A 111,565-nucleotide genomic window follows, 5' to 3' on the forward strand; every position below is an offset into this window, starting at 1 on the left:
GAACTGGCGAAGATCACGGGAAACGCAGGGGCGGTCGATGCGAAGGTCGACGCTGGCACGCTCATCGCCCTGGCGCAGCCGGTCGAGCGCCTGCAGGACGAAGATGCGGTCGGAGACATGCACCTGCTCTATGAAGCCCCTGCCCTTCGGATCGCGCATCCAGGCGAGGAACTCGAAGCAGTCGCGGCCACCGGCCGTGGTAACGTTGCCTTGCGGATCGAGGAAGAGGACGAGGCCGGCGCTGTTTTGCATGAAGAAGTCTTCCGCCGGTGCCGCAGCGGCGGCCGAAACGACAGCGCTCTGGCGGGCAAGCGCTATGCTGCCGACGGCTGAAAAGAGAAAGGCAGCGCAGACGGTCGCGACACCTGCGGGCAGAGCCACGGCCGGGCTGGTGACGAAGGAGAGGCCGGCAGGCGCTGCAATCAAGGCCGCGGAAGAGAGGAAAACCAGGCGGCGCAGGATCGCAAGCTCGCGCTCGGCAACAGCTTCACCGCTTCCTGCGCGGGAAAGCCAGCCTGCCGCTGCCCGGTCCACCAGGGCTGCCGCCCGTCCGCCAATGTTACTCAATACGCGCACACGATACCCGCCGAAAGGCTCTTTACACAGTGCGGACAATAGGCCCCGGCCGCTTAAGGAAAGGATAAGGCAAAGCGGCTCTCCACAGCCCAAAAGCTGTAAAAATCCCATTTTGAGCCATCCGCAGGACCCTTTGGTCTTTGTGGTTAATAGCGGGTAAGCGATGGATTTCGCTCACATTTCGGACTTGCGTTAACCTTTGTGGCACGCAGCACTCAGCAAATAGCCGCTTTTGCAGGCAGCCGTCTGCGCTATGCTTAACCCCGATGGCTGCAATTTGACTGAAATGCGGTCGGAATGCCTTTATTTAAAATTCGAACTAAATTTGCCGCAAATGCCGTCAAGTTTCGAAAAGTGGCATTCGCATTTCCCCGCTAGGGTGGAAGCACACCGGAAGACCGGGCCTGATTCGGCGAAAAGACCGGACGGGAAAAACAGGATGGGCAACGACAATGTGGTTTCTGATCAAAGGATCGTTCTGGTTCGGCCTCGTACTGGTCCTCTTGCCGCTCTTCAGCTCGGAAAGCTCGACGCGGCTTGCCAACGACCCGCAAATCCAGTTTTTCGACGCCTTCACCGCCGCAAGCGGCGCCTATGATTATCTCACCGGCATGTGCAACGAGAAGCCGGAGGTCTGCGCCAAGGGCGCAGAAACACTCACCGCCCTCGGCTACCGGGCCCGCGAAGGCGCCCGCGTCGCTTACGAGCTGCTGGACGGCCAGTTCTCGGACGACAAGGCACCGGCTCCAAAGCTTGCCGAGGCGACACCGGCCGCACCGCTTGCCGAGGCTCCCGTTGCAGCCTCTGCTCCTCTTGCAAAGGAGCAGAGGGCTGCCGCACTGAACCAGCCGATGCCCTACCGCCCCCCGGTGGAGGACGAATCGGTTTCCGACAAGGTCGTAACGGGCGCCATTCCGTTGCCGACACCGAAGCCGGTCCTATAAAAAATCCGCGGAGTTCTTTCGCCCAAGCTTGCACAGGCGATCCCCGTCGATACGGAGATCCCCCGTGCCTGACGTGCCTGCCCTGTTTGATTTCAGCATTTTTTGCTGCGCCGTGAGGATGCCCATCCTTCACGGCGTTTTTTTCTGCATTCCAGGGATAGGCATGCTGGCCACGCAGGCCGCCCTTGATCTTGAGGCGGTCGCCGTTTCGGATCGGTGGGCGACGCCAACGGCTTGTCTCCAAGGTCGGGGGTTTGTGTTTAGCGACCTCGCTTTGCCACAGCGCTGATCGCTATCCACCCTCCTCATTGGATCTGCCTAATTTCGGGTTTTTCTTTTTAATGGTTCAAAAGCAGCGGCAGTTCACCTATATCACTCACAATAGTGAAAGGGCCGCTTATGGCATCTCTCGAAGAGATCATCGACGACTTCTCCTTCCTCGACGACTGGGAGGATCGCTACCGCTATGTCATCGAGCTCGGCAAGGGGCTGCCGGACCTGCCGGACGACAAGAAGACGTCTGCCAACAAGGTGATGGGCTGCGCCAGCCAGGTCTGGCTCGTGACGCATCCCCAGGGCAATCCTGAAAATCCGGTGCTGATCTTCGAGGGCGATTCGGACGCGCATATCGTGCGTGGCCTCGTCGCCATCGTGCTCGCCACCTATTCCGGCAAGAAGGCCTCGGAAATTGCAGGCCTCGATGCCTTCGATATCTTCTCCAAGATTGGCCTGGTCGAGAACCTGTCGTCGCAGCGCTCCAACGGGCTGAGGTCCATGGTGAACCGCATCCGGGAAGAAGCGCGGGTGAGAGTGGCGGCTTAAGCGCCTCTCATTCGTTCGGCAACAGGCTCGTCTCGCGTGGAAACAGCCTGATCAAGTGCGTCCGCTCCATCTGCAGGCGTGAACGGCCGGACATGATGTTCTCTTCGAGACACAAGGTGATGTCGCTCGCCAGAGCCTCAGGGATCTCGATGCCTCCGGCCTTGAGGAGCCGATGCTCCATGGCCGAAAGGGAGCCAACGGCACCGTTGCAGCCGTCCGCGGAAAGTTTCGCCAGCCGTGTTCGGCGCTCGGCGGCATCGGCGGTTCGAACGCGCTCCCGCTCCTGATAGGCAGCGACCTGTCCCCATCCCAGATAAAGCGCCGCGGCAGTGCAAAAGAATGTGATGAGAAGACCGCTGCGCATGCGTCAGGCCTCCCGAGCGGCGTTGCTGTTGGCCGCAACCGGCGTCTCGTGGGTGCCGGCTGCGACATGCATGACGTAGCGCTCGGCGGCGTCAGCAAGAGCCAGCGCAACCTCGCTCTGCAGCCACCCCGCGTTTTCGGCTTCGATCGCAATCTGCGTCGCCAGACGGTCGAAGACGCAGGCGCACTCGTTCGTCCGCCGGGCATCGTCGATGTCGAAGTGGGGGGGCCTTATGTCCATGTTCAGTGAACGATCCCGGAAACGGATGACGGAAGGCCTTGAATGGCAAAACGGTGAAACGGCGCAACAGTGGGAGGCATGGCGACCGTACGCTTTGCCTTGCCGAAGTGGCGGTCAAGTCCACTTGCAAGTTCGGCTGGCAACCTCGTGCCCTCCTGGAACAACTGGATGAGCAGCAGTGCCGCGGCATTGAAAGTCCGAGGCTGATCGAAAAGCATATCGCCGGTATAGCCTGCATCGCTCAGCACCTGCTGCAGCATGCCAAGTTCATCGCTTGTCAGGTTTTTCATGGTGACGTCGGAAGACATGCAGTCCTCCTTTCGGTCGGGGCTAGGGCATGGTCGCCCTCAAACAGCAGCGCCCGTAAAAATGGCTGCTGGAGGCCGGAGAGTGCGCTTTCAGAAAATACAAAGCAAACGATATCTTTTGCATTCCCCCATATCGTCACGCGGTTCGCAGGCTCGTGCGGCCGATTTCGATGGCCGCACTCGCTTCGGTCTTTTGCCCACCTTGTATCTGCACTGGCGCTGAAAGGAGCCGGGAGGTCGGGGCGGTTTCGCCACAGCCCTTCTTCATTGCCTGCATTCTTCGGCATGGCTGTCCTGCCGGCCTTCGAGCGCGCCCTTGCGGGCGGCAGCACCTTTGGTCAAGACAATCGCCTTAAGGCGGCAGTCTATGAATGCTCCATTGCCAAGGCACAGTGTGCAGGCTTCGCCCATTGCTTGGAGGAAGCTTCGGCAAGCGCGGCCAATGTCACCTGAGCGAATTTCGAAAGCAAGATCGCCTCCGCCTCATGCATCGCCCCGGCAAGCGAAGCGTTGACGGCCTGTTCGATGACGCAGTTCGGATTGTCGCCCGCCAGTCCGATCGAGAAGAGTTGCGGCGCGCCCAATGCATTGTGGATGTCGAGCAAGGTGATCTCCCGCAAGGGGCGGGCCAGGACCCAGCCGCCGCCGTGCCCCTTTTCGGACCGGACATATCCCTGATCCCGCAGGCCGGCCATGGTTCGGCGCACGACAACGGCATTGGTGCCCAGCATCGCGGCAATGGTCTCGGAGGTTGCGGCGCCTTCGTGGCGATCCATGTGAACAAGCACATGCAGCATGCGGGATAGGCGGGTGTCGTGTCTCATGGCCTGGCCGAGTTCGTTTGCGGATCTCAGATGTAGCAGAGAGACCTGATCACGCAACAATAATAGTTGCATGATCCATTGACAGATCGATTTCACGTAACTTAAAAAGTTTCATGACTTGACGTTCGGCCGTCCCGCCGGGCGATGAAACGGAACGAAAGTGAGAGGATCATTCATGCATTTTGACGTCATCATTATCGGCGGCAGCTTTGCCGGCATTTCAGCAGCCCTGCCGCTCGCCCGTGCCAGACAAGAGATCCTGGTGATCGACGCCGGTGAGCGCCGCAATCGCTTTGCCGCTGTCTCGCACGGTTTTCTGGGCCAGGACGGCCGTGAACCCGGCCAGATCGTGTCCGAGGCCCGCAAACAGCTCGAACGCTATCCGACAGTCCAATGGATGAATGCCAAGGCGCAAACTGCAAAGAGGACCAGCAATGGATTTGCTATCGAAATCGATGGCAAGTCTGTGAAGCAAGCCAGGCGTCTGATCCTGGCAGCAGGGGTTGCCGATCGACTGCCCGCCATTCCAGGCCTGCAGGAACGCTGGGGAAAATCTGTCTTCCATTGCCCCTATTGCCACGGATACGAACTGAACCGAGGGCGGATCGGCGTCATCGCATCCGGGGAACATTCCATGCATCAGGCCCTCATGCTTCCTGACTGGGGCGAAACGACTTTTTTTACCAACGGCCTTTTCGTCCCGAATGCCGACCAGGCAGCGCAATTGCGTGCGCGCGCAGTCAAGGTCGAGACGACACCAGTGCGCGAGATCGCAGGCAAGCGTGCGGATGTTTGTCTGGAAGACGGCAGGATTGTCACAATGGACGGCCTGTTCGCCATGACGCAGACTTCAGTGCAAATCCCCTGGGCCGAGCAGCTGGGCTGCGCGCTCGAAGAGGGGCCACTCGGCCAGTTCATCAGGACGGATGGCGTAAAGCAGACGACAGCGAAGGGCATCTTCGCCTGCGGCGATGTGGCAAGGGCCGCTGGTTCCGTGGCTCTTGCCGTTGGTGACGGGATGCTGGCCGGAACGGCGGCGCATCGGTCGCTGATGTTCGGGATTGATTGACGGCCTCTCATGCCCCGGCAGAACGAGAAACGTTCCACACGGGCATGCTACCCGGCGTCACAACAGTGCAATCGTTTTTGAGGTCCATCGACCGCATCGATGACGACTTCGAGCTGGAGCGCAGACAAGCTATTCGGCTGATCGGCAAAACCGACAAGCCGGCTGTGTCCTCAGCGAGGCGATCTTCCCCATGGTCCTGGCGAAGCCATGCATCGTTACCTATGATGCCGGGTATAAAAGGGTCTCGGTTGACTGCATGAGTGCCAAGGTTGCCAGGGTGGCGACCGTCGCCGGTGATAATCAGCTCTCGGCCCGCCTCAGCCCGCAGGAGCCTTACCGCCGGTAGCCGCAAGCAGCTTCGATGCCAGGACTTCGGTACCTGCAAGGCCCACCGAGCAGAACAACGTCGTTTGATCGCGCGCTTGGCGAGCAGGCAACCTGCCGCCGACGATCGCTGCCAAATCAACCATACGGGCGGCATCGGACGATTCACTCAGAAAGAATGGAGCCTTATAGGCTTGCGTCTGCTCAAGGGAATCGGTGGCGATGAGATGAGCGGCGGCGGCGACATCCAGGCCCAACTCGTGTTCATCCACGGTCTTCGGGCCGACGGTGTTGATGTGAACTCCGGGCTTCAGCCAGGCTGCCTCCATCACCGGCGTTCGGCTTGTCGTTGCACAAATGACGATATCGGCCTCGCTCACGGCGCGCCGAGGTGAAGCCACGGGCTCTACGGGGATACCTAGGCGCTGCTCCATCTCCGCTGAAAACGTGCGGCGGTTCTGTTCGTGGCGGCTATAGACGCGCACACGATCCAGCCTGCGGACCAGCGCTGCGGCCTCCAACTGTGTTCGCGCCTGTTGCCCGCTTCCAATGACGCCTGCCGTGCGGGCGTCAGGCGACGACATATGACGGATGGCGATGGCGCCAATCGCGCCGGTCCGGATATCTCCCAACCGGCTGCCGATGACGAGCCCTTGAAGTTCTGCCGTTTCAGTCGACCAGACCGCGACGATCTGCTCGCGGCGCAGCCCTTTGAATGTCCCATAAACCCTGAAGCCCGCAATCGGATCCTCGCCGATCGTGCCGCCGACGGTGAAGACAAGGTCGCCCTTGCAGCCAAAGGACACGCTATGCCTGGGCGGCGAAACCAATGCCCCTGCCGATCGCGCCGCCATTGCTTCCTCGATCGCCTCGATGGCGATCTGCATGGTCGTGCCGCAGTCCAGGTCGCTGTCGCTTAAAATGATGGCCATCGGCGCCTCCTCGGTTGACGGACTGCATCAAGTTCGCATCTCAACCTAGATCGAGGTCAACAGGGATTTTCAGCGGTTCCGGCAAAAGGCAGGTCAAATTGGGCTTCGCTCGCCCAGGCACACTTGCTCGTGTCGTCGCTCATCCCGCCCTGTGGGCACACCCGCCGAAGCACCATGCCCGGCAGAGCTGCAGCGCCAGTCGCGGCCCGAGCGCATTTTCGAGGTAACCTCCAGGGCGATGGGTGAACGGGTTGGCGCATTGGCCGAAGAGCAAGACTGGCGCCGCCCGGATCATTTTCCTCCATTTTCGCGCTGGAGGCACAAAAAAGCCGGGCTCGAGGCCCGGCTTCTGCGCTTAGGAACGTGCTTGGCTCAGCCGCGGCCGCGTTTGCGGCGCTGGCCGAGGCCCATTTCCTTGGCGAGGCGCGAACGCGCCTCGGCATAGGCGGGAGCGACCATCGGATAATCGGCGGGAAGATCCCATTTCTCGCGGTACTCTTCCGGCGAGAGACTGTGATGGGTCATCAGATGGCGCTTGAGCGATTTGAAGTTGCCGCCGCATTCCAGGCAGGTGATCTGATCATCCTGTACTGACTTGCGTACCGAAACGGCGGGCTTCTGCTTTTCGATGGTGGCTGCGGCGGGTTGCGGTGCAGACGTGTTGCTCAGTGCGGAATGTACGTCGGAAATCAAATTGGCCAGGTCACTGACCGGGACCACATGATTGCTGACATAAGCCGCTACGATATCGGCCGTCAGTTCTACCAGCAATTCCGGCCCGTTGCCGGTCGCGGTATCCGTCATATTCTGTTTCTCCTGTTCGCATGCGTGGATGACCCTCTTTCGGAGGATCGCCTTCGTAGAGGCAAACAGTAAAAGGCCCAGACAGCGGCATCATGTCCTAAAACGCGAATCCACCCCTAGATTCTTGAGACCGAAATCTGCTCTAATACTGCCCGAATACGAATCACAATCGCTGCACTCTTCGACCACAGCCTTCATTAGACATTCGAAATCAAAGCTACAGATGGAATAGGCGAAACGATTCTAATTCGAAATCAGAACTCTACTTACACTTCAATTATCACTGTTTTACCGAAAGTCCAATTCTTATTTGCGGTTTTTCTACTTAAAAAGTTCAAAACACTAAGATTTTGCAAGCAAGGCTGCAGCTTTAGTTCACGATCGCGTGCATAACTTGCGTAGAACGAGCTAAATCGCTGACCGTTATACTCTCATCGGCCTTCCATGTCGTCGCCGACCGAGAGTTCCCACAATTTATGCCCCGTGTCATGCGCCGCCTTGGCCAAGAGGTGTGCCGCGACCGGGGCGGTCAGCAGCAGAAAGACGACGCCGGCAGCAGCGCGCGCAAAAATTGCAAGCTCGCCGGAATAAAGGCCGGCAGCAAGCAGCAGCAGGCCGGAGCCGACCGAACCCGCCTTGGAGGCTGCATGCATGCGCGAGTAAACGTCCGGCAATCGGACGACGCCGATCGCCGCCGAGAGCGCAAAAAAGGCACCGCCAAGCATCGTGAGGGCAGTTGCCGTGGCGATAACGTATTCCATCATCGTGCCTTTCCTGCCGTATCGCCCGGCACCGGCGTCACTGCCTGTTGATCCCCGGCCGGCAACGGCCTGGTTTCTGGCCTGCCCCGCGACAGAACGAAGCGGGCGAAGGCAACCGTTGCGAGAAAGCCGACCAGGCCGAGTGCGATCGCAATGTCGATGTAAAGCGTAAAGCGCGTCTTGACGGCGATTACTGCGATGAAGCCTATGGCAATGCCGGTCAGCGTATCGAGGGCGAGGATGCGGTCCGGCAGCGTCGGTCCGGTGATCACCCGATAGGCGGTGAGCACAAAAGCGATCCCGAGGATCGCAAGCGTGACCGCGGCGGCGGCCGAAACAAGCACAAACGGCGCAATCATCGGAAAGCCTCCATGATCTTGCGTTCGAAGCCGCTCGCAATGGCGCGCTTCGTCGCCTCCGGGTCGGAGCAGTCGAGGGCGTGGACATAAAGCGTCCTGTGGTCTTGCGAAACATCGACAGACAGCGTGCCGGGCGTCAGCGTGATGAGATTGGCAAGCAGCGTTATCTCGAGATCGCGATCGACGGTCAGCGGAAAGGCAAAGATTCCGGGCCGGATATCCATGCGCGGCCGCAGCACCGTGCGTGCGACGGTCCAAGCCGAAAGCGCCAGTTCCTTCAGGAAAAGCAGCGTCAGTGACAGGACGAGGCGCGTGCGGCGAAGATAGCCCTTGCTGCCCAGAGGCTCGCGCACGATCGCCAAAGCGATGGTGCCGAGAACGAAGCCTAAGACGAGATTGTGCAGCGAGGCGCTGCCTGAAACGGCGACCCAGGCAATGGCGAGCAGCAGATTGAAGAGGAATGCGATCAATTCGGCGCTCCTTCCGGGAAAACAGAATGGATATAGGCTGCCGGATCGGCGAGGCTTCCGGCGGCTGCCTGCGCCAGCGACAGCAACGGCTCCGGCAAGATGCCGAAACCGGTAACGAGCCCGGTCAGCGCCAGAAGCGGCAGCGCCGATTGCCAGCCGATCGCAACCGCCTTGACAGGCGCCTGCGCCGGGCGCCAGTAGGCAAGCAGGAAGACACGGCCGAAACAGATGGTCGTCAGGAACCCGCCGGTCAAAAGGGCGGCGGCAAGCCACCATGCGCCGATATCGAGCGAGGCCTTGACGAGGATGACCTTCGGCCAGAAGCCGGAAAACGGCGGCAGGCCGCAGGCGGCAAGGAAGAGAATGAGCGACACGGCGGCAAACCAGCCACGCTCGCGATAGAGCCCGCCGAGCGCGCCGATCTGGAAGCTGCCGCCGAGGCAGGCCGCCTGCCCCGCCAGGAGATAGAGCGCCATCATCAGCACGACGGAATGCAGCGCGTAGAAAACCGAGCCGCTGACGCCATCGGGCGTGCCGACCGCAATACCGGCAAGCATGTTGCCGATGCCCGAGATGATCACATAGCCGAGCATGCGGCGGATATCGGTCTGCGCCAGCGCGCCGAGTGCGCCTATGATGACGGTTGCCGCACCCACGAGCGCGATCATCAGGCTCAGCGCCTCGCGCTCCACCGGCAGCAGCATCACCATCACCCGGATCAGCGCGTAGATTCCGACCTTGGTGAGCAGACCGGCAAAGAGCGCCGAGACGACGATGCGCGGCGTATGATAGGAGGCCGGCAGCCAGAAGTTTACCGGGAAAACCGCGGCCTTCATGGCGAAGGCAAGCAGGAAGAGGGCCGCCAGCGTCACGAGCGGCGCGGTATCGCGCAGGCCGGCGGCCTTGAGGGCGATATCAGCCATATTGAGCGTGCCGAAGATCGCATAGAGGTAGCCGACGGCGATCAAAAAGAGCGTCGTGCCGATCAGGTTCAGCACCGCATATTTCATCGCACCGTCGATCTGCTCGCGCTCGGATCCGAGGATCAGCAGGCCGAAGGACGAGATCAGCAGCACCTCGAACCAGACATAGAGATTAAAAATGTCGCCGGTGAGAAACGCTCCCGACACGCCTGCCATCAGGAGCATCAGGAAAGGAAAGAAACCAAAGCGCCGCCCGCCCGCATCGATGTCGGTAAGCGCATAGAGGCTGCCCGCGAGCGCCGCGATCGCGGCCGCAAGCGCCATCAGCGCCCCGAAAAGGTCGACGGTGAAGGCAATGCCGAAAGGCGGCAGCCAGCGCCCCATCACCATCGTGACCGGGCCGTCGTCCATCACCCGTTTCAACAGCACCGCGTCGATCACTACCAAGGCCGCAAGGCCGAGAACCGCGGTCACGGCGTGTAGGCGGACATGGGCGCGCAGCATCAGCATGAGCGCGCCGAGCATGATGCAATGCACAACCGGCAGGATTACCAGCCAATCGCTGGCCGGGACGGGTGCGGTGAGGAGCGCAGCGGAAAGATCCGTGCCGATGGGCGCGGCCATTTAATGCCTCCTCCTCTTCTTCCAAGCGGGCAGACCAGCTGCGCGGATGAAGGCGATGAGGGGGGCGAGCGGCGCAGGCCGCAACCATCCGGCGCGCAAGCCACGCACACCAAATGCCGAACCTCGCCCCTTGTCCAACCCTTGCGGCCACCTTCTCGCTGCCGGCAGCAAGCTACTGGAAGAAGCCAGCGCCATCAGTCGATCCGTCCCGCTGTGGGGGAGCTGTCCGGCAGAACGGAGGGGGGTTATCATTTGCACCATCCTCATCTCAATACCCCACTGGCGGAAGCGGCGGATCGTCGGGCTCGGCGACGCGCATCTCGTCGGTATTGTCCGTGCCGATGTCCTGATAGGCGCGGTAGGTCAGCACCAGCAGGAAGGCGAGGAACGAGAAGGAAATCACGATCGCCGTCAGGATGAGGGCCTGCGGAAGTGGATTGGCGGCACCGGCGGGCAGCGCGTCGAGGTCCGCCGGAATGATCGGCGGTACCTCGCGCGTCAGGCGGCCGGCGGTAAAAAGCAGCAGGTTCACGGCATTTCCGAGGATCGCGATACCGAGCATGATGCGGATCGAGAATTTCGACAGCAGCAGGTACACTGCGGCGAAAAAGAACAGGCCGACAAGGATCGCAAAAAGCGGCTCCATCACTTTGCCTCCCTTTCCTCAAGGGCCAGCGCAATGGCGGTGATCGCCCCGACGACGACGAAATAGACGCCGATATCGAAGAGCATGACCGTCGACAGCGGCACCTCGACGCCGAAGATCGAGGGATAAACCCAAAGACCGGTCATGAAGGGCACGGCAGCGACGATCGAGATCAGGCCGGCGACCGCCGACATCATCAGCCCGGCGCCGGCAATCGACAGCGGATGAAAGAGGATCGCCCGGCGCACAGCCGGCACGCCGCCCGCGATGCCGTAGATCGCCAGTGCCGAAGCGGCGATAAGCCCGCCGATGAAGCCGCCGCCCGGCTCGTTGTGGCCGCGCAGCAGGATGAAGACCGAAAAGAGCAGCATGAGCGCGACGAGGAAGGGGGCGATGGTGCGGAAGATGAGGGTGTTCATCGGGTGGGTGCTCCCCTTGGCGGCGACCGGCGGGAGAGGTTAACTGCATCGCTCATCAAGCCGGACGATGCGACGCGCAAGGCAAACCGCACCTCCTCACCGTCCCTCATCCTAAAGTGCCGGAAGGCGAAGCCGCAGGGTCCGAAAGGATGACCCCCGCGTGCGCCGCCTCGGCGATCTGAACCCCGCTCGAGGCGCCGCCTTTGCCACCAGCGCTCATGCCATGCTCCCCGCATCCCTGTGCTCGCCGCAGGAATGTGGCTACGGCGCGTGAGCGCCGTGAATGGACCGCCTTTTGAATGAGCAACCCGCGCCCAAGTCCTTGGGCGCGCTGGATTCCATCGACAGGCACGGGAACGGGGGCGGTTGAGAAAATGCCGTATCCAGACCGCGGCAGCTGGCATTTCAAGCCTGCCGGAATGGAAACCCAGGAGGTGGAAACAAACGCCTTTCACTCCGCCACCTCCACTCGGTCAGGATCATGCGCGACCAGCTTGCGCTCTCCCCCCGCCCGCATGCGGATCAGTGCAATGATGGCGAGGCCGGTGATGGCGACGACTGCGATCTCGCCGAGGGTGTCGGTTCCGCGGAAATCGACGATGATGACGTTCACGACATTGGCGCCGTGGGCGATAGTCTTCGAATAGGTGTTGAAGAAATCCGTCAGCGCCGCATTGAACGGCCCCTCCGTCGCTCGCATCAGGAGCAGCGAAAAGCCGAGGCCGCAGGCAAGCGCGATCGAGCCGTCGCCAAGCCGCTGGAGCAGCGGACGCGGGTCGGTCGGCGAGAGGCGGAGCCTCGTCATGACGAGCGCCAGGATGACGACGGACAGCGTCTCGACCATGAACTGGGTGAAGGAAAGGTCCGGCGCTCCGAAGAGCAGAAAGATCAACGCCACGGAAAAACCCTGGATGCCAAGCGAGATGATTGCCGTCAGCCGGTCGCGGGCCGAAAGCACTGCCGCAAGGCCGATCACGGCGAGCAGGAAGACCGCCCATTCGTGGAGCTGGACGTCGCGCGGCCAGACGAAAACCGACGGCAGTTCGCCGTAAATCAGCGGCGGCACGAGGAGAACAAGGGCGAGGCAGACAAGGGTGCAGGTTACGTAGATTTCCAGCCGCCCCGGCTGGACGATGCGGGTGAGGCGCCAGGCAAGGCGGACGAGCCCGGCAATGAAGCTGTCGAAGCCTCGGTCCGGCCCCGGCCCTGCCGCCTGCAGGAAAGACACCATCAGCGCCCGGGCCTGCCCCATCTTCCAGTAGACCCCAACGCCGAGGATCACGGTCAATGCAGAAAGCGCAAGCGGGAGGCCGAGATGCGGCATCGGTGAGATCGCAACGTCGATTGCACCGCCCTGAACGGCCGAAGCCATGGGCGACGAGACGTAGTGATGCGTGACACCGGAAAAGATCGCGCCAGCAAGCCCAAGCACCGCAAGAATTCCAGGCCCGAGCCACAGCAGGACAGGTGCCTCGTGCGGGTGTTTCGGCGTTTCGGCCGCCTGACCGACAAAGGGCTTCAGGCCGACCGAAAAGGCAATTGCAAACATCAGCCCATTGCCGAAGATGGCGACTGCGGTAAACACCAGCGAGCGCAGGTTGCCACCTGCGAGCGCTGCGTAGATCTCCTCCTTGGCAAGGAAGCCGAAGAAGGGCGGAAGGCCGCCCATCGAGATCGCGGCGAGTATGGCGATCGCGAAGGTCAGCGGCATGGCGCTCAGCAAACCACCAAGCTTCGTGATGTCGCGGGTGCCTGTCTCATGGTCGAGGACGCCTGCGATCATGAAAAGTGCGCCCTTAAAGAGCGAGTGCGCCACCAGGTAAAGCACCGCGGCCTTTATGGCGTATTGCGAACCGAAACCGGTAAGCAGGACGAGAAGGCCGAGCGAAGAAACCGTCGTATAGGCGAGCTTCAGCTTCAGGTCGGCATGTGCAATGGCGAGTGCCGAACCGGCAACCAGGGTCATGCCGCCGAATAACGGCAGCAGGAATTCCCAGGCCGGGGTGTCGCCCATCACCGGGTTAAGCCGCATCAGGAGGTAGACGCCAGCCTTCACCATGGTTGCGGAATGCAGGTAGGCCGATACCGGCGTCGGCGCTTCCATGGCGTTCGGCAGCCAGAAGTGAAATGGAAACTGCGCGGATTTGGTAAAGGCGCCGCACAGCACGAGACCGAGCGCTGCCAGATAATATGGACTGCCGCGCACCACATCGGCGAACGGAAAAAGCAGCGACATCTGTGCGACGCCGGTGATGTTCCACAAGAAGATGAGGCCGGCCAGCAGGCAAAGCCCGCCACCACCGGTCACCACCAGCGCTTGAAGTGCCGCCCGCCGTGCCGCCTCCCGCTCATGGTCGAAGCCGATCAGCAGGAAGGAGGTGATCGAGGTAAGCTCCCAGAAGACGAAGAACATCAGGAAACTGTCCGAGACGACGACGCCGAGCATCGCACTCATGAACAGAAAGATGAAGGAGAAGAAGCGCCCCTGCTGCGGATGTCCCTTCAGGTAACCGCCGGCATAAAGGACGATCAACGTGCCGATGCCGGTAATCAACAGCGCAAATGTAAGCGAGAGGCCGTCCAGAAGCCAGGAGAAGTTCACATTGTAGCTCGGAACCCAGGAATATCCGCCGGTCACCACCTCGCCGCGGGCCACGCCAGGTATGAAGCGGAGCAAGTGCAGGAACGACAGGAACGGCACGGCCGCCAGCAGCCAGGCGCCGTTTGCGCCGAGGCGGCGGATGACGAAAGGGGAAAGCAAGGCGCCGAGAAGCGGCAGGCACAAGGCCAAAAATGTCAGACCAGTGACACCGGCCATGTCCCCTCCTCATTGCCAGAAAGTGATGCGTTGGCGCGAACTTAGGGTAATCGGCAAGCGCCCTCAAGCAATTTCGCAGGAGGTTTTGATGAATGATCGGAGGCGGACCGATCAGGCCTGGCGGAGCGCTGCGGCAGAAGCAAGTATGTGAACCAGCAGGACAACCGCCGTCAGCGGCCAGAAAATGCATGCCACGGCGCCTGAAAGGCGGGCCAACGTCCAACCGTCGTGATTGGCCCAGCCTTCCAGCAAAGTCATCGTCAGAAAAATCACAGCCACAAGCAAATAGGCCCATGGCAGAACAACGATGAACACGTCCATATCCCCCGCCTGGCATCAGTCGCCGTCGTTGAGAGTACGTTAACGGCGCCGTCTGGATCAAACCATCAATTCGGATTAGCGGAATTCCTAATCCCGCGGATTAGCCCCCAGCCCAGGCATTCCCCCGCTCCGCGAGGAACGAGGGACCGTCTGCAACGAAGCAGCCTTTGCGCGAAATCGCGATTGCACACTGGATAGGCCTTTGGAGAAATTTCAGGGGCCGCATTAGAAGATGAGCGCCGGGCCAATCCGCCCTGTCTTGATTCCGCTTGCCTTGATCCCGCCTGTCTTGCGCCCCACATTCTGGCCAAGACGGAATCGCCCCTCCGGCGCGAAAGGAGCATGCCTGATGTCCGACACCACGACCGCCAAGGTCCGCAAGACCGATGCAGAATGGAAAGAGCACCTGACGCCGGAGCAATACCGCATCACGCGACAGCACGGCACGGAACGCGCCTTTACCGGCCCCTACTGGGACAGCTTCGAGACCGGCCTCTATCGCTGCGTCGGCTGTAACGCGCCGCTCTTCCGCTCCGATACCAAATTCGATGCCGGTTGCGGCTGGCCGAGCTATTTCGAACCGGTCTCGCCGGATGCCGTGACGGAGCATCGCGACAGCTCCTACGGCATGGTCCGTACGGAAATTCGCTGCAGCAGGTGCGATGCACATCTCGGCCACGTCTTCCCCGACGGCCCGCCACCGACGGGCCTGCGCTACTGCATCAACGGACATTCCATGGTGTTCGAGCCGGTGAAATAGGTCCTGCACGGCGCCTCATCACCACGGCCGGCAATTCGCGATGCGATCGACCGCCCGGCCGAGACGATCGGACCACCTGGTTTCATTGTCTCGCCCGCATCCAACATCGGGCATTGCCGCAAGTTAGGCGCCGTGACGAGGCTCACTTCGAAACCCTGAGTTCCATGCAGGTGAGATCGAGCCAGCGGCCGAACTTGGTGCCGACTTCGGAGAAGGTGCCGGCGACGCGGAAGCCGAGCTTCTCGTGCAGGCGGATCGAAGCGACGTTTTCCGACTCGATACCGGCGATCATGACGTGGACGCCGTCCTCTTTGGCCTTCTCGACAAGCGCCTGCATTAAAAGCTTTCCAATGCCCCTGCCGCGGCAGTCCTTGTCGACATAGACGGAGTGCTCGACCGTATGGCGATAGCCTTCGAAGGCCCGCCAGTCGCCGTAGGTGGCATAGCCTGCCACCTGCCCGGCCTTGTCCGCGACCAGAACCGGAAAGCCCCTCGCCTTGCGCGCCCGGAACCATTCAGCCCGGTTTTCGAGATCAACGAGGGTTTCGTTCCAGATCGCCGTCGTATGTTGGACAGCGTGGTTGTAGATGTCGAGGATCGCCGCAAGATCGGCTTCGGTGGCGTCGCGCACGAGGACTGCGTCGGTCATGTCATGTCCATTCCGTTCGTTCGGCAAAAGCGCATACGCCCGCCCTTCGGCGATGTAAACGGCGAATTGGCGCGAAGAAAGAACGATCAGAGCCTGGCCGCGCCCATGCTGAAGCAGGTGAGTACGGCCGAATAATGTACCGCTGCGGCGGCAACCACGAAGCCGTGCCAGATGGCGTTCTGGAAGCGCAGCTTTTCCCAGACGTGAAAAATTACGCCGGCCGAATAGATGATGCCGCCGATGACGATCAAAAGCATCGAAGCAAAGGGTATGCGCGAGGCGACCGGCCCGGCAACCAGAATGCCGCTCCAGCCCATCGCGAGATAGAGCAGGATCGTAAGTTTGTCGTAGCGGCCCGGAAAGGCGCATTTCAGGAAGATGCCGGCCGCCGCCATCGCCCAGATGCCAATCAGCATGGCAAACAGCAGCGGGTCGTCGGCACCACGTTCAAGGAACGGCGTATAGGTCGCGGCGATCAGGATGAAGATCGCCGAATGATCGAGCCTGCGCAGGTACCATTTGGTGGGAGAGACTGGCCAGGCATTGTAGGAAAAGGAAATGCCGAGTGTCAGCACGAGGCCGACGCCGTAAATCCAGGCGGCCGCGATCTCGCCGTAGGAGCTCCAGACCGTCGCATAGAAGATCAGCACGGTTGCACCGACGAGCGCGAGAGCCAGGCCGACGCCGTGCACGATGCCATCGGCGATCAGCTCATACCTGTCGTAAGCCCAGCGAATGCCGTTGAACTCGCCCATTCATGCACACCCATTCCTCGACCTGCCGATGCTCTCACTGAACGGCCGGTGGCGCAACAGGCGGCAGCACCGTGCGCGGTAAAACTTCATGAAACGCTTTAATCCTTACCGATCCACCAGCACCGAGCACTTGGCGTGTCGTACCACCCGGTCGGCTGTCGCACCGATGAAATAGTTCGAGAAATCCGGAACATGCGAGGCGATGATGATGAGGTCGGCCTGATGCGCCTCGGCGGCGGCGAGGATGCCGTGTGCCGGCGGGCCGCGGCCAATTTCCACCTTCGCCGGGATGGCGGTCTTCAGCCGCAGCTGCTCAAGCTGCGCACGTCCATCATCGATCGCATTGTCGATCAGTTCAGGGGGGAGGTCGACGGCAATATAGGTCGGCACGTCCTGCACGACATTGAGCAGGATGATCTGGCCGCCGGCATCGAGCAGCGTCGCGGCTTTGCGGAATGCCCTTTCCCCCCTCTCGATCGTGCCCATTTCGATAGGGACGATGATCTTCTTGTACATGATTTCCTCCACAGCGGGCTTGCCTACAAAGGAAGATAACGCGCGATAACCAGGTTCAAGTGGGCACAAGCGATCGTCAACAAGGGTTCAACGCTTTATCCTCAAAAACAGATCTTCTGTGAACAATCGGAATCCGCCATATAAAGGACAAGTACGGTGGCTCGAGGGACTTAGAGGCGAAATGGACCGGCGAACATTTCTCGAGCTTGCCACGGGCAGCGCTCTCGCTGCCGCCGCCGGTGCGCCTTTTTCTACCATGGCAGGAGATAGATCTATGACGACCGAAACCTCTTATGCGCTGAGCCGCCCTGCCTATGTCGGCCAGGCGCATCTGGTCGTGACCGACCTGGCGCTGGTCTCGAGCTTTTATCAGTCGATGCTCGGCCTCAAGGTGATCGAAAAGGCGCCAAGCGGCGAGGTGCTGGGCGTCAACGGTCTGCCGCTCCTGACGCTGGCGACGGACGGCAAGGCGAAGGTCGCTCCGCGCAATGCGGCCGGCCTCTTCCACACCGCCTTCCTGATGCCGAACCGCACGGAACTTGCCCGCTGGCTGCGCCATGCGGCGCATATGGACGTCGTTCTCGACGGCGCTTCCGATCATCTCGTCAGCGAAGCCATCTATCTCTCCGATCCCGAAGGCAATGGCATCGAGATTTACGCCGACCGGCCGCACGAGGTCTGGAAATTCCACCAGGACGGCCAGGTCGAGATGGCAACGATCCGCCTCGATCTGCAGGCGCTTTACGACAGTGCGCCGGACGATGCCTGGGGTGGCATGGCCGACGGCACCGCGATCGGGCATATCCATCTGCAGGTTGGCGATATTCCTTTGGCCGATGCCTTCTATCGCGACGTCCTCGGCCTGAAGCTGATGGCGCGCTATCCCGGCGCGAGCTTCTTTGCGACCGGCGGCTACCACCATCACATCGCCGCCAACATCTGGAACAGCCGCGGCGCCGGAACCCGCGCCGATGGCATGACCGGCCTTTCCGAATACACCCTGCGCTTCAACGATAAGGTGGCGCTCGACAATGCGGTGGCGGCACTCGACCGGCTGGAAATCGAAAGCGCAAAGCGCGACGGCGGCGTGTTCCTCAAGGATCCGTGGGGCATCGGGCTGACGCTTTCGGCCTGAAGCGGTCCTCCTTTCCTCGAGGCGCTAAGCCCGCGCCTCGAAGACCATGTTGAACGGCGTTTCCGTCGCCCGGCGGAAATGCGAGAAGCCGGCGTCGAGCGCTACTTTCCTGAGCCTCATCTCGCCCGCCTGGGCGCCAAGGCCGAGGCCGACCTCCTGCGAGAGCGATGCCGGCGTGCAGATCATCGTCGAAGCGCCGTAATAGACGCGTCCAACCGGATTGAGATTGTCCTTCAGATTGTCGTGGGCAAATGGCTCGACGATCAACCAGGTGCCGTCGGGCGCCAGCGTTTCCTTGACATGACGGCCGGCACCGACCGGGTCACCCATGTCGTGCAGGCAATCGAACATTGCGACCATCTCATATCCGTGCGCGCCGAATTCGGCCGCGGTGCTCTGCTGGAAGGTGACGCGGTCACCGACGCCTGCCGCCTCGGCCGCGGCTCTGGCTTTCTCGATCGAGGGAGCATGGTAATCGAAACCAAAGAAACGCGAGGAGGGATAGGCCTGCGCCATCAGGATCGTCGACGCACCATGGCCACAGCCGACATCGGCGACCTTGGCGCCAGCCTTGAGCTTCGCCTCGACGCCGTTCAGGGCCGGTATCCAGCTTGAAATCAGGTGCGTGTTGTAGCCGGGCCGGAAGAAGCGTTCGGTGCCGCGAAAGAGGCAGACACTATGTTCATGCCAGCCGAGGCCCTGTCCGCTGCGGAAAGCTTCGGCGATCTTCGGCTCGTCCATCCACATGGACTGCGTCACCTGGAATGCGCCGGCGAAAAAGGCGGGGCTGTCTTCTTGCGCAAACACCATCGCCTGCTCGGGCGTGAGATAAAAACGCTCGGTCCCGTCGTCATAGGTGATGTAGTCGGCCGCGGCCATAGCAGAAAGCCATTCGCGGAGATAGCGCTCCTTGAGCCCGGTCTCCTTCGCCAGGCGCGCCACATCGCGGGGCTCGCCGTCCGCCATGGCCTTGAACAGACCGAGATCATCGCCAAGGACGACGAGCGCGCCGGAGACGGCGGCTCCGACATCACCGACCAGCCGTTCGACGAGTCCATCAAGTTTCTGCATATCGGCTTTGCGCATGGCACCCTCCAATCCACCAAGGAAAGACCAGCCTGGCAAACTATTCCGAGTAGGCGGCGCGATTGTCAATTTGCCCAAACTGGGTATCCGACACGCCCGGGCCCTGGCGGGAACCTCCACGCATTCCGTGCGTTTCCGGTCCGGGCCAATGAGGCTTTCGGGGACATTCCATAAATGGGCTTTGCCAACGGCATCCGCAAACAAGCAAAGAAGATCGCAATGGGCGAGCGGCGGACGAGCGCACTGGAAGACACCCTCACCACCGCGACGGAAGAGATGCCGCAGGCGCCGGCGCACCGCGTCCAGAAGGATGCGCTCGATGTCAGCATGGCCTGGGCGATCATCGGGATTTTCGCGATCCTTGGCCTTGCCGTCCTTTACCAGATGTCGCTGATCCTGATCCCTATCACGCTCGCCGTAGTGGTGGGCATGATCCTCGGCATGGCGGCGGAAAATTTGAGCAAGCTCGGCGTGCCGCGCGTCACCGTTGCCATCATCCTTTCAAGCGCCGTGGCACTGGTCATCTTCTTCGTCATCAGCTCGCTTTCGGGACCCTTGACGACGCTGACCAACGAAGCTCCTGCGTTCATCGAGAAAACGATCAATCGGATCATGCCCTATCTGGAGCAGATACGCTGGCTGCGCATTACCCCGTCAAGCTTCCAAAGTGGGCCGGTCTCGATCAATGCGCTGCTTGAAAACACCGGCAACGTACTGCATGTGGTGACGACGAACCTCACGCCGGCGCTCGTGCAGGCGCTGATTTTCTTTGCGGCCCTGCTGCTTTTCCTCTCCGGGCGCGTCAGCCTGCGCAAGGCGATCATCCTCACCTTCCGCACCCGCCAGCAGCGGCTCACGGCCATCCGCGTCATCGGCTCCGTCGAGCAGGTGCTGGGCTTTTATTTTGCAACCGCCTCGGTCATCTATGCGGCGCTCGGCGTAATCATGGCGATGATTGCCTGGGCAGGCGGGCTCTCGGCGCCGGCACTCTGGGGCTTCTTCGCCTTCCTATCGAGCTTCATTCCCTATCTCGGCATCACCATGATGACGTTTTCCATCGCGGTCGCGGGCATCCTCACCCATGACGGCATCATCATCGGCCTCATACCGGCGGCCGCCTTCTTCATCGTGCACCTCGTCATGGAGAATCTGGTATTTCCCGCCGTCATGGGCCGTCGGCTGGAAATCAATCCCTTCATCGTCTTCGTCGCCATCATCTTCTGGACATGGATGTGGGGTGCCGTCGGCGCCATGCTCGCCCTGCCGCTTTCGCTGATTGTCATGACCATCGTCGATGAACTGTTCATCGAGGAGAAAGTGCTGCCGCAATTGCCGAAGTGACGGGGTGGGGCGATGGCAGTTTATGCCCATTACCCTACCCCCCCCCTCTATCGTTTTGGCGGAGCAGCGGATTTGCTTGCGAGATGAGCGCGCTCGTGGAAGCGTGGCGGCATACTTCTTACCGGGACCGGGCTTGAGACCGTCGTTCCAACCTATGAGCCCGATTCAGTCGCCGTGAGGATCAAATCCAAGCGAAAACGAAAATCAAAAGACGGCTCCAGTTGCTGCCGTCATCGAGCTTTTTCGGAAGAACCGCCACCTAGTGCCCGTCCTGCCAATATCCTTTCGATATCGGCAGCAAGGGGCCAACACGGCAGCCGCTCAATCATACAAGTAATACGTGCTCCACTTTTCCCGCGGCACTTTCTCGCCGATTTCGTATTGCAGTTCGCGCACGTTGATGTGCTGGGGGCCTGTGATGCAGGTGTAGGAGAGGTGATACCAGTCTCCCTGGCTGCGGAAGACGGCGCCGGGGGCTTCGAGCTTGTCGTCACTGGGAATCGGGTCCTTGAAGGTGTAGGCGATCACCTTGTCCGGTCTGAAGCCGGTCTTGTCCTTGTTGATGCGGCTCATTGCTTCGGTATCGCAGCTCTGTTCGAGGCGGGTGGCGGGATCGAGTTTTTCCAGCTGCTTCTTGATGGCGAGATCGACGGCGAAGGCGCAAGAGGCAAAGCTGACGAGGGACACTGACAGGACCAGACATTTCGGCATTACGGGCAAATTCCTCTTTGTGCTCATGGCAGAATCCGCCCGGTCGTGGCCCTCAGCCCAAGCCGAAACGAGGCGGAAATTCCGCGCGACGGTAGCGGACTTTGTTAAACAATGTGGTGACATCAAGGCAACGTGAGGAAGGCTCCGATTTGCCGCAGGGGTCATCGGCGATCCTTGACGCTTGATCCAGCCCGCCTCCAACTCTATCTCTTCTCCACCCCGCAATTCCGATCCGGAGCCTTTCCTTGCCTGTTTTCAAGAACCTGCCGACCCCGCCCTCAGCCACCAAGAAGCCCGTTTCCGATACCCGCCACGGCATCACCCGATCGGACGATTATGCCTGGCTGCGCGCCGATAACTGGCAGGCGATGTTCAAGGACCCCTCACTCCTCGACCCCGAGATCCGCAGGCACCTGGAGGCGGAAAACGCCTATATGAACGCGGCGATGGAAGATACAAAGCCACTGCAGAAGACGCTTTTTGCCGAGATGCGCGGCCGCATCAAGGAGGACGACAGCTCAGTGCCCATGAAGGACGGCGCTCACGCCTACGGCACATTCTTCGTTACCGGCGGCGAACAGCCGCGCTACTTCCGGATCCCGCGCGATGGCGACTTCAAGGACGAGACGATCCGCACCGTTTTGCTCAATGGCGACAAGGAGGCGGTCGGCAAATCCTACTTCCGGCTCGCCGGCCTCGATCACTCGACTGATCACAGCCGCGCCATCTGGGGCTATGACGACAAGGGATCGGAATTCTTCACCCTTAAGGTGCGCGACCTTGCAACCGGGGCAGACATGCCCGACGTGATCGAGAACACCGGCGGCGGCGGAGTCTGGGCGCCGGACGGCAGGAGCTTCTTCTACTCTGCGCTCGACGAGAACCACCGCCCCTCCAAGGTGTTTCACCACATCATCGGCACGCCGCAGAGCCAGGACCGGCTCGTCTACGAGGAAAAGGATGCCGGCTTCTTCATGAGCGTCGGCGGCTCGCTGCTTGACGATTTCATTTTCATCGACATTCACGACCACGAAACCAGCGAATACCGGCTGCTCTCGACCAAGGATCTGGCGGCCGAGCCGAAGCTTGTCGCCAGGCGCCAGGAAGGCATCGAATATACGCTGACGGAAGGCGGCGATGTCTTCTACATCCTCACCAATGACGGCGGCGCCAAGGATTTCAAGATCATGGAGGCGCCGGTCGACAATCCCGGCAAGGAGAACTGGCGCGAGGTCGTACCGCACAAGCCGGGAACGCTGATCATCAACCACATGGCCTATGCCCGCCACCTGCTATGGCTGGAGCGCAAGGACGGCCTGCCGCAAATCATCATCCGCGATCGCAAGACCGGCGAGGAACACGCGATCGCCTTTGCCGAGGAAGCCTATTCGCTCGGGCTGCAGGGCGCTGCCGAATACGACACCGACGTCATCCGCTTCTCCTATTCGTCGATGACGACGCCCTCGCAGCTCTACGACTACAACATGATGACGCGCGAGCGGACGCTGTTGAAGACACAGGAGGTGCCTTCGGGCCACAATCCGGACGACTACGTCACGCGGCGCGTCTTTGCGCCGGCATGGGACGGCGAGCAGGTGCCGGTCACTCTCCTTTACCGCAAGGATACGCCGCTCGACGGCTCGGCGCCCTGCCTGCTCTATGGCTACGGCGCCTACGGCATCAGCATTCCGGCCGGTTTCAACACCAACTGCCTGTCGCTCGCCGACCGCGGCTTCGTCTATGCCATTGCCCATATCCGCGGCGGCAAGGACAAGGGCTTTGCCTGGTACGAGAACGGCAAGATGGCCTTCAAGACCAATACGTTCAAGGACTTCATCGCCGCCGCTGACTATCTGAATCAACAGAAGTTCACGTCCTACGCGAAGATCGTCGCCGAGGGCGGATCGGCAGGCGGCATGCTGATGGGCGCCATTGCCAACATGGCGCCGGAAAAGTTCGCAGGCATTATCGCCGCCGTTCCTTTCGTCGATGTGCTGAACACCATGCTGGACGACAGCCTGCCGCTGACGCCGCCCGAATGGCCGGAATGGGGCAACCCGATCGAAAGGCGCGAGGATTACGAGCAGATCGCGTCCTATTCGCCCTACGACAACATCAGCGAGAGGGCCTATCCGCCAATCCTCGCACTCGGTGGCCTGACCGACCCCCGCGTCACCTATTGGGAGCCGGCAAAGTGGGTCGCCAAGCTCCGCGACAAGTCTACAAGCGCAGCGCCGGTCCTGCTCAAGACCAACATGGATGCCGGCCACGGCGGCGCCGCCGGCCGCTTCCAGCGGCTGGAGGAGATCGCCTTTGAGTATGCGTTTGCACTCAAGGTAGCGGGGAAGGTGTAGGCGGCGGAAGACGGCACGCACGTTGCCTTCCTTCATTCCTCTCCATTTGACGGCAACCTGGCCACGGCGCGCCGGTGCAGTGAATGGCCCTCGTCCTGCGCCTCAGGAACCTGGGCGCGCTGGCGCCTCTGACGAGCACGGATATGAGGGGCGCCGGGCGGGCGCCTGTCCCGATACCGAATCATGAAAGGGAGCAGTCCCATGCCGGTCTATGTAGCGCTGCTTTGCGCCGTGAACGTCGGCGCCACGGGCCGTCTGCCGATGGCGGAGCTCAAGGCGATCTGCGAGGGGCTGAACTTTTCCAACGTCGAGACCTATATCCAGAGCGGCAATGTGGTTTTCAGCTCGGCCGAGACCGAGGCGACGGTCGAAAGGCGGCTGGACGAGGCCTTGGCGAAGAAATTCGGCAAGAAGCCAGGCGTGATGATCCGCAGCCGAAAGGAACTGCAGAAGATCGTCGAGGAGGCGCCCTTTCCCCATGCCAAGCCGAATTTCCTGCTGGTGACCTTCCTGCCCGAGGCTGCCCCCAAGAATGCCCTTGACAATATGGCGGCGCCGGACGGCGAGGAGGCGAAGGTCGCCGGGCGCGAGATCTACGTGCACTATCCGATCGGCTCCGGAAAATCGAAGCTCAAGCTTAAAGCGCTGAACGCGGGAACGTCGCGGAACCTCAACACCGTGCGCAAGCTGGCCGAGATGGCGGCGGCGATGGAAGATCGTGGGTGAGACGTTCCGCAATGTATCTCGAGGCTGCGCCGTGCGCACGCTTCGGTGATATTGTTCCCGCTGGATACGCGAGAGACACCTTCAAACAAGACGTCACTGGAAAAGACGCGCCGTGGCTGGATCACCGTAACAAGCCCGGAGATCAGCGAGAATGTGGAAGGCCCGAGAGCTTCTCTACCGCAAAGCCCCACGCTATGGCCACATCCGCCGCCTCTCGCTAATCCTACGCCCTCGACACCTCCACGGCGGGCTGGAACAGCAGCTTGACGAACATCCTGAGCATCAGGATCTGCTCGGCAAGCATGTTCGGTTCCTTGAGGGTCTTCGACAGTACGATGCCGCCTTCCAGGACGGAGGAGACCGTGTCGGCGAGCTGGTCGATTTGCACCGGCTCGCGCGGCGTGTAGACGGCTATGATCTCTTCGAACATGCCGCGGAAGCGGCGGCGCCAGGCGAGAACCGCGTTCCTGTTCGTCTCCCGTATCTCACGGTCGAAAAGCCGTTCGTAGTAGCAGACGGTGGCGACGAGGCAGCCGGGATGGCCGTTCGGCAGATCTGAGAGCAGTTCGGACAGAAGCTTGAGGCCTAGCAGGAAGGATTGGAGCGGATCGTCGATCAAGTCGCGGGCGCGGCCGAAGATCTCGTCGTAGATCCGCTCGTCGTTTTCGATGTAGCGTTTGAGCAGTGCTTTCGCCAGCTCGTTCTTATCCTTGAAATGATAGAAAAATCCGCTCTTGGTAATGCCGGTCTCGGCAATCAGCTCCTCGATGGAGGTGCCGCCGAAGCCCTTCAGGAGTACGGCTGCCTCCGCCACATCGAGAATGCGGGTTCTCGTTTCCTCGCCCTTGCGCATCAGCCCCTCCTGTACCGCCGGTACAGTTTTCATCGCGGCTCAACGCATCACCCATGCCGCCTCATCTTCCCAACCGATTGGTTTCAAACGTCAACTCGGGAAATCGCAACCAGTATACCGCAAGCCGGCTAGTTTAGCAGGCTCTAAAAGAGGAGAAATCGCACCTGATCGATCGCGCTGACCGGTCAAACGAGGGCGGACCCACCGATGAGCAAATACAGAGACCGACTGCCGCAGTTAAACGGTGGCACGTTCATCACCGACGGCGGCATGGAAACCACGCTGATCTTCCACGAGGGCATGGAGCTTCCGCATTTCGCTTCCTTTGTCCTTCTCGCCTCGCCGGAAGGACGAAGGAAGCTGAAGGAATACTACGGGCGCTATCTCGATATCGCACGGCAGCACGGCATCGGCTTCGTGCTCGACACGGCGACCTGGCGCGCCAACGCCGACTGGGGCAACAGGCTCGGCTATTCACCGCAAGCGCTGAAGGCTGCAAACGAGGACGCCGTCGAATTGCTCGCCGGACTTAGAGGCGAATACGAGCGGCCGCAAATGCCAATCGTCCTCAGCGGCGCGATCGGCCCGCGCGGCGACGGCTACAAAGCAGGCGCGATGAACGCTTCAGAAGCCGAAGACTATCACGGCGCCCAGATCGCGGCTTTCGCCGGGACGGAGGCGGACATGGTAACGGCCTTCACGCTCACCAATATCGACGAGGCGATCGGCGTTGCCCGCGCCGCCAAGGCCCATGGCATGCCGTCGGCGATCTCCTTTACCGTGGAAACGGATGGTAGGCTCGTGACCGGGCGCAGCATCCAGGATGCGATCGAAACGACGGATTGGGCGACCGGCGGCGCCCCAGTCTATTATATGATCAACTGTGCGCATCCGACGCATTTCGAGGCCGCACTTGATCATGACAGCGGCTGGGTGAAGCGCATCTACGGCATCCGCGCCAATGCCTCGATGATGAGCCATACCGAGCTCGACGACAGCGAGATGCTGGACGCGGGCGACCCGATCGATCTCGGCAACCGCTACCGGAGGCTATTGTCGCGCATGCCGCATCTGCGCGTGCTGGGCGGCTGCTGCGGCACCGATCACCGGCATGTTACGGCAATCTGCGAAGCCTGCCTACCGCCGCAAGCAGTGAGCGCATGAGGTATAATAATGGTTTTGATCCAACAATGGCGGCCGAGCCACCTGCTCCAGGAAGCAGTGCGTTATGCTTTCAGCCACAAGCACAAGCATCAGCACGAAGCCTTCGAGCTTTTCGATGCTGGGCTGATACCCTTTGAGGGCCTCGACGGTCACCTGTTGCAGGACATCGGCATCGGTCCGAATGGGTATCATGCGCATGTTGCCGATCAGCCAGCCGTTCCCGACAAACCAGGGCCGGTTCATGCTTCTTGACCGCGGCAGATGTGCAGGCTGCCGTGCGGCTTGCATGCTCGGCTGCACGGCCCTACCTATGGCCTATGACCTCTGTTCTTGAAAAAGCTGCGCCCGTGTGCGCCTTTCCATTCGACAACAGCTATGCGCGGTTGCCGCAGCATTTCTTCGCGCGGCAGGAACCGTCCCAGGCGGCCGAGCCGTGGCTGATCAAGCTGAACGAGGAACTCGCCGCCGAACTGGGCCTCGATGTGGATTTGCTGAGGCGCGAGGGTGCGGCGATTTTTTCCGGCAATCTCTTGCCGGAAGGCGCCGAACCGCTGGCCATGGCCTATGCCGGGCACCAGTTCGGCGGCTTCGTGCCGTTGCTCGGCGACGGCCGCGCCATCCTGCTTGGCGAGGTGATCGACCGCAACGGCAAGCGACGGGACATCCAGCTGAAGGGCGCCGGACAGACACCGTTCTCACGCCGCGGCGACGGGCGTGCAGCACTCGGGCCGGTGCTTCGCGAATATATCGTCAGCGAGGCGATGTATGCGCTCGGTATTCCGGCCACACGGGCCCTTGCCGCAGTTTCGACCGGTCAGCCCGTTTATCGCGAAGAGGTGCTGCCGGGTGCGGTCTTGACCCGTGTTGCGGGTAGCCACATCCGCGTCGGCACCTTCCAGTTCTTCGCGGCCCGCGGCGATGCCGACGGCATCAAGGCTCTCGCCGACTATGTGATCGAGCGGCACTACCCGGAGCTGAAGGCTGCCGAAAATCGATATCTTGCGCTCTACCAAGCGATCTGCGAGCGGCAGGCGGCGCTGATTGCCCGCTGGCTGCATGTCGGATTCATCCACGGCGTGATGAATACCGACAACATGTCAGTCTCCGGCGAGACGATCGACTTCGGGCCGTGCGCCTTTATGGATACATATGATCCTGCAACCGTCTTCTCCTCGATCGACCATCACGGTCGCTATGCCTATGCAAACCAGCCTGGCATCGGCCAGTGGAATCTTGCGCGCCTTGGCGAGACGCTGCTGCCGCTGATCGATGTGAATCAGGACACGGCTGTCGAACGCGCCAACGACGTCATTACGGATTATGGCAAGCGGTTCCAGGCGCATTGGCTTTCCGGCATGCGCCGCAAGATTGGGCTCGTCTCGGAAGAGGACGGCGATCTGGACCTGATTCAGTCGCTGCTGGCGCTGATGCAGGAGGGTAAGACGGATTTCACGCTGGCCTTCCGGCGGCTTTCTGCGCTTGCCGGCGACGATGCGGTCGAGACCGCCTTTACCGCGAGCTTCCGCGAGCCGGAGGCCTGCGGCGAATGGCTGGCACGCTGGCGCGAGCGGCTGCGGCGCGATCTGCAATCACCTTCCGAACGCGCAGAGGCGATGCGCAAGGTCAACCCGGCGTTCATCCCGCGCAATCACCGCATCGAGCAGGCGATCGTTGCCGCAACCGACGATGGCGACTTCACGCTCTTCGAGACGCTGCTGACGGTTCTTTCCAAGCCTTACGACGACCAGCCGATGTTTGCAGCCTATATGGAGCCGCCGAAGCCGCAAGAGCGGGTGCTGCAGACGTTTTGCGGGACGTGATATTTCTCCGCGCAGCGCCTGGTCAGCCCGGCCGCGACATGAGATGCGCGAATGCTGCCTGGCATCTGGCGGAAGGCCGAAACGACGCCTAGTTAGGGCCTCCACCCCAGCCGCATCCCATGCCGGAGCGGCATCGCAGTTCCCGTCTCGGATGATGCAAACGCATACGACGCCTGCGCGTGTCTTGAAAACGAGAAGCCGGGTTTGTTGTAGCTTCCCGCTTCGGTAGCCAAGAAGCAGAAAGGACAGGCGCCTTGAGAAGGTGAGCAATCCTCACTTTTTTCATTCCTGTGCTTGCCAGTAGAATCCAGCCATAGCGCGTTTCATCGTGAAATGACTGGCGCTCAAGGAGGTGCCTGTTGCACCATGGCGCCTGTCGGCCACCTCCGGCAAGATGGAGAGGGGATGGCCGCCACGAGAAGCGTTGCATGCGAGCCGATACCGCCGGCCATCCATGCCTTCCTGCGTCAAATGTGGCCATTGAAGGACAGTCCCTTCGCCCTAAGTCGCTGATTCGGCGGAATTGTCCCCATCCCACCATGCCCAGCTCACCTTAGCGGGAGACCGGCTTTTATGGCGATCGTTATAACTTCCATCCTCTTTCTTATCATCGGACTGGCTCTCAGCGGCGGGGGGCTTTGGCTCGTGATGCTCGGCGGCAGCGTCTTCTATTTGTTTGCAGGATTGATGTTCCTCATCACCGCAGCGCTACTTTTCATGCGCAACGCCGTGGCGCTCTGGGTCTATGCGGCGCTGGTTGCCGTAGCGCTTGTCTGGGCGGTGTGGGAAGCCGGGTTCGACTGGTGGCAGCTCGGGCCGCGCGGCGGAATGATCATTCTGCTCGGGCTTTGGCTGCTGACGCCGCAGATCCGGAGGCCGCTCGGCTTTTCGAGCCCGAGCGGCCTTCCCTACCCTGCCAATCCTTGGCCACTCGCCGTGCCGGTGATCATCGCCATTCTCGTTGCCGGTTATTCGATGACGACCGATCCGCATGATCTTGCCGGCGATCTTCCCGACGAGGTCGTGGCGGCCGCGCCGCGCTTCGGCGGCAATGTGCCTGACGGCGAGTGGCACCAATATGGCCGCACGCCTTTCGGTCAGCGCTATTCGCCGCTCGACCAGATCAACAAGGATAATGTGAAGGATTTGAAGGTCGCCTGGCAGTACCAGACCGGCGACGTGAAGCGGCCGGACGACGTCGGCGAGACGACCTATCAGGTGACGCCACTCAAAGTCGGCGAAACGCTCTATCTGTGCACACCGCACAACTGGGCGATCGCGCTCGACGCCAAGACCGGGAAGGAGAAATGGAAACATGACGCCAACTCCGGCATGAACCCGGACCGGCAGCACCAGACCTGCCGCGGCGTGACCTACTATGCCGATCCGGCCGTCGCCGCCGGCCAGCCCTGCGCCGCGCGGGTGTATCTACCGACCTCCGATGCGCGGCTTATCGCGCTTGATGCATCCGACGGCAAAATCTGCGAAAGCTTTGCCGACAACGGCGTGCTCCAGCTGGAGACCGGCATGAAATACAACCCGGCCGGCTATTATTACTCCACCTCGCCGCCGGTCGCGGTCGCCGGCAAGCTCATCATTGGCGGGGCGGTCAACGACAATTATTCTACCCAGGAGCAATCCGGCGTCATCCGCGCCTTCGACATCAACACCGGCGCACTCGTCTGGAACTGGGATTCAGGCAACCCGGATCAGACCGCACCACTTCCCGAGGGCCAGACCTACGTCACCAACTCGCCGAACAGCTGGTCCGTCTTCAGTGTCGACGAAGGGCTTGGCTCCGTCTATATCCCGCTCGGCAACCAGGTGCCGGACCAGCTCGGCATGAACCGCAGCGCCAATGTCGAAAAATTCTCCTCCTCCGTCGTGGCACTCGACATCAATACGGGCCAGCTGAAATGGGTGCAGCAGTTCGTCCATCACGACCTCTGGGATATGGACGTACCGGCCCAGCCCGTTCTCGTCGACATCACGAAGCCGGACGGCAGCGTCGTTCCCGCTCTCGTCGCCCCCACGAAGCAGGGGGACATCTACGTCCTCGACCGGCGCACCGGCGAGGCGATCATTCCCTTCAAGGAAATCCCGGCACCGGGCGGTGCGATCCCCGAGGACCACACAGCGCCGACGCAGCCGATCTCCGACCTCACCTTCTCACCCGATCCGCTGAAGGAAAAGGACATGTGGGGGATCACGCTCCTCGACCAGCTCGCCTGCCGCATCGCCTTTCACCGCTACAAATACGAGGGCCGCTATACGCCGCCTTCGATAGGGGGAACGATCGTCTATCCGGGCAATTTCGGCACCTTCAACTGGGGCAGCGTCGCGGTCGATCCGGAGCGGCAGATCATGTTCGGCATGCCGACTTATCTCGCCTTCACCTCAAGGCTCGTTCCGGCCGCCGAGATTCCCCCGCGCGGGCAGGACGAAAAGGGCAGCGAGCAGGGACTGAACCGCAATGACGGGGCGCCCTACGGCGTGTTCATGGGACCGCTCCTCGGCCCGCTGCAAATCCCCTGCCAGGCGCCGCCATGGGGCTATGTCGCGGGCGTCGATCTGCGGACCGGCAAGATCGCCTATATGCACAAGAACGGCACCGTGCACGACATGACGCCGCTGCCGCTACCCTTCAAGGTCGGCGTGCCGGGTATCGGCGGGCCGATACTCACCAAGGGCGGCATCGCCTTTCTCGGCGCTGCCGTCGACAACTACCTTCGCGCCTACGACGCCACCAACGGCAACCAGCTCTGGCAAGCGCGTCTGCCCGCCGGCGGCCAGGCAACGCCGATGACCTATACGACCAGCGACAACAAGCAATATGTCGTCATGGTTGCCGGCGGGCATGGGTCGGTGGGAACAAAGCCCGGCGATTACGTGATCGCTTATACGCTGCCGTAGGCAAAAGCTTTGGCGCCTGTGGTCTGCCTGCAATCTTTAAGGAGAGTCTTTCGATGGAAATCGGAAGTAGCCTGAGGAACGCGATCGAAAAGCAGATTGCCCGGCCAATCAAACACGAGTTATCCGGCATCAACGGGGCGGACTATACGGGAGCCCCGCTTATCGAGCCCAGTCCACGATCCGAACGAAAAACCGCATTGAGTTCGCAAAATGATTCAAGACGATGAGGCTTAGATTCATATCTCCGCCGCATCGTCTTGAATTCGCTGACTATCCCGCCATGCCCGCGACGATCTTCGCGACTTCGACAAAGACGAGGTTCAATTCCTTCACCGGCGCCCTCGCCTCGGCGATATAGGCCGTCACGAGAACCGGGCCGCGGCCCTTCGGCCAGATGATGGCGATGTCTGCAGCGCTACCATTGTCGCCAGTGCCGGTCTTGTCGCCTACCTTCCAGTCTCCCGGCAGACCGGCGCGAAGACGCGCATTGCCGGTGGTGTTCGCCAGCATCCATGCGATGAGCTTTTCGCGTGAAGGCTCGGATAGCACTGAGCCAAGCGCGACGTTGCCGAGCGTGTCGAGCATCGCGTCCGGTGTCGTCGTGTCGCGCGGATCGCCTTTCTTGCCCTCGTTCAGCGCAGTCTCCCAGCGATCGAGGCGGGTCGCGCGGTCGCCGATCGAACGCAACCATTTGGTGAGCGCCTTCGGACCGCCGACGCTTTCAAGCAACAGGTTGCCGGCGGTATTGTCGCTCAGCGTAATCGCCGCCTTGCAAAGATCGCCCACACTCATCCCCTCCCCGCCGACGTGTTTTTCCGTTTCCGGCGAGTAGGAGACGAGCTTGTCCCGGTCATAGATCACGCGGCGCTCGAGATTCTCCTCGCCCTTGTCGACGCGCGAAAGCACCATGGCCGAGGCGAGTACCTTGAAGGTGCTGCACATCGGGAAACGCTCGGTTTCGCGATAGCCAAGCGTGACCTTTGTTTCGGTGTCGATGACGGAAACGCCAAGCCTGCCGCCGGTGCGCTTTTCGAGCTCCCCCAACCGGCGCTCAATGTCGTCGTCGGTTTCGGAGGCGCGGGCGAATGAGGCAAGGGAAAATGCGGGAAAGAGCATCGCCGCCTGCAAGATGGTGCGGCGATGGATCGAAAAGTCAGTCATTAAGTCACTCCGGCTCAATCAACGACAAAGAGCTAGGCTGCGATTGTGGCACCTTGTCGTCGCCTTTGCGGCCTCATCAGGCCGCCTGCAATTGCGTGACCTCGACGGTCACATGCGAGAGCTCCTCCAGGCTTTCGAGCTTCGCCCTGTAGAAAGCAGGCTCGCGAGGCTCGGACGTCGCGACGGCGACGATCGCGGCGTGATGGCCGGGGCCGACCTGCCAGACATGCAGGTCCGTGATGCGGTCGCCGCCGGTTTCGATCACCTTGCGGATTTCGCCGGGCAGTTCCTCGCCTTCCGCGATCGCATCGAGCAGAACGCGGCCGGAGGACTTCATCAGGCCCCAGGCCCATTGCGCGACGATGAAACCGCCGACGATGCCCATCAGCGGATCGAGCCAGATCCAGCCGTAAAGGCTGCCGAAGGAAAGTGCGGCAATCGCAAGCACCGAGGTCAGCGCATCGGCGAGGACATGGGTGTAGGCGGCGCGCATGTTGTTGTCGACGCCCCCGCCGTGGTGGGAATGGTCCCGGTGATCATGATGCGCGTGATGGCCGTGATGATGATGATGATGGTAGCTGTGCCCATGATGAGGGCCGCTATCCTTCAACAGCAAGGCGCTGACGAGATTGACTGCAAGGCCGATGACGGCGACGCCGATCGCCTGGGCGACGCTGATGGGGACCGGGTTGGCGAGGCGCAAGGCGCTCTCCCAGGCCATCAGCAGCGCGATCATCGCGAGAATGATGGCGCTTGCGAAACCCGCCAGATCGCCTAGCTTGCCGGTGCCGAAGGTAAAGCGCGGATTGCGGGCCTGCTTGCGGGCATAGAAATAGGCAACGGCTGAGATCAGAAGGGCACTGGCATGCGTCGACATGTGCCAGCCGTCGGCGACGAGCGCCATGGAGCCGAATAGGGTGCCCGCGCCGATTTCAACGACCATCATCACCGCCGTTAGCGCGATCACGAACCAGACGCGGCGCTCGTTGCGCTCGTGGCCAGCCCCGAGGAAGACATGGTCGTGTTCCAGCGTTTGTGTGCTCATCGCGGTCTCCTTCGATCTCTTCAGCGGATATAGGTTCGCAGCACTTGCGAAATTTCCTCGACCGCCTCTGCGCGGGCCTTCTCGTCGGCCGCATGCAGCACGTGCTCGTGCAGGTGATCCTCCAGCACCTCGCCGGTCAGCCCGTTCAGTGCGCCCCGGATCGAGGCCAGCAGCTGCAGGATGTCGCCACAGGGGCGCTCGGCCTCCAGCGCGCGCTCAACCGCTTCCAGCTGACCCTTGAGGCGGCTGACACGGGCGATGAGTTTTTTCTTCTGACGAGTCGTGTGCGACAAGGAGTGCATCCCTTTTAATATAGGGGGGTATAGTATGAGTAGCTACGAAAGGGAAGCATGTCTTTGGCATGTGACATTCGACGGACAACAGGAAAGACCATGTTGCTGACTGGCGCGGATACGAGGTGTGCGTTTAGCCGATCCATTTCGACACGTCGGCATACAAGCTGGTGATCCTTCGGGGGCCCCTGCGACTTCGCTTCGCCCTCAGGATGAGGGCAGTGCCGCTGGCGCCGTCGATCAGCCTTCATCGTGAAGTGCGGAAAGACCCCAGGGCGCAGCCTCGAAGAACGAGGCGGGCGATGGGTATGGTTTTCCCTGCACATCAACCGGATTGATGAGCCCGCACCTTGGGCGGCACAGCATCCTGGGATATTCTATCCGTTTCCAAAACGTTACAACGTCTTCGCACCAGCCATCTTGGTGAACACCTGCACGCGCTTCCAGCGCAGCGTGCCGGGTCTGTATTTCTTCAGCCACTCCTGGGTCTCGCTCTCGTCCAGGAAGAGGCTTGCACTGGTGTCGGCCGAGGCATTCGCTTGCCCGTCGCTCCGCCCGGCCATGACCTCCTGGATCGAGCGGAAATAATAGTGGTTGAAGAGCCGGTTGAACTCGGTGAAGTAGATGTCGGCCACGCGTTCGCTGCCGCGGATCAGCAGCATATTCTCGTCGTTGTCGTTGGTGGAAGCTTCTGAAAAATTCGCCGAACCGGACACGACGATCGGGTCGGCCCCGAGCGGGTCCTTCAGCAGAAATTTCGAGTGGACGTAAGCCACATGCTGGTTGAGCCCGAGCGCCCGGGCATTGGTTTCGCGCGTCCACTGGTAGAGCGGATCGCGCAGGAACGATCCCCATGCCTGATAGACGTTATGTTTCGCATTCAGCGGCACGAATGGCTCGCTGGCTCGCGGATTGGGCTTGTCCTGCTTTTCCAAGAGCAGGAAGATCACGGGCCGCTGCGGCATTTCGGCTTCGGTGTTGTTGACCAGCGCCGTCTTGAATTTCTTGCCGATTCCAAAGGCAAGCGTGATGCCGCCGTAATCAGTGGCAGAATCGAGCGCGTCGACATACATGTCGAGCACCTTGCTTCCCGACCGCGGACTGAAGACGCTCGTTACGCCTTTGGCAATATCCTCCCAGTCTGCCGGAATCGGCGCCAGCGCCATCACGGCGTCGCGATGGGCCTTGCGCTTGGCATCGGATACGGCTCTCGTTTCGCCCTCGACTGCGCCCGGATCGCTTTCAAGTGTCCTCCAGTAAGCCTCAAAGGCCGCAGCAACATCCGCATTGCGCACCCAATGGCCGACATTCGTCTGCCCGTGAACGCCGCCCGGCGACATGTTGGTCGAGCCGGTCCAGACTTCCGCCGGCTTCTGAGCAGCACCTCTCACCAGGACCATGAACTTGTTGTGCTGGATGTTGTTCGGATTGTTTTCCCGCCATCGGGCTATCGCCGTCGCCGGAAGCCCGGCCTCTTCGACCATGGCCCTGTTGTCCTCGCGCGGAAAACTCGGATGGAACTTGCCCTTGCTGTCGGTGTGTTCATTGATCTTCCCGTCGAGAATGAGCTTTACCACCACGCCGCGGTCGACGGCGGCCTTAAGGCGCTTGGCGACCGGCAGATAGCGGAATTCGTAGAAGCATCCGAGGAGCCTGTCGCCGGCCTGCGCTTGATCGATGAACCTGAACAGCGCCTCGTCGAGATCGCGGCTCAGCCATTGCAACGCTTCAAGACGCTTCTGCGCCGGCTGCAGATCGTCAGGTCTTTCGTTGCCGAAGCGGCGTTGATAGGCCTGGCTACTGGCAACGCCGCGGTTGAAGAAGATATCGTGTTCAAGCTCCGTGAAGAGCGGCTCGGTCCTGACCACGATCTTCACTGGCGGCGCGCTGCGGTCGATGTTCTTCGGCTTGCCTTTCAGCGGATAGAATAAATACTCATACCGCCGGTCCGGCTTTGCCGTGAAGTCGTCCCAGACGAAACTCTGTACCGGGTGATCGTAGGTCGTGACGACCGTTTTTTCGTCCGGTTGCGGGATGACGCTTGCGAAGACCTTCATGCCATAGACGAAATACCGCTGGTTTTCGGTGGGGTCGTGACGCTCGACTGCGAAGCCCAGCAGGCCTTTCGTATCGGCGTTCTGGTAGTCGACGGCGAATGAGATGGTGTTGACACCGGTGACCGCGAAAATGCGATATCCTTCAACCTCATTGGAAACGAAACGCATCATGCCCTCCGTAAAAGCGTTCGTCTGGAATTATCGATTTTCTACATAAAGCTGCAGAGATACTCTACACAACTTATCAGTAGCGGATGACGCCCCATTGACAAATTGCACGTTCTGGAGAATCTATCGCGCATGATCAACAACGCGCACATCACTCGCACGTATTTTTGGCTGTACCTGTAAAGGCGGCCGGACAGATCATATTGTCAACGAGCCGCCGTCAGGCGGCTTTGTTGTATTCAGCGGCGTCCTGACGGCAGAATTACCAAACAAGGACGCAAAGACCATGATTGCAATCGAAGACAGCGAAATTTCATTGATCCGCCCGCCGGTGGTGACGATCCGCACGGCAAAACCGCGGGACCTGCCAGCACTCAACGAGATGATCGCGCTGCTTGCCGCCCATCACGGAGATGCAGCGATCACCACTCCCGAGCAGCTGGAACGCGACCTTTTCGGCCCGGTTCCGTGGATCACCGCACTGGTTGCCGAAACCGGCGACGGGCTGATCGGTTACGCCATCCTGGTGCCGCTCTACAGGGCGCAGGAAGGCAAGCGTGGCATGGACCTGCACCACCTTTTCGTGCGCGACGGCCATCGCGGCCACGGCATCGGCCAGCACCTCGTCAACCGCGCCCGCCAAACCGCCAGGAGTGCCGGCTGCGATTACCTTTCCGTAAGTGCGGCGACCGGAAACATCCAGGCACACCGTTTCTACCAGCATATGGACTTCACCCCTCGCCCGGTTACCGGCATGCGCTATATGCAGGCGCTGGCTTGAGCGTCTGCCGCTCCAACGGACAAGGGAGATACACATGACACGGCTTGCTGTGGTTCTGACGGAGGCTTTCGCGGACTGGGAGGTCGGGCAACTGACGGCTTCAGCCCGCACCGAGTTCGGCTTCGACGTGGTGACGGCGACACCCGGTGGCGCCGAAGTGCGTTCCATGGGCGGCCTGCGCGTGACGCCCGATACGGCGGCCGAAGCGCTTCGGGCCGAGGCTTTCGACGGCCTGGTGCTTTGCGGCGGCATGATCTGGGAGACCGAGAAGGCCCCGGATCTAAAGCCGGTCATCGACGAATTCATGGCCCGCGGCAAACTGGTTGCGGGGATCTGTGCCGCAACACTGGCGCTTGCCAAGGCAGGCGCGCTGAACAATGCGGCGCATACGAGCAATGCATTGCGTTTCATCGCCGACCTGCCCGGCTATTGCGGACATGCCCATTACAAGGACGCGTCGGCGGCTGTGCGCGACGGCATGCTGGTCACCGCCCCCGGTTCGGCCCCGACCACCTTTGCCGCCGAAATCTACCGGGCCCTCAATTTCCGCAATGAGGATCTCGACCAGTATCTTTTGATGTTTGGCGCGGAGCACCAGCCCAAGGCGGCGTGAGTCTCCCGACAGCATTTCCTCCGCCCATTGTCGCAGCCCTTGCCGGCAAGCCCCCCGGCCTTGGCTGCGCGTGCATGGATCTGAGGGTCAAAGCAAAAAATCACTTTGGCCGAATGAGATGCTGTCGCTTATTGCAAGCGTCATCGGCTCGGCACTGCCTTCAAATACGCGGCGATCGCTTCGAGATCGCTTTTGGGAAGATGCGCGAGACTCCGCTGTACCTCGGCCATCGAGCCGCCGGCGGTATCGAAGTCCGGAGTGAAGCCGGTTTCGAGGTAGTTGGCAATATCGGCCTCGCTCCAGGAACCGATGTCCTTGGAGCCCGGGGTGATGTTGGGGATACGGCCACGGCCTTCCGGATTTGGAGCGCCTGCAAGCCACATATCCGGCTCAAAGCCGCCGAGCGCGTCACGCGGCGTATGGCATTCTCCGCAATGGCCTGGGCCCTCGACGAGATACCGGCCGCGCTTCAGCTTGTCGTCGTTGGCGAGCACGATGTGCGGCGCGTCGTTGAAATAGAGGAGCTTCCAGCCTCCAAGTGCGAGCCGGATATCATAGGGGAACGACAATTGGTGCGGCGGCGCGACATTGCCGCTTTTGGGTAGCGTCTTGAGATAGCCGAAAAGATCGTTGACGTCCTTGTCGCTCATGCGGGCATAGGAGCCATAGGGGAAGGACGGATAAAGGTGCTGGCCCCCGGGGGCGATGCCGCGCTTCATCGCATTGCCGAACTCGGCGAGTGACCAGGCGCCAATGCCGGCCTTCTCGTCCGGCGATATGTTCGGAACATGGAAAGTGCCGAAGGGGCTCTTCAGCGCAAGCCCGCCGGACAGCGTGAGCTTGGCATCGCCTTCGGAACCGGGCGCGGCATGACAGCCGACGCAGCCGCCCGCCCAGAACACCGTCTCGCCGTTCTTCACGTCGGGCGCGCCGAGATTGGCCCAATGGCTTTCTGGCAGCGGGTTCGGCGCGGTGACGAAATAGAACACCGCACCGCCGAGGGCGATGACGCCGACGAGACAGAGCACAAACCGGATGAACCTGCGGACCATGCCGCTCCCCTTTTCAGCGACTGCAAGGGTCTAAGATAAGCCGGTCCACACCCGCAGCAAGGCAGGCGCGGACCAATGGATTCGAACGGGGACGGCTGCCGCTTAGTCCGTCTTTATACGGTAGTTCTCATGACAGCCGCCGCAGTTGGCGCCGAGCGTTTTCAAAGCGCCGCCAACGCCGGCAGCGTCAGCTGGAAGCTGTGCGAGGATCTTTTCGGCGTCGGTACTAAGCTTTGCGGCGCGCGCCTTGAAGTCCTCCATGTTTTCCCAGATCTTCGGGCTCGCCGCCTTGTCGCCGGTTTCCGTACCCGGCTTGAATTGGTCGGGGAAGACCTTGGCGGTTTCAGAGATCGTCGTCAGCGCTGCCTTCACCACCTCGGCATCATAGGGCTTTTCGCCCTTGGCGATTGCCGTCATGACGCCGGCCGAGCCGCCGACCTTCTTCATCAGAGCCTCGCGCGCTTCATGCGTGCCCTCCTGTTGCGCGAAGACCGCCGTCACCCCCATGCCGGCAACCAGCACAGCCGCCGTAATTGTTTTGAATTTCATGTATCCACTCCTCTTCGATACCGAGGTCTCTCCGAGACCGGCGCCTGATATTCGCGGCCGCATGATGGCAAATTTATAATGAGCGCGAAGTAACAAATGGGTGATATGACAAGGAATTCAAAATGGTAATGCACCCCCTGATCCTCTTGCCTGTTCCTGTCGCAAGGTACAAAGCGCGCCATGTCCATGGCGCGGGAGATATCCTCCTTACATTATGCGACCGCCTTCCAGCCATGCCAGGCAGTCACCAGCGCGACGGCGATCAGCAGTGCTCCGGCAGCGCGGCCAACCATGATTGTGGCACGGGGATTGGAGACCAGCAGCGTTCGGCTTCGCGCGGCGGTGAGCGCCACCGCGCCGTAGATCGCCAACTGGGTCACGAGTGTCATAGCGCCCATGACAAGGCCTTGCAGCCAGATCGGCCCGTAGACGGGTTTAAGGAATTGCGGATAGACGGCAAGCATGAAGAGGTACGCCTTCGGATTGATGAGGCAGGTGATCGCGCCCTGCCGGAAGGCGCGCCATCCGGAGCGCAGGCTTCCCTCGCCGACCATATCCACCGTTATCGAGCTGCGGATCAGTGTGAAGCCGATCCAGATCATGTAGGCGGCGCCCAGGAAAAGCAGCGGGTTGAAGAGCGAAGGCAGCAGGCTCGCAAGAATGCCAACGCCGATTGCGCCGTAAAGCGAATGAACCGCGCCGCCCGCCATGATGCCTGCCGTTGCCGCCATACCGCGGCTCCTGCCGCCGGTCAGGGAATTGGCGAGCACAAAGAGCATGTCCATGCCCGGCACGATGATGATGCCGAAGAGGAGGGTGAAGTAGAGCCAGAGGTTTTCCGTGTAAGTCATGTCAGTTGCCTGCCTTCGAAGCGGCGGCCATTTTCCCGGACCGCTTTTGATTTCAATTCGATAGGCTGTGCTATATCAAAGCCCAACTGACAGTGTATTGTCAGGAGCCTTGGAGGAGAGAATGCGAAAGGCCTCTCGCCTGTTCGAGATCATCCAGATCCTGCGGTTGGCAAAACGACCGGTGACGGCCCAGGCGATGGCGGACGCGCTGGAAGTGACGGTGCGCTCCATCTATCGCGACATCGCCGCACTGCAGTCGATGCACGTGCCGATCGAAGGCGGGCGCGGCATCGGCTATATCATGCGCCCCGGCTTCGACCTGCCGCCGCTGATGTTTTCTATCGAGGAACTGGAGGCGATCGTGTTGTCGCTGGCGCTCTTGGAACGGACCGGCGACGCAGAGCTAAAGCAGGCGGCAAAGCGGGTGAACCAGAAGATCGCAGGCGCAGTGCCGATACCTCTGCGCCAGGCGATGGAGAACAAGGCGCTCTTTGCCTGGGGCACTGTCGCACAGCCGCCTGCCGGCTTGGATCTCGCCATGGTGCGCCGGGCCATCCGCGACGAGCAGAAGCTGGCGCTCAACTACCGCGACGAACTGGGACGCGCCACCGAGCGCACCATCCGCCCGATCGCGTTGATCTACTATTCACACTACGCCAATATCGTCGGCTGGTGCGAACTGCGTCAGGCGATCCGCAATTTCCGCAGCGACCGCGTCGAGGATTGCGAAGCGGCTGGGGCCTTCTTCCGGGGCGAAGGCGACGGGTTGCGCGAAGATTGGATGAACGGCTGGGCCGAAAGACCGCCTGGCGTCTCATCCTAACGCTGAGACGTGACCAGGCGCTGCCCAGATTTGTCAGGCGGCGACGGCGGCGACGAGCAAGATCAGGCTGACCAGGCCGAAGATGGCCCGCAGAAGATGCGAGCGCTCCCACCGGTCGCGCAGGACGGTCCAGTCCGGCTCATTGGCGTCACGATGGGACCTGAAGCTGAAAAAGCGTTTCCCGGCTCCTTCCGGCTGTTGTTCCTTGAGCCAAAAATTGTTTACCGGATGCGTCACCATCCAATAGATCGCGTGCATGGCGAGCAGCGACACGAATGCGCCGGCGGTCAGCCAGTAGGTGCCGCTGAAAGGCGGGGTCAGTACGATCAATGCCAGGGTCATGATCAGGCCGAGCGGCTCGGCGATGCCGCCGAAGGTAAAGCCGGGATAGTAAATGGGCTGCACGGCAAGATACTGCTCCTTCGACAGCCGCATCTTGCCCGGCAGCTCGAGCGCATGGGCAAGGGCCAGTGCCATCGCGACGGCGACGACGAGAACAGTCAGTATTTCAAGAGCCTGGAACATCGGTTTGGCCTCCTGAAGGGTCTTATCCTAACTTTTCAGGAGTGGCATCGGTTCCATCCGGCGGATAACGGCGCGGCTCTACAAGGCAAGCGAGAGGCTTTCTTCGCGGCCGAAACCGCGGATTTCGAGGCGTCCTTCGCAAACCTCGACGATGGCGAAGGCGTTTTCCGTTTCGGTTTCGACCATTCCCTTGAAATTGACAAAGTGGCAGCCGCCGGTCTTGCCGTAGTTGCCCGCGTGGTTATGGCCGCAGAAATAGGCAACGGCGTTGTCATGGCCGCAGAGCAGATCGATGATGCGTTCCCGGTCCCACATGTCGTGCTCGTTCGGCGGGTAGACGGGATAGTGGTTCATCACGATCACGCGCTCGCGGACGGCTTCTGCAGCATCGAGTTGGGCAGCAAGCCATGCGAATTGCTCGTCGCTCAGTGATGCGTTCCAGGGATGGGCGTTTACCGCACCCCGTGCCGTCAGCGCCGCCAGACGCTCGGCCGCCATTTGGCGGTATGGATGGTCTGCCGGCGGCGCGCAGGTGCTGACTTCGTTGCCGTCCAAAACGACGAAACGCCAGCCACGGTGCGAGAAGGCGTAATAGGGCGAGGGCAGGCCAAGGCGTGTGGAAACAGCGGCAAGATGCTCCGCCGGGACCGCGAAATCGTGATTGCCGAGAAGGAAAAGGTTCTCGTGGCGGAGCTTTTCGTAGACCGGCAGGACGTCGTCGAAGCTCTCCCAAATCCCGTCGATGATATCGCCGAGCGTCATCACGAAGCTGAGCTCCTGGGCGTTGAAAACCTCGATCGCTTCGACGAGCTTTGCGAGACTGTTGGCATAGTAGCGATCCATCGCGGCATTCGGAGCGATCGCTGCATATTGCGGGTCGGCAATGATGCCGAAGCGAAAAAGGAAAGTGTCCGAACAAGGCATGGCGGTTGCCTTAGGAGCGTCGCATGACAGGCCAGTGACGGTGAGCAAAAATAAGAACACCCGGCGTTTCAAGGCGCCGGGTGCTGGAATCGACGCTATGAAACCGTTACTTGGTGGCCGCTTCGTAGCGCTCCAGGACGTAGTCCCAGTTGATCAGGCTGTCGATGAAGGCTTCAAGGTACTTCGGCCGGGCGTTTCGGTAGTCGATGTAGTAGGAATGCTCCCAGACATCGACGCCGAGGATCGGGGTGGCACCGTGCACGAGCGGGTTTTCACCGTTCGGGGTCTTGGAGATTTCAAGCTTGCCGTTCTTGACGGAAACCCAGGCCCAGCCCGAACCGAACTGCGTGGCGCCGGCATTGGCGAAATCAGTCTTGAACTTGTCATAGCCGCCGAGATCGGAGTTAAAGGCCGCTTCAAGTTTGCCCGGCAGCTTGTTGCCGCCGCCGCCCTTCTTCATCCACTTCCAGAAATGGACGTGGTTGTAGTGCTGAGCCGCGTTGTTGAAGAGGCCGGCATTGCTACCGAAGGACTTCTTCACGACCTCTTCGAGCGAAAGATCGGCCAGGCCTGCTTCAGCCGCCAGTTTGTTGCCGTTGTCGACGTAAGCCTTGTGGTGCTTGTCGTGGTGGAACTCCAGCGTCTCCTTCGACATGAAAGGTGCGAGAGCTTCGTAGTCGTACGGGAGTGCGGGCAATTCGAAAGCCATTGTAGATCTCCTCTTGGCAATAGATTGCGGGATCGGCAGGTGAGGCGGAACATAGGAGCGGAAACGTAGGGAGGCAACGGTGGAAACATCAAAAAACGGCCGCCTCCGAGGAAAATTTGCCTCGCCTGCAGGCCTGGCTTCGGTGACAAAAATCGCTCATCATCGGCATATAACCGCGCTTCCGGCACACACTACGCCCAAGGGAATTACGATGCAGAGGAATAATATCCGCCATTCCGCGACGATCCTCCTTTTCATGACCGCAGGCAGTGCGCTCGCCTCCTCTGACGAGGCATGGAGCGAATTTGCCGCGGAAGTGGAGGCAAAATGCCGCCAAGCGGCGGCCGCATCCATCGCGGACGCAAGGGCGGTCGTCGATCCCGTCGGCAGCGCGCATTATGGGCTGGCGCTGTTAACCGGCAGGCCGAAGGGCGCCAATGGGTTTGTCACCCATATCTGTGTCTACGACAAGCAATCGAAAATCGCGGAAATCGGCAGCGAACTGGACACGCAGAGGCTCGACCTGCTGCCGGAAGAGTAAGGTGCGGCACCTCTCAGGCGTACCTCCTGCGGTGTAAGCCATCCGCTGCTTTTGCGGGCCTTGTTTTCGCCGGGATTTTAATGGTTTCTTAAGAGGATACCAGCGGGAGGAAACCCATGGCCCTCGGCGCATCCCATCGCCTGCAGGACGGCATCGACGCCGTCGAAACAATGACGCGTTTCGCGCTCGCCGTCCTGGCGCTCGCGTCGGGTGTCTACACCTATCTAGGCGTGCGCAGCATCCTCGACGGTTCGGCAACGGCCGTGTTCTTCGCCGCCCTCATCTATTCCAGCGCGGTCTCGGTGGCGATCTATGCCTTCTGGACCTATATGGCGCGCTTTTATCCGCATGTGACGGGTGCGGCAGGACGCGGCGCGATGCTTGGCGTCATGGCGCTCGGCTGCGCGATGATCATCGCCATGTCGAGCTGGCTGAATGCGGCTGCGCTTGCAGGATCGGCCGCACTCGAACAGCATCTTGCCGAGACGCTGGAGGATTATACCGCCGACCTCGACAAGGCCCATCAGAACGCTCTTGCGGCCCAGAGCCTGTTGCCGGACATCCAGCGCACGCAGGAGCGCTTCGAGCGGCTGGCGGACCAGGAGCGGGAAACCGGCGCGCTGACGGGCACGACCGGCGCAGGTAGCGTCGTGCAGCTCCTCTCGCAGATGGCCTCGCAGCTAACGGAGCTCGAAAACGGCATCGATGCCTCGCGCGAACGTGTCACCTCGCTCTTCGACGAGGGCCGCAAGCACCTGGAAACGATGCGTACTCTGGTTTCGGCCCCCGGCGCTATCGATCCGCGCGCCGACCAGTTTGCCGCCGAGGTTGTCGGGCTATCCGGCGTCATCACCTCGCTGGAGCAGACCTCCATCGCCCCTTCGGTGAAGCGTGCGGCGGAAGACCTTTCGCTCGGCTTCATCGCCCCAGTCGCCGACGGCCGCGAGGCCGATCTCGCCAACCGGCAGGATCAGGTTATGGAGACGATCCGCTCCTCGGTTGCGGCGCAATCCAAGGTGCTGTCGCAGGCAGCCGACCAGATCCTTTCGCGCGAACCGGTCGCCGAGCGGCGGTTCGTGCCCCTCTCTTCGGCCGAAGCGGTGCTGCGCTATGCTTCGGACTTCATCCCGAGCTGGGCCGGCGCAATCTCGATCGATATCCTGCCGGCGGTGCTGATCTTCATGCTGTCGATCGTCCACTCGACGCTGCGGCGCCAGGAACAGCGCCTGCCATTTGCCGAGCGGATCACCGCGGCAGAGCTTCTGCAGGCGCTGGAGGTCCAACGAGCCGTTCAGCAGCGCGGCGTCGATCTCGAAACCGCACTCACCGAGGCAGAGAAAACGGAACCGCCGGACCAATCGAATATTGCGAGCTTCGATCTTTCGGGCAAGGGACCGAGGAAGGGACCGCCGGTATGATGCTGCAAACGGCAGGGCAGCGGCTGAAAGATTACGTGCTTTCCACAGATGACGGCACGCTGATACGCCACGCCTTCCACGCCCTGCTTGCCGCGGCGATCGTGCTTGCGGTCATCGATTGGCGCGAGATCAGCGCCGCCAACGCCGAACTGCCGGGCTTCGATCCGGCACAGCCGCAGACCATGCCGGTGCTGCCGCCGGCGCTGACGGAGGGTGGACCGCAGGCGCCACCTTCCGAGATCACGACGAGTGTCGAACAGCTCAAGCAGCCGATCCGTTTCGAGCTACAGCCGGGCGGTGTCCTTCTGGCGCAGGGGGCAATCGAGCTCGGCGCAGCCGCCCGCTTCGAACAGGAGATTGCGGCGCGCGGCGAATATGTGAAGACCGTTTCCTTGGATTCGCCGGGCGGCGCCGTCGGCGATGCGCTGGCGATGTCGAAGCTCATTCGCGAACGGAAGATCGGTACCAGGGTGGCAAGCGGCGCGCTCTGCGCCTCCTCCTGCCCGATCATCATGGCCGGTGGCGTGACCCGCGAGGCCGAGGACGGCGCCGTCATCGGCGTGCATCAAGTCTTCAACGGCTCGAAGGAGAAGCTTTCGCCGGAGCGCGCCATGTCGGAGGCGCAACGCACGACCGCCAGCGTCACTCGCCACCTCGGCGACATGGGCATCAAGCCCGGCCTTTGGCTGCATGCGATGGAGACGCCACCCGACCGGCTCTACTATCTGACGCCGGAGGAAATCAAGAAATTCGCGCTAGCGGCGACGCCGCAGAAGGTGGCGACCGGTAAAGCAAAATAAAGCCGGGGCGACATTCGTCCCGGCTTCCTCAATCTCAGCGCTTACCGATCGCTGCACCGCTCAAAAGCTGCTGCGCTCGTAGCGGTCATAGCGGTCGTAGCGGCCCCAGTCGCGGTCGCGGCGATGGTGCGGGCGCTCCCAGCCCCAGCCCCAGCGTGGCGGCGGCGGGCGATGCCAGTAGCGCGGCGGCGGCGGACGATAGAAGCGCGGGCGGCATTCGCCCCAGCGGTTCAGGCGCCATCCGGGCCCGCAGGCATAATCGACCTTCGTGATCGCAGACGGAGCGGGGGTTTCGGCACGCGCCGGCGCCATCGGCATCGCTTCGGCGGAAACTGCCGAAAGGCCTCCGATAACGAGCGCTGCTGCCAGCGAGATAATCTTCATTGCGAGTCTCCATAAATCCAGCCGAAGCGAGATTTAGCCCTGCCGTCCTGAACCGGTAATGAATTGCCCGTTCATCAATGCCAAGGCGCGGGCAGAACGCGCGAGGTCTTCGCCAGATGAATTTCCGGCCATTTCGGATTGTTTGGCGCCGGCTGACTTCCGATCGCCGATATCGATACGACGATCGCGGTTACGGCCGAGAAAAGCACCAGTGCATGGGTCATAGCTTCCGATCCTCAATGGTTGGTTCCCAGCCACCCGGGCGAAACTGATGCGGGAGGATGAACGAAAGCCTAAGCGATATGGTTAAGCGCAAAATATTGTCGCAAATTGCCACAACGTCGATTCCGAATGCCACGGCTGCACATCTTGCGGCCTGAATGGGCCTTTTCTTCCATTTCGGCAACTATTGCAGCAGAGCGGCGGGCCTCCATGCCGAGCAGCTTCTTGCCGTTCCCGTTTCGCTTTCCCGGAGAAGTCATTTGGAACGTTCATCAGCTTCATCTTCTCCAAGTCGGGCTCTGCGCACGTGCTTGATGAAGCCCTCTTCGCTCATCACACCGCCCTTATAAGTGTCTGCCACCTTATAGCTCCCCTCGCTGCTGCCAACGGTTATAAGGTTTTGCCAAAACCTTATAACCCAGCCCCCGCCCCCTTTGAACGCAGGGGTCTTTGCGGTTGTTTCACTTTGCCAGCGCTGGATGAACCGTTCGACCGCTTCAGCCACGCATGATTCTTCCATTGCTCCAAAGCCGTTATCGAGCGAAACTCGGAGCCGCCGGAGATTGCGAAAGTTACTTCGCCTTTTTGTTTTTGCCTTGCGAAGCCGCCGGTCGGGGAGTTTGATGGCGCTCGATTTGTTCTTTTTCGTGCTGGTCGGCTTCTGCGCGCAAATCGTCGATGGCGCGCTCGGCATGGCGTTCGGGGTGCTTTCGACGACGAGCCTGTTGGCGCTTGGCGTGCCGGTTGCCAATGCCAGCGCGATGACACATGTGGCGGAGATCTTCACGACTGCAGCCTCAGGCGCATCGCATGTCTACCACCGCAATGTCGACTGGAAACTCGTGGCGCGCCTGGCACCTGCAGGGATGGTCGGAGGGGCGGTTGGAGCCTATATCCTCGCCAATGTCGACGGCAAGGCGATCGCGCCTTTCGTTTCGGCCTATCTGATCGCCATCGGCCTCGTCATCCTCTTCAAGGCGTTCCAACCGCGCTGGCCGCGCGATGTCAAGGACTGGATCGTGCCACCGGCCGGGCTTTGCGGCGGCATGCTCGATGCGATCGGCGGCGGTGGTTGGGGGCCGATCGTCACCAGCACGCTGGTCAGCCGCGGGCACGATCCGAAGAAAGTGATCGGCTCTACCAGCCTTACGGAATTCGCGGTGACGCTCACCATCTCGCTGACCTTCGTTCTGACCCTCGGCTGGTCGGAACTGCGTTCGGCTGTCGGCCTCATCGTTGGTGGCGTGATCGCCGCGCCCTTCGGCGCCATGCTCGTCAAGCGCCTACCGGTGAGGCCCTTGATGATCGCCGTCTCGCTCGTCATCATCTCGACGTCGGCGATCCGGTTTTTCTAGGCATGAATGAAGCATGATGAGCTTCACGACGGTCGATTTCCGAATCTGGCGCGAGCTCCCAGATCCCATGGACCGCTGTTTGCCGAGATACGGCTCGATCAATGCTCCAAATCGTCCGCATTTCGCGCTCGGCTACCGATCAGGCGGCCAGGGCGATGCGGCTGGACAACCTCCCGATACTAGACCTCCACCGAAGCAAGCTTGCCATCCTTGAAGCGCAGCGCCCCAGTCTATCAAAATGGGGGAATGCAAATTGCGACGAATCAAGCTCGATTCGTCCTTGGCGCCGGAGCCGGCGGGGCGTAAGTTCCCGCTTCTTCCAAACCGGTACCCACAGAGATCCCCACATGACAGAGACGCAGATCGACGCGGCAGAAGCGGCGGCCGGGTCGGCCTACTGGAAACGAAACCTGGTGATTTCGCTGGCCGGCTCTTTCACCACGATCGTGGCAATGACGCTGCTGCTCCCCTTCCTGCCGCTTTATGTCGCGGAACTCGGCGTCAGCGAGCATGCCGCGATCGTGCAGTGGTCGGGCATCGCCTATGGCGCGACCTTTTTTGCCGCCGCGATCGTCGCGCCTCTCTGGGGCCGGCTCGGTGATATCTACGGGCGAAAGCTGATGCTGGTGCGCGCCAGCTTCGGCATGACGATCGCAATCTCGCTCATGGGCATGGCCGAGAACGTCTGGCAGCTGGTGGCGCTCCGGCTCTTCGTCGGACTTGCAGGCGGCTACGCCTCGGGCTCCATGGTGCTGGTCGCGACGCAGACGCCAAAAGACCGCTCGGCCTGGGCCCTCGGCGTGCTGTCGTCGGGCATCATGGCGGGCAATCTCGTCGGACCGCTGATCGGTGGGGCGCTGCCGCCCATCATCGGCATCCGCGGCACGTTCCTGGCGGCGGGAGGCGTCATCTTCTTCGCCTTCCTGGCGACCGCCTTAATGATCAAGGAGGAAAAGTCCCCCGCCCGCAGACAAGCGGCGAAGACAAGCGGCGGCTGGCGCGCGATCCCTGACAAGGGCCCGGTGGTCGCGATGCTCGCGACCGGCCTGCTTCTGATGCTCGCCAACATGTCGATCGAACCGATCATAGCCGTCTACGTGGCGCAACTGGTCGAAGACCAGGGACGCGTGACGATGACTGCCGGCATCGTCATGTCGGCGACAGCACTCGGCAGCATCCTTTCGGCCTCGCGCCTCGGCAAGCTCGCCGACAGGATCGGGCATTGGCCAGTGATTGCAGGCGCGCTTGCTGTTGCGGCGCTGCTCCTGATCCCGCAGGCCTTCGTCACCAATTCGTTGCAGTTGATTGCGCTGCGCTTCGTGATGGGCATTGCGCTCGGCGGGCTGTTGCCCTGCATCGCCGCCGTCATCCGACATAGCGTGCCGGACGGTGCCGCAGGCAGCATACTAGGCTATTCCATTTCGACGCAATATGTCGGCCAGGTCGCAGGCCCCGTGCTCGGCGGCTTCGTGGGCGGGCATATCGGCATGCGGGCTGTTTTTCTCGCCACCTGCGGGCTGCTGTTGGCGGGTGCTGCTTATGCGTGGATGGCGAGACCGAGGGCGAGCTAACTTCAGTGGCTGCTTGTGCATCGCAACCCGCAAGGCTCGAGGAAGCAGCCCCTCCGGGCACCTTCTCACCGCAGGGAGAAGGTGATTTGACGTGACGTCCAGTCACTTGTCTCGGTCAGAAAGCGCCCCGGCGGCGAGACCTCTATGCCAGCATGCGGACATTCGGCTCGCGGTACCAGTAGCGCTTGGCGGCGGCCTCGAAAAAAGCGCCGTCCAGCGCGACGACACCTTCGTCGAGTTCGACGCCCGCCCTTTGGAGCAGAGGCAAGGCTTCCGGCGTGTAGCCGATCGCCTTCAGGTGCACGAAGGGCATTCATCACCCATTGCACGGCGGCACCTTCCTTCATGAGTATTCCGGTGCCCTCCCCGGACAAGAGGACTGCGACCGCATCGAATAACTGTGACGGAGAACCGGCGAGCTGGCCGTCGGCCTTGATCGTGCTGCCGTCAGACAGCCTCGCCTTCCCGACCTTCGGGGCAACGACGAAAGCCGTGGCTTTCGCATCCTCAATCGAATTCACCAGGGATTGCAGGGCATGAGCGTCGCTGCCGTCGGCGATCAGAATGCCGATCTTGCGGCCCTCGATCGTCTGCCTCATGTTTTTCTGAATCGAGAGCGCCGGCGACGGAGCCATGTCGACCGGCTCGCGAGCGGCCGGGTTCTTCTGCGGCAGTTCGATGCCCAGGCCTTCGGCGACACGTTTGGCGAGCTCCGCATCGACGTTCAGCAGGTTGCCGACCATGCGTGGTGGCACCTGCTTCAGGCCGACCTTGGACAGCTCGAAGACGAAGGAAGAGGCGATATGGGCCTGTTCCGAATGAGTCTGCGATTTCCAGAACAGCCGAGCCTGGCTGTAGTGGTCGGCAAAGAGCTCGGCGCGGATGCGCAGCTTGTCACCCTGCTCCTGTTTCCCGGACGCGGAGCTGAATGTCGGGAAGCCGGTGATGGGGCATTCGCGCGGCCCGCCTCCCTCGCCATGCGCACCAAGGCTGTTCGGCTCGTAATTGGCTCGCCCCGTCGGCACGTTCATCTGCATCTGCCCGTCACGCTGGAAGTTCATGACAGGGCATTTCGGCGCGTTGACCGGCAGCTGGTGGAAGTTGGCGGTGCCGAGACGCGATTTCTGAGTATCGAGATAGCTGAAGAGGCGTCCCTGAAGCAGCGGGTCATTGGTGAAATCGATGCCGGGCACGATATTGGCGGGGCAATAGGCGACCTGCTCGGTTTCGGCAAAGAAATTCTCCGGGTTGCGGTCCAGCACAAGGCGGCCGACGATTTTCAGCGGCAGCACTTCTTCCGGAATGATTTTGGTCGCATCGAGCACGTCGTAAGGCTGCTTGCTGGCAAAATCCTCGTCGAAAAGCTGCAGGCCGAGTTCCCATTCCGGGAAGTTCCCGGCTTCGATCGCCTCGTGAAGATCACGGCGATGGAAATCGTTGTCGGCCGCCTGCAGCTTCAGCGCCTCGTCCCAGACGGTCGATTGGAGACCGAGCTTAGGCTTCCAGTGAAACTTCACGAAGGTCGATTTGCCCTCGGCGTTGACGAAGCGGAACGTGTGCACGCCGAAGCCCTGCATCATCCGGAAAGAGCGCGGGATAGCGCGATCTGACATCGCCCACATCAGCATGTGGGTGCTTTCGGGCATCAGCGACGCCCAGTCCCAAAAAGTGTCATGGGCGCTGGCGGCCTGCGGATAGGCGCGGTCAGCCTCCATCTTCACCGCGTGGACCAGATCGGGAAACTTGATGGCGTCCTGAATGAAGAAGACCGGGATGTTGTTGCCGACCAGATCCCAATTGCCTTCCTTCGTATAAAACTTGACAGCAAAGCCTCGCACGTCGCGCGGCGTGTCGACAGAACCGGCGCCGCCGGCGACCGTCGAGAAGCGCACGAAGACCGGCGTCTTCTCGCCCTTGCGCTGGAAGAGATCGGCCTTGGTGATACCGGAAAGACTTTCGGTCAACTCGAAATAGCCGTGTGCCGCCGAACCACGGGCATGCACGATCCGCTCCGGAATGCGCTCGTGATCGAAATGGAAGATCTTCTCGCGCAGCACGAAGTCCTCGAGCAGCGTCGGGCCACGCGCACCGGAGCGCAGGCTGTTCTGGTTGTCGGAAATACGGATGCCCTGATTGGTGGTCAGATGGTCGACATCCGGGTGCGGACCGTTTTCCGGAATATGCTGATGCGTCTCGCCGCCATTGCCGCGGCTGGTGTCGAACGGGTTGTCGGACATGATACGTCCCTCATTTAGGGTGATAGACGCCAAACGAGGACACTGGGCTAATGTTCCTGAGATGACGGTCGGGCAAGGCGAAAGGCAATCGGACGAGCCTTCCATCTCCGCTATTCGGTAGCCACCAATCGAGCTCGGCTAGCGCAAAACAGCGGTGAGTGGCACGTTTGCGCATCGAAAGCTTCCCCGTTGCATCGTTCCCGTCAAACGGTCGGGGGTCGGCCCATGGGTGACGGTGGCGCACCGTCCGCCAACACGCCGAAGCGGACACTTGCAAGATGTGGGTCGAGCTCTCATTGCTTGCAACCAAGCAGCGAGGCGCGGCTGGTTGCCCCGATCTAACGGATCGCAATCGAAGGACAAGCAGCTTCTCCAGATAGCGGCCCCCATCATTGATTAAGTGAGATCGCGAGAGTAAGTTTTTGGCTGGCAGTCGGCGTCGGACGGGCGGCGTAAGCTGCTTTGTCAGGCAGCCCGGAAACAACAGCAGATAAATCGTCAAAGTGGAGCCCTGCCCGATCTGAACGGGCGCGCCCATTTTGGCTTCGCACAATGGAGGGCGCCGGCATGGACTTCCCTCTACCTGACAACGAGGCTGAACGCTTGGCCGCGGTAAGGGAGTATGACGTTTACGGCACCGATCCGGAAGCCGGATTCGACGATCTCACCGATCTCGCCGCCTTGATCGCCAGTGCCCCGATCGCCATGGTCAACATCGTCGGCGACACCAAGATTTGGCTCAAATCCCGTCACGGCGTTCCTCCCGGCATCGAGGAAGTGTCCCGCGGCGACGTCTGCTGCGCCCATGCGCTCTGCCGTAGTGACATTCTTGTGGTTCCCGACACCCACGCCGACGATCGCTTCAAGGAGCTGCCGTTCATCGCGACTGAACCCTTTTTCGGCTTTTACGCAGGCATGCCGCTGATCGATTCAGGCGGCCATGCGCTGGGCACGCTCTGCATCTTGGACGTCGCTCCGCGCGAGCTCGCCTTCGAGGCCGCCGAAGGCATCCGTCGCCTCGCGCGCCAGACCATCGCCCAGCTCGAACTGCGCCTGAGGATGGCCGAAGTGCTGCGCTCGCAGCAGGAACTCGCCGCTGAGAAGCAGCGCTCGGACGACCTGCTCCTCAATATCCTCCCGCTCAAGATAGCCGCCGAATTGACGGCGAAGGGCTCGGTCGAGCCCCGCCACCACCCTTCCACGACGATCCTCTTTACGGACTTCGTCGACTTCACCAAATCAGCCGTGGAACTGTCACCCCGGGAGTTGGTCGATGACCTCGACATGTATTTCTCCGAGTTCGATACCATCGTCGCACGGCATGGGCTGGAGAAACTCAAGACCATCGGTGACGCCTACATGTGCGCCGGCGGTCTGATGCAGGGCCGCAAGGATCATGCGATCCGCAGCTGCCTTGCTGCTCTCGAGATTCGACGCTTTGTCGTGGCGTCGAACAAGCGCTGGACCGCGATCGGGCAGCGGCCCTGGCACCTCCGCGTCGGCCTGCATACAGGCAGCGTGATGTCCGGCGTCGTCGGCCGGAAGAAATTCACCTACGACGTCTGGGGCGACGCGGTGAATATCGCGGCTCGTATGGAGAGCACGGACGAAGCAGACCGGGTGAACATCTCCGAGAACACCTATCAACACATAAAATCTTATTTCGACTGCACCCCGCGAGGCGCCCTTGAGGTGAAAAACAAGGGTAAGATGACGATGTACTTCCTCGACCGGCTGAAACCGGAATATGCCGCGGATGCCGCGGGTGTGGAGGCGAACGAGCATCTGAGGAAGGCTCTCGCCGGCACTTCGCTCACTTGGTCGCTGCACGGATAGACTGCGCTCCCAGAGGTACTAACGATGAAGCGTCACTTGCGAATCCTGGCAGCGTTGCTCGCACTGTCACTCATCAGTGCCGGACCGGCCGACGACGGACGTTGGTATGCTGGGGATTATTCCTTCTCAGACGAGCTTGGCGGCTTCCACATCCTTTCAGTTACAGGCACAGGTACAAAAGTCGATCCGATCGTCATCAACGAAGTACTGAACTCGGAAAGCCCCGTCACTCTGGTGATTAGGGCCGCAAAGCCAATTCAACATCACGGGTTTCCCGAGGGCGCCTTCCACCTGCGCGTTGTCACTGAGAACAACAGCGGATTGGCCTGGATCGAGTTCGAATTCGAACTTCAAGAGATACTCGGCAAACCGAGCGACTTTTACGACGGTCTGTCATTTGATCAGACCAATCCCAATCCGGACCTCATTTCGTCCAACCGTTTTGCCCGGTTCGAGAGCCACTTCGAGAAATTCGACCGGCTGCGCTTCGCCAACGGCCACGTTGATCCCCTCGACCGACCGGCGTTTGGCTTCTTCATCACCGACGTCACGCCGGTTACCGAGTTCTACCTGGTGCAGGATCCGCGCGTACCTTTCTCGTGAGACTGCAACCGGTTCGCACTTTCTGCGCGGATCGCTACTCGCTGCTGTGGCTGTGGCTTCGCCCGTTGGCCCAATCCATGTAGAGATCAAGCGCCTTGCGGGTGACCGGGCCATCTTGGAAATCGCGGCCGTCGAGCCGGTTGACGCCGACGATCTTGGAATAGTTGCCGCTGGTGAATATCTCGTCGGCATTCATGAAGTCTTCGACCGAGAGCGTTTTCTCGCGCACGTCGAATCCTGCCTGGCCCAGCAACCCCATGACGCGGGCGCGGGTTATGCCGGCTAGGAAAGTGCCGTTGGCAACCGGCGTCAAGACGACGCCCTCCTTCACCATGAAGATGTTGGAGGATGCCGTTTCGGCGACATTGCCGTTCAGGTCGCGCATCAGGGCATTGTCGAAGCCGCGGCTTCGCGCCTCTGCGATCGCGCGGCCGCTGTTCGGGTAGAGCCCGCCCGCCTTGGCATCCGTCGTCGCAGTTTCCGGCGAGGGGCGGCGGAAGGGCGAAACGGTCAGCGACGAACCGCTATGAACGCCCAAGGGAGCTTCGAAAAGGCAGAGCGCAAAGCGGGTCGATTCCGCATCGACGCAGACGACGCTGCCCGGCGAACCGTGCTCTCCCCAATACATCGGCTTGATATAGATCGGCGTCTTGCCGTCGAATTTCCTGATGCCGTCCCAGGCGAGCGCCTCGATCTCCTCGGCCGTCTTGATGGGCTTCAGCCCCATATTGACGGCTGAGCGGTTGACACGCTGGCAGTGCAGGTCGAGGTCCGGCGCGATGCCATCAAACCAGCGGGCACCGTCGAAGACCACCGACGCGAGCCACATGGCATGCGAGGTCGGGCCGATCAACGGCGGGTTGCCAGGAAGCCACTCGCCCTCGACATGGGTCCAGGTGGTCGTTCGAGGCGATGTGTCGACGGGCATGATCTTCTCCTTCCAAAGCCCGAGAAGCAAAATCCTTCCCTGCAATCAGGGTCAAGCGGAAATTCGGCCGCTCAAGAGGGACGCAAGAAAAATGCCGCAACCGCCCATGCTGCCGCAACAATCATGCGTGTTCCCCGCATGGAAGCGATGGTTCCATCAGCGAAAATGATCGAACAGAGTGTTGGAGCGGCAGGCTCCCGCGTGGCATCATGGCGCAATCTCGAACAAAAGAGCTGGAGGCCGTCCGATGAAAGCCATGTACTACGAAGCCTTCGAGCAGACACCAGACATCCGCATGGTGCCCGACCCGACGCCGACCGAGGATGGTGTCGTCATTGCAATCGGCGCAACCGGTCTTTGCCGCAGCGACTGGCACGGTTGGATGGGGCACGATCCGGATATCCGCCTGCCGCATGTGCCCGGACACGAGCTTGCAGGCAAGATCGTCGCCACGGGCAAGGGCGTAGTGCGCTTCAAGGCAGGCGATCGGGTGACGGTGCCGTTCGTTTCCGGCTGCGGCCATTGCAGCGAATGCCACTCCGGCAATCAGCAGGTCTGCCCCAACCAGTTCCAGCCCGGCTTCACGCATTGGGGCTCGTTCGCCGAATATGTCGCTATCGACTATGCCGACACCAATCTCGTGCATCTGCCCGACAGCGTCGATGATGCGACGGCGGCGAGCCTCGGCTGCCGCTTCGCCACCTCCTTCCGCGCCGTTGCCGACCAGGCACGCACCGGCCCCGGCGAGTGGATCGCCATTCATGGCGCGGGTGGCGTCGGCCTCTCGGCGATCATGATCGCCAGCGCACTCGGCGCCAATCCGATCGCCATCGACATTTCGGAGGAGAAGCTTGCGTTTGCGCGCGAATGCGGGGCGGTGGCGACCATCAATGCGGCGGCTGTTGCCGATGTCGCCGAAGCCGTGCGCGAGATCACCAAGGGCGGCGCGCATGTCTCGATCGACGCGCTTGGCCATCCCGTAACCTGCTTCAATTCGATCAAGAACCTGCGCCGCCGCGGCCGCCATGTGCAGATCGGCCTGATGCTCGGCGAATATGCCACGCCGCAGATCCCGATGGCGCAGGTGATCGGCCAGGAGCTGGAAATCTACGGCAGCCACGGCATGCAGGCCTGGCGCTACGACGCCATGCTCGCCATGCTTGCAGCCGGCAAGATCGCGCCTCAGAAACTGATCGGCCGGACTATCACCCTGGAAGAGGCCGTGCCAGCGCTGATGGGGATGGACCGGGCAGACGGAACCGGCATCAGCGTGATTACGCGGTTTTGAATGAGGTGGTGCCATGCTCATCGCCCAGATAAGCGATATCCACGCCAGCCCCGGCAATGACGGCCTTGCCCGGCTTAAAAGGGCTATTTCCTGGCTAGCCACTATGCAGCCGGATATCGTCGTGGTGTCCGGGGACCTTGTCAACGGCGGCTGGAGGGAGGGCTACCGGCAGATCCTTGCCGCGTTGCAAAGCCTCGCGTGCCGCACTTTGATGCTCCCCGGCAACGCGGACGACCGCACCGTCATGCGCGAGGAAATGCCCGTGGCCGACTATTGGGGAGGCGACGGGAAAACGCACTTTGCTGAACCCCATGGAGATGCTTTGATCGTCGGCCTAGACACATGCGTCGACGGATATGCCCATGGTGACGTTGCGGAGCATCTTGCCTGGTTGCGGCAGACGCTGGCGAGCGGTCGACCCGGTATACCCCTGCTCTTCACGCATCATCACGTTTTCCCCACCGGAATATCGCCTCTGGATGGCGTCATGTGCAGGGGTGCAGATGCCTTGGGCGACCTGCTATCGACTGGCATAAGGCGCCCCATCGCAGTCTGCAGCGGCCACGTCCATCGGCAGATGTCGAGCCTGATCGCAGGCATTCCGGCCCACATATGCGGCTCGATCTGTCCCGCCAATCCCTTGCTGCTCGATCCCGCACGTGAACCACCTGTCACCGATCCTCCAGCCCTCATGATCCATGATCTCCGCAATGGCCGGCTGATCAGCAGTCACGTCTCCACCTGATCGAACGATCTGGAGCGCCAATCTTGGGCCTGTAAGACCAAGGCGTCCGCCAGCGATATCGTCGGCCTCCGCGCCAAAGATCGGCTCGGAACCGCGCGCATTGCCATGTCTTTCAGCGACCGATCGGCAGACTGCGCTAAGACGAAACCGGGTCTCGTGAATCTCCCAAACCCGAAGCGACATCAATTACGCAACCCATTCGTGCAGGTGATTTGAAGACAGCCGCAACACGCCGCATACAAGCGGCCGAGAATTGCTGCTAGCATGACGCACTTGAAACATTACCGCATCGGAACTGGGAAAACAGGAGGTGCCCATGGCCTGGTCTGCGAGCCAGTATGTGAAGTTCGAGGATGAGCGGACGCGCCCGGCGCGCGATCTCCTGGCGCAGGTGCCGCTGGAAAGGATCAGCAAGGCGATCGATCTCGGTTGCGGACCGGGAAATTCGACCGAACTCATCATCGACCGCTACGGCAAGGAAGCCGTGTCCGGCCTCGACAGCGATCTGAACATGCTGGAAGCGGCGCGCAAGCGCCTTGCGGGCACCACCTTCACCGAGGCTGACCTTGCCACCTGGCAGCCGGATGAGCCCGCCGACCTTTTCTTCGCCAATGCCGTCTTCCAGTGGCTGCCCAATCATCTCGACATCTTCGACCGGCTGATGGACGGGCTTGCCAGGGGCGGCGTGCTCGCCGTGCAGATGCCCGACAATCTCGGCGAGCCGACGCATCTGCTGATGGAGGAAAGCGCTCATGCCGGACCATGGAAGACGGCCTTTGAAATCAAGACCCCGCGCCGCAATCCCCTTCCTCCGCCGTCGGCCTACTACAGCCGCCTGATCGGCAAATCGGCGCGCGTGGATATCTGGCACACGATCTACAACCATCCGATGGCGGATGCCGAGGCCATCGTCGAATGGGTGAAGGGAACGGGCCTGATGCCCTACCTCGCAGCTGCCGGCCAAGAGCATCGCGAGGCGTTTCTCGCGGATTATCTTGCGCGTGTCGAGAAGGCCTATCGGAAGATGCCGGACGGGCGTGTGCTGCTCCGCTTCCCGCGGGTTTTCATGGTGGCGGTGAAGTCTTAGGCGCACACATGCTGGTGGGGACAGCCTGCGCTTGCTGTAGCGCCCGGCGTTCTTATATTCCGGCGCTGACAATCACGGAAAGCGATCCCTATGCAAGACGCCAAGCCCACGCCGCCCACCACTCTGGTCATCTTCGGGGCGACCGGCGACCTTACCCGCCGGCTTCTCGTTCCGGCGATCATCAATCTCACCCGCGGCGCCATGGTCGGCGACGATCTCGACATTTTAGGCATCGGCATCGAGCCCGGCGGCGACGAGATGCTGCGCAAACGGCTGGACGATTTCCTGGCCGGTCTCGGGGACGGCGAACCGCTCGTCAACGATCCGGCCTGGGCGCGGCTGCGGCAGCGGATCAGCTATATTTCCGGCGATTTCACCGGCGACGATATCTATCTTAAGATTTCCAAACGCCTCACTTCCGCACCGGGCGGCAATGCCGCCTTCTATCTCGCCGTGCCGCCCCGGTTCTTCGGCGGTATCGTGGAAAAGATCGCCGCTCACGGACTTGCTGCCGAGAGCCAAGATAGCTTCCGCCGCATCGCCATCGAAAAGCCGTTTGGAACGGACCTCGCTTCTGCCCGTGCGCTGAACGCGCAGATCCTCAGCAAGGTCGACGAAAGCCAGATCTACCGGCTCGACCATTTCCTCGGCAAGGAGACCGTCCAGAATCTGCTGACGGCGCGCTTTGCCAACATGATGATCGAATCGCTGTGGAACAGCCGCTATATCGACCATGTCCAGATTACCGCGTCCGAAACCGTCGATGTCGGCAGCCGCGGCGCCTTCTACGACGCGACGGGCGCGCTGCGCGACATGGTGCCGAACCATCTGTTCCAGTTGCTCGCCATGATCGCCATGGAGCCGCCGAACAGCTTCGACGCAGAGGCGATCCGCAACGAGAAGAGCAAGGTGCTGAAGGCGCTGCGCGTCTTTACGCCCGAGGAGGCGGCAACACACGGCGTTCGCGGCGTCTATTCCGGCGGGACTCTGAACGGGGCTGAGATCCCCGCCTATCGGCAGACGCCGCAAGTAGCGCCCGACAGCAGGACCGAGACCTTCGTGGCGCTGAAGCTCTATGCCGATACTTGGCGCTGGGCGGGCGTGCCATTCTATCTGCGGACCGGCAAGGCAATGACGGCGCGCGACACGGAAATCGTCGTCGAGTTCCAGCCCGTGCCGTTCGCCCAGTTCCGCGAGACCGAGGTAACGCGCCGGCTTCCGCCGAACAGGCTGGTCATACAAGTGCAGCCGGACGAAGGCATGAGCCTGGAAATTTCCATCAAATCACCAGGGCTTTCGGTCGATACCGTCCCGGTTTCGCTCGACTTCCGCTATGCCGACCAGTTCGACATCGGTAAGATGACCGGCTACGAATCCCTCATCTACGACCTCTTGATCGGCGACCAGACGCTGTTCCAGCGGGCCGACGGCATCGAAGCCGGCTGGGCGGCGGTGCAGCCTTTCCTCGACCTATGGGCAAAGGGCGGCGAGCCGGAAGCCTATGCCCCCGGCAGCATGGGGCCGGCCTGCGCCGACGGCCTCATCGAACGCGACGGGCGGCAATGGCATGCGCTGAACCTGGTGCATGCGAAGCATAAATAAAAACCCCGCTTCGCCTGTGGAAGCGGGGTTTCGTTCGAAATGACCCGATCAAACGAACTGGCTCAATCCCGGCACCGAGGCGACGACCTCGTCGACGACTTCTTCGCCGGCATGTTGCTTGGCAATGGCGATAGTTTCCTTGGCAAGCGAAGTGATTTCGCCCATGCCGAGGCCCTGGCTCATCAGCTGCTGGCCAAGGCCCATGATTCCGCCCCCGCCGAGCGCACCCATCAAACCGCCGAGCAGACCGCCGCCGGCACCTTCGCCGTTATACTGGGCGACGAGATCGGCGCCGCCGGGGATGGCTTCGATCATCTTGGCGACTGCTGCATCATCCCCTTCACGCTGCAGGAAGCCGAGCATCATGCCGAGCGCCTTCTCCGCCAGATCGGGCGCGATGCCCACGCGATCGGCAATCTGGGTCACAACTTCATTCATCATCAGTCTCCCGTTATTTTGACGTTGACGTCAACGTTATTAGAGTTTCGTCCGCAACTCAAGCCGCGCCGCGAGAGCCGGCATTTTCCCCGGATTTGCTTTCAATGCAAACAGTTGTCGGCATCCTGGTCCCTGCTTATAACAGGAGGACGATAGTAAGATGAATGCGGGATGTTGCTATCTCCGCATTTCACGCAAGCGGCGGATCGGCCGAAGGGAGAACTGCTTCATGCTCGAGGAAGGCAAGATTTTCATCGGCGCCAGCCGCAATCCGGACGACAGTATCAACAAGCCGGAATATCTCGACCTGAAATTCGGCAACCGCCACGGCCTGGTGACGGGCGCGACCGGCACCGGCAAGACCGTGACGCTGCAGGTGCTGGCGGAAGGCTTTTCCAAGGCCGGCGTCCCGGTCTTTGCCGCCGACATCAAGGGCGACCTTTCCGGCATTGGCGCCAAGGGCGAGGCAAAGGATTTCCTCACCAAGCGGGCTGAGCAGATCGGCTTTGCCGATTACGGATTCGACCAGTTCCCGGTGATCTTCTGGGATCTCTTCGGCGAGAAAGGCCACCGTGTCCGCACCACGATCGCCGAAATGGGGCCGCTTCTTCTGGCCCGCCTCATGGATGCCTCCGAGCCACAGGAGGGCGTCATCAATATCGCCTTCAAGATTGCCGACCAGGCGGGCCTGCCGCTGCTCGACCTCAAGGATTTCTCCTCGCTGCTGAACTACATGGGCGAGAATGCGAGCGAGCTTTCCAGCCAGTTCGGCTTGATCTCCAAGGCGTCCATCGGATCGATCCAGCGTGCGCTGCTCGTCCTCGAACAGCAGGGGGCCGAGCATTTCTTCGGTGAACCGGCGCTGAAAATCACCGATATCATGCGCACCAGCACTAACGGCTATGGCCAGATTTCGGTGCTTGCCGCCGACAAGCTGATGATGAACCCCAGGCTCTACGCCACCTTTCTGCTCTGGTTGCTTTCCGAGCTTTTCGAAGAGTTGCCGGAAGTCGGCGATCCGGACAAGCCGAAGCTCGTCTTCTTCTTCGACGAGGCGCATCTGCTCTTCAACGACGCCCCGCGTGTCTTGACCGAGCGCGTCGAGCAGGTCGTGCGGCTGATCCGTTCGAAGGGCGTCGGCGTCTATTTCGTCACGCAGAACCCGCTCGACGTGCCCGAAACAGTCCTCGCCCAGCTCGGCAACCGCGTGCAGCATGCTCTTCGCGCCTACTCACCGCGAGAGCAGAAGGCGGTAAGGACAGCCGCCGACACCTTCCGCCCCAATCCGGCCTTCGATTGCGCCACCGTGATCACCAATCTCGGCACCGGCGAGGCGCTGGTTTCGACGCTGGAGACCAAGGGCGCGCCATCGATCGTCGAGCGCACACTGATCCGCCCGCCATCGGGCCGCGTCGGCCCGGTAACGGAAGCGGAACGCCGTCAGATCATGGACCGGAGCCCGGTACTTGGCATCTATGACGAGGATGTCGACCGCGACTCCGCTTTCGAAATGCTCGCCGCCCGCGCGAGGAAGGCTGCCGAAGCGGAAGCCGCCAAGCGGGCGCAGGAGGAGGCCGAAGCGCAGCAGACGAGTGCCGGCACGGCCTCTGGCTGGACGCTGCCCGGCTTCGGCAGCGATGACGAACAGCCGAGCCGCAGTCAATCGCGCGGACGTTCGTCCGGCTATCAGCGAGAGACAGTCGTCGAGGCGGCGATGAAAAGCGTGGCGCGGACGGTTGCGACGCAGGTCGGCCGGGCGCTGGTGCGGGGCATTCTGGGGAGTTTGAAGCGGTAGGTCGCGGAGGCAGATGCCAAATGGTGGGCATTCGGCAGCTTAGCCTGCTCTTTGCTGCCGGGCAGAGGAGCTGCTATGAGGTTATATCATGCCTGGCTCGCCGAGTGATCCTCAACGCTTGCGAACGAATTCCGTGCGCAGAACAAGGCCCTTGATGGTATCGTGGCGACAGTCGATCTCTTCCGGGTCGTCCGTCAGCCGGATCGACCTTATGACGGTGCCCTGCTTCAGCGTCTGATTGGCGCCCTTGACCTTCAGATCCTTGATGAGCGTGACGGAATCGCCGTCCTTGAGGACATTTCCGGCAGAGTCGCGGACCTCGGCGGCCACCTGCGCGGCGGCAGTCAATTCCGAAGCCGGGCGCCATTCACCCGTTACTTCGTCATAGACGTACTCGTCGTCATTGCCCGCCATGGTCGTTGCTCCTACTTCAAGACTTAACCGGTCGGGCCGCTTATAGCAGCAAGCCCGTCCTGCGCAAGTTCAGCCGCGAAGAGCAACGTGTCGCACTCGGTGCGGCGCTGTTAGTAACAGGCCCGATGGCGGCCGCCATGGTTGCATTCAGGCAAGGGCGATGATATTTCAACGCCTGCACTCTAAGAGGAAGGAGGGTCGCGTGCATAATTACTATTTCCGGTTCAACCGGCAGCGCGGCCCCGTCGACGCCCTGCAAATGCGTTTGCAGGGCTGACCAGGGACCGTTTCTCGCAAAACCTCTCTTCTGGTCGGCCCATGTGGCCCGCGGCGCCAAGCTTTGTCGCTTGAGCGTCTGAGACTATCCATTCACCGCTGACACATCGCATCGAAGATGGCCCGGGAGCCCTCGATGGATGATCGCGCGGTCGAGACCAGAGAACGATCATGACCCTCCTCAATATTCGCAATCTCGGCATGACCTTGTCGAGCCCGCTGTTTTCCAAGCTCAATCTCGTCGTCAATGCCGGCGACCGCATTGGCATCGTGGCCGCCAACGGCCGCGGAAAATCCTCGCTATTGCGCTGCGTGGCCGGCACGCTGGAGCCGAGCGAAGGCGAAATCACTCGGGCGCGCGGGCTGACGATCGGTCATGTCGAGCAGAATGTGCCTCCTGCCCTGTTGGCCAAGCCATTCTACGAGGCCGTTCTCGATGCGCTCGCTCCGGAGCAGGCGGAAACGGAGAGCTGGCGCGTCGATGTCGTGCTGGGATCTCTGCAGGTACCGGAGGAATTGCGCTGGCGTTGGCTCTCGGCGCTCAGCGGCGGATGGCAGCGGCTGGCGATGCTTGCCCGCGTATGGGTGACCGAACCCGACCTCCTGTTGCTCGACGAGCCGACCAACCATCTTGATCTCGGCAAGATCGCACGGCTGGAGGAATGGCTGAATGGCCTCCCCCGCGACGTGGTGGTGATTCTGGCCAGCCATGACCGCGCCTTCCTCGACGCCGTGACGAACCGCACGCTCTTCCTGCGTCCGGAGCAATCGCACATCTTCGCCCTGCCCTATTCCCGGGCGCGGACTTCAATCGACGAGCTCGATGCGGCGGATGCGCGCCGCTACGATCGCGACATGAAGACGTCCGAGCAACTGCGCAAGCAGGCCGCCAAGCTCAACAATATCGGCATCAATTCCGGCAGCGACCTTCTCGTCGTCAAGACCAAGCACTTGAAGCAGCGCGCCGAGAAACTCGAGGATGCGGCGAAACCCGCGCATATGGAGCGTTCAGCCGGTGCGATCCGGCTTGCCAATCGCGGCACGCATGCCAAGGTGCTGGTGACGCTCTTGGATGCGGCGGTAGAGGCGCCAGACGGCACGCTGCTCTTCAAGACCGGCAGGCAGTTCATCTGCCAGGGAGACCGGATCGTGCTGCTCGGCGAAAACGGCACCGGCAAGACGCGGCTGATCGCCATGTTGCGCCAAGCGATTGCGAACCCGGAGACGGCCCGGAACGGCATCAAGGCCACGCCTTCGCTGGCGCTCGGCTACGGCGACCAGGCGCTTGCCGACCTGCGCGATGTCGATACGCCGATGGGCATCATCATCCGCCGCTTCGATGTCGGTGACGTGCGGGCGCGCGCACTGTTGGCGGGCGCCGGCATGTCAATCGAAATGCAAGGCCGCCCCATCGGCCAACTTTCCGGCGGGCAGAAGGCAAGGCTCGGCATGCTGGTGCTCCGGCTGTCCAACCCGAACTTCTATCTGCTTGACGAACCCACCAACCATCTCGACATCGACGGGCAGGAAGCGCTGGAAAACGAGCTGATCGCGCATAGGGCAAGCAGCCTGCTCGTTTCCCACGACCGCAGCTTCGTGCGCGCGGTTGGCAACCGGTTCTGGCTCATCGAAAAGCGACGGCTGGTGGAAGTGGAAGACCCCGAGGGGTTCTTTGCGTCGGCAGGAGGTGGGGAAGATTTGCCGAAGGGCTGATCGCCGGAGCAAAAGGAGCGGTTGCTGCAGACGTCAGCGGGTCGTCGTTGACCGCCCAGCCTCCGTGGCCAAGCGAGCAAAAGGCCTCAGAACACCTTCGGCGCAACACCCAGCAGGTTCAGCTTGCCGCTGCCGGCGATCGCGAACAGATAAGAGCCCGGTGCGATCCTGAAGATGGCAGCACTGCGCGCCGAGGGCGTCGACATGAAGGACATGTGTCGATCGTCGTGCTCTTCGACCAGAAGCGTCACTTCTATCGGGTGCTTTCGGTTGCCGTCGATGGCAACTACTTCATCCTCGACAACAAGCGCGATCCGGTGCTACCCGACAGCCGCCTGCCCGACTACCAGCCGCCCTTTTCAATCGCCGACGGCAAGGGATATCTGCACGGGCTGCGGGCCGGCAACAAGCAGGTTGCCTCGCGCATGCCGCTGGAAAAGGTCGCACCGGGCGAAGGCGCGGCACACTGAGACCAGAACGCAGGATGTCCGAAGCGACCGCACGACGCGGCCGCTTTTTTCGTTTCCTGGGGCGCTCAGTAGCGGGAAATATTGCCCAGCCGTCTCCCTGCGAAGACAGTTAATCCCTGAGGCCTCTAAAATAACAATTTTACAGGATTTTTTAACCGGTACTTGTTGCGCTCACGGTTAGCTTGACACTCATCCCTAATGAGTATGCCACCCCATGATTTTTATTAACCGTTACTCCCCAGCCACAATAAAACCCGCCTTGCTGCTCGCCGCATTTGGCGCATCGTTCTGCATGGCAGGATCGCTCGGTGTTTTACTTATCTTAAACCTTCTAGTCCCGGATAAACCATTTTTGGTAGGATTTGTGAGCATCCCTCCAATTTCGTTCCTTGTTGCATTTCCGCTGCTTCTGGCGCTTCAGCTGCAAAAGTCGGAGCTTGCGGCGCTGCGCACCAAGATGAACCATGTAACTCGCCATGATCCGGTGACGAATGCGCTCAACGGCACCGCCTTTGCCGCCGCGATGCAGAACTATTCCGAGCGCCGCCGGAAGATCGCCACGGATACCGGCGGCATCATGATCGCCGTCGTCATCGAGACGCTCGACGCAATCAGCCGCCGCTACGGCCCGCAATGGGCCGACACGGTGATGCTATCGCTGGCCGACATCATCAAGAGTTCGGTCAGAAGCGGCGACCTCGTCGCCCGCCTCGCCTCGAACGAGCTCGGCATCTTCTTGCCCGGCGCCACTCCCGAAAACGCCCAGGACATCGGCGCCCGCATCCGCAGGCGGGTCTCGCAGGCCGCCTTCGAGACCGAGGAAGCACCGCTTGACCTCAAGATCAAGCTCGGCGGCGCCCTCTTTGAGGGGCCGGAAGATTTCAACAGGATCCGACAGCTTGCAGATGAGATGGCGTTCGACAGCGAGACGGAGGATGGCGAGCCGATCGCGATTGCAAGGCTTCCCGCGGCGTGAAGCAGAACGCAGAAAAGGCGCCGAAGCGCCTTTTCCAGGTTCAACCCTACCAAGACCGAAACGGGGCGCCCGTCAAGCGACCGGCGTCGTGGTCGAGTGATGATCGTCATCGTAGATGATCTTCACAGTCGACGTATAGTTTTGAAGCACCGCGACATAGTGCTATTTCCGTCTCCACCGTCAATGAAGTCTGTGGAACCGCCGCCATAAAGCATGTCGCCTCCGCCGATGCCATAAAGCGCATCATGATCGGAGCCGCCGTTTACCGTCTCGGGATTGCCGGAGCCGATCACCACATCGTCCCCTCCACCTGCATTCAAGGCGCCGTTCAGATTGCTGTTGATGAAGGTCAGATCGCCGCCCGAGCTAGATGCGTTGACCCAGGCCAAGCCGTTCTCATTTCCGTTGCCGTTGTTGGTGATGGAATAGGTCGTGCCCCCATCCTCGATCGCGCTGAAAGCAACATAGGTCGACTGCTGGCTGCGCTGGGAATCGGCGGCAGTCACCCGGAAGATGTAAAGGCCGACATCGCCGGCACTTGGATTGCCTGTGACAGCGCTGCGCTGTTGGAGAGCCAATCATCGAAGTTCGTGGAATGGACACTTTCCAAGCTGTGGCTGACCGACAGGCTCGCAACAAATTGATGCTGTTCGGCGAGCCGGTGTTGTCAGCGAACGCATATCGCCCGGTCAGGCTGGCCGCCTCGTTGACGGATAGCGGAGAAGCCTCCGCAAGGTTCGTGACCGTGATCGCGACCGCCTTTGTCGTATCGGCGATCCCATCGGTGGCGTGCACGATGATGTCGTAGACATTGTTGCCGGCGGCATCGGTCGGAGCCTCGAAATTCGGTGAAGTCTTGAAGGTCACCGCACCGGTTGGCGAAACATTGAACTTGTCTGCGTCGGCTCCCGTAACCACGCAGATATAGCTGATTATGCATCCACCCAAATGTTCAGGAAGGGTTAACCTTGCCGGGCGCTCTTCGGGTTTGAATGATAAAATTTGAATAAAATCAAGATATTAGCGGGACGGATTTTGACGCTCAAACGGAAGGGCAGCCCCGCTTCCAGGGCCGCCGCCGATCAATTTCCGTATCTCGATTCGCCATTTCCGGGAATTGCTGCGAGGTCAGCGGCCCGGCGCGACGAGACAGAAGAAAGCGCCCTGCGGGTCCGTCGCATTGATGATCCAGCTGCCGCCGGGCACTTCCATCGGACCGACGATTACCTTGCCGCCGCCCGCATTGACGCGTTCGATGGCGCTGTCGATCCCGGGCACATTGAAGTAATAGCCCCAATAGCACATCGGCACATTGGCGGGTTTGGTCATCATGCCGCCGATCTGTTTTCCATGTTCGGCGAAGATGCGGTAGGCGCCCATCTCGCCCATGTCGAAATCGTGGTCCTTGGTCCAGCCGAAGACCTTCGAGTAGAAAGTGAACGCTTCCTCCATATTACCGGCCATCAGTTCGTGCCAGCCGACGTGGCCGGGCGTATTCATTTCCGGCTCCCATCCGCTATCGCCCTCCATCGGCAAAGGAGTCATGATGCATAGGACGGCGCCGTGTGGATCAGCGACGACGGCGAAGCGGCCGATGGTCGGGATGTCTTGCGGGGGGCGGCGGATCTGGCCGCCGTTCGCCTCGAAATCCTTCGCGGTTTGGTCGACATCGTCGACACAGACATAGCCTGTCCAGTTCGGCGGAATGCCCTGCCCTTCCAGCTCGGCCGGAAAGGTCATCATGCCGGCGACGCCGCGACCTGACGCCTCGAAGATGGTGTAGGGAGAAGGAAGATCCTCCATCGGCATCTCTTTCGTCGTCCAGCCGACGACAGAGCTGTAGAAGCGGGCGGCAGCCTCGGTGTCCGCCGTCATCAGTTCGCACCAGATGAATTTTCCATGGGTATCGGAAGCCATGATCTTTTTCCTTTTCGTGCGTATATGGGATCGGGTTCGATTCTCGATCACGGCTTGCGCGTGTAATGCGCCTCCATAAACTGCTTCCAGCTGCCGTCCGGCTGCTTGGCTGCCGAGTTGAAGGTGCGGTGATCGTCATCGGTGAAGATAATCTGCTCACGGTAGTCCTGCTCGGCCCCTTGGTTCTGGAAATCAGGGCCACGGGTATAGAGGCTGAGCACCTTGCCGTCCGGCGATACATCACCCTCGTAGACCCACATGTAGTCCATCATCGAGCCGATCCAGCTGCCGACATATTTGCCCTTGGCCGCATTGTAGCCGAGGGTGAGCATGGTGGTGGCAGCCCCGCCGCCCGGCATTTCGCCATTGCCTTCGGCAACGAACCAGATGCCGTGCAGCGAGCGCACGATCTCGGTCCATTGCTGGTCGGCCGTCATTTCGGATGCCGTGACATCCCAGACGCCCACCAGCCTTTCGAGGAAGCGATGCTCCTCCAACGCTCTTGCGGTTTCCATCATCCTTCTCCCTTGGGGATGTTCGCAGATTTCAGTGACAGGATTGCGTCTTTTGAGCGCCCTCGTATTCGTCGTGGCGCTTGACGAAATCCATCGTGTCTTGCTCATTGCGGCCCTTCGGCGCTCGGTCGAGGATCATCAGCGTGCCGATCAGTTCCTCCGGCCCACGGGCATAGCTGGAGTAGGTGTGGAAGATTTCACCCTGCTCGTTCTTGTAAAAGGAGCTCAGCCCCGGCAGTTCGTCATGGGCCTCGGCGGGTTCGATCGCGGTGAAATTGTAGAAGACCTTATCCTTGGCGAGATCTTCCGGGCTGAAGGAAACGTGGTAGTCGAAATTGAAATCGCTGCCGAAGGACGAAACCCAGGGGAATTTCCAGCCCATGCGCTTCTTGTAGGCCTCGATCTTGGCGAGGGGCGCGCGCGAAACCGCGACCCAGGTGACATCGTGATGGTTGAGATGCGGCAGCGCGCCGTCCACGTGATCGGAAAGGAACGAGCAGCCCGGGCAACCGGCATCCCAATCCGGACCCAGCATGAAATGGTAGATCATCAGCTGGCTGCGGCCGTCGAAGAGATCGGATAGACTTCTCTTTCCCTGGGGCGTGTCGAAGACGTAGTCCTTGTCGACCTTGACCCAGGGCATGGCCAGGCGCTCGGCATTGATCCTATCTCTGAGATGCGTTGCTTCCTTCTCCTTCAGGAGCAGCGCCCGGCGGGCCTCGAGCCATTGTTCACGGGAAACGACTTGATTCTGCATCGCGAGCGCCCTCCTCCGGCGCCGCCGGCAAGACCGGCATTCGTCCTCATTCGCTTGACTAAATAGATTGATATCAATAGAAATAGAGCATGTCAAACGCGATTGAAATTCCCTTTTCGACGACGCTGCTGGTACGGGACACCTGCCTGTGCCTGCATGTTCAGCGGGCCGCTCGAGCACTCGCACGGCTTTTCGACGATGCGCTTCGTCCAGTGGGGCTCACCAACGGGCAGTTCTCGCTGATGATGTCCCTCAACCGGCCGGAGCCGCCGCCGATGGGGCCCGTGGCCAATCTTCTCGCCATGGACCAGACGACGCTGACGGCAGCGCTGAAACCGCTGCAACGTCGTGGCTGGGTAAATGTAACTCAAAATCCGAAAGACAAGCGGGGCCGGCTGCTCAGCCTGACCCCGGAGGGCAAGGCGGTACTCGCCGCAGCGCTGCCGATCTGGCGAAAGACGCATGCAGCGCTGGATGAGAAGCTGCCTGGTGGCGGCAGCGAGCGGCTGCGAAGCGAGCTGCAGGCGCTCGCCTGACCAACGGGCGACGCGCGGATCGTTGCCGAAATCGCTCCTGGAAAAGCCGATCGGCATCTTCGAAAATTCCACCCGGAGCGATGGGGTAGGCGACGTAACAAGCGAGCGTTTGAGTGAAAATCGAGGACAAGTTTGCCATGTCGCTCCCTCGTTCGGCCCCTTGGACCACCTTCTCCCCGCCGGGAAGAAGGTGGTTCTGCTTCAGGCCACCGTGACTGGAACTTCGGTCGAGGTGCGCATGGCGTGGCTGTAGGGGCAGACGATGTGGGCGGCGGCGGCAAGCTTTTCAGCCTCGGCCTTATCCAGGCCGGGAATGTTGACGGTGAGCGCCACGTCGATGCCGAAGCCCGTGCCGTCTTCGCGCGGGCCGATTCCCACCTTGGCGGAAACCGTTGTGTCTTCCGGAATCTTGACCTTCTGCTGGCCCGCGACAAATTTCAGGGCACCGAGGAAGCACGCGGAATAGCCGGCCGCAAAGAGCTGTTCGGGATTGGTGCCGGTGGCGCCATCGCCGCCGAGTTCCTTGGGAACAGTCAACGTCACGTCGAGAACGCCGTTTTCGGAAACGGCGCGGCCTGCGCGGCCACCGGTGGCGGAAGCTTGGGTCGTATAGAGGATAGGCATGTCAGTCTCCTTTGCGTTGGGGCTGGATTTCGTATATTGCACAATTAAATTGTACGCAAGTGAATTTCGCAAATTGCATTCGGAATCTGAAAAGAGGAGAATTGCCCCTCAAAGGAACAGGACCATGAAAGCGCAGATGGCAAAGACGATGGATATCCCGCAAGAGGAGAGGCGGCTGGAGAAACAGCTCTGTTTCGCGGTCTACGCGACGGCGCATGCCTTCACGCGCGCCTATAAGCCGATCCTCGACAAGGTCGGCCTCACCTATCCGCAATATCTGGTGATGCTCGTGCTCTGGGAAAAAGCCGAACTTCCGGTAAAGACGATCGGCGAGCAGCTCGACCTCGATTCGGGCACGCTCTCGCCGTTGCTCAAGCGGCTGGAGCAGACCGGGCTCATCAAGCGTACGCGGGATGCACGCGACGAGCGTCAGGTGATCGTTTCGCTGACGCCGAAGGGCCGGTCGATGAAGAGCGAGGCGGCAATGATCATGGCGGCCATCGGCCAGGCGGCCGGCTGCACGCTCGAGGAAATGGCGCAGATCCGCGGATCTTTACAAAAGTTGCGCGCGAACCTGAACGCAGCCGTGTGAGAAATCGCCCGCGCCTTTTACAAGCGCGGGCTTTCGCCGATTACTCGGCCGCCTGATAGGCTGCTGCGGCGCGCAACGGCGACGTCCTTGGACCGAGGGCAGCGAGAAGCACGACCGCGACGGCAAGCAGCGCCGTGAAGGCGACGCCTGCCACATAGGGATCAAAGCCGAAGGACGGCGCCGCGCCGAAGACGGCGGAGGCGGCAGCGAGCACGATGCCGCCGCCGATCTGGAAGGCGGCAAAGAGCATGCCGGAAGCCAGGCCGGATTTGTCTTCCTCGACATCAGCGAGTGCCGCGACCTGAACGGAGGGATAGGTCAGTGCGTAACCGAGGCCGAGCGGGACCTGCGACAGGACGACGAGCAGGACCGGATTGATGTCGCCGACAGCCGCCACCCAGAAGATGTAGCTTGCTGCCTGCAATGCCACGCCGACCGCCATGAGGCCTGTAGTGCCGCGATTTTGCGCGATCGCGGCAAAGCGTGGCGCCAGGAACATGACGAAGACGCCGCCTAAAGCGAAGCAGAAGCCGGTGCCGAAGGCCGACCAGCCGAGCTCGTTTTGATAGTAGAGCGTCGCGATGAACTGGAAGCCGACATAGACGCCTTGAAAGAGGGCGGCAACGGCATTGGCATGGCTGAGTCTTGCCCGGCCGAACATCGCAAGCGGCACCATCGGATCAGCATGCCGGGCCTCAACGGCAAGGAAGATCAGGATCAGGGCGGCCGCCGCGGTCAGTGCACCCCAGGTGGGAAAGGCGCTCCAGCCGTCGGCTGCGGCGTTGGTGATGCCAAAGACGAAGAGCAGCAGGCCGGGGGTGATGGTCAAGGCGCCTGCCCAGTCGAAACGCGGACGGTCAGCTCCCCGGCGCTCGTCTGCGGGCAGGACGAATGGCGCGATCGCCAGCGTGAGAATCGCCACAGGAGCGCCCATGACGAGCGTCGCCCGCCAGCTGAAAATCGTGGCCGCACCGCCGAGCACCATGCCAAGCACGAACCCGGCCGCGCCAGTGGAGGAGAAGATCCCAAGCGCCTTTGCGCGGGCGCTGCCCTCCCCGAAGACGGAAAGCAGTAGCGCCAAAGCGGCCGGTGCAGTAAAGGCCGCGGCGATGCCCTTGATCAGGCGGGCGGCAATCAGCGTCGGCCCGCTGTCGACGAAGCCGCCCGCGATACTCGCAGCCGCAAAGACGGCAAGCGACCAGAGAAAGACGCGGCGGTGACCGAAAACATCGGCAACGCGGCCGCCGAGCAGCAGGAAGCCGCCATAGCCGAGGACATAGGCGCTGACGGCCCATTGCAGCGAGGTTGCCTGCATGCCGAGTTCGATCTGGATGGCAGGAAGCGCAACGCCGATGGTCGAAACGTCCATGGCGTCCAGGAAATTGGCGGCGCAGAGCAATAGCAATGCCAGCCTCGCCCCAGTTCGAGATTTTGTGAAAGTCATCGAGATCGTTCCTTGTTGGTGCCGCGCAGTTGGAAGGAAGCGGCAGAGGAACGAGAAAATGATCATCTCCAATCCTATTGCAAATTGATAGTAACCATGCCAGGTATTACTGGAAATGATAAATGACGCGATCCTTCGGAAAATCGACCTGAACCTCCTGCTGGCCTTTTCGGTGCTGATGCAGGAACGCAATGTCAGCCGCGCGGCCGAGCGGCTACTGCTTGGCCAGCCGGGGCTTTCGGCAGCGCTGCGGCGGCTGCGAGAAGCGCTGGACGACGAATTGTTCGTCCGCGTAGGACGCAGCCTGCAGCCGACGCCGCGCGCGCTTGCCATCGCACCGGCAATCGAGGATGCGCTTTCCGGCATCGAGCGGGCCATCCGCCCGCCCGCCGCCTTTGACCCCGCCAGCTGGAAAGGCGAATTCCGCATCGGCCTGTGCGACAATCTCGAATCAGCCTTCTTCGGCCCGCTTGCGGCGCGCCTGCGGGAACTGGCGCCGGGCGCCCGGCTGGTCGGTGTGGCTTTCCACAAACGCGACGCCGCACGCCTGCTCGACGAGGGCGCCTATGATTTCAGCGTCTCGATCCACGACGAGCCCGCCTCCTGGCATGTCCGCCATCCGCTCTTCGACCAGTGTTCGATCTCGATCTTCGATCCGAAGCAGCTCAGGCTGAAGACCCCGCTGACCCTCGAGGACTTCACCAGGGCAGACCATGTCGGCGTCTCGTTCGAAGGCAGCAACGGCTCGACCAATGTCGATATCGCGCTTGCCCGATTGGGACATAGCAGGCAGGTGGTGGCCACGGTGCCCCGCTTTTCCGCCCTGCCGACGGCGCTGCGGGCCATGCCAGTGATCGCGACGATCCCGGAATCGATCGCCCGCTGCATGGCGCAATTGCATGGACTGACGGTTTCAGTGCCGCCGATCCCGCTGCCTGCCGAACCGGTCACGATGCTCTACCGCCGCGTCGACCGGGCGGACGGACGTTCCGTCTGGTTGCGCCGGCTCTTCATCGATGTTGCCAGCGCCGCACTTCAAGCATCCGGCTGCCGGATGGGCATTTCCAGCGCGGCCGCCTAGCGAAATATCCGCTTTCGCGCGCCTCTTCCCTTTGAATCATAATGGTTTTCCGGTGAATCACGAAATGTGTTTGGATTATTTACGAACGTGAGTTAAAACGTTTTCGCGACGTGATTTGGGCTGGACTATAACAATAGGAGGCACCGGCCGTTGAGGGCGCGATACGAATTGGGCAAAACCATCTCCGGGATTCTCTTCGCCGGACTGGCTGCAACAGGGTGCACGACGGCCGCCAAGGCGCCACCGCCGACTGCACGTCCTTCTTCCACCGCCAAACCAGCATCAGCCAAAGTGACTTATAATTACACGGCACGGGACCGCGATTGTCTGAAGCGCGCCATGTATTTCGAATCCGAACACGCCGATCGCGATGGCTATGTCGCGGTCGGAACAGTCGTGATGAACCGGCTCACCTCGCCCGCCTATCCCGACACGATTTGCGAGGTCGTAGCGCAGGAAAAGCAGTTCGCGCCCGGCGTCATGACCAGGGTCGTCGATCCGATGGCCGGACCGGAACTCGATTCTGCCGTGGACGGGATCTTGCGCGGGGAACGGCATCCCGGCGTGCAGAACGCCATGTTCTTCCACACCGACGGCCTGAAATTCCCCTATCGCAACATGCACTATGTCGTCGAAGCCGGCGGCAACGTCTTTTATGAAAAGCGCGGCAGGGACGGAACACTGCAAACGCCGGCACCGCTGCCGGCCTATGAAGTCGCAATGAACTACGTTTCCGACCCGCGGCTGTCAGGCCCGGTCCAGTTCGCAGGTGTGCAGCCGTTCGCGACCTCCGCGCAAATCGAAGTGTTGCTGCCGGAGAAGGGGCCAATCCCGAGGGCCATGCCCGACCTGGCCTCGATACCGGACGCCACCACGACTTCCGCCATTCCGGCCGTTCCACCGGCATCGACGGCTCCAGGCACGGTCATGCCGCCGGAAGGTTCACCAATCGCACTGCCGACACCCCGCCCCTCCTACAACAGTGCAGGACTGGCTGCCGGCCATCTGCCGGCGGGCGGCTGAGACCGGTCAAAAGACTTCCTTCCGGAGCGGAAGGAAGTCATGTCCATTCATCACTGCCAGACGACGATCGGCGTCTTGTTCGGTACGCGGTCGTAAAGATCGATGATATCCTGGTTGAGCAGGCGCACGCAGCCGGACGAGACAGCCTTGCCGATCGAGCGCCATTCGGGATTGCCGTGCAGGCGGTAGAGCGTATCTTCGCCATTCGAGAAGATATAGAGCGCGCGGGCGCCGAGCGGGTTCAGGAGGCCAGGCTCCATGCCGCCGCGTTCGATCGAGTATTTTGCAAGTTCCGGCTGCCGGGCAACCATCTCATTCGGCGGCTTCCAGCGCGGCCACTTCTGCTTCCATTGAATGACGCCGTTGCCGGACCAGGCAAAGCCTTCGCGTCCGATGCCGACGCCGTAGCGCATGGCTGTCCCGCCCGGCTGGACGAGATAGAGGAAGCGCGACGGCGTATCGACGACGATCGTGCCTGGACGCTCGCCTGTCGGATCGATGACCTGCTGGCGATAGTAGCGCGGATCGATCTGCTGGTAAGGGACGGCGGGGATCAGGAAGCCTCCGTCCTCGATGGGGCCGTAAATCACGTCAAGCTCGGCATCCGTAGGAGCGGGCGTCGTCTCGAAAGGGCGTGGGAAACGGAAACCGACGGGTTGTACGCTCGGTGCCGAAGTGGAAGCGCAGCCGGCGAGCGCGGAGGCCGCCGTCAAAGCCGAAAAGGAGAGAAAGTTGCGGCGGGAGAGAGATTTTTCGAGACTCATGCGCGGGACGGATTTCCTTCTGTCGCGGGGAGAGCCGGGATGCGGCACCCACCCCGGTTGGTTCATTCAATGCCAGGTGACGACTCGGAAATCTATCTGCCGCCGCCAAATAAACCATACCCTCACGAAGTCGTGTCCCCGTGCGGGCAGACGATATCGTTGGCCCTGTTGCGCCGCTACATCACAACGATCTCGGCCTTGGATGGAACGCGCTCGTAGAGGTCGACGACGTCCTGGTTGAGCATGCGCACGCAGCCCGACGAGGTCGCCTTGCCGATCGATTGCCAATCCGGCGTGCCGTGCACGCGATAGAGCGTATCCTTGCCATCGTTGAAGATGTACATGGCGCGGGCGCCGAGCGGGTTTCCGAGACCCGGATTCATACCGCCGTTTTCGGCCGAGAAGGGGCGGATATCCGGTTGGCGCGAGACCATCTCGGCAGGCGGCGTCCAGCGCGGCCATTTCTGCTTCCACTGGATGACGCCGCGGCCCGACCAGGCAAAGCCCTCGCGGCCGATGCCGACGCCATAGCGGATCGCCTTGCCGTTCGGCTCGACGAGATAGAGGTGGCGCGCGCGCGTATCGACGATGACGGTGCCGGGCTTTTCCTGCGTCGGGTAGTCGACCTCCTGCCGGAGATGCTCGGGACTGAGGCGGCTCACCGGAATGGCCGGCAAAAGGAAATCGCCATCGCGAAGCTCGCCGTAAAGGGCAGCGTTCACCGGACTGGTGACCGGCAGGCCGTAGGTCTGGTTGAATTGCGTCGAGTAGAGATCGCGCACCTGCGGCACCGGCGGATTGGAAATCGCCCTCACCTTGCGCGGGTCAACACCCGGCGGCTCATAGAAAACCGGCGAAGTCTCCTGCACGAAGCGGGCCGGATCGGTCGCAGCCGTATCCGGAACAAGGATGTTGCAGCCGCCGAGACCCAGAGCCGCCACGGCAAGGCCGGCAAAGACAAACACCCGGCGCGAAGAATCCATAAACCCACCCTTCATCCATTGTCAGCAGAGCGATATCTGGCGGAAGAATGGCATTTGCGGCTGGCGTGAAGCTGGCGTCAGCACCAAAGACTGCAAGGCTTCGCGCGACTCTACATCAGACGAGCACAACGCCGTGGCCGTAGACGGTCGCCAATTCACGCACAAGCTGCGCTTCATGTTCGGTGAGCTTGCGAACATCGACAAAGCGCCAGTTGCGCTCATAAAGGGCGAAGGCTTCCTTTGCGGAAATGGCGCATAGAGGATCGCGATCCATCAGGAGCGATTTCAGCTCCGGGAAGTCGTTCGGAATGATCTCGTCTGTCATTTGCGCCATCATCCGTCCAATATAGACCGTCGCGGCGAAAATTGAAGACGCGTTCAAGCGGCCACACTGCGGAAAAAGCGGATGCTTTGATCGATCTCGGCCGGCAGCGCGGAGGTGTGGTTGCCGGCCACCCTGTCGGTTTCGATGCGGATACCGGCCGCACGGGCGCGGGCAGCGAGCAGGACGGTACGGTCGTTGAATTGATCCTCTTGCGTGCCGTGCACGAGGTGGACGGGGCACTTGAAGCTTTGTGCGTAGCAAAGTGCCGAGCGAACCTCGAATTCGTGCTTGTTGCCGTCGTCGAAGCGGATGTCCTGCGGGTAGCGATTGAAGAATCGGAAGGCGTCCGGATTGCCGGAAATCGGGGCGGCGGCGCGGAAACGGTGCGTGCTCATGGCGGCAAGCATGGTCAGCGTGCCGCCGATGCTGTGGCCTGCCACAAACAGCCGGTTCGCATCGACACCCGGCAGATGCGCCAGTCGCTCGGCGGCCGCAAGAACATCGTCCACCTCGTCGTAGAAGCCGGAAAAATTGCCCATCTGGCCATTTTCACCGCGCACAGACGGCATCAGCACGACGAAACCGGCCTCGCAATAGGGTTTCAGGAGCTGCCACTGGCCAACGCCCATGGCATTGCCGCCGTGAAGGAAAAGCACACCGGGCCTTGCATGGTGCCCGCGCTTGTATTTGCTGACCCAGGCCGCCAGTTCGAGCTCGCCGCCGGCGCCTGAGCGGTAGAATATCTGTTCGCCATCCGGCGGCGCGCCCAATGCCTCGTACTTGTCCGGCGCAGGACCCTTCTGCAGCAGCTTCGTGCGGAAACGGCGGCGGACCTTGGCATAGTCGTGGGTGATCAGGCACGGCTGATCCGGAACATTGAAGGCAGAGGCGGCGCGGGGAAGCATGAGGGCACCCGCCATACCGGCGATGATCGCGCGGCGTTGGCGGAAAAAGGCATTTTCGATCGTCGTCAAAGGACATGACACAGCACCCGATAGCCCCCGGGCACCCAAATATCTGCACCAGAACCGCATTCGGGCCAATACACATTGCGTTGAAATCGGCCCCTGCGTCATTGTCGCGCAGGCGGGCCAGTACCACGGCTTTCGTCGATCATCGCGACCAGCGTTTCAAGGCGGTCTGCCTCGTAGGAAGGCTTGTCCGGCCGCAGCCTCGAGATGCGCGGAAAGCGCATCGCCACACCGGACTTGTGCCGCGTCGAGCGGTTGATGCCTTCGAAGGCGACCTCGACGACGAAGCCGAACTCCCGATCTGCGCGCACGGCCCGAACCGGACCGAAACGCTCGACGGTGTTGTTGCGGACGAATTTATCGAGCAGTTCCAGCTCCTGATCGGTGAAGCCGAAATAGGCCTTGCCGACTGGCACCAGCTGTTCGCCGTCCGGCGTCTCGGTCCAGACACCGAAGGTGAAGTCGGAATAGTAGCTCGAGCGCTTGCCATGGCCACGCTGGGCATACATCAAGACGGCGTCGACGTTGTAAGGATTGCGCTTCCACTTGAACCACGGGCCCTTCATGCGGCCCGCCTGATAGATGCTGTCCCGGCGTTTGATCATCACGCCCTCGATCACCGGATCGGGCGGCGAAGTCCGCAGCTTGTCCAATTCATCCCATGTCGAAAAGGCGACGAGCGGCGAAAGGTCGAACCGATCGTGCGGCGCCTGCTCGATAATCTCCGAGAGCCGGTCGCGCCGGTCGATGAAGCTGTTGCCGCGCACATCCTCTTGGCCGTCGAACAGCAAGTCGTAGGCCCGGATGAAGGCCGGGTATTCGTCGAGCATCTTCGCCGTCACCGTCTTGCGGTTCAAGCGCTGCTGAAGGTCGGAAAAGGTTCTCGTCGGGCTGTTCGAGCGTGCGGTCCCGCCGACGAGCAGTTCGCCGTCGAGTACGCCGTTGAAGCTGATGGAGTCCACAATATCCGGGAAGGCACCGGAGATGTCGTCGCCGGAGCGCGAATAGATCTTGCGCGTTTCGCCGGAGCGCGAAAGCTGGACACGGATACCGTCCCACTTCCATTCCGCCGCATAATCGGCCGGGTCGAGGCCGCTGAGATCGTTGTCCTCCACCGGATGGGCGAGCATGACGGAATGGAAGATCGCGGGCGTTGCGAGCACCGGCTTGCCGCCCCTGCCCTCCAGCCATTCGAAGAGCGATTCATAGGGCGGCTCCAGACCGTGCCATAGCGTTTCGATCTCGATTATGTCCTTGCCGCCGAGATCGGCCAGTGCCTGTTTGGCAAGCCGCGCCGAGACGCCGATGCGCATGGCGCCGGTGGCGAGCTTGATGAAGGCGAAGCGGCCAGACGGATCCAGCCGGTTGAGCGTATCGCGGACGAAACTGCGGACTTCGGTGCGGCCGAGCGAATTCATGCGGGTGAGGACCTCGCCGAGGCGCGGCTGGACAAAGGCGGAGCGATCGACGTCCTTTTCGTTGTCCCAGACGAGTGAGATCGTTTCGGCAAGGTCTCCGACATAGTCGTAGGAGTAGCGGAACAACACCTCGTCCATCCGCTCAAGCGTCAGATCGCGCAGCATGGCAGGCTTGACGTTGCGCACTTCGAGCGTCCCGGCGATCGCTGCAAGCCCGTAACCGCGGTCCGGGTCGGGTGTGTCGCGGAAATAGTCGGTCAGGAGCTTCAGCTTGCCCTTGCGGCTGGGCGTCAGGACAAGACGGTCGAGGAGATCGGCAAAGGGTTTCATGCGACCGCTCCAACCGGTGGAAAAGCCATTTCTTCTGAAGGTCCCTTCCCAACCGCTCCCCGCACGCACGAGGGTCTCACACGCCGTGCCCACCGCGTCCATCTCGCATCGACGCAGCATGAAGCAACGCTGTATTGGGGCGAAAGGGAGCCGGTCCCACACATCTGCGTCAATCTCCCTCGTCCTCATAGCCTACCAGATGCAGCGGCCTCGCCTTGATGCCGTGCAGCTCGCACCAGCGGACCAGCGCTTCCTCGCGGCCGTGGGTGACCCAGACTTCGGCGGGGCTGAGTTCGCTAATCGTGTCGGTAAGTTCCGGCCAGTCGCAATGGTCGGAGATGACGAGCGGCAGTTCGACACCCTGCTGCTTGGCGCGCTGGCGCACCATCATCCAGCCGGATGCGAAGGCGGGAAGCGGCTCGTTGAAGCGGCGCGCCCAGCGATCGGCGAAGGCCGAGGACGGACCGACGACAACGGCGCCCCTGAAGGCGGATTTGTCGCGGCCTTCAACGGTCGCCGGCCGCAGGTCGCCGAGGTCGATGCCCTGCCCGGCATAATATTCGCAAAGCCGCTCCATGGCACCGTGGATATAGATCGGCTCGTCGAAACCGGCATCGCGCAGCAGACGGATGACGCGCTGGGCCTTGCCGAGCGCATAGGCGCCGATCAGATGCGTGCGCTCCGGAAACTGCCGGAGCGAGCCAAGCACCTTGCCGATCTCCTCCATCGGATCGGGATGATGGAACACCGGCAGCCCGAAGGTCGCTTCGGTGATGAAGACGTCGCACGGCACCGGCACATAGGCCGCACAGGTCGGGTCCGCACGGCGCTTGTAGTCGCCGGAAACGACGATGCGGGTGCCGTTCTTCTCAATCGCGATCTGAGCAGAGCCGAGGACGTGGCCTGCCGGATAAAAGCTTACCTTGACGCCGTTCAAATCCAGCTTTTCGCCGTATTCGACGGCCTGCTCGCTGGCACAGAACCCCTCACCGCAGCGCAGGCGCATGATGTCAAGCGTCTGGCGCGTCGCAAGAACATGCCGGTGGCCAGGGCGGGCATGATCGGAATGGCCATGCGTAACGAGCGCCTGCTCCACCGGCCGCACCGGATCGACATAGAATCCGCCCTGCGGGCAATATAGCCCTCCAGGAGCCGGAAAAAGAAGAGCATCGGGTCGCATCATCAGCGAGAAGATAGCGGGAAATGGGCCGAGAGCCAGTAGCTTCCTGCAATTCCGTCTGCCTGCTGCCTGCTGCCGCAGATCGACCCATAGCTCGCCTTAGCGATTGGCCAGATTCGTTTGGAGGCAACCGATTTGAGACGGAAAATTCGTTATAGCATTATGGCAATCGCCGTCTTCGCCGCAGCCGTATATCTGAACAATACCAGTCTTTTGGCATCGCACCGGCAAGGCATGCCCGTGCTTTTGGCACATCGCGGGATCGCCCAGCGTTTCGACGAGCGGGATTTGACGAACGACACTTGCACGGCAGCGCGCATGCTGCCGCCGAAGCACGACTATCTGGAAAACACCATTCGCTCGATTCGCGCGGGCTTCGATGCGGGTGCGGATATCGTCGAGGTCGATGTCCATCCGACGACGGATGGGCAGTTCGCGATCTTCCACGACTGGACGCTCGACTGCCGCACGAACGGGCACGGCCTCACCCGCGCGCACTCGATGGCGCAAATGAAGGCGCTCGATATCGGCTATGGCTACACGGCCGACGGCGGCAAGACCTTTCCTTTCCGAGGGACCGGCATTGGCCAGATGCCGACGCTTGACGAGGTGCTTCAGACGTTTCCGGACAGGCGGCTGCTGATCAATGTCAAAAGCCGGGATCCCTCCGAAGGCGAGAAACTGGCTGCCGTCCTCAACGCTCTTTCTGCCGCGCGCCTTGAACTGATCATGGTCTATGGCGGCAACGAGCCCGTCCAAACCATTCAGCGCCTGGCGCCAGACGTCAAGACGGCATCGCGCGCGAGCCTCAAAGCCTGCCTGCTCGGATATATCGGCTACGGCTGGACGGGCATCCTGCCGCAAGCCTGCAAGAACACGATGGTTCTTGTTCCGGTCAATATCGCCCCGTGGCTCTGGGGCTGGCCGGACCGTTTCCTCAACCGCATGGAGGCTGGAAACAGCGTGGTCTTTGCGCTCGGCCCCTATCGCGGCGGCGATTTTTCGACGGGGATCGATACGCCCGAACTGCTGGCAAAGCTGCCCGTCGACTATTCCGGTGGCATCTGGACGAACGAAATCGAGGCGATCGGCAAGCTCAGCGGAAATTAGGCTCCCCAAGATACTTCGCGGCAAGGATTCTGTGTCAGAACGGATATATGTCTGGCACGGATGATGAACGGCGAAAGGGTCCTTGATGTATCTGCGGCGCAATATGCTCGGCCTTGCCGGTGCAGCTTTGGTCCTGCCGATGGCCGGTCTTGCCTTCGCTAGCTCAAAACGGTCCGCATCCGGCTGGGCGCTGGATGCATCGGGCGCGGCAAACAGCAACCTGCAGGCTCTGATCGACGAGGCGGCACGCAACGACATGCCGCTTTATCTTCCGGCCGGGACCTATGAAGCTTCAAACCTCGTGCTTCCGGACAATGCCCGCATTTTCGGCGTTTCGGGTGCATCGCGCATTCTTCATCGAGGCAGCGTCAATTCAGCGAAAGGCGCCCGGCGGATCGAGCTTTCCGGTATCGTCATCGAGGGTAGCGGCGGGATGAGCGGCGAGGTCAACAGCGGCCTGTTACAGTTGACCGGCATTGCCAACGTGCAGATCGACAACTGCGAAATCAGGCAATCCGGCAAGCATGGACTGCGCCTTGAGCGCTGCGGCGGCCGGATCGAACGCAGCCGTATTTCGGGGGCGGCGCAGGCCGGCATCTTCGCAGTCGATTCCACCGGCATTGCGATCACCGGAAATACGGTTGCCGATTGCGGCAACGGCGGCATTCTCGTGCACCGCTGGGAAAAGGGCGAGGATGGCACCGCCGTTACCGGCAACCGCGTAAGACGCATCAGGGCCAATGACGGCGGTACGGGGCAGAACGGCAACGGCATCAATGTCTTTCGCGCCGGCGGCGTGATGGTGGCAGATAACCAGATCGCCGATTGCGCGTTTAGCGCCGTGCGAGCCAATTCCGGCGACAACGTCCAGATCACCGGCAATCAATGCCTGCGCTCCGGCGAGACGGCGATCTATGCCGAATTCGATTTTCAAGGTGCCGTCTTGTCCGGCAATCTCGTCGATGGTGCTGCAAACGGCATATCGATCGCCAATTTCAACGAAGGCGGAAGGCTGGCCACCATCATCGGCAACATCGTGCGGAACCTGAGGCGCGACGGCCCCTACGAACCCGAGGTCGGCTTCGGCATCGGAATTGCCGCCGAAGCCGACACGACCATCTCGGGCAATGTCGTCGAAGACGCCCCGCTCTTTGCGATGCAGCTCGGCTGGGGGCCTTATCTGCGCAATCTCGTTGTTACCGGAAATGTCTTGCGCAAGGCCCCCGTCGGCTGTGCGGTTTCGGTGGCACAAGGCTCAGGCACGGCGGTGATCACCGACAACGTCTTCCAGGAAATCACCGAGGGGGCAGTCTTGGGCTTCGAATGGGAGAAAAAGGTCTCCGGCGACCTTACGCAAGCAGGCAGCGAACAATACCCGCATCTGACCATCGAGCGGAACCGCAGCAGCTGAGACACATCAAAAGCTTTCATTGATCCATCAGGACCAGACGCTTTCGCTTCGCACGGCCGCGCTCTACTTTGCGCGCAACGTTCAAGGGGGACAAAAGCATGCTGACAATCTACGGCGTTTACCGTTCGCGCGCCGCGCGCGTCTACTGGACGGCCGAGGAACTCAACATCGCCTTCACCTCGGTTCCGGTGATCCAGGCGAAGCGGCTTGACAATCCGCTGGCGCCAGATGCACCGATCAATACGCTCTCGCCCGAGTTCATCGCCATCAATCCGATGGCGCAGATTCCTTCGATCAAGGACGACGAGCTGGTGATGCACGAGTCGCTGGCGATCAATCTCTATCTTGTGCGCAAGCACGGCGGGCCGATTTCCGGCAAAACCGTCGAGGAAGACGGTTTGCTGACGATGTGGACCGTCTGGGCGCTGGCAGAACTCGAGCCGCATACGGTAAGGATCGTCGTGACCTATGACAACGAGCACGAAAACACCGAGGCCGGAAAGGCAGCAATCGACGTCGCCTGCCGCTCGATGAAGCGTCCGCTCGCCGTGCTGGAAAAACACCTCACCAACAAGCAATGGATCGTCGGCGACCGCTTCACCGTTGCCGATCTCAACGTTGCGGAAGTGCTGCGCTATGGCCAAACGGAACAGGCGCTGTTCGACGCTCATCCGAAGGTCAGCGCCTGGCTGAAGCGCTGCCAATCCCGCCCCGCCTATCTCGCCATGCAGGCGACACGCTCGAAAGAGCCGGTCTGACCCAAAGCCGTTATCGTCCTGCCGATTGGCTGGATTTCCAGTCGAGCCCGATGTCCAGCGTCGGGGCGCTGTGCGTCAGCCAGCCGACCGAGATCAGATCGACGCCGGAAGCGGCAATCGCACCTGCGGTCTGCGGCGTCACCCGCCCGGAAGCTTCGGTGATCGCGCGTCCGGCGACGATTTTGACTGCCCGGCGAAGCTGGTCCGGGGTCATGTTGTCGAGCAGGACGGCATCGACGCCGGTCTCCATCGCTTCGCGCAACTGATCGAGCGTATCGACCTCCACTTCGATCTTCACCATATGGCCGGCACCGGCCTTGGCCCGGCAAATGGCTTCGGCGACGCCGCCGGCAATGGCGACATGATTGTCCTTGATCAGCACGGCATCGCAAAGCGCAAAGCGATGGTTGACGCCGCCGCCGGCGCGCACGGCATATTTCTCCAGCGCGCGCAGTCCCGGCGTCGTCTTGCGGGTGCAGGCGACCGAGGCGTTCGTACCGGCGATCGCGGCCACGATCCCGGCCGTCACCGTGGCGATGCCCGAAAGATGGCCAAGAAAGTTCAGCGCCGTCCGCTCTCCCGTCAAAATGGCGCGAGAGGGACCTTCGACCGTGACGATGACGTCTCCGGGCTTCACCGCCGCGCCGTCCGCGACATGAAAGGTCATGATGATCGCGGGATCGACAAGCTCAAACGCCAGCGCAGCGGCGCAAAGCCCGGCGATCACCCCAGGCTGGCGGGCCACCATGACGACCTTGGAGCGGTGATCCTGCGGAACGACGGCCGCCGAGGTGATGTCGCCAGCAAGGCCGAGATCTTCCAGCAGCGCATTGCGCACGAGCGGCTCGATCAGCAGCCGCGGCAGGCCAACAAGCGTCATGTCAAGCACTCCTTTCAAGTGGGTCGGATGCGACGGCGCGCGCAAAATTCAAAACCTGAGATAAGTTCATCCTTTGGCGCCTGGCATGTACGTGCTTCAGCGGAAAATCGGTTCGGGCGTGGGCGCCGCGCGATTCCGTCCGCAGCGCCGCAAAGACGGCAATCAACAGCCCGACGGTGGCCGGATCCGTTGCCGGCCCCTCCTTCTCGACGAAGGGAAGGAGCGCGCCGATCGCGCCGTGGATCGACCTGCCATTGCGCAGCACGCTAAGATGCGCAGAGACAATCGGCCGGACAGGCGATGCGTCGGGTTGCAGCGGCAGCGGTTCGATCACTGTGGGCCGCAGGCATGCGGTCGTGCCGGCGATATCCCGGGCAGAGCGCATGCCCATGACTGCGGCTTCGAGCAGCGAATTGCTGGCAAGGCGGTTGGCGCCGTGCAGGCCAGTCGAAGCCGCTTCGCCGGCGACCCAGAGGCCGGGGACGCAACTGCGGCCGTTCTTGTCTGTGGCGACACCGCCCATGTGGTAATGCACGGCCGGTTCAACCGGGATCAGATGCCGCGCCGGATCGACCCCGGCCCCGCGGCACAAGGTATCGATCACCGGAAAGCGGCTTGAAAAGCGAGCGCCGAGGGCCTCGCGGGCATCGAGATAGACCTTGCCGCCGCGGGCGATCTCGGCGCTGATTGCGCGCGCCACCACGTCGCGCGGTGCAAGTTCCCGAGCAGGCTGATCCGCCATGAAGCGCTCGCCGCGCTCGTTGATCAGAAACGCGCCCTCGCCGCGCACCGCTTCGCTGACGAGCGCCAGCGGCCGCCGCTTCGAACGCAGTGCGGTCGGGTGGAATTGCACGAATTCCATATCCGCAAGCTCGGCACCTGCCCTTGCAGCAAGGACAATGCCCTGGCCGAAATTGATGACCGGATTGGTCGTCGCCTCGTAAAGGCCGCCGAGGCCGCCGGTTGCCAGGAGGACATGCGGCGTCGGCACGATGAAGGCCCTTCCGCCGGACGCGCAAAGGACGCCGCCGATCGCACCGTCTGCGAGCGCCAGACGCCGGACCTCGAAATTGGCAAGCACGGTGATCGACGGCGTGGCCGAGACGGCTTGTACCAGAGCGCGAATGATGGCGGCACCGGTGCCGTCACCTTTGGCATGGACAATGCGCGGGCGGGAATGGGCGGCCTCCAGCCCGAGCGCAAGCCGACCTTCGCCGCTCCTGTCGAAGCAGACGCCCAGTTTCTCCAGCAACCCGATCATCGCTGGCGCTTCGCGCAGGATATCTGCGGCGATCTCACGATCACAAAGGCCGTCACCGGCAGCAAGCGTGTCGGCAAGGTGGAGGTTTGCGCTGTCATCCGCGCCGATGCTTGCGGCAATGCCGCCCTGGGCCCAGGCGCTCGAGGTCCCGGCACCCAGGGCGGCTTGCGTGACCAGGACGACCGGCTTCGGCGCCAGTGTGAGCGCAGCCATCAGCCCGGCAATGCCACTGCCGACAATGACCGGGCGGCCGGCAAGATCGGTGAGGATTTCGGTCATATCGCCAGCATCCTTTCGACGGCACGCCGCGCCGCGTCCGCAATGGCGGGCTCGACGGTGACTTCGTGGCGGTTTTCCTGAAGCGCCGTGCGAATGTTCGAAAGCGTGATCCGCTTCATGTGTGGGCACAGATTGCAGGGCCGGATGAATTCTACATCCGGATGGTGCACGGCGACGTTGTCGCTCATCGAACATTCGGTGAGCAGCACGACGCGGGCCGGTCGCTTCTTGCCGACATAGTCCGACATGATGGCGGTGGAGCCGGCGAAATCCGCTTCGGCGACCACATCGGGCGGACATTCCGGATGGGCGAGCACGGTGACGCCCGGATAGTTTTCCCGAAGCTTACGGACGTCATCGGCGTTGAAGAGCTCATGCACCTCGCAGTGGCCATGCCAGGCGATGATCTCGACATCGGTGTCCTTTGCGACGTTGCGGGCAAGATATTCGTCCGGGATCATCAGCACGCGCGGCACACCAAGCGATTCGACCACCTCCTTGGCATTGCCCGAGGTGCAGCAGATATCCGAAGCGGCTTTCACCGCCGCCGAGGTATTGACATAGGTGATGACCGGCACGCCGGGATGGGCCTGGCGCAAAAGCGCGACATCCTTTGGCGTGATCGAATCGGCCAGCGAGCAACCGGCGCCCATATCGGGAATGAGCACCGTCTTTCCAGGATTAAGCAGCTTGGCTGTTTCGGCCATGAAGTGGACGCCGGCAAGCACGATCACCTCGGCATCCACCTCGATCGCCCTGCGCGCCAGCGCCAGGCTGTCGCCGACGATATCGGCAACGCCGTGGAAGATCTCCGGCGTCTGGTAATTGTGGGCGAGGATGACGGCGTTGCGGCGGCGCTTCAGATCGAGGATCGCCTCGACATCGTCCTGGAAGGTCAGCCATTCCGCCTTGGGAATGACGCGGCTAACGCGATCATAGAGAGAGGACGCGGACACGGGAGGATTCACGGCGAGCTCCTTTATACTCGAAATGAGTATTTCGTGGATGAGCTGATTATTCTCAATTTGAGTTTATGTCAAGCGCGGGAGAGCGGAAGTTTCGAGCCGGACAGCGCCCGCTCTTCGACAACGGCATGCCGATAGCGGAAGAGCTTCGCGGGCCGGCCGCCGGTTTCGCTGGTCGTTTCGCCGGTTTCCTCGATCAGCTGCTGCTGATCGATCAGCCGGCGGAAATTCGGTTTATGAAGAGTAAGGCCCGACAGTGCTTCGACGCTGCGCTGAAGCTGCAGCAGCGTGAAGCTCTCCGCCATGAGCTCGAAGACGACCGGACGATACTTGATCTTCGCCCGAAGCCTGGCTATTCCCGTCGCAAGGATCCGCCGGTGATCGGCAAACATCCGCCGGCCCGGGTTTTCCGCCACGGTTGCGCCGGCCTCTGCCACCAGACCCGCCTCGTACAGCAGCTCGTAGCGTTGCAGGGCGAGATCTTCGTTCCACGCGGCGCCATCCAGGCCAAAGGTAAAGGCGATCCGGCGCTTGCGGTTCTGCTGGCGAGCCGCATCCGTCGTTTCCCAGCGCCGCAGCCCGTCGACAAGCGCGTCGAAGACCGGCGGCTTGCCTTTGCGGTGATCCTCCCATGGAAAATATTCATACCAGCTGTGCCAGCCCGGCGCCGGGTGCTCCCGCACCAGCCCCAGATAGCTGATCGAGATCGTCCGTCCACCGAGGATCTCATTCTGCCGGTCGCGGTCGGCGAAGGTATAAAGCTGCTCAAGATAGCCCACCGGATGCGCCGTCTGCTCCTGAATCCACTCCCGCAGCCCGCTCTGCAGCGTGCGGTGCCCCATCTCGAAGGATCCGGATGGCAACGCTTCGCCGCTCCTGACCGTCATGACGCGCGGGTCGTCGTCGGTTACGGCGGCAAGGACGGCGATCAGTTCTGCGTGTGCAACGCCGATGGGCACTGTGAAGGATCACTCCTCTGCAAATGGGGTTCTCACCAACAGCTTTGCCACACGAGCTATACAAAGCCAATGCAGCGTGAAGCACAGCGCACTGCCAGCCACGCCGTCAAGCAAACAGCTTCACCGTTCCGGCCATCTCCTCGCGGATCCAGGCCTTGAAGTCGCGCACCTTCTTCGGCTCGCGCGCGCCTTCGGCGGTCACGAAATAGTGGCCGAAGCCGGTTTTGGCACGGATGGTGAAGGGGACGGCGAGCTGGCCGGCCTGCAGCGAATAGTCTGCCAGCGTCTGCCAGGCGAGCATGACGCCCTGCCCGGCGATGGCCGCATCGAGACAGAGCGATGCGTCGTTGAAGACGTGGCGCGTCGCCGGCGCCGAACCCGACAGGCCCGCCTCCTGCATCCAGACCTCCCAGCCGAACATGGCGCGGCCATCGATGACGGCCGGCAGCTTCCGGATATCTGCAGGCTCCTTCAGATCGCGCGCCATCTGCGGTGCGCAGACCGGGAATACTTCCTGCTCCACAATCAGTTCGGCCTTGACACCCGGCCACTGCCCGGCACCGACGCGGATGCCGATATCGACGTCGGATGTCGAAAGATTGACCAGGCAAGTCGTTGCATCGATGCGCAGCTTGATATCCGGAAAACGCGCGGCGAAACGATCGAGCCGCCACACCAACCAGCGGGCAGCGAAGACGGGTGCTACGGAGATCGTCAGCGTGGCGTCGTCCCGGCGCTGCGCAATCGAGACGGCCTGCGACATGCGGTTGAAGCCCTCCGTCAGGGCTGCAAGCACCGGCGCGCCCGCTTGCGTCACCACCATGCCTTTCGACGTGCGCTCGAATATCAGCTGATCGAGCTGCGCTTCAGTCTTGATGACCTGCTGGCTGACGGCACCGATCGAGACCCCGAGTTCCTCCGCAGCAAGCTGCAGCGAACCGAGACGCCCGACCGCCTCCAGCGCGCGCAGCCCATTCAAATGCACCGAGTTGAGATTGCGCATATATATTTTCTATAGCGGGTCGTTGATAATCTCAATTGAAAAGGTTTCTCGTGGCTCCGATATTGAGGCGCAGCACCTGAAACGGCGAGGAATTTCGCCGTACACTGTGCATTATTGAGCCAGAGAAAGCGAGGCATGCAATGTCATTGCTGAAGTTTTTCTTGAATAGGTCATCCGAGGCGGCATCTCCTCAGGGCGATGATCCGCTGTCGCATCCGCAGATCGCCACAATGTCGCTGCGGCAAATGGCCGATCTGCCTTCAAACTATGCAGCGCCGAAGCCAACGCGATACGAGACGCGGCCGCTTACGAAATGTGCCTGATTGCAGCCTGGATCTTTCGCGCAGACAACGGCAATGGACCGGATGCCACCAGCCCTCCCATCTCCTGTGCCGACGAGATGAGGAGGGCACAGGGGCGCCCTCAGCCCTTTTCGATCGTCAGCGCCCGCTGCACTGCAGGGCGGTCCATCATGCGGGCGTAGTGGGCGCTCGCCTTGGCAAATCGCATCGGATCGACGCCATCGCCGCGCAGCCAGCCGGTCATCGTGAAAAGGTATGGATCGGCGACTGAATACTGCTCGCCCATGACCCACGGGCCGGCGAGCATCGTCTCCTCGATGAGTTCGAAGCTTTCCGTCATGGTCTGGGGAACCTTGGCCTGCATGGCTTCGTGCGCGGCGGGATCGTCTGCCCAGCGGGAACCGCGGCGCTTGTGTGCATGGTTCACGTGCACGCTCGAGCAGAGGTAGCTGTTGAAGGACTGCAGGCGGGCGAACTCGAACGGGTCGTCGAGCGGCGCGAGCCTGGCTGCCGGGACGGTCTGCGCGATATAGGCGAGGATCGCCGGCGTTTCGGTGACTACGCCGCGATCGGTGACGAGGGCGGGGACGCGGCCCTTCGGGTTGATCTTCAGATATTCCGGCGAACGCTGCTCGTTGTCCTTGAAGCTGATCATCCTTGCTTCATAGGCAAGGCCGGATTCCTCCAGCGCGATGAGACTTGCCAGCGCACAGGTGCTTGGCGCGAAATAAAATGTCAGCATGGTCGAGACTCCCTTTCGGCAGGTTTATATAGCGTAGCCGTCGCGCCGTGCCCATGGGCGAATTCGGGGCCGTTGCCGGCCCCGGCCAATCATGCGGCCCTCGCGCAGCCTGGCACATCTTCCAGCTTGTACCAGACCGGAATGCCGCGCTCGCGCGCGATGCGGACGTCGTTGTCAGCTCCCTTGGAGTTCCCCGGCAGCCGCAGCACGCCCTGGCAAAGCTCCAAAAGCCGGTGGGCGACGGGGTGGAAGATCTCCTCGTAGAGATCATCGCCGGTCGACTTGCCGCCGGCTGCATTCCAGACCGGCAAGGCCACCCATTCGCCGATCATCGGCACATGGCCCGCCCTGAAGAGCGCGTAGGAAGGTTCCTCCAGCCGCTTCAGGTTGGCCGCCATCTTTCCCGGATCATCGCCGGTTCCGGACCTGTATGGCCCTGCAATCAAAATCAACATCGTCAACTCCATCACTCCCGGCCTCATGCACGGGATCTCACGATAATGGGCAAATATGCTTGCATGTCGAGTCATTTCAGGCATTATCGTGAAGTTTCGTAAATTTTCGTGTGGACAAATGCTGACCACCCAACGCAAATCACTGATACTCGACATCCTGCGTCGTGACGGCCAGGTCATTGCCAAGCGCGTCGCCCAAGATTTGGCGCTGTCGGAAGATACGATCCGGCGCGACCTTCGGGAGATGGCGGCCGACGGGCTCTTGAAACGGGTGCATGGCGGCGCGATGCCGATTGCACCCGACCTGCCGGATTTCTCGGCGCGGAGGAGCGTGTCGTCCGATGCCAAGCAGCGGCTCGGCGCCAGGGCGGTGCAAATGGTCAAAGCGGGGCAGATGATCTTTCTCGACGGCGGGACGACGACGGCGCAGATCGCCCGGTGTCTGCCACGCGACATCGCCTTTACCATCGCAACGCACAGCCCGACGATCGCAGCGGAACTGGAACATCACCCGACCGCCGACATCATTCTCACAGGCGGGCGGCTCTACAAGCACTCGATGGTGGCAACCGGCGCTGCGGCCATGGCCGCGATTTCGCAGCTTCGGCCCGATATCTTCTTTCTCGGCGTCACCGCGGCCCATCCCGTGCACGGGCTGTCGACGGGCGACTACGAGGAGGCGGCGATCAAGCGCCATATCGCTCGTTGCGCGGCCGAAACATATGTCCTGCTGACCGAGGAGAAATTCGATCGCGTTTCGCCTTGCCCTGTCCTCGCCATTTCAGACGTTGCGGGACTGATCGTTTCGGCCGGAGTGCCAAAAGAGCGGCTTGCGCCCTATCGGGCGCTCAATGCCGCGATCTTCGAAGCATGAAGGGCGCAGCGAGCCGAGCGATGTCCTGCGGCAGCAGACTTGCCGAAAGTGCCGCCACGAAGACGGCCAGCATAGCATAGGCCGGCATCATGCTGCCGGTTCCGAGATCGCAGATCGCCGCCAAATGCGGCTGGAATGCCGCGATCGTTAAGGCGATCCACGGCATGCCGAACATGCGGGCCGCAAACGCACCGAAGCCTGGCGTTTCCGCGATTGCCGCAAGCACGCCGTAGCCTGCGGCAATCCAGATGGCGGCCCGCAGCCAGGCCCGTTGGCCAAAGGGAGTTATCCTCCCCTCTTCGAAGGCGATGAAGAGATAACCGCAGAACACCGTGACGAAGAGGAACGCCACCGGCAGGCTTTCGACCACCATTTCCGGCCGTAACTGGCCCGTCCAGCCACCCGCGAGAATCCCCGGAAAGGCCGCCGACGTCGAAAACCAGACAAGCGCGACAGGCGCCCAAAGCCAGTGGACCGACAGGTAGCGCAAACGGGCGAATGTGCAGAACACCATGATGGCCCCCGCAAGCCCAATACCCGAAGGCTTCATCGTGCCGGACATGGCAAGCACGATTGGCCCGCACGAACCGGCAATCTCGGCGCAGCCGGACATGGCGATGATCGCCCAGGTCACGTAATCGAAGCACATGGAAAAGAACAGGAAGATCGCGACGGCGATCAGCATCCACCAGAGATAGCGGCCTGCAAACATGTCCTGCCCTCGTGGCACGGGTTGAACGCCGCACCATAGTAGGACAATTGCGCCGCCGCGCATCTCCTCCCGCAGGATTTGGTTTAATGTATATTAGGAATTACTGATTATCAGAGGCGCTCTGTGCCGTAACGGCACGACTATGCAACGAGCGCAGCCGTGACGCGAACGTCGCCGACATGGATGCCGTTCCAATTGTACATCGGCTTGACTGCCATCGAAATCAGCTTCGCGTGAACCTCGCTGCCCCTCTCGAAGAACCGGGCGAGTGCTGCCGCCACCATGGCCTCGGCAGCGCGGGTTGTCCCGTCCTCGCACTTCACGGCAATCGAGATCCCTTCTTCGGGAATTGCAGCGCAGAAGACGCCTTCGGCGCCGGTCTTGGCGAAAATCCTGCCCGGCGCGATCTGCATCAGCTCCGTGCAGGCGCGCCCCGTACCTGCGACATAGAAGGGCTCCGCCATACAGGCGTCGAACAGGCGTCGTGCGGCTTTGGCGCGCAACGGCTCGAGGCCATTTCCGGTCGCCATCTTGGCAAAGCCATGCGCAAGGCCGCGGAGCGGGACTGCATAGGTCGGGATCGAGCAGCCGTCGGTGCCGCAATTGTCGCGGCCAAGCACGGCGCCGCTGAGGCTCTCCATCGTACCGCGTATCTCTTGCTGCAGCGGATGGTCGTAGCCGGCATAGCCCTTCGGATCGATATCCCGATGGCAGCAGGCGCAGACGAAGCCCGCATGCTTGCCGGAACAATTGTTGTGCAGCGCCGTCGGTGCCGTGACCGTGCGCGCCTGGTGGATGAGAGTCTTGCGGTCCGACGACCAGTGGGCACCGCATTCGAGCGCTTCAGCGCTGCGTCCAGCGCGCGCCAGCATTGAGGCGGCAAGCCCTACATGCTCGTCTTCGCCGTTATGTGAAGAACAGGCGAGCGCCAGTTCCTTGTTTCCGAAGCCATAGGCATCGGCCGCGCCACTTTCGACCAGCGGCAGCGCCTGCATTGCCTTGCAGGAGGACCGCGGGAAAACGCCGGCATCGATATCGCCAAGCCCGAAGACCACCTTGCCGTCGCCGTCGACGGCAACGACCGTGCCGCGATGGCAGCTTTCGACGAGCGAGCCGCGCGTGACTTCGACAGTGACGGGATTGGACATGGGCAGGAATCCGGATCGGTTTTGGGCAGAGCAAACCCATAGCGCGTTGCGCCGATAAAGCAACGCCTTTCGGCCAGGCTGCGGCGCACCGACGGCCTAAAGCGGACTGATCCTGTAGGCGCAGCGGCGGGCGCCGAGGAGAATGTGCTCGCACCGCTCAACTTTGGCGCCGAGCACATTGCCAAAGGTCTCGAGCTCGGATCGGCAGAAGCCGGCGCAGGCCCGGGCCGCCGCACAGATGGGGCAGTGGTTTTCGACAAGCATGAACGAGCCGTCATCTTCCATCCAGCTATCGGCCATGTAACCTTCGCGCGTCCGGATCGCCGACAGCTGTCGGACGCGCAGAGCGAGCTCGGACGAAGAGACCTCCTTGCGGTAGCGCTTCACGGTTTCTGCCTCGCGTGCCGAGATGATGGTATCCAGCGCATCCCTGCCGAGCGTCTCGACCATCGTGCTCAGAAGGGTCGCGGTCAATTCCGCATGCCCGTCCGGAAAGGTCTGGTTGCCGGCGGGGGTCAGATGCCAGAGCTGGCCTGGCCGCCCCCTGCCCGAGCCCGGCTCGGTAAGCGGCTCGACAAGACCGTCTGCGGCAAGCTTCGTCAGCTGCTGGCGTGCCGCTTCACAGGTGATGCCCAGCACATCGCCGATCGACGCTGCGCGTTGCGGCCCATCGGTCTTTATCAGAAGCAGGATGCGGCTGGCAGGCGAGTGACGCATTTATTTTTCCAAGGTGATTCTTGCTTTAAAAAAGCAGGCATGCAATTTTCCTATTTATAACTTGGATAATAATGATCCGCTAGGGAAAACATCAAGGTATTGTCATGACCAGTGTCGATCGGGCCGCTGCACCCAAGTCATCAGTCTTCAGGCTTTTCACGCCGTCCCTGCTGCCCGCCACGCTGATGCTCGGCGGCGGCGTGACGCTCTATGCCATCGAGAGCTACATCACCGCCACGGTCGCCCCCTCTATCGTACGCGATATCGGCGGCTTGCCGCTACTTGCCTGGGTAACGACGCTTTTCGTTGCCGCCGCCGTGCTCGGCTCGATCTTCGTCGCCATGCGGCCGCGATCCATGGGCTTGCGCGGCGCCTATGTCTGCGGCGCCCTGATTTTCGCCATAGGCAGCCTCATCTGCGCGGCCGCACATGTCATGGAAATGGTTCTCGCCGGGCGCGCCGTTCAGGGTTTCGGGGCCGGCATCCTTGCAGCGCTTGCCTATGCTTTCGTTCGTTTCGCCTATCCGGAGCCGCTCTGGCCGAAAGCCTCCACGCTTTATGCCGCGATCTGGGGCGTTGCGACCCTACTCGGGCCGACTGCAGGGGGCCTGTTTTCGCAAGGCAGTGCATGGCGATACGCCTTCATCATCCTCGTGCCGCTCGGCCTGCTAATGGCCGTTCTTGCGCCATGGCTGCTACCGAAAGCGACGGACGACCGCGCGCACGCCAAGACGCCGGTCTTGCAGATCTGCCTGCTGCTTGTCGCCGTGCTGTTCGTCAGCATCGCAGGCGCCGTCGAGCCTATCCCCGCCAAGACTGCACTGATTGCCCTTTCCGTCATCTCGATTTCGCTGATGCTGGTGACGGAGCGGCGAGGCAACAACCGGCTTCTGCCGACCGGCGCCGTCATGCTGGCAAAGCCGGTTGCGCGCGTCTACCTCATCATGTTCGTGCTGCTGTTCATCCTCGTCAGCGACATCTATATTCCCTATTTCCTGCAGGCCCTACATGGCGTGACGCCGCTGATTTCCGGCTATCTGACCGCCCTTGTCGCGCTCGGCTGGACGATCGCCGCCTTTTTCAGCGGCTCCCTGACCGGCAGGCGCGCAAGCAACGCGATCGTCGCCGGCTGTATCATCGAAGCGCTGGCGACCGTTTTCCTGGCGATCTTTCTCGCTCGGGACAACCATATTGCGAGCCTTGCAATTCTCGGACCGGCGGCTGTCGCAATGCTGATGATGGGTTTCGGCGTCGGCCTCGGATGGGCACATCTGGTGACAAAGGTGCTGCGCCTTGTCGGCAGCGCCGAGCAGGACAAGGCATCGGCCGCGATCTCGACCGTGCAGTCGCTCGGCGGCGCTTTCGGCGCTGCGGTCGCAGGCGTCATTGCCAACAGCACAGGGCTCGTTACACCGGGCGGCATTTCCGGCAGCATATCGGCCGCCCACTGGCTCTACGCCGCCATGGCTCTTCCCGGCATCGTTACGATCGCAGCGGCGCTGACGCTGAGAGAAGGCCGAGATTGAAAAGAAGCGCCTAAGGGCGAGTGCCCAGGGCGCCTCTTCCATCACTGAGAGCGACCTCAGGCGACGCTGCGCGCCGGCTCTTGCTGGACAGCCTGCTGCTTCACGCCGAGATAAAGAACGGAGCGGAGGCCGATCCCGTAGGTGTCGCAGACCTCGGGCGTCAGGAATTCGTTGACCGGAACCTCCTGCACCGCAAGGCCCGACTGCCGGATCACATCGACGAATCCCGGCTTCGAGAAGATGCGCACGTGGTCATCCTGGCCGAAATGCTGCCAGCGCCCCTCAGGCGTCGTCACTTCGGGATTTTCATAATTGTCCTGGATCGAAAGGCAGATCGGCGCCATCAGGATGGCAATGCTGTCCTGCTTGAGAACGCGGCGTATTTCGGAGGCGGCTCGCACCGGATCGTCGACGTGTTCGAGCACGTGCGAGCACAGAACGAAATCGAAAGTCTCGTCCGCATAAGGTAGATTGTGAATGTCTGCCTTGTCGTCCGCCTCCGGCATATACATGTCGCAGCTGCGGTAAAAGATGTGTGGGTGGCTTTTCAGCCAGAAGCTCAAAGAGCGGCCGGGGGCAATATCCAGAAACCGGAACGGCTGCGCCTGGTTGAGGCGCTGAAACACAGGCGTCAGGAACAGGGCATAGAGCCTGTCCCGGTCGCTCGAGTGACAGTTGGGGCAGCTATAGGCCTGATGATTGATCGTTTCGAATTCATCGACCCGATAGGGAAAGCCGTGTTCGGTCGCCTTGTCGATGTAATACCGCGGAAGCGGCACGAAATGCGGTATCCTGCTGCGGCAGACGGGGCAAGAGTGGAATAGAGCCATTGCATTCCTCGTGGGGGGGCCTTGCCACGCGCAGTCAACGCCACATCAAGATGCGCAGTTCAGACCCGGGTTTCGCTCAGACGACAGTTCAGCGACCCCGGAGACTCACATACGGCCAGGATCAGTTTTACTTGTGCGCCCCGATGCTGGTCCGAAGCTGACCTTAAACGGTCAGGGTGATCTTGCCGATATGGCTGCTCGTTTCCATCAGCTTGTGTGCTTCGACGACATCTTCGAAGGCAAAGGTCCTGTGGATGACGGGGGCGGCCTTGCCGGCTTCGAGGAGCGGAAAGACCTGGGAGAGAAGGTCGTCGCGAATGGCGCGCTTTTCTTCTAGAGTGCGCGGGCGCATCGTCGAGCCGGTGACGGTGAGGCGCTTGGCCATGATCGGCGCGAGGTTGGCCCTGTCAGCGACGGCCCCGCCCAGCAAGGCGATGATCGACAGGCAGCCGTCCCTGGCAAGCGATGCGATATTCTTTTCGAAATAGGCAGCGCCGACCATGTCGAGTACGACATCGACGCCATGGCCACCGGTCTGGGCCCTGATGACTTCGGCGAAATCTTCGCTCTTGTAGTTGATCGCCCGCTTCGCGCCAAGCTTTTCGCAGGCCTTGCATTTGTCCGCCGAACCTGCGGTCGCATAGACCTCGGCGCCGAAGGCGCGGGCGAGCTGGATCGCCGTGGTGCCGATGCCGCTGGAGCCGCCGTGGATGAGAACGCTTTCGCCCTCCGTCAGGCCGGCCATCTGGAAAAGGTTCGCCCAGACGGTGAACAAGGCCTCCGGCAGGGCTGCGGCCTGCACCGCATCATAGCCTTTCGGAAACGGCAAGACCTGGCCAATGGGCAGCAGGCAAAATTCGGCATAGGCACCGCCGTTGGCGAGGCCGCAGACCTTGTCGCCGACCGAGTATCCGGAAACGCCCGGACCGATTGCGGCCACTTCGCCGGAAAGTTCGAGCCCGAGGATGGGGCTCGCATCCTTGGGCGGCGGGTATGTTCCCTGACGCTGCGCCACATCCGGGCGATTGATGCCGATAGCCTGCACGCGTACGAGGACCTGCCCCTCGCCGGGCACTGGAACATGTCCGGTCCCGATCCTCATGACTTCCGGCCCGCCAAAGCTCGGCAGGTCGACGAAACGCATGTTCGTTGGCAAAGGCATGACGGTCTCCTCTTTCCGAAAGCCCAGGAGATAATTCAGCGCCCCGTGATTGGGAAGGAGAGAAGTGGCAAAGGCGTCAATTCGCCTCGCCCAGTGGATGGAAGATCAGCCCGTCGGCGCTTTCCTTCGCTTCGGCCTTGATGTGTGCGATCTCGGCGCTGACACGATTGATGTCCTCAATCACCAAGCCTTCCGACAGTTCAAGGACACCAATCGAGCAGCGCATCAGCGCAAAACGCGCTTCTGCACCTGCGCGGTCATGACCGGCAATGCCTCCGGCCGCGCGGTCCTCGTCGCAGTAGAGATCGCGGACGTCTTCGCGAAAATCAGTGATGAGCCGATCAAGAATCTCGGTCAGTTCCTCCTTCGTCCATCCGATGACGCCGATGAAGAAGTCGTCGCCCCCGACATGGCCGAGGAAATGGCGCTCGGCGAAGAAGTAGCGGCGCATCAGAGCGGCGAAGAGCGAGATCGCGTGGTCGCCGAGATGGAAACCATAAGTATCGTTGAAAGGCTTGAAGTTGTCGAAGTCGCAATAGCAGAAATGCCGCACCTCGTCGCCGTCGCGACCGGCCTGGCGCATGAAATCGCGGATGGCGCGGTTGCCCGGCAGGCCGGTCAGCGGGTTCTGGTCCTGTGCGGTCTTCAACTGTTTTTCGTTGATGACCTTGATGAGGGAGGCAGCGGAGACGACGCCGGCATAACGCATGTTGTCAGTAAGGATCAGGCAGTTGCTGCCTTCCATATTGGCGAAGATCGTCATCAACCGCTCGGCGTCGGAATTGAGACCGACGATCGGTGCCATTTCGACGAAGTGCGAAATCGTGCGGCCATAGATCTTGTTCTTCAGGAGATCGCGGCCGAAAGGCTGGTAGATATATTCCTTGAGATGATGCTCATGGATGATGCCGCGCGGCTCGCCATTGGCATTCAAAACGGGGAAAAATGCCTGGCGCGGATTGCGGCGAAAGAGCTCGAAGACCGTGTCGATGCTGTCGTTCTCATAGACCGTCGGCAGCACTTCAATCTGCTTGCGGATAAGGATTTCATCGAGCGATTGCGTGTTGTGCTTGCTTTTGCCGAGATCCTGAAGATGCGGAAACGACGACACGAGTTCCGACGTATGCTGCGTCGGCCGGGCAATGAACCAGCCTTGGACGAGATCGACGCCATATTCGCGGCAAGCCAGGAACTCCGCTTCGGTTTCAACGCCTTCCGCGATGACCCGGGTTCCGAGCACATGGGCGATGTTGACGATGTTCTTCAACAGGTGGCGCTTGCGCGGCTTGCAGTCGATGTCGGCGACGAAGTGACGGTCGATCTTGAGGTAATCGACGGCATAGTCGCAGAGCAGCTTCATCTCACCGTGACCGACGCCGAAGTCGTCGATTGCCAGCTTGAAGCCGGTCTTGCGAAGATTGGAAACCAGCGCCTCGAATTCCGGCACGCTGGTATTGTCGAAACGCTCGGAGAATTCGAAGCAGACCGAGGAGGGTGGGATGTTGGCGGCTTTCAGGTGCTGGAGAAGGGTCTCAACTAGACGGTCGCCGTGCGGGATCAGCCGGACGTCGAGATTGAGGAAAAGCGTCGAGGTCGAACAATTGCCGAGCGTCGCGAACTTTGCGAGCGCGCGGCTGGCGACCATCTGCTCCAGCTGCAGCAGCTGGCCGGCGCGATGGGCCTCATCGAGGATTTCAACGGCGGAATCGAAGCCCATGCGCTCCTGCCCGCGCATCAGGGACTCGTAACCGAAGACTGTGCCTGTCCCTGCCTCGACGATCGGCTGGAAAGCATTTTCGATGACCAGTTTCGCAAGCGTCACGATCTGATCGCTGGCATAACGGCGCAATACGTCCGGTTCGACGGCGGCAGCCAAAGACATGCCAAATTCTCCACTGCGAAGTCTTCTTTTTCGCAGCGAAGATGGTGAAAAAGCATCAATGAACCCTTTCGCCAATGTGAAGCTTTTGTGAAAGTTGCGGACCGGAATGTTTCAGCATTCCGATCAATGGCATAGGTCCCGATCCTCATCAGGCGGATCGGCGACGCTCCGCTTCGTGATCGGCAAACATGTCTGCAACGCAGCGGCCTCCACTCGCGCGATCTTCGTCATTTAGGACCTCATTGCGATATTCTGCGAGCTTGCGGGCGGCATCCCAGAGGCGCAGCGCCTCACGGACAACTTCGCTGCTCGATGCATAGCCGCCATGATCGACGGCATCGCGAATGCCGGCTGCCTGGACCGGTGATATGGAAACTGTGACCATCGGCATGAACTTCCTCCCTTCGTTTTCTATGGGGCAGAACCTGCCCTACGCGGGACGCATGACCACTCATGACATCTGATCCGGCAATGATTGTCTGCCGGCGTCTCGGGTAATCTGTTTGAATTTTAGTCCCGCCTCACATGCTTGTCAAAAAAGAAACATTCCGTGAGCAGGGCCTGTGGACAGGGTCATTGCACGCTTCGCAGGCCGATGCCGAACGCAATCATCGTCCATCCCTGCAAGATCAGATCCACCGCCAGGAAAAGACCGAGCACCCAGAGACTGTTCACTGGCCAGCCGAGTGCGATGATAAAGCCTGCAAGCGCGGTAACTACACCGCTTACGACGATCCAGCCCCAACCCTTGAGCGGCTTCATGCGGCGGCCGATAAAGACGCGGAAGACGCCGGCGACAAGCAAAGCGATAGCGAGAAAGAGCGTCAGAGCAGCCGAGGTCAGGATCGGATTGATGAAGGCGAATATGCCTGCGAGCACGTAAAGCATGCCGCTCAGCGCCCAGAAAAGGATGTGCTCCCAGCCGCGCACTTGAAAGGCGTGGATGAGATAAACGATCCCGCCAAACACCATCAGCATTCCCACGGAGTAGACCGACACCACTGTGGCCAGAAGCAGATTTCCGACCGCGATCAGGCCGCAGATCAACAGCAGCACGCCGAGACCCACGAACCATATCCATTTCGACTGCAGGGACGAGGACGGCGCTCCATCGAAGACGTTAGCCATGACACACCTCCTGATAGGCCTGATATGCTGCAGAATTGCGCGTCGGAAAGGGTTGGGGTTTCGCAAACTCCGCCAAAAAAGATTTTTGTTGATTGATTAGTCAATCAAAAATAATATGCGCTGAACTATCGGAGCTGGCCTTCATGCCCAAAATCGGAATGGAACCTCTACGCCGAAAGGCGCTCGTCGACGCTGCGCTGCGCGTCATCGCGGATCAAGGCTCGCTGAGCGTCACCATGTCCGATATCGCCCGCCAGGCCGGCGTGTCTCCAGCCCTTGCGCACCACTATTTCGGCAGCAAGGAGCAACTATTGATCGAGACGGTCCGTTCGCTGCTCAGGCAGTTGCGTGACGATACGGTGACGGCGCTGAAGGCTGCCCGGACCCCACGCGAAAAGCTCTCTGCCGTCATCCGCATCAGCTTCCAGGCCGATCAGTTCGCGCCGGAAACGATTGCCGCATGGCTTGCCTTTTATGCCGAGGCGCAGCGCTCGGAGGAAACGCGCCGTTTCCTCGTCATCTATTCCCGCCGGCTGCGTTCGAACCTGCTGGCCAACCTCAAGAAGCTTTGTTCGCCGGATGCCGCAGGGCGCATCGCCGAAGGCGCTGCTGCGATGATCGACGGACTCTATATCCGCCAAAGTCTGAAATCGGCGCCGATCAACATCGAGGCTTCGATCGGGCTGACAGAGGATTACGTGACGATGCAATTAAGGAGGATCGAATGAGGCTAACCGCGCAGGAATGAGGAGCTTTTTTGCCCTGTCGGACAAAGCAAAGGATTGAATTATGAAAGCCCAGCCGAAAGCGTCGCACTTCATCGACGGCGAATATGTCGAGGACGAAGCGGGAAGCGTTATCGAAAGCATCTATCCGGCAACCGGCGAAGTGATCGCGCGGCTGCATGCGGCAACGCCTGCCATCGTCGAGAAGGCGATCGCGGCCGCCAAGCGCGCGCAGCCGGAGTGGGCGGCGATGAGCCCGACGGCCCGCGGCCGCATCTTAAGGCGCGCCGCCGAGATCATGCGCGAGCGCAATCGCGAGCTTTCCGAGCTCGAAACGCTCGATACCGGCAAGCCGATCCAGGAAACGATCGTCGCCGATCCGACGTCCGGCGCCGACAGCTTCGAATTCTTCGGCGGCATCGCGGCAGCCGGACTCAACGGTTCCTATATCCCGCTCGGCGGCGATTTCGCCTATACGAAGCGAGTGCCGCTCGGCGTTTGCGTCGGCATCGGCGCCTGGAACTATCCGCAGCAGATCGCCTGCTGGAAAGGGGCGCCGGCGCTGATCGCCGGCAATGCGATGGTCTTCAAGCCTTCGGAAAACACGCCGCTTGGGGCCTTGAAGATTGCCGAAATCCTTTTCGAAGCAGGCCTGCCGAAGGGTCTTTACAATGTGATCCAGGGAGACCGCGACACCGGCCCGCTGCTCGTCAACCATAAGGACGTGGCAAAAGTCTCGCTCACCGGCTCCGTGCCGACCGGCCGTAAGGTCGCCGCCTCCGCCGCCGGCCACCTCAAACATGTGACGATGGAGCTCGGCGGCAAGTCGCCGCTGATCGTCTTCGACGATGCCGATATCGACAGCGCAATCGGCGGCGCCATGCTCGGCAACTTCTATTCAACGGGCCAGGTGTGCTCGAACGGCACCCGTGTTTTTGTGCAAAGGAACATCAAGGGCGAGTTCCTGAAGCGGCTGAAGGCTCGCACCGAGGCGATCCTGATCGGCGACCCGATGGACGAGTCGACGCAGCTCGGCCCGATGGTTTCCTTCGACCAGCGACAGAAGGTCTTGAGTTACATCGACAAGGGCAACTCCGAGGGTGCGACGCTCATCACCGGCGGTGGCATTCCGAACAATGTTTCCGGCGAGGGCTATTACGTCCAGCCGACCGTGTTTGCCGACGTGACCGACGGCATGACCATTGCCCGCGAGGAAATCTTCGGACCGGTGATGTGCGTGCTCGACTTCGATGACGAAGGCGAAGTCATCGGACGTGCGAACGCCACCGAATTCGGCCTCTCGGGTGGCGTCTTCACCGCCGATCTGACGCGCGCCCACCGCGTCGCCGACCAGCTCGAGGCCGGCACGCTCTGGATCAACACCTACAATCTCTGCCCGGTCGAAATTCCCTTCGGCGGCTCGAAGCAATCCGGTTTCGGGCGGGAGAACTCGCTTGCGGCGCTGGAGCATTATTCGGAGTTGAAAACGGTCTACGTGGGCATGGGGCCGGTGGCGGCGCCTTACTGAGAAGAGGTTACGCCCTCCCGCTTGTGGTGAGGCGAAGATCAACACATACCGAGTGCACAATCATGCAGGCAGACTTCGTCATCATAGGCTCCGGCTCGGCAGGGTCGGCCCTTGCCTATCGTCTCTCCGAAGACGGCAGAAACAGCGTGATCGTCATCGAGGCGGGCGGCAGCGACTTCGGGCCGTTCATCCAGATGCCGGCAGCCCTTGCTTGGCCGATGAGCATGAGGCGCTACAACTGGGGCTACCTCTCCGAACCCGAACCCAACCTCAACGGCCGGCGCATCACCGCGCCGCGCGGCAAGGTGATCGGCGGCTCCTCCTCGATCAACGGGATGGTCTATGTGCGCGGCCATGCCGAGGACTACAACCGTTGGGAAGAGCTCGGCGCCAACGGCTGGGCCTATGCCGACGTGCTGCCCTACTTCAAGCGCATGGAGCATTCGCACGGCGGCGAGGAAGGCTGGCGCGGCACCGACGGCCCGCTGCATGTGCAACGCGGCGGCTTTCGCAATCCGCTGTTCCATGCATTCATCGAAGCCGGCAAACAGGCGGGCTTCGAGGCGACGGACGACTACAACGGCTCGAAGCAGGAAGGCTTCGGGCTGATGGAGCAGACCATTTTCCGCGGCCGTCGCTGGTCTGCGGCGAGCGCCTATCTCAAGCCGGCGCTGAAGCGGCCGAATGTCGACATCGCCTACGGCCTGGCACGCAGGGTCATTATCGAGAACGGCCGTGCGACCGGCGTCGAGATCGAGCGCCGCGGCAAGGTCGAAATCATCAAGGCGAACCGCGAGGTGATCGTTTCCGCCTCATCCTTCAACTCGCCGAAGCTGTTGATGCTTTCCGGCATCGGCCCGGGCGCTCATTTGCAGGAGCACGGCATCGAGGTGAAGGCCGACAGGCCAGGTGTCGGCGCCAACCTGCAGGACCATATGGAATTCTATTTCCAGCAGGTCAGCACCAAGCCGGTTTCGCTCTATTCCTGGCTGCCATGGTTCTGGCAAGGTGTCGCGGGTGCGCAATGGATGTTCACGAGATCCGGCCTCGGCACCTCCAACCAGTTCGAAGCATGCGCCTTCCTGCGCTCGGCAGCCGGCATCAAGCAGCCGGACATCCAGTATCACTTCCTGCCTGTGGCGATCAGCTATGATGGCAAGGCGGCGGCAAAGAGCCACGGCTTCCAGGTACATGTCGGCTACAATCTCTCGAAGTCGCGCGGGTCCGTTACCCTGCGCTCGCCCGATCCGAAGTCCGACCCCGTCATCCGCTTCAACTATATGAGCCATCCGGATGACTGGGAGAAATTCCGCCACTGTGTGCGCCTCACACGCGAGATCTTCGCCCAGCAAGCTTTCGACCCATATCGCGGGCCGGAGATCCAACCGGGCGAGAAGGTGCAGACGGACGCAGAGATCGACGGCTTCCTGCGCGAGCATCTGGAAAGCGCCTATCACCCTTGCGGCACCTGCAAGCTGGGCGATAAGAACGACCCAATGGCCGTGACCGACCCCGAGACGCGTGTTATCGGGGTGGACGGCCTGCGCGTTGCCGACTCGTCCATCTTCCCGCACATCACCGACGGCAACCTCAACGGCCCCTCGATCATGACCGGCGAGAAGGCGGCGGACCATATTCTCGGCAAACAGCCGCTGCCGCGCTCGAACCAGGAGCCTTGGGTCAATCCACGCTGGAAACTGAGCGACCGGTAATCACCGCCGACAAGACACGGGAATGCCCAATCCTCGCGTGGGATCTTTTCCGCAGCTGACCCGACCGGCCTCCGGCAGGCCTTGTGATGACGCTGCCAGATGGACCGCTTGGCCGCCTTCTTGTCCAGGCTCCTTCAATTCGGTTTCGCCGATACCGATCCGGATTCGAACAATGCGCCGTTTATAGACGCACGCAACCAGGACTATATGAAACCAATCCACCGTCCGGCGATGAGAGCGCTAATCCATACCGACGCCGAAACCATGGCTGCAATGCGCAAGCTCGCTGCAACAGCCATACCGGCAATCGCCTTTCGCCAGCTATCCCTGGCATGCACGATGGCGGCGTTGGCAACGCCCACTGCCAGCAATCCGATCTTTGCCAAAAATGCCGGATTCCCGGCATATTCGATCGGCCTGACGCTGAAGAGGCAGAAGCCTGTGACGATCGCTCCCGTCAAACCGACGGCGGCTGCGCGAGACAGGAATGGCCCGACCACCGAAAGCGGGACCAACGGAAAGAAGCCCATCAACCTGAGATCGAGCGGCAGGATGGCGCCGAGCAGCAAGCCAATGGACAAAATATGCGAAGCGTTAACGAACATGTAAAGCAGCGCTGACCGCCGCAACCCGGCGGCGATCGGAGTTGCGGCAATGCATTCCAGAAGCTCGATCGCCATGCGGTCAGTTCGTCTGGATTCGATCAGGATAGATATCGTAGCGCTTCTCGCCGACTGTGATTCTCACGGCCTTCATGCGCTTTTCATTCCGATCCAGCGAACGGTTTCCGATCGCAATGATCGGATCGCCGGTCTTCGCCGAGCCCTCGACGAAGCCGGACCGCTCCGTCTGGCGCGGATTGCCGAGTTCGACGCGCCACACGCCGTCATCGACGGTCGCAACGTCTAGCGCGGGATGCGGGCCGCCCATGGAAATCTTCTGTATCGTCCCCCTCAACTCCATCTGCTCGGCCTCGGCCCATGACCAGCCGTGATGGGCCGCAGCGCCAGTCGCGAAACTTGCCGCAAGGGCCGCGCACAAGACGATCTGCTTTCTGGATAAGACACGCATTTCTATTCTCCCTGCCCTTTTTCGAACAGGTCCGAATTGGCGCTTGCCAGCGGCTTTGAAAGGCTACTCACCAAATCTTGAAGCAGGTCCATGACTTCGCGACCTGCGGCTGCCTATGACTGGTCAGGCGAGGAGCCGGGTGACCTCTGCGCCTTTTGCCGGCGCGACCGCGTCGGCAATCGTCGTCGAGAACAGAACCTTGCGCGTTGCATCCGCCACTTTGGCAAAGACGCTGCGAATTTCGCAGGTCTGCTCGCCGTCGCAATCGTCGCACTTGCGATAAGCCGTGATCGATAGGCATGGGAGCGGCGCGATCGGGCCGTCGACGATGCGCAGGATTTCGCCAAAGGTGATCATGTCGGCGGGCTTCAACAGCAGATAGCCGCCCGCTTTGCCGCGTCGGCTCGCAACAATGCCCTGATGCTTGAGATCGAGCAGGATCTGCTCGAGAAACTTCTTTGGAATTTTCTGTTGCGCTGCGATGTCGGAAATCATGACGGGCTCGCCGGCATCGGCTTCCGCCAGTACCGTCAGCGCCCGGAGCGCGTATTTTGCCTTCTGCGTAATCATTTTGGACCGTCACACACACGAGCGATGCAACTTGAAGCATCACCTCACAAGCTTACCTATCTCCTATTGCACAGCCAGCATGAACGGAATTTGAACGCGCCAGTGAAAGCCTTGGAAGACAAGCATTTTGGCCTTGTTTTTCTTGCTCGGCCAACGGAGTGAATTCTACTCTGGAATCGGGCTTCCTGCATCTTTTCCGACATCACTTCAGATTTCCGATTGACAGGCAGCGTGTTACTCTACTAATTTTATGGAGATTAATCCAGCCTCGACGGATCATTTGCCTGACGCGGCTGCTTTTCTGCATTGCAGCGGCTACGGAGAGATATTTGCTCCAGCATGCGCTGCTTTCGAAATCCGTTTTTCTGTGCGATCTGCCCTCAAGCTGCGATACTCCGGCCACATCGAGGACAGGATTCCCATGACTGTTGTCAATCTCATCGAAGAAGCGGAAACGCTGAATACGAAACTTGCGACCTTGAGCCTGGCCGAACGTCTGTCGTTTGTCGCCGGTCTTGACGTAAGAGTGGTCTTCACGACATCGCTTGGTATCGAAGACCAGGTGATCACCGCCGAAATCGGCAATCATCGCCTGCCGATCGACGTCGTCACGCTGCAGACAGGCCGCCTCTTCCCCGAGACGCTGGCGCTGATTGCGGAAACCGAAAACCAGTACGGGATCCACATCATCCGCTACGAGCCGGAGCAGGCCGATATCGACGCTTACGCGACGAAATACGGCATGAACGGCTTTTACGACAGCGTCGAAGCCAGACATGCCTGTTGTGGCGTGCGCAAGCTGAAGCCGCTTGCGCGGGCGCTGGCAGGCGCAACGATCTGGATCACCGGTCTGCGCCGCGGTCAGTCCGCCAATCGCGCGGAAACGCCTTTTGCGGAATACGACGCCGAACGGCACCTCCTGAAGATCAATCCGCTTGCCGACTGGGATATCGACACAATCAAGTCCTACGTCGCCGACAACAGCGTGCCGGTTAATCCGCTGCATGCCCGCGGCTACCCTTCTATCGGCTGCGAGCCGTGCACGCGCGCCATCAAGCCCGGCGAGCCGGAGCGCGCCGGCCGCTGGTGGTGGGAACAGGATGAAAAGCGCGAATGCGGCTTGCATGTCGGCGAAGAGGCGACAGCGGTTGCCGCACGATAGTCGAGCCGCCAAGCGCGGCATTTAAACTCCCTCTCCCCGAGAGGGTTGGTGTGAGGGGCAAATGCCTCCTTGCCAATGATCGAAAGTCTGGAGTAGGAAATGCCCGATAGCCGTCCGGATACGGAACTCAACAATCCCCAGAGCGCCAAGCCGCCGCTCGATCCGCACCTCAAGGCTTTGGAAAACGAGTCCATCCATATCTTCCGCGAGGTTGCAGCCGAATTCGAGCGTCCGGTGATGCTCTATTCGATCGGTAAGGACTCCTCGGTGCTGCTGCACCTGGCACGTAAGGCCTTTTATCCGGGCCGCGTCCCCTTCCCGCTGCTGCATGTGAACACCGGCTGGAAATTCCAGGAGATGATCGCGTTTCGCAACGACACCGCGAAGAAGTACGACCTGGACCTGATCGAGCACATCAATCCGCGCGGAGCAGCCGAAGGCATCACACCCTTCACCCATGGCTCGGCGACCTTCACCGACATCATGAAGACCGAGGGGCTGCGCCAGGCGCTCGACGCCGGACAGTTCGATGCAGCCTTCGGCGGCGCGCGCCGCGACGAGGAGGCAAGCCGCGCCAAGGAACGCATCTACTCCTTCCGCACGCCCGATCACCGCTGGGATCCGCGCAACCAGCGGCCAGAGCTCTGGAACATCTACAACGGCCAGATCCGCAAGGGTGAGAGCGTACGCGCCTTCCCGCTTTCGAACTGGACCGAAGTTGATATCTGGCGCTACATCCAGTCCGAAGAAATTCCGCTGGTGCCGCTCTACTATGCGAAGAAGCGCCCCTACGTTGAGCGCGACGGCATGATGATCCTTGCGGAGGACCCGCGGCTGGAACTGCTTCCCGGCGAAGTCCGCCAGGAAGGCATGATACGTTTCCGCACCCTCGGCGATTTCCCGCTGACGGGTGCCATCCGCTCCACCGCCACCACTCTTGAAGACGTCATAGCGGAGCTGGAAATCGCAACCGTTTCCGAGCGCCAGGGCCGCGCCATCGACCGCGACCAGTCCGGCTCCATGGAAAAGAAGAAGCGTGAAGGATATTTCTGAGATGACTGCAGCAGCACCTGCAACCGCCATCGCCCTGCCTGCCGCCGAGCCGTTGAAGGCCACGCGCGACACGCGGCCGTTGCGCCTTATCACCTGCGGCAGCGTCGATGACGGAAAATCCACGCTGATCGGCCGGTTGCTCTGGGACACCAAGGCGGTCAAGGAAGACCAGGCGGCGACGCTCCAGCGCGATTCCACCGGCAAGCAAAACGATCTCGGCCTGCCCGACTTTGCGCTGCTTCTGGACGGCCTGCAGGCGGAGCGCGAACAGGGCATCACCATCGATGTCGCCTATCGCTATTTCCAAACCGACAGGCGCGCCTTCATCGTCGCCGACACGCCCGGCCATGAACAGTACACCCGCAACATGGCAACCGGCGCCTCGACCGCCGATCTTGCCGTGCTGCTCGTCGATGCCCGCGCCGGCATCCTGGAGCAGACGCGCCGCCACGCGACGATCGCCTCGCTCCTCGGCATCAAGCAGTTCGTGCTTGCCGTCAACAAGATCGACCTGACGGGTTATGACCGCGCTGGATTTGAGAAGATCACGCACGAGTTCAAGGAATTTGCCCTGTCGCTCGGCATCAAGCAGATCACTGCGATCCCGATGTCGGCGCTGAAGGGTGAAAACGTCGTTTATTCCGGCCAGGCCTCCATGCCCTGGTACACGGGTCCGACGCTGGTCGAGACGCTGGAGCTTGCCACGGTGCGCTCGTCGCAGACCGTCGGCTTCCGTCTCTCGGTGCAGCGTGTTTCGCGTCCCGGCGAAAGCTTCCGCGGCTATCAGGGCACGGTTGCCGGCGGGTCGGTGAAGCCCGGCGACAGCGTCATGATCCTGCCATCGGGCATGGTTGCCAATGTTTCTAAGATCGTCACCTTCGACCTCGTGCGCAACGCAGCCGTCGCGGGCGACGCAATCACTCTCGTGCTCGACCGACAGGTGGACGTCGCGCGCGGCGACATGATCGTTTCGATCGACAGCCAGCCGCAGGTCGGCCTTGCCTTCGACGCCCAAATCGTGGCGCTGCAGCCGGAAGGCATCGAGGCCGGCAAGCGCTACTGGCTGAAGAGCGGCAGCCGTCGCCAGCGCGTCCAGGTGCAGCCCATCAGCCAGCTGGAACTGAAGACCGGCGCCTGGCATGTGGCCGAGCGGCTTTACATGAATGCCATCGGCAAAGTGCGCCTCGCCTTCGAGGAGGCGGCGATCTTCGATCCTTATGAGCAGAACCGCTCCTCCGGCTCCTTCATCCTCATCGACCCGGACACCAACAATACGGTCGCCGGCGGCATGGTGACCGGCAAGCGCTCGGAACTCGGCGGACTTCACGCCGGAGACGCGCGCGTCATCCTCTCGCTGCCCGCCGACCTCGCCGAGCAGATTATGGCGAGCGAAATCTTCGCAAACCGCCGCGACGAGGCGCATGTGCACCGGATGACCGCGGCAGAAGCGGCGGAACTCTGGAAGAACGCCGCAAGCGATATCTGAGATTGAAGATGGGGCCGGGAGGCCCCTTTTTCTTGCTGTGCCGAGGCGGGCTGGCGAAAACGAATAGCTACACGCAGTATGCGTCGCAAATACTGCCGGGCATCAGGAAAATCGGGAAAAATCGGCTGGTCGGAGTGGAGTGATTCGAACACTCGACCCCCACGTCCCGAACGTGGTGCGCTACCAGACTGCGCTACACTCCGTGACCAGCGGCGCCTCTATAGACCGGCCCATCTTATTGCGCAAGCATCAATTTTCAAAACTCGGCGCATTTTTGACAGAGGGGTGACGGGCCCGCCTCAGCCTGAAACTGCAACAAAAAGCCACACTCACGGCAAATTTCGCAATCGCGAAGACAGGGCAATTTTCTTTTGCGGGGTTCCGCGCTAAAGCGCTCCACGGGACAAGCGGAAACCGTTGGCTGACAGCGATTCCCGCCGTCGAATGCGCGACAAATTCAGGGACGACACTAGATGAAACTCCGCACCACTGCCGCGGTCGGGCTTGCCGCTGCGCTTGCCGGCTGCACGACCATTCCTTCTGCAGCCGATCCGATCTCCGCACGCTGGACAGGCCAGTCGGCCGGCAAGTTCTTCGCAGCCTACGGTCCGCCGATAGCCGATACCGAAAACGGCTCGGCGACCGTCTACACTTGGAAGGGCGGCTACAAAAGGATCCGCGTCCCGGCGAAATATGCCGAAGGCGAAAACGGCAAGCGCGGCAAGCAGATCGCTGCCGCCCGAACGCTCTATCTCCGCTGCCAGGCCGAAGTCACCGCCGATTCCAGCTACACCATTCGAAGCATCCGGACCGTCGGCGACATTCCGGGCGAAAACAGCAAATCCTATTGTGCGGAGTTTCTGGCACCGGAAACGGCTCAGTAGCTGAATTTCTGGGGCCGGCATCAGTCCGGGAAAGACAGCCTCAGGCCGCCGTGACACCGCTGACGAACCCGCCGATTTTTTCGGCGGGTTGTTTTGTGGATTGGGTTGTCTTTGACGCCGTGGTTCATCGGAGGTGAAGAAGGACGCGCCGGCTCATGCCATGGCCCGACATGGCGTGCCCAGGAGACTACCACACTTCACCATGATCCTATCGCAGCCTGGACGATTGAAGGACTAGAATCGGCGAATTCGTCCAGGTGGTCTACATACGCAGCGCCTGGACTCGGCCCTCGACTATCTCGCGCCAGACACTTACGAAGCCAATCGCTCGCGCAATTCACAGCCGGGAGAACTGTTACTGATTGCTGTCTCACCAAGGAGGTCTCCGAGGGATGTTTCGTCCCGAAGGTTTTAATGTCGGGCTATAGCGAGGAGGCAGGGCGGTACAACTCTGAAAACAACATAGGCCCCGCAAAGATGGCGGTGATTATCAACCTCGATCACATTGAAAAGCAGGTTAAGGAAGGCTGGCCGTCCAGTTCGCAAGCTGCTTAGAGCCATGAAAACCATCGAGGGGACCACCGTTCAGCAGTCCCCTCGGAAACTCGACAACTCTTCGAACATACGTTCTATCCGCTATACCAGCCGGATCACTAGCGTGACGATGGGAGCGCTTCCCAGTCGATCAGCGCACCTCTCATAGCAATCAGACGCCATCGGCGTCGTTCCGTCAAGGCGATCAGAACTTGGGCCTAAGGTCGAGGCCTGGATCGAAAGACGGATCAGGAACCAGCTTCTCCTTCAAATCCAATGCTCGCTCCTTGATGGTTTTTCCTGGTCGAGGAACACTCGGATATTCCTCGACACTGACTAAAGTCTCATCAACAGCACGCTTTACTCGCTGTTGGAGTTCAAAGATCGTTTTCTCAACATCCTCGAACGAATAGGTCTTCATCGACTCCAGCACCCGACGTTCCTCAAGCGGCTCTTCGGAAACTGCCCGCATTACAGATGGAAGCAGATTCATCTCTTGCCTTTCAACCGACCCAAGGCGATCCAGTTGCTTTTGGGCAGCGAGCATAAGCAGATGATTTCCTCGCAGGTAACGGTCGTCTAGCTCTGTCGCAAGTTTCTCGAACGCTACTCGGTGAGCCTGCCACTTTTCACCACCGCCGCCGCCACCTCGGCGGAATACCCGAATTTCAGCGAGATGCTGGTCGAGAACGGGA

The 111,565-nt window shown here is 61.3% G+C and carries 115 protein-coding genes, 1 tRNA gene and 1 pseudogene (2 of these 117 cut by a window edge); 46 read left to right on the plus strand and 71 right to left on the minus strand.

Going from position 1 to position 111,565, the window contains the following annotated elements:
* On the minus strand, positions 1-576 hold the 5' end (the start) of the coding sequence (locus tag EV130_RS07815; RefSeq protein WP_074060606.1) for a sensor histidine kinase. It extends 966 nt beyond the left edge of the window; 576 of the gene's 1,542 nt are visible here — the first part of the coding sequence; its start codon is at positions 574-576; its stop codon lies beyond the left edge, outside the window.
* Between the two features lie 452 nt (positions 577-1,028).
* On the opposite strand from EV130_RS07815, the gene EV130_RS07820 reads away from it, so the two are divergent.
* Together EV130_RS07820 and EV130_RS07825 are read left to right on the plus strand one after the other, a co-directional pair.
* A complete protein-coding gene (locus tag EV130_RS07820) occupies positions 1,029-1,520 on the plus strand; it encodes a DUF5330 domain-containing protein (protein ID WP_074060605.1) in 492 nt (163 codons plus the stop codon).
* Between the two features lie 399 nt (positions 1,521-1,919).
* The gene (locus EV130_RS07825; RefSeq protein ID WP_074060603.1) at positions 1,920-2,342 is read left to right on the plus strand and encodes a SufE family protein; all 423 of its coding nucleotides are present in this window, start codon (positions 1,920-1,922) and stop codon (positions 2,340-2,342) included.
* Between the two features lie 7 nt (positions 2,343-2,349).
* On the opposite strand, the gene EV130_RS07830 is transcribed toward EV130_RS07825, so the two are convergent.
* From EV130_RS07830 to EV130_RS07845, 4 genes are all read right to left on the minus strand, one after another.
* Positions 2,350-2,706 carry a hypothetical protein gene (locus tag EV130_RS07830; protein ID WP_074060602.1) on the minus strand — a complete coding sequence of 119 codons (357 nt, stop codon included), beginning with the start codon at positions 2,704-2,706 and terminating at the stop codon, positions 2,350-2,352.
* Between the two features lie 3 nt (positions 2,707-2,709).
* Complete coding sequence (locus EV130_RS07835) at positions 2,710-2,946, minus strand: hypothetical protein (protein WP_132659907.1); 237 nt, start codon at positions 2,944-2,946, stop codon at positions 2,710-2,712.
* A 2-nt stretch (positions 2,947-2,948) separates the two neighbouring features.
* On the minus strand, positions 2,949-3,254 hold the full coding sequence (locus EV130_RS07840) for a hypothetical protein (protein WP_132659909.1): 306 nt from the start codon (positions 3,252-3,254) through the stop codon (positions 2,949-2,951).
* Positions 3,255-3,619: 365 nt separating this feature from the next.
* A complete protein-coding gene (locus EV130_RS07845; protein ID WP_074063091.1) occupies positions 3,620-4,078 on the minus strand; it encodes an Rrf2 family transcriptional regulator in 459 nt (152 codons plus the stop codon).
* Positions 4,079-4,253: 175 nt separating this feature from the next.
* Between EV130_RS07845 and EV130_RS07850 the strand changes: the two genes are divergently transcribed.
* Positions 4,254-5,147 (plus strand): NAD(P)/FAD-dependent oxidoreductase, encoded by an 894-nt coding sequence (locus tag EV130_RS07850; protein ID WP_074060599.1) that lies wholly within the window; start codon positions 4,254-4,256, stop codon positions 5,145-5,147.
* 317 nt (positions 5,148-5,464) lie between these two features.
* Here EV130_RS07850 and EV130_RS07855 read toward each other — a convergent pair whose 3' ends face one another.
* The 10 genes from EV130_RS07855 to EV130_RS07900 form a co-directional block, all read right to left on the minus strand.
* Positions 5,465-6,403, minus strand: a complete 939-nt coding sequence (locus EV130_RS07855; protein WP_132659911.1) for an ornithine cyclodeaminase family protein — start codon at positions 6,401-6,403, stop codon at positions 5,465-5,467.
* A 372-nt stretch (positions 6,404-6,775) separates the two neighbouring features.
* Complete coding sequence (locus EV130_RS07860; RefSeq protein WP_022714520.1) at positions 6,776-7,207, minus strand: Ros/MucR family transcriptional regulator; 432 nt, start codon at positions 7,205-7,207, stop codon at positions 6,776-6,778.
* Between the two features lie 431 nt (positions 7,208-7,638).
* The gene (gene mnhG / locus EV130_RS07865) at positions 7,639-7,971 is read right to left on the minus strand and encodes a monovalent cation/H(+) antiporter subunit G (RefSeq protein WP_074060597.1); all 333 of its coding nucleotides are present in this window, start codon (positions 7,969-7,971) and stop codon (positions 7,639-7,641) included.
* Positions 7,968-8,327 (minus strand): cation:proton antiporter, encoded by a 360-nt coding sequence (locus EV130_RS07870; protein WP_132659913.1) that lies wholly within the window; start codon positions 8,325-8,327, stop codon positions 7,968-7,970. Before EV130_RS07870 ends, mnhG begins: the two co-directional genes overlap by 4 nt.
* The gene (locus EV130_RS07875) at positions 8,324-8,797 is read right to left on the minus strand and encodes a Na+/H+ antiporter subunit E (RefSeq protein ID WP_132659915.1); all 474 of its coding nucleotides are present in this window, start codon (positions 8,795-8,797) and stop codon (positions 8,324-8,326) included. The genes EV130_RS07870 and EV130_RS07875 overlap by 4 nt, the downstream gene beginning before the upstream one ends.
* A complete protein-coding gene (locus EV130_RS07880) occupies positions 8,794-10,344 on the minus strand; it encodes a Na+/H+ antiporter subunit D (RefSeq protein ID WP_132659917.1) in 1,551 nt (516 codons plus the stop codon). Before EV130_RS07880 ends, EV130_RS07875 begins: the two co-directional genes overlap by 4 nt.
* A gap of 268 nt (positions 10,345-10,612) precedes the next feature.
* The gene (locus EV130_RS07885; RefSeq protein WP_074060592.1) at positions 10,613-10,990 is read right to left on the minus strand and encodes a Na+/H+ antiporter subunit C; all 378 of its coding nucleotides are present in this window, start codon (positions 10,988-10,990) and stop codon (positions 10,613-10,615) included.
* Positions 10,990-11,409 (minus strand): Na+/H+ antiporter subunit B, encoded by a 420-nt coding sequence (locus EV130_RS07890; protein ID WP_074060591.1) that lies wholly within the window; start codon positions 11,407-11,409, stop codon positions 10,990-10,992. Before EV130_RS07890 ends, EV130_RS07885 begins: the two co-directional genes overlap by 1 nt.
* Before the next feature lie 451 nt (positions 11,410-11,860).
* On the minus strand, positions 11,861-14,227 hold the full coding sequence (locus EV130_RS07895) for a putative monovalent cation/H+ antiporter subunit A (protein ID WP_132552739.1): 2,367 nt from the start codon (positions 14,225-14,227) through the stop codon (positions 11,861-11,863).
* Between the two features lie 111 nt (positions 14,228-14,338).
* Positions 14,339-14,542 carry a hypothetical protein gene (locus EV130_RS07900; RefSeq protein ID WP_425375532.1) on the minus strand — a complete coding sequence of 68 codons (204 nt, stop codon included), beginning with the start codon at positions 14,540-14,542 and terminating at the stop codon, positions 14,339-14,341.
* Between the two features lie 355 nt (positions 14,543-14,897).
* On the opposite strand from EV130_RS07900, the gene msrB reads away from it, so the two are divergent.
* Positions 14,898-15,308 (plus strand): peptide-methionine (R)-S-oxide reductase MsrB, encoded by a 411-nt coding sequence (gene msrB / locus EV130_RS07905; RefSeq protein ID WP_074060588.1) that lies wholly within the window; start codon positions 14,898-14,900, stop codon positions 15,306-15,308.
* A gap of 142 nt (positions 15,309-15,450) precedes the next feature.
* On the opposite strand, the gene EV130_RS07910 is transcribed toward msrB, so the two are convergent.
* From EV130_RS07910 to EV130_RS07920, 3 genes are all read right to left on the minus strand, one after another.
* Positions 15,451-15,957, minus strand: coding sequence for a GNAT family N-acetyltransferase (locus EV130_RS07910; protein ID WP_132552741.1), 507 nt, complete (start codon positions 15,955-15,957; stop codon positions 15,451-15,453).
* Between the two features lie 86 nt (positions 15,958-16,043).
* The gene (gene trhA / locus EV130_RS07915; protein ID WP_074060586.1) at positions 16,044-16,712 is read right to left on the minus strand and encodes a PAQR family membrane homeostasis protein TrhA; all 669 of its coding nucleotides are present in this window, start codon (positions 16,710-16,712) and stop codon (positions 16,044-16,046) included.
* 105 nt (positions 16,713-16,817) lie between these two features.
* On the minus strand, positions 16,818-17,228 hold the full coding sequence (locus EV130_RS07920; RefSeq protein WP_074060585.1) for a universal stress protein: 411 nt from the start codon (positions 17,226-17,228) through the stop codon (positions 16,818-16,820).
* A gap of 274 nt (positions 17,229-17,502) precedes the next feature.
* Here EV130_RS07920 and EV130_RS07925 point away from each other — a divergent pair, with 274 nt between their 5' ends.
* Positions 17,503-18,363 (plus strand): VOC family protein, encoded by an 861-nt coding sequence (locus tag EV130_RS07925; protein WP_074060584.1) that lies wholly within the window; start codon positions 17,503-17,505, stop codon positions 18,361-18,363.
* Positions 18,364-18,387: 24 nt separating this feature from the next.
* Here EV130_RS07925 and EV130_RS07930 read toward each other — a convergent pair whose 3' ends face one another.
* The gene (locus EV130_RS07930; RefSeq protein WP_132659919.1) at positions 18,388-19,449 is read right to left on the minus strand and encodes a class I SAM-dependent methyltransferase; all 1,062 of its coding nucleotides are present in this window, start codon (positions 19,447-19,449) and stop codon (positions 18,388-18,390) included.
* Positions 19,450-19,623: 174 nt separating this feature from the next.
* On the opposite strand from EV130_RS07930, the gene EV130_RS07935 reads away from it, so the two are divergent.
* A complete protein-coding gene (locus tag EV130_RS07935) occupies positions 19,624-20,790 on the plus strand; it encodes an AI-2E family transporter (RefSeq protein WP_132659921.1) in 1,167 nt (388 codons plus the stop codon).
* Positions 20,791-21,111: 321 nt separating this feature from the next.
* Here the strand turns inward: EV130_RS07935 and EV130_RS07940 are convergent, their stop codons facing one another.
* On the minus strand, positions 21,112-21,501 hold the full coding sequence (locus EV130_RS07940; protein WP_132659923.1) for a DUF930 domain-containing protein: 390 nt from the start codon (positions 21,499-21,501) through the stop codon (positions 21,112-21,114).
* A gap of 245 nt (positions 21,502-21,746) precedes the next feature.
* Between EV130_RS07940 and EV130_RS07945 the strand changes: the two genes are divergently transcribed.
* On the plus strand, positions 21,747-23,855 hold the full coding sequence (locus tag EV130_RS07945) for a S9 family peptidase (RefSeq protein WP_132659925.1): 2,109 nt from the start codon (positions 21,747-21,749) through the stop codon (positions 23,853-23,855).
* A 201-nt stretch (positions 23,856-24,056) separates the two neighbouring features.
* A complete protein-coding gene (locus EV130_RS07950; RefSeq protein ID WP_132659927.1) occupies positions 24,057-24,581 on the plus strand; it encodes a DUF1697 domain-containing protein in 525 nt (174 codons plus the stop codon).
* 223 nt (positions 24,582-24,804) lie between these two features.
* On the opposite strand, the gene EV130_RS07955 is transcribed toward EV130_RS07950, so the two are convergent.
* The gene (locus EV130_RS07955) at positions 24,805-25,434 is read right to left on the minus strand and encodes a TetR/AcrR family transcriptional regulator (RefSeq protein WP_132552798.1); all 630 of its coding nucleotides are present in this window, start codon (positions 25,432-25,434) and stop codon (positions 24,805-24,807) included.
* 207 nt (positions 25,435-25,641) lie between these two features.
* Here EV130_RS07955 and EV130_RS07960 point away from each other — a divergent pair, with 207 nt between their 5' ends.
* From EV130_RS07960 to EV130_RS07975, 4 genes are all read left to right on the plus strand, one after another.
* Entirely contained in the window at positions 25,642-26,598 is a 957-nt protein-coding gene (locus tag EV130_RS07960; protein WP_074060577.1) for a homocysteine S-methyltransferase family protein, read from the plus strand.
* 9 nt (positions 26,599-26,607) lie between these two features.
* On the plus strand, positions 26,608-26,850 hold the full coding sequence (locus tag EV130_RS07965) for a hypothetical protein (RefSeq protein WP_074060576.1): 243 nt from the start codon (positions 26,608-26,610) through the stop codon (positions 26,848-26,850).
* 65 nt (positions 26,851-26,915) lie between these two features.
* Positions 26,916-28,418 (plus strand): protein adenylyltransferase SelO, encoded by a 1,503-nt coding sequence (locus tag EV130_RS07970; RefSeq protein WP_132660202.1) that lies wholly within the window; start codon positions 26,916-26,918, stop codon positions 28,416-28,418.
* A 573-nt stretch (positions 28,419-28,991) separates the two neighbouring features.
* Positions 28,992-31,331: a glucose/quinate/shikimate family membrane-bound PQQ-dependent dehydrogenase gene (locus EV130_RS07975; RefSeq protein ID WP_132659929.1), complete on the plus strand. Its 2,340-nt coding sequence runs from the start codon at positions 28,992-28,994 to the stop codon at positions 31,329-31,331.
* A 270-nt stretch (positions 31,332-31,601) separates the two neighbouring features.
* On the opposite strand, the gene bla is transcribed toward EV130_RS07975, so the two are convergent.
* From bla to EV130_RS07995, 4 genes are all read right to left on the minus strand, one after another.
* The gene (gene bla / locus EV130_RS07980; RefSeq protein WP_081377035.1) at positions 31,602-32,492 is read right to left on the minus strand and encodes a class A beta-lactamase; all 891 of its coding nucleotides are present in this window, start codon (positions 32,490-32,492) and stop codon (positions 31,602-31,604) included.
* 76 nt (positions 32,493-32,568) lie between these two features.
* Positions 32,569-33,537 (minus strand): CDF family Co(II)/Ni(II) efflux transporter DmeF, encoded by a 969-nt coding sequence (dmeF, locus tag EV130_RS07985; protein WP_132659931.1) that lies wholly within the window; start codon positions 33,535-33,537, stop codon positions 32,569-32,571.
* Between the two features lie 20 nt (positions 33,538-33,557).
* Entirely contained in the window at positions 33,558-33,830 is a 273-nt protein-coding gene (gene dmeR / locus EV130_RS07990) for a Ni(II)/Co(II)-sensing transcriptional repressor DmeR (protein WP_074060572.1), read from the minus strand.
* A gap of 395 nt (positions 33,831-34,225) precedes the next feature.
* On the minus strand, positions 34,226-36,058 hold the full coding sequence (locus tag EV130_RS07995) for a phospholipase D-like domain-containing protein (RefSeq protein ID WP_132552752.1): 1,833 nt from the start codon (positions 36,056-36,058) through the stop codon (positions 34,226-34,228).
* Between the two features lie 283 nt (positions 36,059-36,341).
* Between EV130_RS07995 and EV130_RS08000 the strand changes: the two genes are divergently transcribed.
* A complete protein-coding gene (locus EV130_RS08000) occupies positions 36,342-36,836 on the plus strand; it encodes a GNAT family N-acetyltransferase (protein ID WP_074060570.1) in 495 nt (164 codons plus the stop codon).
* Positions 36,837-36,870: 34 nt separating this feature from the next.
* Complete coding sequence (locus EV130_RS08005; RefSeq protein ID WP_132659933.1) at positions 36,871-37,449, plus strand: type 1 glutamine amidotransferase family protein; 579 nt, start codon at positions 36,871-36,873, stop codon at positions 37,447-37,449.
* Positions 37,450-37,589: 140 nt separating this feature from the next.
* Here the strand turns inward: EV130_RS08005 and EV130_RS08010 are convergent, their stop codons facing one another.
* The 3 genes from EV130_RS08010 to EV130_RS08020 form a co-directional block, all read right to left on the minus strand.
* Positions 37,590-38,501 carry a c-type cytochrome gene (locus tag EV130_RS08010; protein ID WP_132659935.1) on the minus strand — a complete coding sequence of 304 codons (912 nt, stop codon included), beginning with the start codon at positions 38,499-38,501 and terminating at the stop codon, positions 37,590-37,592.
* Positions 38,502-38,603: 102 nt separating this feature from the next.
* Positions 38,604-39,050, minus strand: coding sequence for a c-type cytochrome (locus tag EV130_RS08015; RefSeq protein WP_074060567.1), 447 nt, complete (start codon positions 39,048-39,050; stop codon positions 38,604-38,606).
* Positions 39,051-39,262: 212 nt separating this feature from the next.
* Positions 39,263-39,901, minus strand: coding sequence for a LysE family translocator (locus EV130_RS08020; RefSeq protein WP_074060566.1), 639 nt, complete (start codon positions 39,899-39,901; stop codon positions 39,263-39,265).
* A 121-nt stretch (positions 39,902-40,022) separates the two neighbouring features.
* Here EV130_RS08020 and EV130_RS08025 point away from each other — a divergent pair, with 121 nt between their 5' ends.
* Positions 40,023-40,724, plus strand: coding sequence for a helix-turn-helix transcriptional regulator (locus EV130_RS08025; protein WP_132552753.1), 702 nt, complete (start codon positions 40,023-40,025; stop codon positions 40,722-40,724).
* A gap of 33 nt (positions 40,725-40,757) precedes the next feature.
* Here the strand turns inward: EV130_RS08025 and EV130_RS08030 are convergent, their stop codons facing one another.
* From EV130_RS08030 to EV130_RS08040, 3 genes are all read right to left on the minus strand, one after another.
* Positions 40,758-41,249, minus strand: coding sequence for a DUF1772 domain-containing protein (locus EV130_RS08030; protein ID WP_132659937.1), 492 nt, complete (start codon positions 41,247-41,249; stop codon positions 40,758-40,760).
* A gap of 78 nt (positions 41,250-41,327) precedes the next feature.
* Positions 41,328-42,173 carry a metallophosphoesterase gene (locus tag EV130_RS08035; protein ID WP_132659939.1) on the minus strand — a complete coding sequence of 282 codons (846 nt, stop codon included), beginning with the start codon at positions 42,171-42,173 and terminating at the stop codon, positions 41,328-41,330.
* 106 nt (positions 42,174-42,279) lie between these two features.
* The gene (locus EV130_RS08040) at positions 42,280-42,882 is read right to left on the minus strand and encodes a superoxide dismutase (protein WP_074060562.1); all 603 of its coding nucleotides are present in this window, start codon (positions 42,880-42,882) and stop codon (positions 42,280-42,282) included.
* A gap of 211 nt (positions 42,883-43,093) precedes the next feature.
* On the opposite strand from EV130_RS08040, the gene EV130_RS08045 reads away from it, so the two are divergent.
* From EV130_RS08045 to EV130_RS08055, 3 genes are all read left to right on the plus strand, one after another.
* Positions 43,094-43,423, plus strand: coding sequence for a hypothetical protein (locus EV130_RS08045; RefSeq protein WP_074063089.1), 330 nt, complete (start codon positions 43,094-43,096; stop codon positions 43,421-43,423).
* Between the two features lie 116 nt (positions 43,424-43,539).
* Positions 43,540-44,841, plus strand: a complete 1,302-nt coding sequence (locus EV130_RS08050; protein WP_074060561.1) for a hypothetical protein — start codon at positions 43,540-43,542, stop codon at positions 44,839-44,841.
* Entirely contained in the window at positions 44,838-45,641 is an 804-nt protein-coding gene (locus EV130_RS08055) for a COG3904 family protein (RefSeq protein WP_074060560.1), read from the plus strand. Before EV130_RS08050 ends, EV130_RS08055 begins: the two co-directional genes overlap by 4 nt.
* A 60-nt stretch (positions 45,642-45,701) precedes the next feature.
* Here the strand turns inward: EV130_RS08055 and EV130_RS08060 are convergent, their stop codons facing one another.
* The 3 genes from EV130_RS08060 to EV130_RS08065 all read right to left on the minus strand — a co-directional run bounded on the left by EV130_RS08060 (position 45,702) and on the right by EV130_RS08065 (position 46,752).
* Complete coding sequence (locus EV130_RS08060) at positions 45,702-46,025, minus strand: GCG_CRPN prefix-to-repeats domain-containing protein (RefSeq protein ID WP_074060559.1); 324 nt, start codon at positions 46,023-46,025, stop codon at positions 45,702-45,704.
* A 74-nt stretch (positions 46,026-46,099) separates the two neighbouring features.
* Positions 46,100-46,249: a hypothetical protein gene (locus tag EV130_RS32505; protein WP_165918511.1), complete on the minus strand. Its 150-nt coding sequence runs from the start codon at positions 46,247-46,249 to the stop codon at positions 46,100-46,102.
* Positions 46,250-46,503: 254 nt separating this feature from the next.
* Positions 46,504-46,752 carry a hypothetical protein gene (locus EV130_RS08065; protein ID WP_132552757.1) on the minus strand — a complete coding sequence of 83 codons (249 nt, stop codon included), beginning with the start codon at positions 46,750-46,752 and terminating at the stop codon, positions 46,504-46,506.
* 118 nt (positions 46,753-46,870) lie between these two features.
* Here EV130_RS08065 and EV130_RS08070 point away from each other — a divergent pair, with 118 nt between their 5' ends.
* Together EV130_RS08070 and EV130_RS08075 are read left to right on the plus strand one after the other, a co-directional pair.
* Complete coding sequence (locus EV130_RS08070; protein WP_074060556.1) at positions 46,871-47,602, plus strand: sulfite exporter TauE/SafE family protein; 732 nt, start codon at positions 46,871-46,873, stop codon at positions 47,600-47,602.
* A 347-nt stretch (positions 47,603-47,949) separates the two neighbouring features.
* Complete coding sequence (locus EV130_RS08075; RefSeq protein ID WP_132659941.1) at positions 47,950-49,173, plus strand: MFS transporter; 1,224 nt, start codon at positions 47,950-47,952, stop codon at positions 49,171-49,173.
* A 142-nt stretch (positions 49,174-49,315) separates the two neighbouring features.
* Here EV130_RS08075 and EV130_RS08080 read toward each other — a convergent pair.
* Positions 49,316-51,410 (minus strand): annotated as a pseudogene (locus tag EV130_RS08080) (catalase).
* Positions 51,411-51,977: 567 nt separating this feature from the next.
* Between EV130_RS08080 and EV130_RS08085 the strand changes: the two are divergent.
* Positions 51,978-53,246 carry an adenylate/guanylate cyclase domain-containing protein gene (locus tag EV130_RS08085; RefSeq protein WP_074060553.1) on the plus strand — a complete coding sequence of 423 codons (1,269 nt, stop codon included), beginning with the start codon at positions 51,978-51,980 and terminating at the stop codon, positions 53,244-53,246.
* A 24-nt stretch (positions 53,247-53,270) separates the two neighbouring features.
* Positions 53,271-53,849 (plus strand): hypothetical protein, encoded by a 579-nt coding sequence (locus tag EV130_RS08090; RefSeq protein WP_132552760.1) that lies wholly within the window; start codon positions 53,271-53,273, stop codon positions 53,847-53,849.
* Positions 53,850-53,883: 34 nt separating this feature from the next.
* Here the strand turns inward: EV130_RS08090 and EV130_RS08095 are convergent, their stop codons facing one another.
* A complete protein-coding gene (locus EV130_RS08095) occupies positions 53,884-54,777 on the minus strand; it encodes a branched-chain amino acid aminotransferase (RefSeq protein WP_074063088.1) in 894 nt (297 codons plus the stop codon).
* A 247-nt stretch (positions 54,778-55,024) separates the two neighbouring features.
* On the opposite strand from EV130_RS08095, the gene EV130_RS08100 reads away from it, so the two are divergent.
* From EV130_RS08100 to zwf, 4 genes are all read left to right on the plus strand, one after another.
* Complete coding sequence (locus EV130_RS08100; protein WP_074060551.1) at positions 55,025-56,065, plus strand: zinc-dependent alcohol dehydrogenase family protein; 1,041 nt, start codon at positions 55,025-55,027, stop codon at positions 56,063-56,065.
* Between the two features lie 13 nt (positions 56,066-56,078).
* Positions 56,079-56,810, plus strand: a complete 732-nt coding sequence (locus EV130_RS08105; RefSeq protein ID WP_074060550.1) for a metallophosphoesterase — start codon at positions 56,079-56,081, stop codon at positions 56,808-56,810.
* A 316-nt stretch (positions 56,811-57,126) separates the two neighbouring features.
* Positions 57,127-57,897 carry a trans-aconitate 2-methyltransferase gene (gene tam, locus EV130_RS08110; protein WP_074060549.1) on the plus strand — a complete coding sequence of 257 codons (771 nt, stop codon included), beginning with the start codon at positions 57,127-57,129 and terminating at the stop codon, positions 57,895-57,897.
* A 90-nt stretch (positions 57,898-57,987) separates the two neighbouring features.
* On the plus strand, positions 57,988-59,499 hold the full coding sequence (zwf, locus tag EV130_RS08115) for a glucose-6-phosphate dehydrogenase (RefSeq protein ID WP_132659943.1): 1,512 nt from the start codon (positions 57,988-57,990) through the stop codon (positions 59,497-59,499).
* 48 nt (positions 59,500-59,547) lie between these two features.
* On the opposite strand, the gene EV130_RS08120 is transcribed toward zwf, so the two are convergent.
* On the minus strand, positions 59,548-59,937 hold the full coding sequence (locus EV130_RS08120) for a hypothetical protein (RefSeq protein ID WP_074060547.1): 390 nt from the start codon (positions 59,935-59,937) through the stop codon (positions 59,548-59,550).
* A gap of 229 nt (positions 59,938-60,166) precedes the next feature.
* On the opposite strand from EV130_RS08120, the gene EV130_RS08125 reads away from it, so the two are divergent.
* Positions 60,167-61,732 carry a helicase HerA-like C-terminal domain-containing protein gene (locus EV130_RS08125; RefSeq protein ID WP_074060546.1) on the plus strand — a complete coding sequence of 522 codons (1,566 nt, stop codon included), beginning with the start codon at positions 60,167-60,169 and terminating at the stop codon, positions 61,730-61,732.
* Positions 61,733-61,843: 111 nt separating this feature from the next.
* Here the strand turns inward: EV130_RS08125 and EV130_RS08130 are convergent, their stop codons facing one another.
* A complete protein-coding gene (locus tag EV130_RS08130) occupies positions 61,844-62,146 on the minus strand; it encodes an alkylphosphonate utilization protein (RefSeq protein WP_074060545.1) in 303 nt (100 codons plus the stop codon).
* Between the two features lie 447 nt (positions 62,147-62,593).
* Between EV130_RS08130 and EV130_RS08135 the strand changes: the two genes are divergently transcribed.
* Positions 62,594-64,135 (plus strand): ABC-F family ATP-binding cassette domain-containing protein, encoded by a 1,542-nt coding sequence (locus EV130_RS08135; RefSeq protein ID WP_132659945.1) that lies wholly within the window; start codon positions 62,594-62,596, stop codon positions 64,133-64,135.
* A gap of 86 nt (positions 64,136-64,221) precedes the next feature.
* Here EV130_RS08135 and EV130_RS33845 read toward each other — a convergent pair whose 3' ends face one another.
* Positions 64,222-64,350 (minus strand): hypothetical protein, encoded by a 129-nt coding sequence (locus tag EV130_RS33845; protein ID WP_281029312.1) that lies wholly within the window; start codon positions 64,348-64,350, stop codon positions 64,222-64,224.
* On the opposite strand from EV130_RS33845, the gene EV130_RS08140 reads away from it, so the two are divergent.
* Both EV130_RS08140 and EV130_RS08145 read left to right on the plus strand, forming a co-directional pair.
* On the plus strand, positions 64,351-64,605 hold the full coding sequence (locus EV130_RS08140) for a hypothetical protein (RefSeq protein WP_245520037.1): 255 nt from the start codon (positions 64,351-64,353) through the stop codon (positions 64,603-64,605).
* Positions 64,606-64,969: 364 nt separating this feature from the next.
* Positions 64,970-65,581 (plus strand): GGDEF domain-containing protein, encoded by a 612-nt coding sequence (locus tag EV130_RS08145; protein ID WP_237358532.1) that lies wholly within the window; start codon positions 64,970-64,972, stop codon positions 65,579-65,581.
* A gap of 122 nt (positions 65,582-65,703) precedes the next feature.
* On the opposite strand, the gene EV130_RS08150 is transcribed toward EV130_RS08145, so the two are convergent.
* From EV130_RS08150 to EV130_RS08165, 4 genes are all read right to left on the minus strand, one after another.
* Positions 65,704-66,159 carry a hypothetical protein gene (locus EV130_RS08150; RefSeq protein ID WP_132659947.1) on the minus strand — a complete coding sequence of 152 codons (456 nt, stop codon included), beginning with the start codon at positions 66,157-66,159 and terminating at the stop codon, positions 65,704-65,706.
* Between the two features lie 550 nt (positions 66,160-66,709).
* Positions 66,710-67,498 carry a VOC family protein gene (locus EV130_RS08155; RefSeq protein ID WP_074060540.1) on the minus strand — a complete coding sequence of 263 codons (789 nt, stop codon included), beginning with the start codon at positions 67,496-67,498 and terminating at the stop codon, positions 66,710-66,712.
* A gap of 47 nt (positions 67,499-67,545) precedes the next feature.
* Positions 67,546-68,013: a DUF1579 domain-containing protein gene (locus EV130_RS08160; RefSeq protein WP_081377032.1), complete on the minus strand. Its 468-nt coding sequence runs from the start codon at positions 68,011-68,013 to the stop codon at positions 67,546-67,548.
* Between the two features lie 31 nt (positions 68,014-68,044).
* On the minus strand, positions 68,045-68,770 hold the full coding sequence (locus tag EV130_RS08165; RefSeq protein ID WP_074060538.1) for a DUF899 domain-containing protein: 726 nt from the start codon (positions 68,768-68,770) through the stop codon (positions 68,045-68,047).
* Positions 68,771-68,859: 89 nt separating this feature from the next.
* On the opposite strand from EV130_RS08165, the gene EV130_RS08170 reads away from it, so the two are divergent.
* The gene (locus tag EV130_RS08170) at positions 68,860-69,306 is read left to right on the plus strand and encodes a MarR family winged helix-turn-helix transcriptional regulator (RefSeq protein ID WP_074060537.1); all 447 of its coding nucleotides are present in this window, start codon (positions 68,860-68,862) and stop codon (positions 69,304-69,306) included.
* 201 nt (positions 69,307-69,507) lie between these two features.
* Here EV130_RS08170 and EV130_RS08175 read toward each other — a convergent pair whose 3' ends face one another.
* Positions 69,508-69,930 (minus strand): organic hydroperoxide resistance protein, encoded by a 423-nt coding sequence (locus EV130_RS08175; RefSeq protein WP_074060536.1) that lies wholly within the window; start codon positions 69,928-69,930, stop codon positions 69,508-69,510.
* Between the two features lie 124 nt (positions 69,931-70,054).
* On the opposite strand from EV130_RS08175, the gene EV130_RS08180 reads away from it, so the two are divergent.
* Complete coding sequence (locus tag EV130_RS08180) at positions 70,055-70,522, plus strand: MarR family winged helix-turn-helix transcriptional regulator (RefSeq protein ID WP_074060535.1); 468 nt, start codon at positions 70,055-70,057, stop codon at positions 70,520-70,522.
* 40 nt (positions 70,523-70,562) lie between these two features.
* Here EV130_RS08180 and EV130_RS08185 read toward each other — a convergent pair whose 3' ends face one another.
* The gene (locus EV130_RS08185) at positions 70,563-71,966 is read right to left on the minus strand and encodes an MFS transporter (protein ID WP_132659949.1); all 1,404 of its coding nucleotides are present in this window, start codon (positions 71,964-71,966) and stop codon (positions 70,563-70,565) included.
* 115 nt (positions 71,967-72,081) lie between these two features.
* Here EV130_RS08185 and EV130_RS08190 point away from each other — a divergent pair, with 115 nt between their 5' ends.
* The gene (locus tag EV130_RS08190) at positions 72,082-73,047 is read left to right on the plus strand and encodes a LysR family transcriptional regulator (RefSeq protein WP_132552767.1); all 966 of its coding nucleotides are present in this window, start codon (positions 72,082-72,084) and stop codon (positions 73,045-73,047) included.
* Between the two features lie 150 nt (positions 73,048-73,197).
* A complete protein-coding gene (locus EV130_RS08195; RefSeq protein WP_074060533.1) occupies positions 73,198-74,070 on the plus strand; it encodes a cell wall hydrolase in 873 nt (290 codons plus the stop codon).
* Between the two features lie 50 nt (positions 74,071-74,120).
* Here EV130_RS08195 and EV130_RS08200 read toward each other — a convergent pair whose 3' ends face one another.
* From EV130_RS08200 to EV130_RS08225, 6 genes are all read right to left on the minus strand, one after another.
* Positions 74,121-74,834, minus strand: coding sequence for a L,D-transpeptidase (locus EV130_RS08200; protein ID WP_039844261.1), 714 nt, complete (start codon positions 74,832-74,834; stop codon positions 74,121-74,123).
* A gap of 176 nt (positions 74,835-75,010) precedes the next feature.
* Complete coding sequence (locus EV130_RS08205; RefSeq protein ID WP_132659951.1) at positions 75,011-75,817, minus strand: L,D-transpeptidase; 807 nt, start codon at positions 75,815-75,817, stop codon at positions 75,011-75,013.
* A 115-nt stretch (positions 75,818-75,932) separates the two neighbouring features.
* On the minus strand, positions 75,933-76,142 hold the full coding sequence (locus EV130_RS08210; protein ID WP_245520038.1) for a hypothetical protein: 210 nt from the start codon (positions 76,140-76,142) through the stop codon (positions 75,933-75,935).
* A 53-nt stretch (positions 76,143-76,195) separates the two neighbouring features.
* On the minus strand, positions 76,196-77,062 hold the full coding sequence (locus tag EV130_RS08215; protein WP_425375566.1) for an alpha/beta hydrolase family protein: 867 nt from the start codon (positions 77,060-77,062) through the stop codon (positions 76,196-76,198).
* Between the two features lie 152 nt (positions 77,063-77,214).
* Complete coding sequence (locus tag EV130_RS08220; RefSeq protein ID WP_074060530.1) at positions 77,215-78,861, minus strand: cisplatin damage response ATP-dependent DNA ligase; 1,647 nt, start codon at positions 78,859-78,861, stop codon at positions 77,215-77,217.
* A 169-nt stretch (positions 78,862-79,030) separates the two neighbouring features.
* A complete protein-coding gene (locus tag EV130_RS08225) occupies positions 79,031-80,041 on the minus strand; it encodes a ligase-associated DNA damage response exonuclease (RefSeq protein ID WP_132660206.1) in 1,011 nt (336 codons plus the stop codon).
* 162 nt (positions 80,042-80,203) lie between these two features.
* On the opposite strand from EV130_RS08225, the gene EV130_RS08230 reads away from it, so the two are divergent.
* The 3 genes from EV130_RS08230 to EV130_RS08240 all read left to right on the plus strand — a co-directional run bounded on the left by EV130_RS08230 (position 80,204) and on the right by EV130_RS08240 (position 83,320).
* Positions 80,204-81,151 (plus strand): glycerophosphodiester phosphodiesterase family protein, encoded by a 948-nt coding sequence (locus EV130_RS08230; protein ID WP_420493380.1) that lies wholly within the window; start codon positions 80,204-80,206, stop codon positions 81,149-81,151.
* Positions 81,152-81,236: 85 nt separating this feature from the next.
* Positions 81,237-82,562, plus strand: coding sequence for a TIGR03808 family TAT-translocated repetitive protein (locus tag EV130_RS08235; RefSeq protein WP_132552800.1), 1,326 nt, complete (start codon positions 81,237-81,239; stop codon positions 82,560-82,562).
* A gap of 98 nt (positions 82,563-82,660) precedes the next feature.
* Positions 82,661-83,320, plus strand: coding sequence for a glutathione S-transferase family protein (locus EV130_RS08240; protein ID WP_132659955.1), 660 nt, complete (start codon positions 82,661-82,663; stop codon positions 83,318-83,320).
* A gap of 10 nt (positions 83,321-83,330) precedes the next feature.
* Here the strand turns inward: EV130_RS08240 and nadC are convergent, their stop codons facing one another.
* The 7 genes from nadC to EV130_RS08280 form a co-directional block, all read right to left on the minus strand.
* The gene (gene nadC / locus EV130_RS08245; RefSeq protein WP_132659957.1) at positions 83,331-84,200 is read right to left on the minus strand and encodes a carboxylating nicotinate-nucleotide diphosphorylase; all 870 of its coding nucleotides are present in this window, start codon (positions 84,198-84,200) and stop codon (positions 83,331-83,333) included.
* Between the two features lies 1 nt (position 84,201).
* Positions 84,202-85,740, minus strand: coding sequence for an L-aspartate oxidase (locus EV130_RS08250; protein WP_074060526.1), 1,539 nt, complete (start codon positions 85,738-85,740; stop codon positions 84,202-84,204).
* The gene (gene nadA / locus EV130_RS08255) at positions 85,737-86,708 is read right to left on the minus strand and encodes a quinolinate synthase NadA (protein WP_074060525.1); all 972 of its coding nucleotides are present in this window, start codon (positions 86,706-86,708) and stop codon (positions 85,737-85,739) included. The genes EV130_RS08250 and nadA overlap by 4 nt, the downstream gene beginning before the upstream one ends.
* Before the next feature lie 68 nt (positions 86,709-86,776).
* The gene (locus tag EV130_RS08260) at positions 86,777-87,664 is read right to left on the minus strand and encodes an NUDIX hydrolase (protein ID WP_074060524.1); all 888 of its coding nucleotides are present in this window, start codon (positions 87,662-87,664) and stop codon (positions 86,777-86,779) included.
* 106 nt (positions 87,665-87,770) lie between these two features.
* The gene (locus EV130_RS08265) at positions 87,771-88,667 is read right to left on the minus strand and encodes a LysR substrate-binding domain-containing protein (protein ID WP_074060523.1); all 897 of its coding nucleotides are present in this window, start codon (positions 88,665-88,667) and stop codon (positions 87,771-87,773) included.
* Positions 88,668-89,090: 423 nt separating this feature from the next.
* A complete protein-coding gene (locus EV130_RS08275; protein ID WP_132659959.1) occupies positions 89,091-89,711 on the minus strand; it encodes a glutathione S-transferase family protein in 621 nt (206 codons plus the stop codon).
* Between the two features lie 89 nt (positions 89,712-89,800).
* Entirely contained in the window at positions 89,801-90,166 is a 366-nt protein-coding gene (locus EV130_RS08280) for a DUF4406 domain-containing protein (RefSeq protein WP_074063083.1), read from the minus strand.
* Positions 90,167-90,284: 118 nt separating this feature from the next.
* Between EV130_RS08280 and EV130_RS08285 the strand changes: the two genes are divergently transcribed.
* On the plus strand, positions 90,285-91,040 hold the full coding sequence (locus tag EV130_RS08285; RefSeq protein WP_132659961.1) for a DeoR/GlpR family DNA-binding transcription regulator: 756 nt from the start codon (positions 90,285-90,287) through the stop codon (positions 91,038-91,040).
* Here EV130_RS08285 and EV130_RS08290 read toward each other — a convergent pair.
* From EV130_RS08290 to EV130_RS08300, 3 genes are all read right to left on the minus strand, one after another.
* A complete protein-coding gene (locus EV130_RS08290; RefSeq protein WP_132659963.1) occupies positions 91,015-91,752 on the minus strand; it encodes a hypothetical protein in 738 nt (245 codons plus the stop codon). The two genes, EV130_RS08285 and EV130_RS08290, sit on opposite strands and share 26 nt — an antisense overlap.
* Before the next feature lie 140 nt (positions 91,753-91,892).
* Positions 91,893-92,900 (minus strand): asparaginase, encoded by a 1,008-nt coding sequence (locus EV130_RS08295; protein WP_132552774.1) that lies wholly within the window; start codon positions 92,898-92,900, stop codon positions 91,893-91,895.
* A gap of 96 nt (positions 92,901-92,996) precedes the next feature.
* Entirely contained in the window at positions 92,997-93,617 is a 621-nt protein-coding gene (locus EV130_RS08300; RefSeq protein ID WP_132552775.1) for a helix-turn-helix transcriptional regulator, read from the minus strand.
* A 104-nt stretch (positions 93,618-93,721) separates the two neighbouring features.
* Here EV130_RS08300 and EV130_RS08305 point away from each other — a divergent pair, with 104 nt between their 5' ends.
* Positions 93,722-95,143 carry an MFS transporter gene (locus EV130_RS08305; protein ID WP_132659965.1) on the plus strand — a complete coding sequence of 474 codons (1,422 nt, stop codon included), beginning with the start codon at positions 93,722-93,724 and terminating at the stop codon, positions 95,141-95,143.
* 56 nt (positions 95,144-95,199) lie between these two features.
* Here the strand turns inward: EV130_RS08305 and EV130_RS08310 are convergent, their stop codons facing one another.
* From EV130_RS08310 to EV130_RS08330, 5 genes are all read right to left on the minus strand, one after another.
* Positions 95,200-95,973, minus strand: a complete 774-nt coding sequence (locus EV130_RS08310) for a class I SAM-dependent methyltransferase (RefSeq protein ID WP_132659967.1) — start codon at positions 95,971-95,973, stop codon at positions 95,200-95,202.
* A gap of 163 nt (positions 95,974-96,136) precedes the next feature.
* Positions 96,137-97,135, minus strand: coding sequence for an NAD(P)H-quinone oxidoreductase (locus EV130_RS08315; protein WP_132552777.1), 999 nt, complete (start codon positions 97,133-97,135; stop codon positions 96,137-96,139).
* 76 nt (positions 97,136-97,211) lie between these two features.
* On the minus strand, positions 97,212-99,017 hold the full coding sequence (locus EV130_RS08320) for a bifunctional diguanylate cyclase/phosphodiesterase (RefSeq protein ID WP_207900868.1): 1,806 nt from the start codon (positions 99,015-99,017) through the stop codon (positions 97,212-97,214).
* A 148-nt stretch (positions 99,018-99,165) separates the two neighbouring features.
* Complete coding sequence (locus EV130_RS08325; RefSeq protein WP_074060514.1) at positions 99,166-99,408, minus strand: ribbon-helix-helix domain-containing protein; 243 nt, start codon at positions 99,406-99,408, stop codon at positions 99,166-99,168.
* A gap of 182 nt (positions 99,409-99,590) precedes the next feature.
* Positions 99,591-100,145, minus strand: coding sequence for an HdeD family acid-resistance protein (locus tag EV130_RS08330; protein WP_074060513.1), 555 nt, complete (start codon positions 100,143-100,145; stop codon positions 99,591-99,593).
* A gap of 143 nt (positions 100,146-100,288) precedes the next feature.
* Between EV130_RS08330 and betI the strand changes: the two genes are divergently transcribed.
* The 3 genes from betI to betA all read left to right on the plus strand — a co-directional run bounded on the left by betI (position 100,289) and on the right by betA (position 104,110).
* The gene (gene betI / locus EV130_RS08335) at positions 100,289-100,873 is read left to right on the plus strand and encodes a transcriptional regulator BetI (protein WP_132552779.1); all 585 of its coding nucleotides are present in this window, start codon (positions 100,289-100,291) and stop codon (positions 100,871-100,873) included.
* 61 nt (positions 100,874-100,934) lie between these two features.
* Complete coding sequence (gene betB, locus EV130_RS08340; RefSeq protein WP_132659971.1) at positions 100,935-102,398, plus strand: betaine-aldehyde dehydrogenase; 1,464 nt, start codon at positions 100,935-100,937, stop codon at positions 102,396-102,398.
* 62 nt (positions 102,399-102,460) lie between these two features.
* The gene (gene betA, locus EV130_RS08345; protein WP_132659973.1) at positions 102,461-104,110 is read left to right on the plus strand and encodes a choline dehydrogenase; all 1,650 of its coding nucleotides are present in this window, start codon (positions 102,461-102,463) and stop codon (positions 104,108-104,110) included.
* A 203-nt stretch (positions 104,111-104,313) separates the two neighbouring features.
* On the opposite strand, the gene EV130_RS08350 is transcribed toward betA, so the two are convergent.
* The 3 genes from EV130_RS08350 to EV130_RS08360 all read right to left on the minus strand — a co-directional run bounded on the left by EV130_RS08350 (position 104,314) and on the right by EV130_RS08360 (position 105,751).
* Positions 104,314-104,790: a DUF6644 family protein gene (locus tag EV130_RS08350; protein WP_132552782.1), complete on the minus strand. Its 477-nt coding sequence runs from the start codon at positions 104,788-104,790 to the stop codon at positions 104,314-104,316.
* 4 nt (positions 104,791-104,794) lie between these two features.
* On the minus strand, positions 104,795-105,181 hold the full coding sequence (locus tag EV130_RS08355; RefSeq protein WP_074060508.1) for a DUF6152 family protein: 387 nt from the start codon (positions 105,179-105,181) through the stop codon (positions 104,795-104,797).
* A 123-nt stretch (positions 105,182-105,304) separates the two neighbouring features.
* On the minus strand, positions 105,305-105,751 hold the full coding sequence (locus EV130_RS08360; protein WP_074060507.1) for an RrF2 family transcriptional regulator: 447 nt from the start codon (positions 105,749-105,751) through the stop codon (positions 105,305-105,307).
* A gap of 421 nt (positions 105,752-106,172) precedes the next feature.
* Between EV130_RS08360 and EV130_RS08365 the strand changes: the two genes are divergently transcribed.
* From EV130_RS08365 to cysN, 3 genes are all read left to right on the plus strand, one after another.
* The gene (locus EV130_RS08365; RefSeq protein WP_074063081.1) at positions 106,173-106,913 is read left to right on the plus strand and encodes a phosphoadenylyl-sulfate reductase; all 741 of its coding nucleotides are present in this window, start codon (positions 106,173-106,175) and stop codon (positions 106,911-106,913) included.
* A 99-nt stretch (positions 106,914-107,012) separates the two neighbouring features.
* Positions 107,013-107,966 carry a sulfate adenylyltransferase subunit CysD gene (cysD, locus tag EV130_RS08370; protein WP_132659975.1) on the plus strand — a complete coding sequence of 318 codons (954 nt, stop codon included), beginning with the start codon at positions 107,013-107,015 and terminating at the stop codon, positions 107,964-107,966.
* A gap of 1 nt (position 107,967) precedes the next feature.
* Positions 107,968-109,452 carry a sulfate adenylyltransferase subunit CysN gene (gene cysN, locus EV130_RS08375; RefSeq protein ID WP_074060505.1) on the plus strand — a complete coding sequence of 495 codons (1,485 nt, stop codon included), beginning with the start codon at positions 107,968-107,970 and terminating at the stop codon, positions 109,450-109,452.
* A 126-nt stretch (positions 109,453-109,578) separates the two neighbouring features.
* Here cysN and EV130_RS08380 read toward each other — a convergent pair.
* Positions 109,579-109,655 (minus strand) — tRNA-Pro (locus tag EV130_RS08380).
* Positions 109,656-109,925: 270 nt separating this feature from the next.
* Here EV130_RS08380 and EV130_RS08385 point away from each other — a divergent pair.
* Positions 109,926-110,336: a hypothetical protein gene (locus EV130_RS08385; RefSeq protein WP_074060504.1), complete on the plus strand. Its 411-nt coding sequence runs from the start codon at positions 109,926-109,928 to the stop codon at positions 110,334-110,336.
* A 739-nt stretch (positions 110,337-111,075) separates the two neighbouring features.
* On the opposite strand, the gene EV130_RS08390 is transcribed toward EV130_RS08385, so the two are convergent.
* Positions 111,076-111,565: the 3' end of a Fic family protein gene (locus EV130_RS08390; protein ID WP_132659977.1), read on the minus strand. Its footprint extends 647 nt past the window's final position; only the last 490 of its 1,137 coding nucleotides appear in the window; the start codon falls outside the window, past its right edge — the gene reads right to left on this strand; its stop codon occupies positions 111,076-111,078.

This window comes from Rhizobium azibense (genome assembly GCF_004342325.1).
Classification (GTDB): domain Bacteria; phylum Pseudomonadota; class Alphaproteobacteria; order Rhizobiales; family Rhizobiaceae; genus Rhizobium; species Rhizobium etli_B.

Bases quoted from the DNA above. Each gene is read 5' to 3' on its own strand.
- EV130_RS07820 (WP_074060605.1), top strand. From the start codon at position 1,029: ATGTGGTTTCTGATCAAAGGATCGTTCTGGTTCGGCCTCGTACTGGTC.
- EV130_RS07825 (WP_074060603.1), top strand. From the start codon at position 1,920: ATGGCATCTCTCGAAGAGATCATCGACGACTTCTCCTTCCTCGACGAC.
- EV130_RS07830 (WP_074060602.1), bottom strand. From the start codon at position 2,706: ATGCGCAGCGGTCTTCTCATCACATTCTTTTGCACTGCCGCGGCGCTT.
- EV130_RS07835 (WP_132659907.1), bottom strand. From the start codon at position 2,946: ATGGACATAAGGCCCCCCCACTTCGACATCGACGATGCCCGGCGGACG.
- EV130_RS07840 (WP_132659909.1), bottom strand. From the start codon at position 3,254: ATGTCTTCCGACGTCACCATGAAAAACCTGACAAGCGATGAACTTGGC.
- EV130_RS07845 (WP_074063091.1), bottom strand. From the start codon at position 4,078: ATGAGACACGACACCCGCCTATCCCGCATGCTGCATGTGCTTGTTCAC.
- EV130_RS07850 (WP_074060599.1), top strand. From the start codon at position 4,254: ATGCATTTTGACGTCATCATTATCGGCGGCAGCTTTGCCGGCATTTCA.
- EV130_RS07855 (WP_132659911.1), bottom strand. From the start codon at position 6,403: ATGGCCATCATTTTAAGCGACAGCGACCTGGACTGCGGCACGACCATG.
- EV130_RS07860 (WP_022714520.1), bottom strand. From the start codon at position 7,207: ATGACGGATACCGCGACCGGCAACGGGCCGGAATTGCTGGTAGAACTG.
- mnhG (WP_074060597.1), bottom strand. From the start codon at position 7,971: ATGATGGAATACGTTATCGCCACGGCAACTGCCCTCACGATGCTTGGC.
- EV130_RS07870 (WP_132659913.1), bottom strand. From the start codon at position 8,327: ATGATTGCGCCGTTTGTGCTTGTTTCGGCCGCCGCCGCGGTCACGCTT.
- EV130_RS07880 (WP_132659917.1), bottom strand. From the start codon at position 10,344: ATGGCCGCGCCCATCGGCACGGATCTTTCCGCTGCGCTCCTCACCGCA.
- EV130_RS07885 (WP_074060592.1), bottom strand. From the start codon at position 10,990: ATGGAGCCGCTTTTTGCGATCCTTGTCGGCCTGTTCTTTTTCGCCGCA.
- EV130_RS07890 (WP_074060591.1), bottom strand. From the start codon at position 11,409: ATGAACACCCTCATCTTCCGCACCATCGCCCCCTTCCTCGTCGCGCTC.
- EV130_RS07895 (WP_132552739.1), bottom strand. From the start codon at position 14,227: ATGGCCGGTGTCACTGGTCTGACATTTTTGGCCTTGTGCCTGCCGCTT.
- msrB (WP_074060588.1), top strand. From the start codon at position 14,898: ATGTCCGACACCACGACCGCCAAGGTCCGCAAGACCGATGCAGAATGG.
- EV130_RS07910 (WP_132552741.1), bottom strand. From the start codon at position 15,957: ATGACCGACGCAGTCCTCGTGCGCGACGCCACCGAAGCCGATCTTGCG.
- trhA (WP_074060586.1), bottom strand. From the start codon at position 16,712: ATGGGCGAGTTCAACGGCATTCGCTGGGCTTACGACAGGTATGAGCTG.
- EV130_RS07920 (WP_074060585.1), bottom strand. From the start codon at position 17,228: ATGTACAAGAAGATCATCGTCCCTATCGAAATGGGCACGATCGAGAGG.
- EV130_RS07925 (WP_074060584.1), top strand. From the start codon at position 17,503: ATGACGACCGAAACCTCTTATGCGCTGAGCCGCCCTGCCTATGTCGGC.
- EV130_RS07930 (WP_132659919.1), bottom strand. From the start codon at position 19,449: ATGCGCAAAGCCGATATGCAGAAACTTGATGGACTCGTCGAACGGCTG.
- EV130_RS07935 (WP_132659921.1), top strand. From the start codon at position 19,624: ATGGGCTTTGCCAACGGCATCCGCAAACAAGCAAAGAAGATCGCAATG.
- EV130_RS07940 (WP_132659923.1), bottom strand. From the start codon at position 21,501: ATGCCGAAATGTCTGGTCCTGTCAGTGTCCCTCGTCAGCTTTGCCTCT.
- EV130_RS07950 (WP_132659927.1), top strand. From the start codon at position 24,057: ATGCCGGTCTATGTAGCGCTGCTTTGCGCCGTGAACGTCGGCGCCACG.
- EV130_RS07955 (WP_132552798.1), bottom strand. From the start codon at position 25,434: ATGCGCAAGGGCGAGGAAACGAGAACCCGCATTCTCGATGTGGCGGAG.
- EV130_RS07960 (WP_074060577.1), top strand. From the start codon at position 25,642: ATGAGCAAATACAGAGACCGACTGCCGCAGTTAAACGGTGGCACGTTC.
- EV130_RS07965 (WP_074060576.1), top strand. From the start codon at position 26,608: ATGGTTTTGATCCAACAATGGCGGCCGAGCCACCTGCTCCAGGAAGCA.
- EV130_RS07970 (WP_132660202.1), top strand. From the start codon at position 26,916: ATGACCTCTGTTCTTGAAAAAGCTGCGCCCGTGTGCGCCTTTCCATTC.
- EV130_RS07975 (WP_132659929.1), top strand. From the start codon at position 28,992: ATGGCGATCGTTATAACTTCCATCCTCTTTCTTATCATCGGACTGGCT.
- bla (WP_081377035.1), bottom strand. From the start codon at position 32,492: ATGACTGACTTTTCGATCCATCGCCGCACCATCTTGCAGGCGGCGATG.
- dmeF (WP_132659931.1), bottom strand. From the start codon at position 33,537: ATGAGCACACAAACGCTGGAACACGACCATGTCTTCCTCGGGGCTGGC.
- EV130_RS07995 (WP_132552752.1), bottom strand. From the start codon at position 36,058: ATGATGCGTTTCGTTTCCAATGAGGTTGAAGGATATCGCATTTTCGCG.
- EV130_RS08000 (WP_074060570.1), top strand. From the start codon at position 36,342: ATGATTGCAATCGAAGACAGCGAAATTTCATTGATCCGCCCGCCGGTG.
- EV130_RS08005 (WP_132659933.1), top strand. From the start codon at position 36,871: ATGACACGGCTTGCTGTGGTTCTGACGGAGGCTTTCGCGGACTGGGAG.
- EV130_RS08010 (WP_132659935.1), bottom strand. From the start codon at position 38,501: ATGGTCCGCAGGTTCATCCGGTTTGTGCTCTGTCTCGTCGGCGTCATC.
- EV130_RS08015 (WP_074060567.1), bottom strand. From the start codon at position 39,050: ATGAAATTCAAAACAATTACGGCGGCTGTGCTGGTTGCCGGCATGGGG.
- EV130_RS08020 (WP_074060566.1), bottom strand. From the start codon at position 39,901: ATGACTTACACGGAAAACCTCTGGCTCTACTTCACCCTCCTCTTCGGC.
- EV130_RS08025 (WP_132552753.1), top strand. From the start codon at position 40,023: ATGCGAAAGGCCTCTCGCCTGTTCGAGATCATCCAGATCCTGCGGTTG.
- EV130_RS08030 (WP_132659937.1), bottom strand. From the start codon at position 41,249: ATGTTCCAGGCTCTTGAAATACTGACTGTTCTCGTCGTCGCCGTCGCG.
- EV130_RS08035 (WP_132659939.1), bottom strand. From the start codon at position 42,173: ATGCCTTGTTCGGACACTTTCCTTTTTCGCTTCGGCATCATTGCCGAC.
- EV130_RS08040 (WP_074060562.1), bottom strand. From the start codon at position 42,882: ATGGCTTTCGAATTGCCCGCACTCCCGTACGACTACGAAGCTCTCGCA.
- EV130_RS08045 (WP_074063089.1), top strand. From the start codon at position 43,094: ATGCAGAGGAATAATATCCGCCATTCCGCGACGATCCTCCTTTTCATG.
- EV130_RS08050 (WP_074060561.1), top strand. From the start codon at position 43,540: ATGGCCCTCGGCGCATCCCATCGCCTGCAGGACGGCATCGACGCCGTC.
- EV130_RS08055 (WP_074060560.1), top strand. From the start codon at position 44,838: ATGATGCTGCAAACGGCAGGGCAGCGGCTGAAAGATTACGTGCTTTCC.
- EV130_RS08060 (WP_074060559.1), bottom strand. From the start codon at position 46,025: ATGAAGATTATCTCGCTGGCAGCAGCGCTCGTTATCGGAGGCCTTTCG.
- EV130_RS32505 (WP_165918511.1), bottom strand. From the start codon at position 46,249: ATGACCCATGCACTGGTGCTTTTCTCGGCCGTAACCGCGATCGTCGTA.
- EV130_RS08070 (WP_074060556.1), top strand. From the start codon at position 46,871: ATGGCGCTCGATTTGTTCTTTTTCGTGCTGGTCGGCTTCTGCGCGCAA.
- EV130_RS08075 (WP_132659941.1), top strand. From the start codon at position 47,950: ATGACAGAGACGCAGATCGACGCGGCAGAAGCGGCGGCCGGGTCGGCC.
- EV130_RS08085 (WP_074060553.1), top strand. From the start codon at position 51,978: ATGGACTTCCCTCTACCTGACAACGAGGCTGAACGCTTGGCCGCGGTA.
- EV130_RS08090 (WP_132552760.1), top strand. From the start codon at position 53,271: ATGAAGCGTCACTTGCGAATCCTGGCAGCGTTGCTCGCACTGTCACTC.
- EV130_RS08095 (WP_074063088.1), bottom strand. From the start codon at position 54,777: ATGCCCGTCGACACATCGCCTCGAACGACCACCTGGACCCATGTCGAG.
- EV130_RS08100 (WP_074060551.1), top strand. From the start codon at position 55,025: ATGAAAGCCATGTACTACGAAGCCTTCGAGCAGACACCAGACATCCGC.
- EV130_RS08105 (WP_074060550.1), top strand. From the start codon at position 56,079: ATGCTCATCGCCCAGATAAGCGATATCCACGCCAGCCCCGGCAATGAC.
- tam (WP_074060549.1), top strand. From the start codon at position 57,127: ATGGCCTGGTCTGCGAGCCAGTATGTGAAGTTCGAGGATGAGCGGACG.
- zwf (WP_132659943.1), top strand. From the start codon at position 57,988: ATGCAAGACGCCAAGCCCACGCCGCCCACCACTCTGGTCATCTTCGGG.
- EV130_RS08120 (WP_074060547.1), bottom strand. From the start codon at position 59,937: ATGAATGAAGTTGTGACCCAGATTGCCGATCGCGTGGGCATCGCGCCC.
- EV130_RS08125 (WP_074060546.1), top strand. From the start codon at position 60,167: ATGCTCGAGGAAGGCAAGATTTTCATCGGCGCCAGCCGCAATCCGGAC.
- EV130_RS08130 (WP_074060545.1), bottom strand. From the start codon at position 62,146: ATGGCGGGCAATGACGACGAGTACGTCTATGACGAAGTAACGGGTGAA.
- EV130_RS08135 (WP_132659945.1), top strand. From the start codon at position 62,594: ATGACCCTCCTCAATATTCGCAATCTCGGCATGACCTTGTCGAGCCCG.
- EV130_RS33845 (WP_281029312.1), bottom strand. From the start codon at position 64,350: ATGTCCTTCATGTCGACGCCCTCGGCGCGCAGTGCTGCCATCTTCAGG.
- EV130_RS08155 (WP_074060540.1), bottom strand. From the start codon at position 67,498: ATGGCTTCCGATACCCATGGAAAATTCATCTGGTGCGAACTGATGACG.
- EV130_RS08160 (WP_081377032.1), bottom strand. From the start codon at position 68,013: ATGGAAACCGCAAGAGCGTTGGAGGAGCATCGCTTCCTCGAAAGGCTG.
- EV130_RS08165 (WP_074060538.1), bottom strand. From the start codon at position 68,770: ATGCAGAATCAAGTCGTTTCCCGTGAACAATGGCTCGAGGCCCGCCGG.
- EV130_RS08170 (WP_074060537.1), top strand. From the start codon at position 68,860: ATGTCAAACGCGATTGAAATTCCCTTTTCGACGACGCTGCTGGTACGG.
- EV130_RS08175 (WP_074060536.1), bottom strand. From the start codon at position 69,930: ATGCCTATCCTCTATACGACCCAAGCTTCCGCCACCGGTGGCCGCGCA.
- EV130_RS08180 (WP_074060535.1), top strand. From the start codon at position 70,055: ATGAAAGCGCAGATGGCAAAGACGATGGATATCCCGCAAGAGGAGAGG.
- EV130_RS08185 (WP_132659949.1), bottom strand. From the start codon at position 71,966: ATGACTTTCACAAAATCTCGAACTGGGGCGAGGCTGGCATTGCTATTG.
- EV130_RS08190 (WP_132552767.1), top strand. From the start codon at position 72,082: ATGATAAATGACGCGATCCTTCGGAAAATCGACCTGAACCTCCTGCTG.
- EV130_RS08200 (WP_039844261.1), bottom strand. From the start codon at position 74,834: ATGAGTCTCGAAAAATCTCTCTCCCGCCGCAACTTTCTCTCCTTTTCG.
- EV130_RS08205 (WP_132659951.1), bottom strand. From the start codon at position 75,817: ATGGATTCTTCGCGCCGGGTGTTTGTCTTTGCCGGCCTTGCCGTGGCG.
- EV130_RS08210 (WP_245520038.1), bottom strand. From the start codon at position 76,142: ATGACAGACGAGATCATTCCGAACGACTTCCCGGAGCTGAAATCGCTC.
- EV130_RS08215 (WP_425375566.1), bottom strand. From the start codon at position 77,062: ATGGCGGGTGCCCTCATGCTTCCCCGCGCCGCCTCTGCCTTCAATGTT.
- EV130_RS08220 (WP_074060530.1), bottom strand. From the start codon at position 78,861: ATGAAACCCTTTGCCGATCTCCTCGACCGTCTTGTCCTGACGCCCAGC.
- EV130_RS08225 (WP_132660206.1), bottom strand. From the start codon at position 80,041: ATGCGACCCGATGCTCTTCTTTTTCCGGCTCCTGGAGGGCTATATTGC.
- EV130_RS08230 (WP_420493380.1), top strand. From the start codon at position 80,204: ATGGCAATCGCCGTCTTCGCCGCAGCCGTATATCTGAACAATACCAGT.
- EV130_RS08235 (WP_132552800.1), top strand. From the start codon at position 81,237: ATGTATCTGCGGCGCAATATGCTCGGCCTTGCCGGTGCAGCTTTGGTC.
- EV130_RS08240 (WP_132659955.1), top strand. From the start codon at position 82,661: ATGCTGACAATCTACGGCGTTTACCGTTCGCGCGCCGCGCGCGTCTAC.
- nadC (WP_132659957.1), bottom strand. From the start codon at position 84,200: ATGACGCTTGTTGGCCTGCCGCGGCTGCTGATCGAGCCGCTCGTGCGC.
- EV130_RS08250 (WP_074060526.1), bottom strand. From the start codon at position 85,740: ATGACCGAAATCCTCACCGATCTTGCCGGCCGCCCGGTCATTGTCGGC.
- EV130_RS08265 (WP_074060523.1), bottom strand. From the start codon at position 88,667: ATGCGCAATCTCAACTCGGTGCATTTGAATGGGCTGCGCGCGCTGGAG.
- EV130_RS08275 (WP_132659959.1), bottom strand. From the start codon at position 89,711: ATGCTGACATTTTATTTCGCGCCAAGCACCTGTGCGCTGGCAAGTCTC.
- EV130_RS08280 (WP_074063083.1), bottom strand. From the start codon at position 90,166: ATGTTGATTTTGATTGCAGGGCCATACAGGTCCGGAACCGGCGATGAT.
- EV130_RS08285 (WP_132659961.1), top strand. From the start codon at position 90,285: ATGCTGACCACCCAACGCAAATCACTGATACTCGACATCCTGCGTCGT.
- EV130_RS08290 (WP_132659963.1), bottom strand. From the start codon at position 91,752: ATGTTTGCAGGCCGCTATCTCTGGTGGATGCTGATCGCCGTCGCGATC.
- EV130_RS08295 (WP_132552774.1), bottom strand. From the start codon at position 92,900: ATGTCCAATCCCGTCACTGTCGAAGTCACGCGCGGCTCGCTCGTCGAA.
- EV130_RS08300 (WP_132552775.1), bottom strand. From the start codon at position 93,617: ATGCGTCACTCGCCTGCCAGCCGCATCCTGCTTCTGATAAAGACCGAT.
- EV130_RS08305 (WP_132659965.1), top strand. From the start codon at position 93,722: ATGACCAGTGTCGATCGGGCCGCTGCACCCAAGTCATCAGTCTTCAGG.
- EV130_RS08310 (WP_132659967.1), bottom strand. From the start codon at position 95,973: ATGGCTCTATTCCACTCTTGCCCCGTCTGCCGCAGCAGGATACCGCAT.
- EV130_RS08315 (WP_132552777.1), bottom strand. From the start codon at position 97,135: ATGCCTTTGCCAACGAACATGCGTTTCGTCGACCTGCCGAGCTTTGGC.
- EV130_RS08320 (WP_207900868.1), bottom strand. From the start codon at position 99,017: ATGTCTTTGGCTGCCGCCGTCGAACCGGACGTATTGCGCCGTTATGCC.
- EV130_RS08325 (WP_074060514.1), bottom strand. From the start codon at position 99,408: ATGCCGATGGTCACAGTTTCCATATCACCGGTCCAGGCAGCCGGCATT.
- EV130_RS08330 (WP_074060513.1), bottom strand. From the start codon at position 100,145: ATGGCTAACGTCTTCGATGGAGCGCCGTCCTCGTCCCTGCAGTCGAAA.
- betI (WP_132552779.1), top strand. From the start codon at position 100,289: ATGCCCAAAATCGGAATGGAACCTCTACGCCGAAAGGCGCTCGTCGAC.
- betB (WP_132659971.1), top strand. From the start codon at position 100,935: ATGAAAGCCCAGCCGAAAGCGTCGCACTTCATCGACGGCGAATATGTC.
- betA (WP_132659973.1), top strand. From the start codon at position 102,461: ATGCAGGCAGACTTCGTCATCATAGGCTCCGGCTCGGCAGGGTCGGCC.
- EV130_RS08350 (WP_132552782.1), bottom strand. From the start codon at position 104,790: ATGGCGATCGAGCTTCTGGAATGCATTGCCGCAACTCCGATCGCCGCC.
- EV130_RS08355 (WP_074060508.1), bottom strand. From the start codon at position 105,181: ATGCGTGTCTTATCCAGAAAGCAGATCGTCTTGTGCGCGGCCCTTGCG.
- EV130_RS08360 (WP_074060507.1), bottom strand. From the start codon at position 105,751: ATGATTACGCAGAAGGCAAAATACGCGCTCCGGGCGCTGACGGTACTG.
- EV130_RS08365 (WP_074063081.1), top strand. From the start codon at position 106,173: ATGACTGTTGTCAATCTCATCGAAGAAGCGGAAACGCTGAATACGAAA.
- cysD (WP_132659975.1), top strand. From the start codon at position 107,013: ATGCCCGATAGCCGTCCGGATACGGAACTCAACAATCCCCAGAGCGCC.
- cysN (WP_074060505.1), top strand. From the start codon at position 107,968: ATGACTGCAGCAGCACCTGCAACCGCCATCGCCCTGCCTGCCGCCGAG.
- EV130_RS08385 (WP_074060504.1), top strand. From the start codon at position 109,926: ATGAAACTCCGCACCACTGCCGCGGTCGGGCTTGCCGCTGCGCTTGCC.